At 71.6% G+C, this 83,520-nt stretch carries 68 protein-coding genes and 1 pseudogene; 17 read left to right on the top strand and 52 right to left on the bottom strand.

Annotated elements, in window-relative coordinates; genetic code table 11:
• Positions 1-46: 46 nt before the first annotated feature.
• The 5 genes from ACFV9D_RS03955 to ACFV9D_RS03935 all read right to left on the bottom strand — a co-directional run bounded on the left by ACFV9D_RS03955 (position 47) and on the right by ACFV9D_RS03935 (position 8,993).
• Entirely contained in the window at positions 47-259 is a 213-nt protein-coding gene (locus ACFV9D_RS03955) for an acyl-CoA carboxylase subunit epsilon (RefSeq protein WP_355107477.1), read from the bottom strand.
• A 13-nt stretch (positions 260-272) separates the two neighbouring features.
• Positions 273-1,856: an acyl-CoA carboxylase subunit beta gene (locus tag ACFV9D_RS03950; RefSeq protein ID WP_385140417.1), complete on the bottom strand. Its 1,584-nt coding sequence runs from the start codon at positions 1,854-1,856 to the stop codon at positions 273-275.
• A 181-nt stretch (positions 1,857-2,037) separates the two neighbouring features.
• Complete coding sequence (locus tag ACFV9D_RS03945) at positions 2,038-4,368, bottom strand: polysaccharide lyase 8 family protein (RefSeq protein WP_385140414.1); 2,331 nt, start codon at positions 4,366-4,368, stop codon at positions 2,038-2,040.
• A 130-nt stretch (positions 4,369-4,498) separates the two neighbouring features.
• Positions 4,499-8,353 (bottom strand): endo-alpha-N-acetylgalactosaminidase family protein, encoded by a 3,855-nt coding sequence (locus ACFV9D_RS03940; protein ID WP_385140411.1) that lies wholly within the window; start codon positions 8,351-8,353, stop codon positions 4,499-4,501.
• 130 nt (positions 8,354-8,483) lie between these two features.
• Positions 8,484-8,993, bottom strand: a complete 510-nt coding sequence (locus tag ACFV9D_RS03935) for a hypothetical protein (RefSeq protein WP_385140408.1) — start codon at positions 8,991-8,993, stop codon at positions 8,484-8,486.
• 215 nt (positions 8,994-9,208) lie between these two features.
• Between ACFV9D_RS03935 and ACFV9D_RS03930 the strand changes: the two genes are divergently transcribed.
• Positions 9,209-9,820, top strand: coding sequence for a YceI family protein (locus ACFV9D_RS03930; RefSeq protein WP_385140470.1), 612 nt, complete (start codon positions 9,209-9,211; stop codon positions 9,818-9,820).
• A 165-nt stretch (positions 9,821-9,985) separates the two neighbouring features.
• On the opposite strand, the gene ACFV9D_RS03925 is transcribed toward ACFV9D_RS03930, so the two are convergent.
• On the bottom strand, positions 9,986-11,137 hold the full coding sequence (locus tag ACFV9D_RS03925; protein ID WP_385140405.1) for a serine hydrolase domain-containing protein: 1,152 nt from the start codon (positions 11,135-11,137) through the stop codon (positions 9,986-9,988).
• A 104-nt stretch (positions 11,138-11,241) separates the two neighbouring features.
• On the opposite strand from ACFV9D_RS03925, the gene dnaN reads away from it, so the two are divergent.
• On the top strand, positions 11,242-12,378 hold the full coding sequence (dnaN, locus tag ACFV9D_RS03920; RefSeq protein ID WP_385140402.1) for a DNA polymerase III subunit beta: 1,137 nt from the start codon (positions 11,242-11,244) through the stop codon (positions 12,376-12,378).
• A 32-nt stretch (positions 12,379-12,410) separates the two neighbouring features.
• Here dnaN and ACFV9D_RS03915 read toward each other — a convergent pair whose 3' ends face one another.
• The gene (locus tag ACFV9D_RS03915) at positions 12,411-13,757 is read right to left on the bottom strand and encodes a hypothetical protein (RefSeq protein WP_385140399.1); all 1,347 of its coding nucleotides are present in this window, start codon (positions 13,755-13,757) and stop codon (positions 12,411-12,413) included.
• A gap of 66 nt (positions 13,758-13,823) precedes the next feature.
• Entirely contained in the window at positions 13,824-15,452 is a 1,629-nt protein-coding gene (cimA, locus tag ACFV9D_RS03910; RefSeq protein WP_385140397.1) for a citramalate synthase, read from the bottom strand.
• A 699-nt stretch (positions 15,453-16,151) separates the two neighbouring features.
• Here cimA and ACFV9D_RS03905 point away from each other — a divergent pair.
• Positions 16,152-16,847, top strand: a complete 696-nt coding sequence (locus ACFV9D_RS03905; protein WP_385140394.1) for a hypothetical protein — start codon at positions 16,152-16,154, stop codon at positions 16,845-16,847.
• 50 nt (positions 16,848-16,897) lie between these two features.
• Here the strand turns inward: ACFV9D_RS03905 and ACFV9D_RS03900 are convergent.
• The 6 genes and pseudogenes from ACFV9D_RS03900 to ureA form a co-directional block, all read right to left on the bottom strand.
• Positions 16,898-18,225: pseudogene (locus tag ACFV9D_RS03900) on the bottom strand (MFS transporter).
• Between the two features lie 75 nt (positions 18,226-18,300).
• Complete coding sequence (locus ACFV9D_RS03895; protein WP_385140467.1) at positions 18,301-18,846, bottom strand: TetR/AcrR family transcriptional regulator; 546 nt, start codon at positions 18,844-18,846, stop codon at positions 18,301-18,303.
• A gap of 87 nt (positions 18,847-18,933) precedes the next feature.
• A complete protein-coding gene (locus ACFV9D_RS03890; RefSeq protein WP_385140391.1) occupies positions 18,934-19,374 on the bottom strand; it encodes a hypothetical protein in 441 nt (146 codons plus the stop codon).
• Between the two features lie 51 nt (positions 19,375-19,425).
• Entirely contained in the window at positions 19,426-20,442 is a 1,017-nt protein-coding gene (locus tag ACFV9D_RS03885) for an agmatine/peptidylarginine deiminase (protein WP_385140388.1), read from the bottom strand.
• An 11-nt stretch (positions 20,443-20,453) separates the two neighbouring features.
• Positions 20,454-22,136 carry an urease subunit alpha gene (locus ACFV9D_RS03880; protein ID WP_385140385.1) on the bottom strand — a complete coding sequence of 561 codons (1,683 nt, stop codon included), beginning with the start codon at positions 22,134-22,136 and terminating at the stop codon, positions 20,454-20,456.
• Positions 22,136-22,834 (bottom strand): urease subunit gamma, encoded by a 699-nt coding sequence (gene ureA / locus ACFV9D_RS03875; RefSeq protein WP_385140382.1) that lies wholly within the window; start codon positions 22,832-22,834, stop codon positions 22,136-22,138. The genes ACFV9D_RS03880 and ureA overlap by 1 nt, the downstream gene beginning before the upstream one ends.
• A gap of 137 nt (positions 22,835-22,971) precedes the next feature.
• Between ureA and ACFV9D_RS03870 the strand changes: the two genes are divergently transcribed.
• Entirely contained in the window at positions 22,972-24,396 is a 1,425-nt protein-coding gene (locus ACFV9D_RS03870) for a cytosine permease (RefSeq protein WP_385140379.1), read from the top strand.
• A gap of 60 nt (positions 24,397-24,456) precedes the next feature.
• Here the strand turns inward: ACFV9D_RS03870 and ACFV9D_RS03865 are convergent, their stop codons facing one another.
• The 4 genes from ACFV9D_RS03865 to ACFV9D_RS03850 form a co-directional block, all read right to left on the bottom strand.
• Entirely contained in the window at positions 24,457-25,545 is a 1,089-nt protein-coding gene (locus tag ACFV9D_RS03865) for a branched-chain amino acid aminotransferase (RefSeq protein WP_385140376.1), read from the bottom strand.
• A 244-nt stretch (positions 25,546-25,789) separates the two neighbouring features.
• Positions 25,790-26,830 carry a 3-isopropylmalate dehydrogenase gene (locus tag ACFV9D_RS03860; protein WP_385140374.1) on the bottom strand — a complete coding sequence of 347 codons (1,041 nt, stop codon included), beginning with the start codon at positions 26,828-26,830 and terminating at the stop codon, positions 25,790-25,792.
• A 136-nt stretch (positions 26,831-26,966) separates the two neighbouring features.
• Positions 26,967-27,101 (bottom strand): hypothetical protein, encoded by a 135-nt coding sequence (locus ACFV9D_RS03855; protein ID WP_385140371.1) that lies wholly within the window; start codon positions 27,099-27,101, stop codon positions 26,967-26,969.
• Between the two features lie 233 nt (positions 27,102-27,334).
• Positions 27,335-28,210, bottom strand: coding sequence for a LysR family transcriptional regulator (locus ACFV9D_RS03850; protein ID WP_385140368.1), 876 nt, complete (start codon positions 28,208-28,210; stop codon positions 27,335-27,337).
• Positions 28,211-28,311: 101 nt separating this feature from the next.
• Between ACFV9D_RS03850 and ACFV9D_RS03845 the strand changes: the two genes are divergently transcribed.
• From ACFV9D_RS03845 to ACFV9D_RS03835, 3 genes are read left to right on the top strand one after another with little or no spacing between them, the layout of a single operon-like run.
• Entirely contained in the window at positions 28,312-29,349 is a 1,038-nt protein-coding gene (locus ACFV9D_RS03845) for a zinc-binding dehydrogenase (protein ID WP_385140366.1), read from the top strand.
• Between the two features lie 49 nt (positions 29,350-29,398).
• Positions 29,399-29,737, top strand: coding sequence for a PadR family transcriptional regulator (locus ACFV9D_RS03840; RefSeq protein ID WP_385140363.1), 339 nt, complete (start codon positions 29,399-29,401; stop codon positions 29,735-29,737).
• Positions 29,734-30,477, top strand: coding sequence for a hypothetical protein (locus ACFV9D_RS03835; protein ID WP_385140361.1), 744 nt, complete (start codon positions 29,734-29,736; stop codon positions 30,475-30,477). The genes ACFV9D_RS03840 and ACFV9D_RS03835 overlap by 4 nt, the downstream gene beginning before the upstream one ends.
• 53 nt (positions 30,478-30,530) lie before the next feature.
• Here the strand turns inward: ACFV9D_RS03835 and ACFV9D_RS03830 are convergent, their stop codons facing one another.
• Entirely contained in the window at positions 30,531-31,067 is a 537-nt protein-coding gene (locus ACFV9D_RS03830; RefSeq protein WP_385140358.1) for a GNAT family N-acetyltransferase, read from the bottom strand.
• 115 nt (positions 31,068-31,182) lie between these two features.
• On the opposite strand from ACFV9D_RS03830, the gene ACFV9D_RS03825 reads away from it, so the two are divergent.
• Complete coding sequence (locus ACFV9D_RS03825; protein ID WP_385140464.1) at positions 31,183-32,073, top strand: alpha/beta fold hydrolase; 891 nt, start codon at positions 31,183-31,185, stop codon at positions 32,071-32,073.
• Here ACFV9D_RS03825 and ACFV9D_RS03820 read toward each other — a convergent pair.
• The 3 genes from ACFV9D_RS03820 to ACFV9D_RS03810 form a co-directional block, all read right to left on the bottom strand.
• Positions 32,063-32,299 (bottom strand): hypothetical protein, encoded by a 237-nt coding sequence (locus ACFV9D_RS03820; protein ID WP_385140355.1) that lies wholly within the window; start codon positions 32,297-32,299, stop codon positions 32,063-32,065. The two genes, ACFV9D_RS03825 and ACFV9D_RS03820, sit on opposite strands and share 11 nt — an antisense overlap.
• A 122-nt stretch (positions 32,300-32,421) precedes the next feature.
• Positions 32,422-34,053, bottom strand: a complete 1,632-nt coding sequence (gene pruA / locus ACFV9D_RS03815; protein WP_385140352.1) for an L-glutamate gamma-semialdehyde dehydrogenase — start codon at positions 34,051-34,053, stop codon at positions 32,422-32,424.
• Positions 34,054-34,083: 30 nt separating this feature from the next.
• Positions 34,084-35,064 (bottom strand): proline dehydrogenase family protein, encoded by a 981-nt coding sequence (locus ACFV9D_RS03810; RefSeq protein ID WP_385140349.1) that lies wholly within the window; start codon positions 35,062-35,064, stop codon positions 34,084-34,086.
• A 183-nt stretch (positions 35,065-35,247) separates the two neighbouring features.
• On the opposite strand from ACFV9D_RS03810, the gene ACFV9D_RS03805 reads away from it, so the two are divergent.
• The 3 genes from ACFV9D_RS03805 to ACFV9D_RS03795 are packed head-to-tail and all read left to right on the top strand — an operon-like array spanning position 35,248 to position 38,883.
• Positions 35,248-36,528: a PucR family transcriptional regulator gene (locus ACFV9D_RS03805; protein ID WP_385140346.1), complete on the top strand. Its 1,281-nt coding sequence runs from the start codon at positions 35,248-35,250 to the stop codon at positions 36,526-36,528.
• Between the two features lie 37 nt (positions 36,529-36,565).
• A complete protein-coding gene (locus ACFV9D_RS03800; RefSeq protein WP_385140344.1) occupies positions 36,566-37,714 on the top strand; it encodes a DUF1266 domain-containing protein in 1,149 nt (382 codons plus the stop codon).
• Complete coding sequence (locus ACFV9D_RS03795; RefSeq protein ID WP_385140341.1) at positions 37,711-38,883, top strand: DUF1266 domain-containing protein; 1,173 nt, start codon at positions 37,711-37,713, stop codon at positions 38,881-38,883. Before ACFV9D_RS03800 ends, ACFV9D_RS03795 begins: the two co-directional genes overlap by 4 nt.
• Positions 38,884-38,990: 107 nt before the next feature.
• Here the strand turns inward: ACFV9D_RS03795 and ACFV9D_RS03790 are convergent, their stop codons facing one another.
• The 7 genes from ACFV9D_RS03790 to ACFV9D_RS03760 all read right to left on the bottom strand — a co-directional run bounded on the left by ACFV9D_RS03790 (position 38,991) and on the right by ACFV9D_RS03760 (position 49,446).
• A complete protein-coding gene (locus ACFV9D_RS03790; protein WP_385140338.1) occupies positions 38,991-39,569 on the bottom strand; it encodes a TetR/AcrR family transcriptional regulator in 579 nt (192 codons plus the stop codon).
• Between the two features lie 91 nt (positions 39,570-39,660).
• Entirely contained in the window at positions 39,661-41,250 is a 1,590-nt protein-coding gene (gene serA, locus ACFV9D_RS03785; RefSeq protein ID WP_385140335.1) for a phosphoglycerate dehydrogenase, read from the bottom strand.
• 238 nt (positions 41,251-41,488) lie between these two features.
• On the bottom strand, positions 41,489-42,490 hold the full coding sequence (gene ilvC, locus ACFV9D_RS03780) for a ketol-acid reductoisomerase (protein ID WP_385140332.1): 1,002 nt from the start codon (positions 42,488-42,490) through the stop codon (positions 41,489-41,491).
• Positions 42,491-42,609: 119 nt separating this feature from the next.
• On the bottom strand, positions 42,610-43,134 hold the full coding sequence (ilvN, locus tag ACFV9D_RS03775; RefSeq protein ID WP_215065241.1) for an acetolactate synthase small subunit: 525 nt from the start codon (positions 43,132-43,134) through the stop codon (positions 42,610-42,612).
• Positions 43,135-43,165: 31 nt separating this feature from the next.
• Positions 43,166-45,043 (bottom strand): acetolactate synthase large subunit, encoded by a 1,878-nt coding sequence (locus ACFV9D_RS03770; protein WP_385140329.1) that lies wholly within the window; start codon positions 45,041-45,043, stop codon positions 43,166-43,168.
• Between the two features lie 210 nt (positions 45,044-45,253).
• On the bottom strand, positions 45,254-48,280 hold the full coding sequence (locus tag ACFV9D_RS03765; protein ID WP_385140326.1) for a putative bifunctional diguanylate cyclase/phosphodiesterase: 3,027 nt from the start codon (positions 48,278-48,280) through the stop codon (positions 45,254-45,256).
• A 203-nt stretch (positions 48,281-48,483) separates the two neighbouring features.
• Positions 48,484-49,446, bottom strand: coding sequence for a 2-hydroxyacid dehydrogenase (locus ACFV9D_RS03760; RefSeq protein WP_385140323.1), 963 nt, complete (start codon positions 49,444-49,446; stop codon positions 48,484-48,486).
• 75 nt (positions 49,447-49,521) lie between these two features.
• Here ACFV9D_RS03760 and ACFV9D_RS03755 point away from each other — a divergent pair, with 75 nt between their 5' ends.
• The 3 genes from ACFV9D_RS03755 to ACFV9D_RS03745 all read left to right on the top strand — a co-directional run bounded on the left by ACFV9D_RS03755 (position 49,522) and on the right by ACFV9D_RS03745 (position 51,949).
• Positions 49,522-50,523, top strand: coding sequence for an aldo/keto reductase (locus ACFV9D_RS03755; RefSeq protein WP_385140320.1), 1,002 nt, complete (start codon positions 49,522-49,524; stop codon positions 50,521-50,523).
• A gap of 68 nt (positions 50,524-50,591) precedes the next feature.
• The gene (locus tag ACFV9D_RS03750) at positions 50,592-51,704 is read left to right on the top strand and encodes a PQQ-dependent sugar dehydrogenase (RefSeq protein ID WP_385140318.1); all 1,113 of its coding nucleotides are present in this window, start codon (positions 50,592-50,594) and stop codon (positions 51,702-51,704) included.
• A gap of 8 nt (positions 51,705-51,712) precedes the next feature.
• Positions 51,713-51,949: a DUF6191 domain-containing protein gene (locus ACFV9D_RS03745; protein WP_385140315.1), complete on the top strand. Its 237-nt coding sequence runs from the start codon at positions 51,713-51,715 to the stop codon at positions 51,947-51,949.
• On the opposite strand, the gene ACFV9D_RS03740 is transcribed toward ACFV9D_RS03745, so the two are convergent.
• The 6 genes from ACFV9D_RS03740 to ACFV9D_RS03715 all read right to left on the bottom strand — a co-directional run bounded on the left by ACFV9D_RS03740 (position 51,946) and on the right by ACFV9D_RS03715 (position 60,987).
• Positions 51,946-55,002: an AAA family ATPase gene (locus tag ACFV9D_RS03740; protein WP_385140312.1), complete on the bottom strand. Its 3,057-nt coding sequence runs from the start codon at positions 55,000-55,002 to the stop codon at positions 51,946-51,948. The two genes, ACFV9D_RS03745 and ACFV9D_RS03740, sit on opposite strands and share 4 nt — an antisense overlap.
• Before the next feature lie 7 nt (positions 55,003-55,009).
• Positions 55,010-55,189, bottom strand: coding sequence for a hypothetical protein (locus tag ACFV9D_RS03735; RefSeq protein WP_385140309.1), 180 nt, complete (start codon positions 55,187-55,189; stop codon positions 55,010-55,012).
• Between the two features lie 129 nt (positions 55,190-55,318).
• The gene (locus ACFV9D_RS03730; protein WP_385140306.1) at positions 55,319-55,867 is read right to left on the bottom strand and encodes a hypothetical protein; all 549 of its coding nucleotides are present in this window, start codon (positions 55,865-55,867) and stop codon (positions 55,319-55,321) included.
• A 35-nt stretch (positions 55,868-55,902) separates the two neighbouring features.
• Complete coding sequence (locus ACFV9D_RS03725; RefSeq protein WP_385140303.1) at positions 55,903-56,469, bottom strand: GNAT family N-acetyltransferase; 567 nt, start codon at positions 56,467-56,469, stop codon at positions 55,903-55,905.
• Positions 56,447-58,693, bottom strand: a complete 2,247-nt coding sequence (locus ACFV9D_RS03720) for an MMPL family transporter (protein ID WP_385140300.1) — start codon at positions 58,691-58,693, stop codon at positions 56,447-56,449. Before ACFV9D_RS03720 ends, ACFV9D_RS03725 begins: the two co-directional genes overlap by 23 nt.
• Positions 58,694-58,896: 203 nt before the next feature.
• Positions 58,897-60,987, bottom strand: coding sequence for a phosphocholine-specific phospholipase C (locus tag ACFV9D_RS03715; RefSeq protein WP_385140297.1), 2,091 nt, complete (start codon positions 60,985-60,987; stop codon positions 58,897-58,899).
• A 393-nt stretch (positions 60,988-61,380) separates the two neighbouring features.
• On the opposite strand from ACFV9D_RS03715, the gene ACFV9D_RS03710 reads away from it, so the two are divergent.
• The gene (locus ACFV9D_RS03710; RefSeq protein ID WP_385140295.1) at positions 61,381-62,298 is read left to right on the top strand and encodes a hypothetical protein; all 918 of its coding nucleotides are present in this window, start codon (positions 61,381-61,383) and stop codon (positions 62,296-62,298) included.
• 237 nt (positions 62,299-62,535) lie between these two features.
• On the opposite strand, the gene gatB is transcribed toward ACFV9D_RS03710, so the two are convergent.
• The 9 genes from gatB to ACFV9D_RS03665 all read right to left on the bottom strand — a co-directional run bounded on the left by gatB (position 62,536) and on the right by ACFV9D_RS03665 (position 73,048).
• Entirely contained in the window at positions 62,536-64,086 is a 1,551-nt protein-coding gene (gene gatB, locus ACFV9D_RS03705) for an Asp-tRNA(Asn)/Glu-tRNA(Gln) amidotransferase subunit GatB (RefSeq protein WP_385140292.1), read from the bottom strand.
• Positions 64,064-64,306, bottom strand: coding sequence for a hypothetical protein (locus ACFV9D_RS03700; protein WP_385140289.1), 243 nt, complete (start codon positions 64,304-64,306; stop codon positions 64,064-64,066). Before ACFV9D_RS03700 ends, gatB begins: the two co-directional genes overlap by 23 nt.
• Entirely contained in the window at positions 64,303-65,802 is a 1,500-nt protein-coding gene (gene gatA, locus ACFV9D_RS03695) for an Asp-tRNA(Asn)/Glu-tRNA(Gln) amidotransferase subunit GatA (protein ID WP_385140286.1), read from the bottom strand. The genes ACFV9D_RS03700 and gatA overlap by 4 nt, the downstream gene beginning before the upstream one ends.
• A 4-nt stretch (positions 65,803-65,806) precedes the next feature.
• Positions 65,807-66,103, bottom strand: a complete 297-nt coding sequence (gatC, locus tag ACFV9D_RS03690; protein WP_015036350.1) for an Asp-tRNA(Asn)/Glu-tRNA(Gln) amidotransferase subunit GatC — start codon at positions 66,101-66,103, stop codon at positions 65,807-65,809.
• 116 nt (positions 66,104-66,219) lie between these two features.
• Entirely contained in the window at positions 66,220-68,361 is a 2,142-nt protein-coding gene (locus ACFV9D_RS03685) for a putative bifunctional diguanylate cyclase/phosphodiesterase (RefSeq protein WP_385140282.1), read from the bottom strand.
• Positions 68,362-68,579: 218 nt separating this feature from the next.
• Positions 68,580-70,760, bottom strand: a complete 2,181-nt coding sequence (gene ligA, locus ACFV9D_RS03680; RefSeq protein WP_385140279.1) for an NAD-dependent DNA ligase LigA — start codon at positions 70,758-70,760, stop codon at positions 68,580-68,582.
• A gap of 32 nt (positions 70,761-70,792) precedes the next feature.
• A complete protein-coding gene (locus ACFV9D_RS03675) occupies positions 70,793-71,797 on the bottom strand; it encodes a methionine synthase (RefSeq protein ID WP_385140277.1) in 1,005 nt (334 codons plus the stop codon).
• 5 nt (positions 71,798-71,802) lie between these two features.
• On the bottom strand, positions 71,803-72,501 hold the full coding sequence (locus ACFV9D_RS03670; RefSeq protein WP_385140275.1) for an SDR family oxidoreductase: 699 nt from the start codon (positions 72,499-72,501) through the stop codon (positions 71,803-71,805).
• 7 nt (positions 72,502-72,508) lie between these two features.
• Positions 72,509-73,048 (bottom strand): TIGR00730 family Rossman fold protein, encoded by a 540-nt coding sequence (locus ACFV9D_RS03665; protein ID WP_385140273.1) that lies wholly within the window; start codon positions 73,046-73,048, stop codon positions 72,509-72,511.
• 142 nt (positions 73,049-73,190) lie between these two features.
• Here ACFV9D_RS03665 and ACFV9D_RS03660 point away from each other — a divergent pair, with 142 nt between their 5' ends.
• Positions 73,191-73,976 carry an alpha/beta fold hydrolase gene (locus ACFV9D_RS03660; protein ID WP_385140270.1) on the top strand — a complete coding sequence of 262 codons (786 nt, stop codon included), beginning with the start codon at positions 73,191-73,193 and terminating at the stop codon, positions 73,974-73,976.
• 90 nt (positions 73,977-74,066) lie between these two features.
• On the opposite strand, the gene mnmA is transcribed toward ACFV9D_RS03660, so the two are convergent.
• Positions 74,067-75,194 carry a tRNA 2-thiouridine(34) synthase MnmA gene (gene mnmA / locus ACFV9D_RS03655; protein ID WP_385140268.1) on the bottom strand — a complete coding sequence of 376 codons (1,128 nt, stop codon included), beginning with the start codon at positions 75,192-75,194 and terminating at the stop codon, positions 74,067-74,069.
• Positions 75,195-75,255: 61 nt separating this feature from the next.
• On the opposite strand from mnmA, the gene ACFV9D_RS03650 reads away from it, so the two are divergent.
• The gene (locus tag ACFV9D_RS03650; RefSeq protein ID WP_385140265.1) at positions 75,256-75,906 is read left to right on the top strand and encodes an N-acetylmuramoyl-L-alanine amidase; all 651 of its coding nucleotides are present in this window, start codon (positions 75,256-75,258) and stop codon (positions 75,904-75,906) included.
• A gap of 16 nt (positions 75,907-75,922) precedes the next feature.
• On the opposite strand, the gene ACFV9D_RS03645 is transcribed toward ACFV9D_RS03650, so the two are convergent.
• The 7 genes from ACFV9D_RS03645 to ACFV9D_RS03615 all read right to left on the bottom strand — a co-directional run bounded on the left by ACFV9D_RS03645 (position 75,923) and on the right by ACFV9D_RS03615 (position 83,433).
• Positions 75,923-77,086 (bottom strand): cysteine desulfurase family protein, encoded by a 1,164-nt coding sequence (locus ACFV9D_RS03645; protein ID WP_385140262.1) that lies wholly within the window; start codon positions 77,084-77,086, stop codon positions 75,923-75,925.
• A 50-nt stretch (positions 77,087-77,136) separates the two neighbouring features.
• Positions 77,137-78,165, bottom strand: a complete 1,029-nt coding sequence (locus ACFV9D_RS03640) for a helix-turn-helix transcriptional regulator (RefSeq protein ID WP_385140259.1) — start codon at positions 78,163-78,165, stop codon at positions 77,137-77,139.
• Positions 78,166-78,188: 23 nt separating this feature from the next.
• Positions 78,189-79,037 carry a thioesterase family protein gene (locus tag ACFV9D_RS03635; protein WP_385140257.1) on the bottom strand — a complete coding sequence of 283 codons (849 nt, stop codon included), beginning with the start codon at positions 79,035-79,037 and terminating at the stop codon, positions 78,189-78,191.
• Positions 79,038-79,060: 23 nt separating this feature from the next.
• Entirely contained in the window at positions 79,061-79,747 is a 687-nt protein-coding gene (locus ACFV9D_RS03630) for a trimeric intracellular cation channel family protein (RefSeq protein WP_385140255.1), read from the bottom strand.
• Between the two features lie 388 nt (positions 79,748-80,135).
• Entirely contained in the window at positions 80,136-81,323 is a 1,188-nt protein-coding gene (locus ACFV9D_RS03625) for an ABC transporter ATP-binding protein (RefSeq protein ID WP_385140254.1), read from the bottom strand.
• Entirely contained in the window at positions 81,320-82,438 is a 1,119-nt protein-coding gene (locus ACFV9D_RS03620) for an ABC transporter ATP-binding protein (protein ID WP_385140251.1), read from the bottom strand. The genes ACFV9D_RS03625 and ACFV9D_RS03620 overlap by 4 nt, the downstream gene beginning before the upstream one ends.
• Positions 82,435-83,433 carry an ABC transporter permease gene (locus ACFV9D_RS03615; protein WP_385140248.1) on the bottom strand — a complete coding sequence of 333 codons (999 nt, stop codon included), beginning with the start codon at positions 83,431-83,433 and terminating at the stop codon, positions 82,435-82,437. Before ACFV9D_RS03615 ends, ACFV9D_RS03620 begins: the two co-directional genes overlap by 4 nt.
• Positions 83,434-83,520: the final 87 nt, after the last annotated feature.

Here is an 83,520-nt window from a genome sequence, read left to right as displayed (position 1 = left end):
AGGCCCCCGCTCCGGGTCGGAGCGGGGGCCTTCGGCGCGGCGGGGGTCAGCCCTGCCAGGAGTGGGAGGGGCGGAAGCCCGACTGACGCTCCAGGCGGCGCCAGCCGGCCGTCGAGCGGCCGTGGCGGGAGGTCGCCGCGTCGTCCGCGGGCTGGGCGGCCGCGCGGGCGAGCAGCACCGCGGTGATCGCGGCCAGCTCTTCGGGGTCGGCGTGGCCCTTCTCGACTCGGAGAAGGTTGGCTGTGGCAGGTGTGGTCACGTGTCGGCTCCTCTTACTGAGGCGGGTTGCCGTGCTTGCGGGACGGCAGGTCGGCGTGCTTGGTGCGGAGCATGGCGAGGGACCTGATCAGGACCTCCCGCGTCTCTGCGGGGTCGATCACGTCGTCGACCAGTCCGCGCTCCGCCGCGTAGTAGGGGTGCATCAGCTCGGCCTTGTACTCCTTGACCATGCGGGTCCGCATGGCCTCGGAGTCCTCGGCCTCGGCGATCTGCTTGCGGAAGATGACGTTGGCGGCACCTTCGGCGCCCATCACCGCGATTTCGTTGGTGGGCCAGGCGTACGTCAGGTCGGCGCCGATGGACTGGGAGTCCATGACGATGTACGCGCCGCCGTACGCCTTGCGCAGGATCAGGCTGATCCGGGGCACGGTCGCGTTGCAGTACGCGTACAGCAGCTTCGCGCCGTGGCGGATGATTCCACCGTGCTCCTGGTCGACGCCCGGCAGGAAGCCGGGTACGTCCAAAAGGGTGACGATCGGGATATTGAAAGCATCGCACATCTGGACGAAACGGGCGGCCTTCTCCGAGGCCTCGATGTCCAGGACGCCGGCCAGGGACTGCGGCTGGTTGGCGACGATGCCGACGACCTGGCCGTCCAGGCGGGCCAGCGCGCAGATGATGTTGCGGGCCCAGCGCTCATGGATCTCCAGGAAGTCGCCGTCGTCGACGAGCTCCTCGATCACCTTGTGCATGTCGTAGGGGCGGTTGCCGTCGGCCGGCACCAGGTCGAGCAGGACGTCCGAGCGGCGGTCCGCCGGGTCCTCCGAGGCGACGGTCGGCGGGTTCTCTCGGTTGTTCTGCGGGAGCATCGACAGGAGGTAGCGCACCTCGGCGATGCACGTCTCCTCGTCGTCGTACGCGAAGTGCGCCACGCCGCTCGTCTCGGCGTGCACATCGGCGCCACCGAGGCCGTTCTGGGTGATCTCCTCGCCGGTGACCGCCTTGACGACGTCCGGGCCGGTGATGAACATCTGCGAGGTCTCGCGGACCATGAAGACGAAGTCGGTCAGCGCGGGGCTGTAGGCCGCGCCACCGGCACACGGGCCGAGCATCACCGAGATCTGCGGGATGACACCCGAGGCGCGGGTGTTGCGCTGGAAGATGCCGCCGTAGCCGGCGAGGGCGGAGACGCCCTCCTGGATACGGGCACCGGCGCCGTCGTTCAGCGAGACGAGCGGGGCGCCGGACGCGATGGCCATGTCCATGATCTTGTGGATCTTCGTGGCGTGGGCCTCGCCCAGCGCGCCGCCGAAGATCCGGAAGTCGTGCGCGTAGACGAAGACCGTGCGGCCCTCCACCGTGCCCCAGCCGGTGATGACACCGTCGGTGTACGGCTTCTTCGCCTCCAGGCCGAAGCCCGTGGCGCGGTGCCGGCGCAGCTGCTCGACCTCGTTGAAGGAACCGGGGTCGAGCAGCAGCTCGATCCGCTCGCGAGCGGTCAGCTTGCCCTTGGCGTGCTGCGCCTCGGTCGCCCGGTCGCTCGGGCCGCGCCGAGCCTCCTCGCGCAGGGCGTGCAGCTCGGCCACACGGCCACGCGCGTCGGTCGGCTCGCTCGGGATCTGGTCCACAACGGTCATGTACCGACCCTACGAAGCCGACCAAGGAAATCCCGCCGTCGACTCCGTACAGTCTCCCGCGTCTATTCCTGGTGGAGTAAGACAGAACCGTTGAGAGTGAGGCCCGAGTCAACAGCCGGACACCCCATGTGTTTGTAGGGTTTCCACACAACCCCTTGCGCACGGCCCGCTGTGCGGACCCCTACACGACCACCTCGCAGCGGTGGGTGACGCCCGCGGCACCAGGGGTGATCCGCAGCCGTAGCGAGCGGCCGGTGGCCAGCACCTCCACCGAGGGATCGTGGCCGATCACGCGGCGGACCGGCTGGTCCCAGACGAGCTCGAGCGGCAGCCCGGTGCGCGAGGGCTCACTGATCCGGAGGTCGAGGACCGAACGCCGGCGGCGGATCAGGACGCTCGCCGGAGCCGTGACCGTGAGGCGTCCCACCGTACCCGCCCGCCACAGGTTCGCCGCCGTGAGGCCCAGGGACGGGACGCCGACGGCCTGCCGGTCGACGCTGTTGTCCAGGATCGTCAGCCAGTCCTCGTCGGCGGCGCGGGCGGCCAGGGTGCGCCGGGAGGCCCCCGGCATCAGGAGGTAGGCGTACGAGGCGCCGACCGGGTCCGTGCCGTGGTCGAGCCACAGGGTCTCGTAGGTGCGGGTACGGGTCTCGGTGGAGCTGGTGGTGTTGATGTCGCTCCAGGCGCCGGTGCGCTCCTCGCGCAGGGTCCGGAGATTCGCCGCGCCCTGGGGGAAGACCCAGCCGCCGTGTCCTTCGAGGTGCGCCCAGCGGCTGCCGGTGGTGAGCGCCTGCGCGCCTCCCCCGTCGCCGAGGTTGCGGTTGTCGACGACGGTTTCCACGGGGACGCCGTCGGCGGCCGTTATCCCCGCCCCGAGGCAGATCACGGTGTCCGCCGCGCAGAACCAGGACTTACGGGCCTCCAGGGTGGAACCGAGGCCCTTGAGGTGCTGTCCGACGGCGGCGAACTCGCCGTCGGTGGCCCCGCCGACCCACTGCACGGCCGGCTTCGGGGCGCCCCACTCGCCACCGGCGCGGTCGGCGAGGCGCTTGGTGGACACGGTGGTGCCGGGGAGCCGGTAGGGGTCGACGGTGGGCCAGAACCAGTCGGTGTACTGATCGCCCGTGTCGGGGGTCCACCAGGAGAGCATCCCGGCCCCGGTGTGCCAGCCGCGCGGGTTCTCGCCGTTGCCGCACTCGTAGTACGAGATCCTCTCCGAGGCCATGGCGATGTTGGCGGCCCAGCCGGGGCGGCGGTGGACGGCCCGGTCCATGGCGGCGAACAGCCGGTGCCCGGTCGGCTCGGGGGCGGCCGGGACGGGCGCGTCGGCGACGGCCTGCAGCCGGGCGAGGTCGGCGACGCCGAACTGGCGGGCGGAGAGGATCGGGGAGACGGTGTCCCGTTCGATCCAGCCCTTCACGCGCGCGTGCCACCGCTCGCGTTCGGAGGCGCTCGCGCCGCCCGCGAGCAGCGCGATCGCGGCGATGATCCCCTGGCCGTGGAAGTGGTCGGAACGCATGACGCGGCGCTCGTCGTTCTTGAGGTAACCCCGGCTGATGGCACGGCCGTTGACGCTGTCCATGATCAACCCGTTGTAGATGAGGGGCGCGTAGGCCCGCTCCACGCTGTCGAGGACGATCTGCCGGTTCGGGTCGGTGACCGCCCAATCGGAGCCGGCGAGCAGGGCGAACAGACGACCGAGGCCGTCGAGCATGACCTGTCCGTAGGTGCCCGAGTAGGCGACCCAGGTGTGCTGGACGAACGAGCCGTCGGCGTAGAGGCCGTCGCCCTTGGTGACGTACGGGAAGACGGGCGAGAGGGCGTCGCGGGCGAGGGCGATCTTGGCGGGGTTCGCGCCGACGATGCCGCGCAGGGCCACGGAGCGGCAGAGGTCGACGCGGTTGGCGCCGGTGGAAGTGCCGCTGTAGTTCGTGAGCATCGAGTCGGGGACGAAGTGGTCGACGGCCGCGCAGGCGGCCGCGATCCGCTCGGGGCCGAGGTGCGGATGGAGCGCGGCGACGATGTCCATGAGGAGGCGGGGGCTGCCTATCTGCCACTCCCACCAGTTGCCGTAGCGGACGGTGCCGGGGTGGTAGATCCGCGCGGAGAGGTGGTCGAGGCCCCGGAGGACGTCGGCGAGCAGGGTCGGATCGCCGGTGAGCCCGGTGCCGGGTTGCAGATGGGCCTGCGTCATCGTCCACAGGCGGCCGTAGCTCTGGGTGATGCCGGAGGGCGGGTCGAAGGTGTGGCCCGGCCAGAGGGAGGTGTCGGTGGGGGCCATCGACGCCCGGAACGTACGGGCGAGGTCGCCGGTCTCGGCGAGGCGGGAGGCGTACGGCTCGGCGCCGGCATCGAAGCCGGCGCCGAGCTGGATGTCGAGCCAGCGCCGCCGCAGCGCCTCGAACTCCCCCTCCTGCGCGTGGGCGAGAGGGGGCGGTCCCAGGGTCGCGGCCGCGGCGGTGGCGCCGGCCGTGGTCAGGAAGGTGCGGCGGGACCAGACGGGAAGGGGCACAGGAGCCTCCCGGGGGAAGAGGTGTAGACCGGTTGGCGCCCGGTGTAGCACCTGCTTTCCGACGCAATCAATGAGCACGACAGGCCGCGGAACAAGCGCTTTCTGCCAACTCCCGTCCGGTCTGCACCTTTCAGCCGCCGCAGTGGAACCGCGCGTTCCCCCAGTCCGCGTGGTCGTTGCCGTTCCCGTCGCCGCCATCCCCGACCACCAGGTCGACATAGGACGCACCGGTGACGTCGGCGCTCAGCGACCAGGCCGGGTCCGTCGCCTTGAGGACCGGCGACTTCACCTTCTCCGTACCGTCGGCGCGGACGCTGAACTGGACGGTGCCGCGGGTGGCCTGGACGTCGTCGACGCCGACCTCGGCGGTCAGCGAGGTGCACTTCCCGCCCAGGTAGTAGCGGACCGTGGCCGGGGCGTGGGTGCCCAGGCCCTTCGCGTACGCCACTCCCCCGATCCTCAGCGGGCTGCCGTCGCCGGTGCCCGTCTCGCCGTTGGACAGGTCGCGCTCGACCGGTCCCCAGCCGTTGGTCGCGGACGTCCAGTCCAGGTCGCTCGCCCAGCCGTCCGTGGTGGGCGGCGGGGGCAGCGTACGGACGGAGGTCGCGGCGCTCAGCTTCCGCGCCTCTCCCCCGACGGTGTACGTGAGCGTCGAACCGAGCGGGTACGTCTGGTACTTCGCGTCCACCGGGGGCGTCACCTGCCAGGTGGCGGTGGCCTGGGCGCCCGCCGCGACCGTACCGAGGGCGACGGGGGCGGCCGGCTCGGCGATCCAGCCCGCGGGGAGCTCCAGGGCGGCGGTGGCCCCGGCGACGGCGCCCGCCTCGTCGTTGGCGAAGGTGGCCGTGACCTGGTTCGGGCGGCCCGGCTCCAGGGTCTCCGGGGCGGCGAGGCCGAGCGTGCCGCAGGCCGCCTTCTCCGGCGCCGGGCCCAGGTCGGTGACGGTGAAGGAGTCGAGCACGAAGTCGGCTCCGTCGGGGGCGTCGGCGCGCTTGCGCAGCCCGGTCCAGGTGTCGCCGCAGCCGGCGGTCACGGTCTCGGAGAAGTGGCCCGTGGTCCTCTGCTGTCCGACGGGCGTACGGCGGGTCTCCACCGAGGTCCCGTTCGTACGGTCGTAGCCGGTGACCCACTCGTAGGCGCCCGCGTGGCTCGACTGGTAGTCGTACGTGACGCGGTAGCTGCGCCCGTCCTTCATCGGGACGGTCCAGGGCGCGGTGCGGTAGACCAGGCCGCTGTTCTCGTCATGGGACTTCAGCGACTCCGCGCCGCCGATGACGTCGTCGACGAGCTTTCCGTTCCAGCCGGCCTGGGTGTACGGGGCGTGCAGCTGGGCGATGTGGGTGCGCGGGTCGGTCGTACCGCCGGAGTCGCCCTTGAGGAAGGGGCCCCAGCCCTGGTCGACGGCCTCGAAGTCCTCGTGCACGAGCGCGCCGGCCTTGGTGGCGGGGTCGTTGGCGACGATCCGGACGTCGTCGATGCGGACGGCCGCCGGGCTGCCGTTCGCGGCCTCGATCCTGAGGGTGGTGGAGCCGCTGCCGGGGGCGGTGAAGGTGACCTTGGCGCGCTGGAGGCGGGTGCCGTTCCAGTCGGAGGCGGCGACCCGGTCCTGGACGGCCGAGCGTTCCACGGTGACGGACTTCCCGCCGGCGGAGAGGGTGGTCGGGCGGGTCCTCCCCGGCTCGACCTCGATGAGGGCGGAGGCGGTGTACCGCTTGCCGGGGGTGAGACCGGTGATCTGCTGCCGCACGGACGCGGTGGCGGAGCCCGTCAGCCTCGCGCTGTTGCGGCCCTGGGTGTCGGTGTCGCGGGCGACGGTCCCGGCCTTCGACCAGGCGCCGAGCCTCGCGTCGTTGAAGCCGGGGTCGTCGACCGGGGTGCCCTGGCCCCAGCGGGGGTCGCTCGGCTCGGGGGCGCGGTCCGGGTAGAGGACGTAGGGCTGTCCCGCGGCGGCGTCGAGGGTGATCCGCCCGTCGACGGGACGCACGGTCGCGGTCTTCACACGGCCGTTGTCGGTGAGCTTGTAGACGGCGTACGAGCCGCTGCCCGGGACCGTCCAGGTCGTGGAGCCGCCCGCCTTGTTGTAGTGGTACAGCTTCTTGCCGCCGTCCCAGGGCAGCAGGTAGTTGTCGCCGTCGAGGACCTTGCGGCCGTTCTCGTAGAACGTGCGGCGGCCGTCCTCGACGGTGCCGCGCACGCCGCCGGTGAAGGTGAGGTCGTTGCCGCTCCAGCGGGTGATCTTCTGCTGCTGGAGGTACTTGGCGGGCAGGTTCTTCTGCCAGATGTTGGCGTAGAAGTGGTTCCAGTCGGTCTCGCCGGTCCAGCCCTCGAAGTCCTCGAGGGCTGTCTGGCCGAGGACCGGGTGGTTGTTCCAGACGTCCTTCTCGCCGTTGCGGATGAAGCGGATGATCTGGGAGTTGAGGCCCTTGTTGGTGGCCCCGCCGTAGTTCAGGTCATTGGCCCAGTGGGACCAGAGGGACGCCCGCTCGAACTTCTCGGACCACTCGGTGGCGACGTTCCAGCCCTGGGCCTGCACGGCCTGGACGGTCTTGTCGGCGATCCAGCCGTGCGTGTAGTAGACGTCGATGTAGAGCATCGACAGGTTCGGGTCGGTCTCGTCGCGCAGCTGCTGGAAGCGGCGGGCGAGGTCGCCGCTGTTGATGTCCCGGCGCTGGTCGATGTAGTAGCTCTGGTTGAGCCAGTTCCAGCCGGGCTTGGTCTTGTCGACGAGGGTCTCGCTGAAGTTCTTCGCCTCGGGGTACGACTCGGTGGCGTTGACGTGGACGCCGAAGCCCGCGCCCCACTTCTTGCCTTCCCTGAGCAGCTTGTTGAGGTCCTCGAGGCCGCCGGCCCGCTTGTTGTAGTTGCCGCCGTAGTCGGGGTGGGCCGAGTCGTGACCCTCGGAGCCGTACCCCTTGAGCAGGGCGAACTGGCCCAGTCCGTCGGTGGCGAGCGAGATCCGCTTGACGTCGTCGAGGGTGCGCAGGAAGGGATGGGTGGCGTTGGAGGCGAAGTTGAACGGGATGTGGGCGATGACCCGGCCGGGGGTCTGCTCGCTGCCCGGGGCCTTGACGCCGATCGTGCGGAAGGCGAGCGCGCCGTCCTGCCAGTCGGTCTTCCCGTCGGCGTTGGCGTCCGGGGTGACGACCACCTTGGCCCAGGGCAGGTCGTTCCCGCTCTCGGGCCGCGGTGCTCCGGCGCCGCGGTGGGTCCACTGGCCGGACCAGACGCCGACGCGGGTCTCGGTCGCGGTCTTGCGGGCCTGGTGCCAGAAGCGGGCGCCGTCGCGGGCGCTCGGTCCCGAGGGCGTGTCGTAGCTGGAGTTGGACTCGAGGGCGGCGGCGAGCCGGCCGGTGTTGACGATCGCGTAACTCGCGCCGACGGGACTCGTCTCGGCGGGCGTGGCGTCGGTGATGTCCGCGAAGACGTCGGCGGTACGGGTGGAGTCGGGGTCGAGCCGGGTGAAGGCCGTCGCGGCCCCGGTGTCCGCCGAGCCGACGGAGACGAGGTCGTGGCCGGGTATGTCGAGGGTGCCGATCCGGAAGGCCTCGGTGTCTCGGACGGCGGTGACCTTGAAGGTGGTCGCCCGGCCGCTGACGCTCAGGGTCGCGTCGATCTCGACGCCGGCCAGGGCGGGGAAGGTGAGGGTGTACGCCGCGCTGGTGGCGGTCAGGGTGGGGGCGCCCTTGGCCTGGACCGGGTACGCCGTGCCGTTGAGGACGACCTGGGTGACCGGGGCCGTACTGCCGAGGAGGCGGGCGCCGGTGGCGCGGTCGGTGTACGAGACGACGCGCGGGAAGTCCTCGGCGACGGCGACGGCGAGCTGGTCGGAGCCGATGACGGCTTCGGCGGCCTCGCCGGCGGCACGTGCGGGGGCGGGGACTTCGGGGACTTCGGCGCGGGCGGGCCCGGACAGGGCGAACACGGCCGACGAGGCGACGGCGAGCGCGCAGGCCGCACGGATTCTTCGCGACTTGGGGAGGGGCATGGGGACTAGTTGGCCCGGGTCGCGCAGCACCGTCAACGAGATCGCGACCCGGCGGCCCCAGCAGTCCAAGAACCCCCTTCGGTTAGTCCAAGTGGCGGCCGAAGGGGGCTTCTTGGGTCGGGCGGTACGGTCAGCAGCCGCCGCAGTTGTAGTAGGTCACGTCCCAGTGGTTGCCCTCGTCGGCGTAGATGTTGCCGGCGCCGGACTTCCACTGCGGAGCTCCGTCGCCGCGCACACCGATGTAGGTGAAGGTGTTCTTGATGTAGTTCCCGAGGCAGGTGTACTTGCTGAAGTCGAGCTTGTAGCCGTTCCAGTGCGAGTACGTGCCGCCGGCGTGGCCGGTCTCGGTGCCGCCCGTGATGTTCAGCGCGCAGCCGCTGGCGCTCTTGAGGGTCTGGGCGCCCTTGGCGGTGGCGAGGTTGAGCTGCTCGAAGGACGTACAGGTCGGGTTGTTGCGGTCGGAGCAGCCGCCGGACGACGACCACGTGATGCCTGAGCTGCGGAACATCGAGGTCGCGGTGGCGTGGCTGATCTTGGTGGCCGCGTGCGCGTCGGTGGCGCCGGCGAGGACGCCGACGCCGGGGGCGAAGAGGGCGCCCAGGACCAGGGCGAGCGCGGTGAGGACGGAGCGGAGCTTCATCGGGGAGTGCCTCCTGCTGGTGACCGTGACGGACGGGACGGCTGTGCAGGTGGATCAGAGAGATGGTGCCGCAGCTCTACGCGCGTCCGCCAGAGGGCCTCGGCACCTTCCGGGTGAACATCTTCCACAACTGTTGAAAGTTGAACGGAATAGGTCTATGGTCGTTCTCGTTGAAGGTTCAACAAAGCATGAACCTCGTCCCCAAGGAGCACGTCATGGGCATCTTCGGCCGCAAGAGCAACGACACCGACACCGCCGTCGCCACCCTCCCCGTCGACCCGGCGCTCGCCGCGCTGACCGGCGACTACACGATCGACCCGGCCCACAGCAGCATCGGCTTCACCGTCCGTCACGCGATGGTCACCAACGTGCGCGGCACCTTCGCCGAGCACGAGGGCACGCTGAAGCTGGACGGCGCGAACCCGGGCGCGTCCGCCGCCACCATCGACGTCAAGATCGCCTCCATCGACACGGGCATCGGCGACCGCGACGGCCACCTGCGCAGCGGCGACTTCTTCGACGCCGAGCAGTTCCCGCTCATGACCTTCCGCTCCACCGAGGCGCAGCAGCTGGGCGGCGACAAGTACCGCGTGACCGGCGACCTCACGATCAAGGACGTGACGAAGGCGCTCTCGATCGACCTGGAGTTCAACGGCACGGCCACGGACGTCTACGGCAACGAGCGCGTGGGCTTCGAGGGCTCGGCCGAGATCCTGCGCTCCGACTGGGGCCTGACCTGGAACGCGGCCCTGGAGACCGGCGGTGTCATGGTCAGCGACAAGGTGAAGCTGACCTTCGACATCTCCGCGATCAAGAACGCCGCCTGAGCCCGACGCCCCCCGGGGGCACACACGAGCGCGCCCGCCTCTCCGTCACGACGGAGGGCGGGCGCTCGGCGTTCTCCGGGGTCGGAGCGGGGGCGGAGTGGGGTCCCCGCGGGTGTCGGCGGGGTCCCAGCGGGTGCCGGCGGGGTCCCAGCGGGTGCCGGCAGGTCAGAGGGCCGCCTCGGCAGCCCGGACCACCGCCGGGATCAGGCGGTCGTTCTCCGGGCCGCCCGGCCCGGACATGAAGCCGAAGCGGCGGCGGGTGTAGCTGTACGCGAGGCCGGTGGACGGGTCCGCGAAGGCCTGGGAGCCGGGGGCGCCGCTGTGGCCGATCGCGGCGGGGGTCAGCGCGGGATGGCGGGTGGCCAGCGGGACGAAGCCGAGGCCGAAGGCGTTCTCCGCGCCGGTCACCAGGTCGGTGCCCGAGGAGTGGATCCGGGCCACCTCGGCGAGGGTGTCCGGCTTCAGGAGCGGGGGCCGCCCGTCCAGCTCGCCCGCGATCGCCGCGTACATCCGCGCGAGGCCCCGCGCGGAGCCGATGCCACCGCCGGAGAGCGGCGCCTTGGCCCGTACCGTACGGGAGTTGGCGTACGCGACCAGGTCCAGCGGCGGGTCGGCGTGGAAGTCGAAGGCGATGGCCAGCAGGCTGTCCGGCGCGATCGGGTTCGCCTCAAGGAGCGCCTGCTGCGCGGGGGTGGGCTTCATCGGCAGCGCGGGGCGGAAGCGGGGCTCCAGCTCCTCGGGGAGTCCGAGGTAGTAGTCCAGGGCGTACGGCGCCCGGACCCGCTCCTCGAAGTGCTCCTGGATCGTGCGCCCGGTGGCCCGGCGCACCACCTCGCCGACCAGCGCGCCGATGACGAGGGCGTGGTAACCGTGGCCGGAACCCGGCTCCCAGAAGGGGCGCTGCCCTGCGAGCCGCGCGGCGACCACCCGGTCGTCGGCGAGCTCGTCGAGCGTGAGGCCGCCGTCGGCGCCGATCACGCCCGAGCGGTGGGCCAGAAGCTGGCGGAGGGTGAGCCTCCCCTTGCCCTCGGCGGCGAACTCCGGCCACCAGGAGGCGACTTCCCTGTCCAGGTGGAGCACGCCGTCCTGCACGAGGAGCGCGGCGACCAGCGCCATCGCGCCCTTGGAGGAGGAGTAGAGGCCGAGCAGGGAGTCCCCCTCGACACCGTCGCCGCCCCACAGGTCGACGACCTGGCGCCCCTGGTGGTAGACGGCGAGCTGGGCCCCGCCGTCGCTCGCCTCGTTCGCGACCACGCCTCCGAACGCCTCCCGTACGGACTCGAAGCCGGGCTCCACGGTGCCGTGGACGTCGCTCATCGCTGTCTCCCCCTGGTCGCTCCCACGCGGTCGAAGGTGAGAACGATCAGCGGTGCCGGGTTCTTCCCGGGGTGTTGTCAGTGGGGGTCGCTAGCGTCGGAACCATGGAATTCCGTATCGACAGCAGCGTGTTGACCGAAGCCGTGGCCTGGGCCGCCCGCGTCCTGCCCGCCCGTTCGCCCGTGCCGGTGCTCGGCGGGCTGCTCCTGGAGGCGAGCGACGGCCTGCTGCGGGTCTCCGGCCTCGACTACGAGGCGTCGGCGCGCATCGAGGTCGAGGCGGACACGGCACGGGAGGGTCGGGCGCTGGTCCTCGGGCGGCGGCTGCTCGACATCTGCAAGGTGCTGCCCCGGGGCGTGGTGGAGTGCGCGGTCGAGGGGGCGCGCCTCTCGGTGACGGGCGGGGAGGCCCGCTTCGGGCTCTCCCTGCTGCCGCTGGACGACTATCCGGCGCAGCCCGGGCTGCCCGCCTTCCGGGGCGTGGTGGACGCCGAGGCGTTCGCGGAGGCCGTCGGACAGGTGGCGGTTGCGGCCGGTCGGGACGACTCGCTGCCCGTCCTCACCGGGATACGTCTTGCGCTCGACGGTACGACGATGACGCTGGCCGCGACCGACCGCTACCGCTACGCGGTCCGCACGCTGGAGTGGAAGCCGGAGGGCGCGGACGGGGACGTCGCGGCGGACGGCGGCATCGCGGCGGACGGGGAGGGTGCGGACGTGGTCGTGCCGGCCCGGCGGCTGACCGAGATCGCCCGCTCGCTGACCTCGACGGGGCCGGTCCGCCTCGCCCTGGACGGCGGTTCGATCGGCTTCGAGAGCGAGGGGACACGGACGACGACCCGCCTGCTCGACGGCCGGCTGCCCCGCCACGACAAGCTGTTCTCCCTGGGGGAGCACGCCGTCGCCGTGACCGACCGGGCTCCGTTGCTCGAGGCCGTGAAGCGGGTCGCGGTGGTCGCGGAGGGCGACAGCCCGGTCCAACTCGCCTTCGCCGGGGACACGGTCCAGCTCCAGGCCGGGTACGAGGACGACGTGGCCTCCCAGCGGCTGCCGGCGCTGCTCGAGGGCGCGGAGTCGATGGCGGTCGCCTTCAACCCCGGGTATCTCCTGGACGCGCTCGGCTCCTTCGGCACCGACTCCGTCCGCTTCCACCTGCTCGGTCCGGGCCAGCGGGCGCTGATCACCGACCGGCCGGGCGGGGTCCACCAGCATCTGCTGATGTCGGTGAAGCCCTTGGTGTAGACCCCATGGCCAGGCCGTTACGGGCACCGGGCTCAGAAGCCGCCACCACCGAAGTCCCCGCCACCGCCGAAGTCGCCGAACCCGCCACCGCCGCCGCCGAAGTCGCTCGAGCCGAAGTCGCCGGAGCTGAACTCGGCGCCGGAGACGTCACCGCCCTCGAACTCTCCGGCCCCGTACTCGGAGGCGTAGGCCGGGGTGGCGAGCATCGAGCCGAGCATGGTGCCGACGAGGAGGCCGGGGAGCATGCCGCCGCCGAAGTAGCCGCCGGCCCAGGGTCCGTACGCCGGTCCCGCCTCCCAGTACGGGCGGCGGCCGTCGTAGGTCTCGACGGTGCGCGCCAGGGGCTCCTGCCCGTCGTCGAGGCGGGCGGCGTCGGCGGCGCAGACCGGGACCTCGCGGGCGGCGCCGCCGACCGGGGTCCAGGTCCGGTCCTCGGCCGAGGGGCCGTGGCGCGGGTCGAAGAAGCAGGGGGCGCGACGCTCGGGCAGCGGCCTGGACTCGCGGCGAGCTGCCAGGACGGCGAGCGAGAAGCGACCGTCCTCCAGCTGCTGGGTCACTCCCTTGACGTCGTGCGGATGCGTGGCGGAGCCCATCAGCGACTTGGCCTTGTCGTACGAGTCCAGCGCACGCTCGTAGTCGCCGCGCATGGCGTCGTCGGCGCCGGCCTCGGCCGGGTGGAAGTCGAGGCGTTCGAGCTCTTCGCCGAAGGCGGTGATGTCCTCGTCGACGACGACCCGGAGCTTGTCCAGGGCCTCGCGCTCCTCGGCCTCCTTGCGGAGCCGGTTGCGGCGGACGATCGCGTACGCGCCCGCACCGCCGGCGGCGACGACCGCGCCGAGGGTGATCAGCCCGCCGACCGGAACGCCGTCGTCCGTGCCCACGGAACCCCACGAGGCCGGCGCGGAGCCGGACAGGCTCGGCAGGGCCTGGTCGACGAAGTTGTTCAGCTCGGTCTTGGCGTCCACGCCGGGCTGGCGCACGGAGGTGACCAGGTTGTTCACGGCGTCCGCGGACATCACCGAGCGGTCGGCGGCGGCGTCGAACCCGTCACCGAGCCGGACCCCGTACAGCCCGGTCACGCCGGTCTGGGTCCGCAGATTCTGCAGGAGGTTCTCGGGCGGATACTCGCTGTTCGCGGGCAGCACGGCGATGAAGAGCGGCTTGTCCGCGTCCTCGATCTTCTGGGCGAGAGCGTCCGCGTCGGCCTGCGAGAGCTGGTCGGCGGCGCCCGGATCGACGTACACGGGGCCCTGCTTCAGAGCCGTGGCGGCGTCCGGTATCCCGGTGATCCCGGCCCCCGCTGAGGGGGCCAGGACCAGGAGCAGCAGTAGTGCCAGCCCGGCGAGGGCCGACAGGAGGTGGAACGGCCTGGTCCTCATACCATCGAAACTACCCCTAAAGGGTGGTTACGAGACATTGAGGGAGCCCACGGTCCGAGAGAGGGCCTACTCCGCCGGGTCGATGCCCACCCGCAGCAGCCCGTAGGTGAACGCGTCCTCCAGCGCCTGCCAGGACGCGGCGATCACGTTCTCCCCGACGCCGACCGTCGACCACTCGGCGTGGCCGTCGCTGGTGGTGATCAGGACGCGGGTCGTGGACTCCGTGCCGTGGCGCCCCTCCAGGATGCGGACCTTGTAGTCGACCAGCTCGAACTTGGCGAGCTGCGGATAGATCCGCTCCAGGGCCACCCGCATCGCCCGGTCGAGGGCGTTGACGGGGCCGTTGCCCTCGGCGGTGGCGACGATCCGCTCGCCCTTGGCCCACAGCTTCACGGTCGCCTCGTTGGCGTGCGTGCCGTCGGGCCGGTCCTCGACGATCGCCCGCCAGGACTCCGTACGGAAGTAGCGGCGCGGGCGGCCCTCGGCCTCCTCGCGCAGCAGCAGCTCGAAGGAGGCGTCGGCGGCCTCGTAGGTGTAGCCCTGGAGCTCGCGCTCCTTGACCCGCTCGACGACACGGGCGACGAGCGCGCGGTCGTCGCCGAGGTCGACGCCGAGCTCCTTGCCCTTCAGCTCGATGGAGGCGCGGCCGGCCATGTCGGAGACGAGCATCCGCATGGTGTTGCCGACGAGCTCGGGGTCGATGTGCTGGTAGAGGTCGGGGTCGACCTTGATCGCGGAGGCGTGCAGTCCGGCCTTGTGGGCGAAGGCGGAGACGCCGACGTAGGGCTGGTGGGTGGAGGGCGTGAGGTTGACGACCTCGGCGATCGCGTGCGAGATCCGGGTCATCTCGGCGAGCGCGCCGTCGGGCAGCACCCGCTTGCCGTACTTCAGTTCCAGGGCGGCGACGACCGGGAAGAGGTTGGCGTTGCCGACCCGCTCGCCGTAGCCGTTGGCCGTGCACTGGACGTGTGTGGCGCCCGCGTCGACGGCGGCCAGGGTGTTGGCGACGGCGCAGCCGGTGTCGTCCTGGGCGTGGATGCCGAGGCGCGCGCCGGTGTCGGCGATGACGGTGGCGACGACGGCCTGGATCTGGGCGGGGAGCATGCCGCCGTTGGTGTCGCAGAGGATCACGACGTCGGCGCCGGCCTCGTGCGCGGCGCTGACGACGGCCTTGGCGTACTGCGGGTTGGCCTTGTAGCCGTCGAAGAAGTGCTCGCAGTCGACGAAGACGCGGCGGCCCTGCGAACGAAGGTAGGAGACGGTGTCGCGGACCATCTCCAGGTTCTCGTCGAGGGTGGTGCGCAGCGCCAGTTCCACGTGCCGGTCGTGCGACTTGGCGACCAGCGTGATCACCGGCGCTCCGGAGTCGAGCAGCGCCTTCACCTGCGGGTCTTCGGCCGCGTTGCCGCCCGCCCTGCGGGTCGCGCCGAACGCGACGAGCTGCGCGTTCTTGAAGGCGATCTCCTGCTGGGCACGGGCGAAGAACTCCGTGTCACGCGGGTTGGCACCGGGCCAGCCGCCCTCGATGAAGCCCACGCCGAAGTCGTCGAGGTGCCGCGCGATGGTCAGCTTGTCGGCGACGGTGAGGTTGATGCCTTCACGCTGCGCTCCGTCGCGCAGCGTCGTGTCGAAGACATGGAAGCTGTCGTCGAGACGGCTGTCGCCAGGACGGCTCTCGTCGGTCTCCGTGGTCATGACTGTGATGGCTCCTGTCGGATGTGGCTCCGGAAGGTCTGGATCCACTTGCCCCCATTCTCACGCGTCGTCCGTTTCCGGCGGTGGTGGGGCCGGAAAACGAAAAAACCTCTCGCGGGTGCGAGAGGTCTGCGCGCGGGTCTGGGGCACGGTGTCCACTGCCGCGGGGGTCGAGTCGCGGTTCAGCGGTCACTGCGGACCGGCGCGCTGCTGCCGATAATCATGGTGGTAGCGAGCACGTCGGCAGTCTCCCACATCTGTACGGGTGACGGGACCGCGGTCTCAGGATGCGGGCGGCGGCCGGGTGGTACGCGTCCCTGTATGAGCACTCGACCACCTTCCGGCCCGCCGTCGGGACCACCCCGCGGGCCGCTCGAACCACCGTCCGGCGGCGAGCCGGAGCCGGGACCAGGCGACGGATCCGGTCGCGACTCCGGCTCGGGATACGGGCCCGGCCGCGACTCCGGCTCCGGGTACGGACCCGGCCGGGACTCCGGCTCGGGATACGGGCCCGGCCGCGACTCCGGCTCCGGGTACGGGCCCGGCCGCGACTCCGGCTCCGGGTACGGATCCGGCCGGGACTCCGGCTCGGGATACGGATCCGGCTCGGATTCGGGTGGCGGCAGCATCCCTGGTCCCCCTGAGCCTCCTCCCCCGGGCGGCCGACGCCGCCGCACGCTCGTGATTGCAGGGGCCGGCGTGGTCGTCGCCCTCGGCCTGGCGGTGGCGCTGGTCGCGCTGCTGCGCGGCGGTGACGACGACGGCGGCACGGCGACGAACGCGTCCCCGACCGTCTCGGCGGCGAACGACGAAGCCGCCCGCGCCGAGGCCCACACCCTCGCGGCCGCGGTGGCCCTGGACGCCCCGGACTGGGGATCCGGCTACAAGCGCGCAGAGGAGTACGAGACCGACCCCGCACCCGAGTGGGAGGTGAAAAGCACCTGCGAGGGATTCGCCCAGAGCAGCCGGGCGGGCACCCTGGCCGCGATCGGCCGCGCCGTGACGCACCCGGTGAGCGGCCTGATCAGCACCACGGAGGTGCGGGTGTTCGCGGACGCGGCGACGGCGGAGTCCTATCTGAACGACGTCGAGAGCGGCACCCGGCGCTGCCCGGAGCAGCACAGCGGCAAGACCCGGTGGGCCGGGGTACGGCAGGCCACGGCGCCCGAGGTGGCGGGGTTCGACGCGATCGTCGCCGAGGACGGCCGCCAGGTCTCCGACGCCGACGGGCAGACGACGGACTACCCGTACGTGGTGTACACGGGCCGCTCGGGTGCCACCACCCTCGCCGTGATCGACTACGAGGCCCCGGACGGTGTTCCGGCCCGACTCGCCGAACGCGCGACGGGCATCCTGAAGAAGCTCCAGCAGCGACTGGAGACCGAGTCGCCGTGAGCCGGGCCGGGCCCGGGGCCGCCGGGCCGCCGGGCCGGAACGCCCCCGGATCAGACCTGGCTCACGGTCTCCTCGGCGCGGGGCTCCGCCTGCGGCGCGGGCCGGCCCACCCTCCCCAGGTCGATGTCCCTGGTCTCGCGCATCGTCAGGTAGACGACCAGCGAGACGGCCGCGCAGCCCGCCACGTACCAGTAGTAGCCGGACTCGAGCCCCGCGTCCTTGAACCACAGCGCCACGTACTCCGCCGTGCCGCCGAAGAGCGCGTTGGCGATGGCGTACGGGAGGGCGACGCCCAGCGCGCGGATGCCGGTCGGGAAGAGCTCCGCCTTCACGCACGCGTTGATCGAGGTGTAGCCGGTGATGACGACCAGCGCGAGGAGCGAGAGGCCGAGGGCCGGCCAGAAGGAGCCCGCGTGCCGGAGCATCGTCATGATCGGCACGGTCAGGAAGGTCGAGCCCAGCGCGAACGTGATCAGCAGCGGGCGGCGGCCGATCCGGTCCGACAGGCGGCCGGCGAGCGGCTGCAGACAGGCGAAGACGATCAGCGCGCAGAAGGAGACCAGGGTCGCGGTCTGCTTCGGCAGCCCCGCCGAGTTGGAGAGGTACTTCGTCAGATAGGTGGTGTACGTGTAGTAGGCCACCGTGCCGCCCATGGTGAGGGCGATGACGAGGAACGCCTCGCGCTTGTGCGCCCACAGCGCCTTCATGGTGCCCTTCTCGCCGCGCGCCACGCCCTCGTCGGCGGTCTCCTCGTACACCTCCGTCTCCAGCATGTTGCGCCGCAGGTAGAAGACGACGGCCGCGCCGAGGGCGCCGATGATGAACGGGATGCGCCATCCCCAGCTGTGCAGCGCGTCAGCGGACATGGTGCGCTGGAGGACGATCTGGAGGCCGAGGCCGAGGATCTGGCCGGCCGTCATCGACACGTACTGGAAGCTGGAGGCGAAGCCCCGGTGCTGCGGCGCCGAGGCCTCCGTCAGATAGGTCGCGCTGGCCGCGTACTCGCCGCCGACCGAGAGGCCCTGGAGGAGCCGCGCGATCAGCAGGACCGCGGCGCCGCCGTACCCGGCGACGGAGTAGGTCGGCGCGATGGCGATCAGTACGGCGGAGGCGGACATCAGCGACACGGTCAGCGTGAGCGCCGCCTTGCGGCCCTTGCGGTCGCCGACCCGGCCGAGCAGCCAGCCGCCGACGGGGCGCATGAAGAAGCCGACGGCGAAGATGCCGGCGGTGTTCATGAGCTTGGCGGTGTCATTGCCCTCGGGGAAGAACGCCCCCGCGAAGTACGGGCGAAACTCGCGTACACGAACCAGTCGAACCACTCGACCATGTTGCCGGCCGAACCGACCCAGATCTTCTTCCAGTGCTCTCGTCCCATGATCCGGAACCGTGCCGGAGGTGACACGGACGCGACAAGGGTGCAGCATGCAACGATCAGGAGTACTTGCGTGCGTTACGGTCGCAGCACCAGGGTGTCCGCGACGAACTCCCTCACGTGCGCGATGACTTGCTCGCGACCGGTGCCGGGGATGCCGACCGCGACATGGACGCTGAACCCGTCGAGCAGGGCCCGCATCCGGGCCGCGTACCGGTCGGGGTCGACCGTCCGGAACTCCCCGCGCGAGACGCCTTCGGCGATCAGCGCGACCAGATCCCGGTGCCAGGCGCCCTCGATGGCTGCCTGCCGGGCGCGGCCGTCGTCGTCGGCGTTCTGGGAGCGGTTCCAGACCTCCAGCCAGAGGGTCCAGTGGGGGTCGCGGGGACCGTCGGGGACGTACACGTCGATGTAGCCGTCGAGGCGCTCGCGGGCGGTCCCGGGTCGCGAGAGCAGCGCGCTGCGCTCGGCGCCGAGCCGACCCTCGCTCCACTCCAGGGTCTGGAGCAGCAGCTCGTCCTTGGTGCGGAAGTAGTAGAGCAGGTGCCCGCTGCTCATCCCGACCTCGCGCCCGAGCCCGGCCATGGTCAGCCCGTCGAGCCCGCGCTCGGCGATGGTGTCCATGGCGGCGGCGAGCAGCTCCTCGCGGGGAGGGGCGGCGTTGTTGCGGCGCCGGGGTCCGGCGGGGTTGATGCGGGTCACTCGTCTGTTCTACCTCACGCTCCCGTCGGCGTTCCGACCGAATGCGGCGTCCAGGACGGCGGGGAGGTCGGCCGCGGGGACGGTGGAGCGCAGCTCCGCGTGGACCGCCGCGAACCGCTCGTCGTCGATGACGCCCAGGTACTCCTGCCGGAGCCCGTGGATCACCTCGACGAGGTCGGGACGCAGCCCCATCCAGGCGCGGGACGTGGCGATCTCGTGGTCCAGGTGCTCCATGAACCAGCGCATGACGTCGTACGGGATGTGGTGGTGCCCCGACACGGGGTCGACGCACACGGTCGGCTCCCGGTCGGGGTCCTCGTCCGGGACGACCCCGATCAGCAGGGTCCGCTGCTCGGCGACCAGGTCCAGCTCCAGATACCAGGCGTCATCCGGGAGGGAGTACAGGATCTGGAGTGCGTAGTCACCGCTCGGGTGGTCGATCAGGGGCATGGCCGCACGCTGTCACACGGCGTGCGGCCGTCGCCAACCGGTTTCAGGGCTTCAGACCTTCGGCTGCTGCTGTGTGATGCAGTGGATGCCGCCGCCGCCCGCGAAGATGGCGCGCGCGTCCACCAGCGTCACGATCCGCTCCGGGAACAGCCGGCGGAAGATGCCCGCCGCGATCTCGTCGTTCGGGTCGTCGAAACCGCACAGCACCACGCCGCCGTTGCACAGGTAGTGGTTGATGTACGAGTAGTCGACCCAGTCGCCCTCCTCGTCCTTCAGGACGGTGGGGGCCGGGATCTCCACGACCTGGAGCGTGCGGCCCTTCGCGTCCGTCTGGCGGCTCAGGATGTCGACGTACATCCGGGAGCGCTCGTGGTCCGGGTGGGCCGGGTCCTGCTGGCTGTGGACGACCACGACACCGGGCTTGGCGAAGGCCGCGACGATGTCGACGTGGCCCTGGGTGCCGTAGAGGCCGTAGTCACCGGTCAGGCCGTGCGGGAGCCAGATCGCCTTCGTCGTGCCGAGCTTGGCGTGGATCTCGGCCTCGACCTGCTCGCGGGTCCACTCCGGGTTGCGGCCCGCGCCGAGCTGGACGGTGTCGGTCAGCAGGACCGTTCCCTCACCGTCGACGTGGATCGCGCCGCCCTCGTTGACGAGTGGGCTGCTCACCACCGGCACGCCCGCGATGTCGGCGACGTGGCAGGCGATCTTGGAGTCGTGCTCCCAGCGGGCCCAGTCCTGTGCGCCCCAGCCGTTGAACACCCAGTCCACGGCCGCGAGCTCGGAGCCGTTCGTGACGAACGTCGGGCCGATGTCCCGCATCCAGGCGTCGTCCAGCTCGCGCTCGACCACGTCGACCGCGTCGCCGAGCAGCTCGCGCGCGGAGTCCAGCTGGCCGGGTCCGACCACCATGGTCACCGGCTCGAAGCGGCGTACGGCGCGGGCCACGGACGCCCACGCGGTGCGGGCCTCGGCCAGCTCCTCCTCGTTCGTGAAGGTGGGGTTCGGGCCGGGCCAGGCCATCCACGTGCGCTCGTGCGGGGCCCACTCGGGCGGCATTCGGAAAGTCATGGGAGAAGTCCTCAGAGGAAGTAGAGACGGTTCAGGGAGATGGAGTCGGCGGGTTCGGAGCGGATCGGTGCGCCGTCCAGCGACACCAGTCCGGTCCGGCCGTCCACCCCCACCTGGCCGATGCGGGAGTTCAGGAGCAGGTCGCCGGGGCCGATGCCGCGGGTGCCGCGGACGGCCACCCGGCGGCGCCGGGTCGGCAACGAGTCGGCGCCGAGGTCGACGGCGGCCTGGGCGACGAAGGCGACCGAGATGTCGGCCGGGGTCGCCCCGTGGGCTCCGAACAGCGGTCCGAGGACGAGCGGTTCGCAGGTGTCGGTGGCCGCGTTCGGATCGCCCACGACCCCCCACGCGGGGAAGCCGGACTTCAGCACCATCTGGGGCTTGGCGCCGAAGAACTCCGGCCGCCACAGCACGATGTCGGCCATCTTGCCGACCTCGATCGAGCCGATCTCGTGCGCGAGGCCGTGGGCGATCGCCGGGTTGATGGTGAGCTTGGCCATGTAGCGCAGCACGCGCGCGTTGTCGTCGTGCGCGCCGTCGCCCTCCAGGGGCCCCAGCTCGGCCTTCATCTTCCCGGCCATGGCGAAGGTCCGGCGTACGGTCTCGCCGGCCCTTCCCATCCCCTGCGCGTCGGAGGAGGTGATCCCGATCGCGCCGAGGTCGTGCAGGACGTCCTCCGCCCCCATCGTCCCGGCCCGGATCCGGTCGCGCGCCATCGCGGCGTCGCCGGGCAGGTCGGTCTTCAGGTCGTGGACGGAGACGATCATCCCGTAGTGCTCGGCGACCGCGTCGCGGCCGAACGGCAGCGTGGGATTGGTGGAGGAGCCGATGACGTTCGGCACGCCCGCCATCTTCAGGACGTTCGGTACGTGCCCACCGCCACAGCCCTCGATGTGGAAGGCGTGGATCGTCCGGCCATCGAGGACCTTGAGCGTGTCCTCGACGGAGAGGCATTCGTTCAGGCCGTCGCTGTGCAGGGCGACCTGGACGTCGTGCTCCTCGGCGACGCGCAGGGCGGTGTCCAGGGCGCGGGTGTGGGCGCCCATGTCCTCGTGGACCTTGAAGCCGGAGGCGCCGCCCTCGGCGAGGGCCTCGACCAGCGGCGCCGGATCCGAGGAGGAGCCGCGGGCGAGGAAGCCGATGTTGACCGGCCAGGCGTCGAAGGCGTTGAAGGCGTGCTTGAGCGCCCATGGCGAGTTGACGCCAACCCCCCAGACAGGACCGAACTCCTGTCCGATGATGGTGGTGACACCAGAGGCGAGGGAGGCCTCCATGATGCGCGGGGACAGCAGGTGGACGTGGGTGTCCACGGCGCCGGCGGTGGCGATGAGCCCCTCGCCGGAGACGATCGACGTACCGGTGCCGACGACCACGTCGACACCGTCGAGGGTGTCGGGGTTCCCGGCGCGCCCGATGGCGTGGATCCGGCCCTCGCGAATACCGATCGACACCTTGCGGATGCCCTGAACGGCGTCGATCACGAGGACGTTGCTGATCACGACGTCACAGGTCTCCCGGACGGCGGCGGCCTTGAGGTGAAGACCGTCACGGGCGGTCTTGCCGAAGCCCGCGAGGAACTCGTCTCCGGGCTTCTGGGAGTCCGACTCGACCCGGACGACGAGCCCGGAGTCGCCCAGGACGACCCGGTCGCCCGCACGGGGGCCGTGCACCGATGCGTACTCGTACGGGTCCATCACTCGCCCTCCTTCATGGGCTGCACTCCCAGGTAGCCGCAGGCCGCGGCGCGTCGCAGGGCCTCTTCCTTCGCGCCGGGCGCGTCAAGGGGGCCGTCGACCAGGCCCGCGAAGCCGATGGCGACGCGCGCGCCGCCGATCGGGACGAGGCCGACCTCGGCCTCGCCGCCCGGATCGAAGCGGAACGACGCTCCGGCGGGGATCGCCAGCCGCATGCCGTAGGCGGCGGCCCGGTCGAAGTCGAGGCGCGGGTTCGCCTCGAAGAAGTGGAAGTGCGAGGTCACGCTGACGGGGACGGCCGCGGTGTTGCGGACGCTCAGGGTCAGCGCGGGCGGCTGCTCGGCCTCGGTGGGGCCCGGCAGCAGGGCGCCGGGAGCGCCTTCGCCGAGGGAAGCGCCGCCGATCGGGTCGGAGACGACCGCGAGTCGCGAGCCGTCGTCGAAAACGGCCTCGACATGCACTTCGGTGACGACATCGGCCACGCCCGGCAGCACGTCGTCCGGGCCGAGCACGGACCGGGCGGCGTCGATCGCCTCGGCGAGCCGCCTGCCGTCGCGGGCGGCCTCGCAGACGGTGTCCGCGATGAGGGCGGTCGCCTCCGGCACATTGAGCCGCAGGCCCCGCGCCCGGCGGGCCCGGGCGAGCTCGGCGGCGCCGAAGATCAGCAGCCGGTCTCGTTCCGTGGGGGTCAGTCGCACGTCCACACACCTCCTGTTTGAGCGACACTCTAAACGTTCATTGCCCGGTATCCAAGCATTGACGTACGCGGCAGTAGTGGGTCACATTGAGCGCCACTCTAAATCTTGTCCGCCCGCTTGCCCCGCAGGGAGCCCCCATGCCGATCGAACAGCGCGGAGTCGACACCATCCCCGAAGCGGAACGCACCAGCGGTCCGCGCGACCTCTTGGCGATCCTCCTGGGCTCGAACCTCTGCCTCGGAGTGATCGTCTTCGGCTGGCTGCCGGTCTCCTTCGGCCTCGGGCTGTGGGCGTCGGTGACCTCCGTCGTCACCGGCACGCTCGTCGGCGTCGCCGTGACCGCCCCGCTCGCGCTCGTCTCGCTGCGCACCGCGACGAACCTCTCCACCTCCAGCGGCGCCTTCTTCGGCGTCCGCGGCCGGCTCGTCGGCTCGGTCGTCGGGCTGCTGCTCTCCCTCGGCTACACCGCCCTCACCCTCTGGATCGGCGGGGACGTGGTGGTCGGCACGCTCGCCCGGCTGACCGGACTCCCGACCGGTGACGCCACGCACGCGGCGGTCTACGCGGTGCTCGCCGCCTGCACGGTCGTCTTCGCGGTGTACGGCTACGGCCTGCTGCTCCGGCTCAGCAAGGGGCTCGCCGTCGTCATGACGCTGCTGCTCGCGCTGGGCCTGGTCGCGTACGCGGGCGACTTCACCGCGGCTCCGGTGCCCGAAACCCCGTATCTGCTGGGCTCGTTCTGGCCGACGTGGGTGCTGTCGGCGGTCGCGGCCGGACTCAGCGGCCCGGTCGCCTTCATCACCCTGCTCGGCGACTACACCCGCTACATGTCCCCGCGGCGGCACAGCCCGAAGAAGGTCCTGTGGACCACCTGTATCGGCCTCGCGGCCGGGCTGCTGATCCCTCAGCTCTTCGGTACGTACACGGCGTTGGCGGCGCGCGGCGCGCTGGACTACGCGGGCCCGCTCGTCGCGGCCTCCCCCGTCTGGTACGTGGTGCCGCTGCTGCTCGCGGCGACCGCCGGCTCGGTCGGCAACGCGGGTCTGATGCTGTATTCGATGGGCCTCGACCTGGACGCGATCCTGCCTCGCGCGACCCGGGCGCGGGCGACGCTGGTGGTGGCGGCGGTGGCGACGGCCTTCGTCTTCCTCGGCCACTTCGCCTCGGACGCGCAGTCCGCGATGACGTCGTTCGTGCTGCTCCTGACGGCGATCGGCACGCCCTGGGCGGTGATCACCCTGATCGGGCACGCGCGCTGCAAAGGCACGTACGACCCGGAGGCGCTGCAGGTCTACAACCGCAGGGCGCGGGGCGGGGCGTACTGGTTCGCGGCGGGATGGCACCCGCGGGCGACGGTGTGCTGGGCGCTGGGTGCGGGCGTGGGCCTCGCGTCGGTGTCGACCCCGCTCTACGAGGGACCGCTGCTCGCCCTGACCGGCGGGATCGACTGCAGCTTCGTGCTGTCGGGGCTCGTGGGCGGCGCGCTGTACGCCGTACTGACGCCGGCCACGGCGACCGGCGCACGGGAACAGGAACCGGAACAGGACGTCGTCGCGGCCTGAGCGCATGGGAAGGCCCCCGGGGCGTGGCGCGCGGCCACGCCCCGGGGGCCCTGTCGTCGACTAGCCCAGCTGGTGCGTCCAGCCGTGGATGTCCTCGGCCTTGCCGGTCTGGATGGCGAGGAGCGCCTCGCGGAGCTTCATCGTGACCTCGCCCGGCTGTCCGCCCGAGTGCTGCCACTCGCCGCGGGCCGCCTTCACCGTGCCGACCGGCGTGATGACCGCAGCCGTACCGCAGGCGAAGACCTCGGTGAGGGTGCCGTTCTCGGTGTCGGCCTGCCACTGGTCGATGGAGACGCGGCCCTCCTCCGACGTGTAGCCCAGGTCCTTCGCGAGCTGGAGGAGCGAGTCACGGGTGATGCCGGCAAGCAGGGAGCCCGTCAGCGTCGGGGTGACGATCTTGTCGCCGTACACGAAGTACAGGTTCATCCCGCCGAGCTCCTCGACCCACTTGTGCTCCACGGCGTCGAGGTAGGCGACCTGGTCGCAGCCCCGCTCCGCCGCCTCGGCCTGCGCGAGCAGGGAGGCCGCGTAGTTGCCGCCGGTCTTGGCGTCGCCCATGCCGCCGGGGACGGCGCGGACGCGGTCCTCGGAGAGCCAGATGGAGACGGGCTTCACGCCACCGGGGAAGTACGGTCCGGCGGGGGAGGCGATGACGACGAAGAGGTACTCGTTCGCCGGCCGCACCCCCAGTCCGACCTCGGTCGCGATCATGAACGGGCGCAGGTAGAGGGACTCCTCGCCGCCGTGCGCCGGGACCCACGCCTTGTCCTGCTGGACGAGGACGTCGCACGCCTCGATGAACGTCTCGACGGGCAGCTCCGGCATGGCCAGCCGGTGCGCGGAGGCCTGGAAGCGCCGGGCGTTGGCGTCGGGGCGGAAGGTGGCGACGGAGCCGTCGGGACGACGGTAGGCCTTGAGGCCCTCGAAGATCTCCTGCGCGTAGTGCAGGACGTTCGTGGCCGGGTCGAGGGAGAGCGGGCCGTACGGCACGAGCTGGCCGTCGTGCCAGCCGCGGCCCTCGGTCCACCGGATGGTCACCATGTGGTCGGTGAAGTGGCGGCCGAATCCCGGGTTGACCAGGATCGCCTCGCGCTCCGCGTCGGACAGCGGGCTGGAGGAGGGCTTGAGCTCGATCGTGGGCGTCGTCATGAGTGCTAGTCCTTCACCGGTTGTGTGTGACGGACCGCGCTCACGCCGCTATCAGTGCTCTGCTAGGACGTCCGAGCTTTACCGCATGCCGCGGCCCCACGTTCGATTATCGCCCGTGGGGACCGGTGCACGAAAACGGTGTGGTGCGGTCCAGGGTTTGATGGTGGCACCCTGCGACCGCATAGGTACAGCCGCCGGGTGCTGGGGGAGCGACCCGGCGGCTGTGTGGCGTTCAGTCGACGGGTCAGCTCGCTACGCGTACCGCGAGCGCGTCGCCGATCTCGTCCGTCGTGCGGACGGAGTCGCCGCGCTCGGTCAGGTCGGCGGCGACGGCGGCCTCGATGCGCGCGGCCTCGGTCTCGTGGCCGAGGTGGCGCAGCAGGAGCGCGACGGAGAGCACGGTGGCCGTCGGGTCGGCCTTGCCCTGGCCCGCGATGTCCGGCGCGGAGCCGTGGACGGGCTCGAACATGGACGGGAACTCGCCGCTCGGGTTGATGTTGCCGGAGGCGGCGACGCCGATGCCGCCGGAGACGGCCGCGGCGAGGTCGGTGATGATGTCGCCGAAGAGGTTGTCGGTGACGATCACGTCGAACCGCTCGGGCTGCGTGACGAGGAAGATCGTCGCCGCGTCCACGTGCAGGTAGTCGGTGGTGACCTCCGGGAACTCCTCGGCCACCTTGTTGAAGATGTTGGTCCAGAGGTGACCCGCGTACGCCAGGACGTTGTTCTTGTGGACCAGCGTCAGCTTCTTGCGCGGGCGGGCCTGGGCGCGGGCGAAGGCGTCGCGGACGACGCGCTCGACACCGAACGCCGTGTTGACGGAGACCTCGGTGGCGACCTCGTACGGGGTGCCGGTACGGATCGAGCCGCCGTTGCCGGTGTACGGACCCTCGGTGCCCTCACGGACCACGATGAAGTCGATCTCGGGCTGGCCCTTGAGCGGGGTCGACACGCCGGGGAGCAGCTTCGACGGACGCAGGTTGACGTGGTGGTCGAAGAGGAAGCGGAGCTTCAGCAGGAAGCCGCGCTCCAGCACACCCGACGGAACCGACGGATCGCCGATCGCACCGAGCAGGATCGCGTCGTGCTGCTTGAGCGCCTCGGCGTCCGCGTCGGTGAGGGTCTCACCGGTCGCGTGGTAGCGCTTGGCGCCGAAGTCGTACTCCTTCGTCTCCAGCTTCACATCCTGCGGGAGCGCGGCGGCGAGGACTTTGAGGCCCTGGGCCACGACCTCCCGGCCGATACCGTCGCCGGGAATGACTGCGAGATTGATGCTGTGAGACATGTCGGCACCCTACTCCTCGTCCCAGCCGCTGACACTCATTGTCCGCAATATGGACGCATCGCCGTACTGAAGACGGATGCGCTCACCGAGAGCGGGCGAGCGCATCGACCACGTCGAGGTCGGGCGGACGGCCCCGTCAGTGCCCGGTCGCTCCGCCGTTGTCACGGCGGTCGAGGGCGCGCTGGAGGGCGGCGGCGGCGTTCTTGCGGGCGTCGTCGCTGCCGTTGCGGGCGGCGGAGTGGCGGACACGGCGGACGGTCTCAGCGGCCATGGGAGATCGACTCCTTGAGATCAGTGGTGATCCGAGATCGGAGATCAGTGGTGATCGAAGGCGCCGGAAGGGGCGGGGAGCGCCGCCGCAGGGGTTGCCTGCACAGGGGCATCGCGCTCTCGACCGCCATTCGCTGATGGAGCGAGACGTTCGGCTCCTACAACGCTAGGACAGGCGACCGCATCTGTCTCCACAATTACTCGGACTTCCTACTATCTGAGACGGTGATCGCCTCACCGCGACTGCCGGACGGCCCGCAGCTCGCGGATCAGGGCCCGTACGGCGAGGGATCCGGCCAGCTCAGGGGTGGTGACATAGCCGACGGACCGGGTCGGACGATCCGGACCGAGATCGGTGATCTGCACCGAGGGCGGTGCTCCGACCAGGGAGAGTTCCGGCATCACGGCCATGCCGAACCCACTGCTCACCATCGAGAGCACCGCTCCGTCGTCCTCGGCCTCGACGGTCGCCGCCGGCAGCCAGTCCTGCTCCGCCCACCACTCCCTCGTGTACGAGGTGCAGTTCTCCGTCCAGTCCACGAGCGGCAGCGAGCGCGGCGCCGCGTGCCCGGCCGGGTGCACCAGCGCGTACCCCTCCTCGACCAGCACGCCGCCGACGAGCTGCGGCGGTACGGGCGAGGTAGTGCCGATCGTCGCGATGCCGAGGTCGGCCCGCCCGTCCAGGACCTCGCCGGCGGTCCCGCGCCCCACCTCCCGTACGATCCGCACCTCCGGGGCGATCTCCGGATGACGGGCGGTCAGCCGCTCCAGGGCGCGCGGCAGCAGATGCAGGGCGGCGCTGCGGAAGGCGGCGATCCGCAGCGGCCCGCCGACCACGTCCGTCTCGGCGCCCCGCACCTCCGCGCGCATCACCTCAAGGAGCCGCAGCACCCGCCGTGCATGTCCGAGGGCCCGCTCCCCCGCGGCGGTCGGGGTGGCTCCGGTGCGCCCCCGGTCGAAGAGGACCGCGCCGAGCTTGCGCTCACTGGTCCGCACGGAGTGGGAGACGGCGGACTGCGTCATGCCGAGCGCCACGGCCGCCGCCGAGAAGCCGCGCTCGCTCCCGACGGCGAGGAGGATGCGCAGTTCGTGCGGCGCAAGGTCGGTCATGGCAGCTCTCACCTCGGACTATGAGCGACTTCGATGGATCGGTGGGACCCATCGAAGCAACCTACTGCCCGCCCCGCGGATTCCTTCCTAGGGTCTCCCCCATGACGCACGACACGACGACCCACGACACGACGACCCACGACACGATGATCACCGTCCAGCAGACGGCTCGCCCCGACGGCTTCCCCACCCCCGCCCACTTCGCCTTCGTCGAAGCCCCGGTCCCGGACCCCGCGCCCGGCACCGCGCTCGTCGAGAACCTCCTCTGGTCCGTGGACCCGTACCACCGCGAGGCGATGGACGGGGACTTCCTGTGGACCCTGAACTCCCCCATGGAGGGCCGCACCCTGGGCCGGGTGGTGGACTCCCGCACCCCCGAGCTCTCCCCCGGCGATCTGGTCCAGCACCGCAAGGGCTGGCGTACGCACTCCGTCGTCCGGCAGGACGACGTGCGTCCCGTCCCGGACTTCGAGGGCGTTCCGCTCGCCGCGCACCTGAGCGTGCTCGGCGGTACGGGCCTGTCGGCGTACGTCGGCCTGACCCGGATCGCGCGACTCCAGCCGGGCGAGGACCTGTTCGTCTCGGCCGCGGCCGGCGGGGTCGGCACGGCGGCCGGCCGCTTCGCCCGGCTGCTCGGCGTCGGGCGGCTCGTCGGCAGCGCGGGCTCGGCGCGGAAGGTCGCGTACCTCACCGAACAGCTCGGTTTCGACGCGGCCTTCGACTACCACGACGGTCCGGTCTCCGACCTGCTCGCGAAGGCGGCGCCGGACGGCCTTGACGCCGTGCTCGACGGCGTGGGCGGGGACCATCTGGAGGCGTCGATCGCCGCGCTGCGCGAGTTCGGCCGGATCGCCTGGGTCGGCGCGGTCGCGCAGTACCACTCGCTCGCCGCTCCCCCGCCCGCCCCGCGCAACCTCTTCGACCTGGTGGAGAAGAGCATCCGGCTGGAGGGGTTCCTGGTCCGCAACCACGCGGACGCGCAGGCGGAGTTGTACGAGTTCGCCGTGCCGCATCTGCAGAGCGGGCGGCTGCCGCTGGACGTGACGGTCGTCGACGGCTTCGAGCACATCGTGGACGCCTTCCTCGGGATGCTGCGCGGGGAGAACACCGGGAAGATGCTGGTGGCCCGATCCAGCTAGCTGCGCCAGATAGGTTGCATTCCTATCTAGCTAGTGCTGAAATACAGTCATGGCCGCAGACCGCAGATCAAGTTGGCTCAAGGGCGTCCTCGACCTCCTCGTCCTCTCCTGCCTCACGGAGGGCGAGAGCTACGGGTACGAGATCTCCAAGGCGCTCGCCGAGGCGGGGCTCGGGGAGATCAAGGGCGGGACCCTCTATCCCGTACTGAACCGGCTGGAGGAAGCCGGTCTGGTGGAGGCCGAGTTCCGGGCCGCCGAGCGCGGTCCTGGGCGCCGCTACTACCAGCTCACCGAGCAGGGCCGGAGCCACCTCGCCACCGAGAGCGGGGCGTGGCTGACCTTCCACACCGCCGTGCAGACCATGCTGAACACCGGGGGACCACGATGAGCACCGAGCACACCGAGCGCACCGCGCCGACCACGTACTTCGACGAACTCGCCACCGCGCTGCGCGGCGCCGGCGTACCGGCGGAGCAGATCACCGCCACCGTCGCCGAACTGCGCGGACACCTGGCCGAGACGGGATCGTCGCCGGAGGAGGAGTTCGGCCCGGCCGCGGACTTCGCCGCGCAGCTGGGGCGCACCGCGCCGGTGGCGGCGGAGCCCGCCGACCGGGCGGAGACCTGGCTGTGGACCGCCGACATCTACAACGACCGGCGGCTGCTCGCCCTCCACGGCGATCAGGGCTGGGAGGTCGAAGGACTCGACACGCTCGGCCGGTTCAAGTGCCGCCGGGTGCCCGGCGCCGCCCTGCGCTGGGAGTACCGCCGCGAGCTGATCAGCGGGAAGCGGCGCGCCGAGGTGCTCGACCGGCTGACACCGGAGGGCTGGGAGATGTGCGGGGAGTGGACGGTCTTCGCCTACTTCAAGCGCCCGAAGGCGGCGAGCGAAGGGCCGGCAGCGGAGCTGGACGCGCTGCCCGAGCGGCCGGGCCGGTGGCTCTTCCTCAGCCGCAAGGGCAAGGTGCTGATGGCGGTCTGGCTACTGCTGGTCATCGGCGCGGTCGGGGTGGCCCTCGTCGACGTCTTCGACATGCCGTCCTACACGGTGGCCTTCGTCGCGCTGTTCGGTCTGACGGGCGGACTGATCGGCCTGAAGCGGGACGCGGCCAAGGGCTGCCAGGGCTGAGCCCGGACCGCCAGGGCTGAGCCCGGACCGCCAGGGCTGAGCCCCTCGCGCGGTCAGAGCACGTCGCCGTCGCGCCAGTCGAAGACGAGCGCGGCGGCGGGGTCCGGCAGCGGGCGGGCGGCCGCCGCCCGGAGGTAGGTCGAGTCCTCCTCCTCGGGCAGGTGCACGATCCCGTCGGGGCTCAGCGCCTCGATCCGCCCCTTCCAGAGCTCCCAGCCGCGCGCCCGATAGAGCGTCGCCCCGTCCTCGGAGGCGGAGAGCGCCCCGAACGCGTACGCCCCGTCGATCACCCGCTCCAGCTCGGCCGTCACGAGCCCGCCGAGCCCCTGCCGCCGCCGGTCCTGGCGGACGCCGACGGCTTCGACGTAACCGACGCGGTGCGAACGGCCGTTGTGCAGCACGCGTCGCATGATCACGCTGCCGTGGGCGGCGATGCCGTGCTCGTCCTCGATCCAGGCGTGGATGCCGCCGAGGCCGTGGTCCCAGTCCTCGTCCGAGAAGTCGCCGTCGAAGGCGGTGTCGAGCATGTCCTTGATCGAGCGGAGGCGTTCGGGCCCGAGTTCATGGGTGGCGGCGGTAGTCACGTTCACCCCTCAAGTCTCCCGCTGACCGCAGCTAACCATCAAACGATTATTGACAGGTTAGTGACGACACTGATTCACTCTCGCCATCAACCAGTCAGAGCGCGTTGAGGGGTTAGATATGATGTCTCCAGTGCAGCCGGTCCACCACCGCACCGTCACCGTCCGCGGCCACGAGATCTTCTACCGCGAGGCCGGCCCCGCGGACGCCCCCGTCCTGCTCCTGCTGCACGGCTTCCCCACCAGCTCGCACATGTTCCGCGACCTGATCCCGCTCCTCGCCGACAGGTTCCGACTGATCGCCCCCGACCATCTCGGCTTCGGCCGCAGCGCGGCTCCCTCGGCCGAGGAGTTCGACTACACCTTCGCCGAACTTGCCGCGCTCACCTTCGAGTTCACCGAAGCCCTGGGCCTCGACCGCTTCGCGCTGTACATCCAGGACTACGGTGCCCCCATCGGCCTCCGCCTGGCCCTCGCCCACCCCGAGCGCGTCACGGCGATCGTCACCCAGAACGGCAACGCGTACGAGGAGGGTCTCGGCGCCGACGCCTGGGCCCCGGTCCTCGCGCTGATCGCCGACCGCACCCCCGAGACCGAGGAGCCCGTCCGCGCGATCCGCTCCCTCGACGGCATCAGGTGGCAGTACGAGACGGGCGTCCCGGCCGAGTTCCGCGACCTCCTCAGCCCGGACGCCTGGCACCACGACGCCGCCCTGATGGCCCGGGAGGGCCAGGACGACATCCAGCTGGACCTGATCGGCGACTACGGCTCCAACTTCGCGCTCTACCCCGCCTTCCAGGAGTACTTCCGCGCGACGCGGGTCCCCCTGCTCGCCGTCTGGGGCGAGGGCGACGAGGTCTTCGTCCCGGCGGGCGCCAAAGCCTTCGGCCGCGACCTCCCCGACGCGGAGATCCACCTCCTGCCGACGGGCCACTTCGCCCTGGAGACCCACGCGCCCCGGATCGCCGAGCTGATCGGCGACTTCCTCGCGCGGCGCGTCCCCGTCAGGCCGTAGCCTTCTCCAGGTCGCGGGCCATTCGCTCCACCCAGTCGGTGAAGCCCTCTCGATGGTGGCCCTCGCCCGCGCGCAGGGCCGCGGCCTGCGCGTCCGTGAGCCGGTCAGGTCCCGGCTCGGTCAGCAGCCGGTGCAGCTCCTTCATCAGGGACATCATCCGCAGCGCGTCGAGGTGCTCGATCGCGTCGACCCCGTGCCCGGGGCCGAGAGTCGTCGAACCAGGCATGTCGTACTCCTCACCGAGCCCCCTCCCAGCAGCGTAAGCCCACCGCATGAGAACCGCCCCCGTCCTCGGTTGGGGGACCTAGGAGGGGGGCGGTGTCAGGGGGCCTCGGAGAGGCGGGGGCGTCAGCCCATGTGGGGGTAGCCGTACTCGGTCGGCGGGACCAGCGTCTCCTTGATGGCGCGGGTCAGCGTCCAGCGCATCAGGTTCTGCGGCGCGCCGGCCTTGTCGTTCGTGCCGGACGCGCGGCCGCCGCCGAAGGGCTGCTGGCCGACGACTGCGCCGGTCGACTTGTCGTTGATGTAGAAGTTGCCCGCGGCGAAGCGGAGCTTCTCCATCGTGTACGCGGCGGCGGCGCGGTCGCCCGAGATGACCGAGCCGGTCAGCGCGTAGTCCGAGACCGACTCCATCTGGGTCAGCATCTCGTCGTACGTGTCGTCCTCGTAGACGTGGATCGCGAGGATCGGGCCGAAGTACTCGGTCGTGAAGACCTCGTTCGCCGGGTCGGAGCACTCGATGACGGTCGGACGGACGAAGTAGCCCTCCGAGTCGTCGTACGTGCCGCCCGCCACGATCGTGCAGGTCTCGTCGGCCTTCGCGCGGTCGATCGCGGCCTTGTTCTTGGCGAACGAGCGCTCGTCGATCACGGCGCCGATGAAGTTCGACAGGTCGGTGACGTCACCCATCTTGATGCCGTCGACCTCGGCCGCGAACTCCTCCTTGAAGCCCGAGTTCCAGATGGAGGCCGGGACGTACGCACGCGAGGAGGCGGAGCACTTCTGGCCCTGGAACTCGAAGGAGCCGCGGGTCAGCGCGGTCTTCAGGACGGCGCGGTCGGCGCTGGGGTGCGCGACGACGAAGTCCTTGCCGCCGGTCTCGCCGACGATCCGCGGGTAGGAGCGGTACGACTCGATGTTGGTGCCGACCGTCTTCCACAGGTGCTGGAAGGTCTTGGTCGAACCGGTGAAGTGGATACCGGCCAGGTCGGGGTGGTTGAGGGCCACCTCGGAGACGGCGATGCCGTCGCCCGTCACCAGGTTGATGACGCCCTTGGGCAGACCGGCCTCCTCCAGGAGCTCCATGAGGAGCACGGCGGAGTGGGTCTGGGTCGGGGACGGCTTCCAGATCACCACGTTGCCCATGAGGGCGGGGGCGGTGGGCAGGTTGCCCGCGATGGCCGTGAAGTTGAACGGCGTGATCGCGTAGACGAAGCCCTCGAGCGGGCGGTGGTCCAGTCGGTTCCACACGCCCGGGGAGTTCGCCGGCGGCTGCTCGGCCAGGATCTGGCGGGCGTAGGCCACGTTGAAGCGCCAGAAGTCGACGAGCTCGCAGGGGGTGTCGATCTCGGCCTGCTGCGCCGTCTTGGACTGGCCCAGCATCGTGGAGGCGGCCAGCGTCTCGCGCCAGGGGCCGGCCAGCAGCTCGGCGGCGCGCAGGATGATCGCGGCGCGGTCGTCGAAGCTCATCGCGCGCCAGGCCGGGGCGGCGGCCAGTGCGGCGTCGATGGCGTCCTGGGCGTCCTGCTGCGTGGCGCCGGCGAAGGTGCCGATGACGGCCTTGTGGTTGTGCGGCTGCACGACGTCGACGCGCTCGCCGCCGCCCATGCGCTTGACGCCGTTGATCGTCATCGGGAGGTCGCGCGGGTTCTCGGCCAGCTCCTTGAGCTTGGCCTCGAGACGGGCGCGCTCGGGGGAACCGGGGGCGTAGCTGTGCACCGGCTCGTTGACCGGAGCGGGGACCTGGGTTACAGCGTCCATGAGTCTCGTAACTCCTTTTGAGGGGTGGGCTCAGCCCTTGGTGAGGATGGAGCGGACGAAGAAGAGGAGGTTGGCCGGCTTCTCCGCGAGGCGGCGCATGAAGTAGCCGTACCAGTCGGTGCCGTACGCGGTGTACACACGCATCCGGTGCCCCTCGGCGGCGAGACGGTTCTGCTCCTCGCTGCGGATGCCGTACAGCATCTGGAACTCGTACTCGTCCAGCTTGCGCCCCGCGCGGCGGGCGAGCTCCTGGCCGACGGAGATGAGGCGCGGGTCGTGGGACCCGATCATCGGGTAGCCCTCGCCCTCCATCAGGATCTTCATGATCCGGACGTAGGCCTTGTCGATCTCGGGCTTGTCCTGGATGGCGACGGACGCGGGCTCCTTGTAGGCGCCCTTCACGATCCGCACGCGGGAGCCGTTGGCGGCGAGGCGGCGGGCGTCCTCCTCGGTGCGGAAGAGGTACGCCTGGATGACGCAGCCGGTCTGCGGGAAGTCCTTCCGCAGCTCCTCGTGGATGGCGAACATCGAGTCGAGGGTGGTGTGGTCCTCGGCGTCCAGGGTGACCGTGGTGCCGATCTCGGCGGCGGCCGCGACGACCGGACGGACGTTGGCGAGGGCGAGCTCGTGGCCGCCCGGGAATGAGGCTGCGGGCCCGGAGGGCCCTCCGTTGAGGGCGGTGGTGGGCGACGGGAGGGACTGTCCGAACATCGACAGCTTCACGGACATCTCGGCGCGCTCGCCGAGGCCCAGCTCCTTGAGGCGGCCGACGAGCTCCAGGTACGCGTCACGCGCGGCGTACGACTGCTCGACGGTGGTGATGTCCTCACCGACGACGTCGAGGGTGACCTCCAGGCCGCGGCCGGTGATGTCCTCGACGATCGGGATGACGTGCTCGACCGTCTCGCCGGCGATGAACCGGTCCACGACCTGCTTGGTCCCGGGGGCGGCCGACACGAAACGGCGCATCTTGTCGCTGCGGGACGCGGCGAGGATCACGGGACCCAGCACGGGGACCTCCAGAAGGGCAGGGTGACGAAGGGTGCCTACCCGATCTTTCGTAAGGAACCGGGAACAGCACGGAGAACCACCGTGAAACCTAAGGATCGCTCCGATCCTCTGCCATCGACACCTGTCACGCATCCGTGGGCGGCATCTCAGACATATGTATGAGGGGGGTGCGAGAATGGCGCCGTGAAGGGCGATTACCAAGACCTGGTGGACGAGATCTCCGCTCTGCTCGGAGCGCCGGCGACCCTCGAGAACCGCGATTTCGGGTTGATCGCCTTCGGGGCCCACGACAGCGACGACGACGCGTCGATGGACCCGGTCCGCACCCGCTCGATCCTGACAAGGAAGTCGACGCCGGCGGTCCGCGCCTGGTTCGAGGGCTTCGGCATCACCCGGGCGACGGGCCCGGTCCGCATCCCGGCCGCCCCGGACGCGGGGGTGTTCCGGGACCGGATCTGTCTGCCCGTACGCCATCGAGGCGTCGTCCTCGGATACGTCTGGCTGCTCGACGCCGAGCCGGGCCCGACGCACGAGCAGCTGACGGCGGCCATGGAGGTCGCGGCCCGGATCGGCGGCCTCCTCGCGGACGAGGAACGGGCGGGCACGGACCTCTCCCGGGAGCTGCGGGCGGCCCTGACGGCCGAGCGCGGCTGGCAGTACGACATGGCGCTCACCGCGCTGCGGACGGCCCTCGGCGCGGACGCGGAGGGCCTGCACGCGGTGGTGTGCCTCGCCCCGTGGCCCGACGAGGACGCGCCGTCCGCACGTACGGTCCCGGGGGCGGCCGCCCTGTGCACGCTGCCGTGGATCCTCCCGTCCGTGCCGGGCGCCGCCTCGGCCACCGGTTCGGCGGGCGGCGGCGACTCCGCGCCGGGCGCCCCGCGGGCCGAGGGCGCGACGAGGGCGCTCGCCCTCCTCGTACGGCTGCGCTCGTCCGACAACCTCTCCCCGGCCGCCACCGCGGCCGGCCGGCTGCGCACCACGGCCGGTTCGGGCACAGCCGGTTCGGGTACGCCCACCGAGGCGTCCGCGGGCGCGGGCACGACGGCGGGCCCGGCCGTCGTCGCCGGCATCGCCACACCCCGCCGGGGGCTCGCGGACCTGGACGTCTCCTGGCGCGAGGCCACTGCGGCGGCCCGCACGGCGTCCGCCCAGCCGCACCGGGGCCCGCTCGCCGAGTGGGCGGCGATCGGCCCGTACCGCCTGCTCACCGCCCTCCCCCGGACCGAGCCCGACCCGGCGGTCCGCGCCCTGCTCACCCCCACGCACCGCGAACTGGCCCGCACCGCCGAGGTGTTCCTCGACAACGCGGGTCAGGCGGGCCGCACGGCGACCGCCCTCGGCATCCACCGCCAGACCCTCTACTACCGCCTCTCGCGCGTGGAACAGCTGACGGGCCTCGACCTGGACGCGGGCGAGGACCGGCTGTTGCTGCACATGGCGCTCAAGGCGGCCCGGCTCTGAGCGCAGGACCCCTCGGCCCGGTTTATAAGATCTCCCCATGACCACGGGGAGTTGGGCGGCGCCGACGTACACCGAGCAGCTGCTGTACGAAGCAGGGGCAAGCGGGGACCGGGCGGCCGTCCTGGACGCCCTCGGGCGGACCCGCCTCTACGTGCTCCTCCCGCGGCTGCACGCCGACGCGCCCGGCTACGCCCCGCCCCTCCCCAGCCGTCGTGACAAGTCCGCCCGGCGCACTGTCGTACCGGTGCTGACCGAGGGCATGCTGCCGCCGTGGCACCCGGACTGGGTGTTCAAGCAGACCACCCTCGACAAGCTCGCCGCCGCCTGGCCGCACGACAGGTGGTGGCTCTCGGTCAACCCGGACACCCCGTTCGCGGCCGCCCTGCCGGCCCGGGCCGGCGACCGGCGGGCCTGGCAGGAGGCGGGCGCGCGCGGCGGCGGTCCCGCACGGCTGCGCCTGCTCACCCACGCCGGCGAGCAGCTGCACGGCCCGGTCGCGCACGCCCTGGCGCTCGGCGCGCACCTCGCCGTGCTCAACGGCCTGGTGTGGAACCGGCTCGGCGCCCAGTACGAGGACTACGCCACCGACGTCTCCCGGCTGCGCCGTCCCTGGGCCGTCCACCACCGCGCGGACTTCCGGGACAAGGTGCGGACCCTGATCGCCACCCGACTCGTCGGCCGGGTCCCGGAGTCCGTCCTGGAGATGCGGCGCCGTCTCACCGCGCGGTTGCGCCACACGCCCACCGAAGTGCAGTGGACGTCGATGGTCACCGTCACGTTCGAGCGGAACGACGCCTCCGGCGAGGAGCTGGCCGAGGCCCTGGAGTTCGTGCGCCGGATCACCCACTACGAGGGGCGGTTCCGCGTCGACGGCCTCCTCCCGCCGGACGGGCGGGTCGACACCCTCGCCGCCTTCGACCACGGCCGCGCCGTGAACGTCGTACGGCTGGCGCTCGGCGCCCGCTACTGCGATCCCCAGGAGGCGGAGCAGTCCCTGCTCCAGATCCTCGAACCCGCCCGGCGGGCGTACAGCTCCTGGGCCGAGTTCTCGCTCGGCTACCTGCTGGCCCGGCTGATCCACTTCGACGAGGGTGACCCCGAACCGATGTACCAGGAATCCCTGACCATCCACCGCACGCTCACGCAGGACCCGTCGAGCCCCTACCGGAACATCCCGTGGTCATGAGCCCCCGCCGCCCGCCCGCTCCCCAGGGCGCCCCGTGGATCCCGCCGTCCGAGACCGAGCAGCTGCTGTACGAGGCAGGGCTGCGCGGCGACGTCGCGGGACAGATCCGTGTCCTCGCCGGGGCCGAGCTCTTCATCGGCGCCCCCAAGTCCGACGTGGACGCCCGCCCGGACAATGTCTACTGGCCACCCCAGCAGGCGGGGAAGGGCCTCCTCGTCCGGCCGGTCCTCACGCGCGGGATGCTGCCGCCCTGGCATCCGGAGTGGGTGTTCCACCTGGTCACGCTCCGATGGGTCGCCGAGTTCACCTGGCGCGACCCCCGACTGCTCCTCGCGGTCAACGGCGGCACCCCCGGTCAGCTGCTGCTGCCCACCACGCCCGAGCACCGCGCGGGGTGGCTGCGGGCGTACGCCGAGAAGGAGCGGGGTTCGGGCGACCGTTTCGTCGCCCTACGGCACGGCCCCCTGCACGGGCCGCTCGCCTTCGGTCTCGCCTGCGGCGCCCATCTGGCGTTCGGCAACGGCGTCCCGTGGAACGACGTCGGCTCGGTCTACATGGGGTACACCGACGAGCTCGACACGCTCCGCGACTCGTGGGGCGTCACCGACCGCGACGGCTGGCGCAAGGAGCTGGACGCGCTGCTCGACGGGCGCAACAGCCCGCCGGAGCCGGACTTCGCCCTCAGGATCCGCGAGGAGCTGCGGGTCGCCCGTGGCGCGGTCCCTTCGCCCGACGAGTGGCGCGAGACGGCCGCAGGGCACGCCCAGGACCTGGGCGCGAGCCCGGTGACGGTGCGGCACATCGAGGAGCTGGTGCGCCGCATCCTCAGGTACGAGGCCCGGTTCCGGGCCGACGGGCTGCTGCCGCCGGACGGACGGGTGCGGAAGACGGTCGCGTACGACTACGGCCGGGCGGTGAACCTGGCCCGCTGGGGCCTCTCGGCCCGGTTCTGCGCGCCCCCGGAGGCCGAACAGGCGATCGTCCACGCGGGGGCACTGGCCCGGTCGGCCTACGGGTCCTGGCAGGAGTACTCGACCGGGTACGCGCTGGGGCGGGTGCTGCGCTTCGACGGGGAGGAGTACGGCCCGTTCCACGAGCAGAACGTGGCCGCCCACCGCGTCCTGACGGAGCACGAGGGCAGCCCCTGGCGGAACATCCCGTGGCGTTGAGGACCTTGCGCCGAGGACCCGGCATTGAGGACCTGACGCTGAGGACGTGGCATTGAGGACCGACGCGGGCTCCGGTCCAGGCACGACAACTCCGCGCGAATCCGGTGCTATTGCTCCCCCATCAGCACCTTGAGCCCGGCCGTCAGGTCGTCCGCCGTCGGGGCCGTCTCCGGGTCCACCATCCACTGGATCATCACGCCCGTCGCGAGCGCCTGGCAGAGCAGCCCCGCCACCCGGGCCTTCTCCGGATCCGCCTCCGGGTCGAGGCCCAGGAACACCTCGGCCATGCCCAACCGGCCCTCGCGCTGCGGTTCCTTGATGGCCTCGCGGAGCTTCTCGTCGTCGTCGAGGCGGGTGACGACCTCCGTCTGGAGCTTCCAGACCGGGCGGCTGGCGTCCGCGGCCGCGATCACCTGTTCCCAGACCGTGTGGAAGCGCGCGTACGGGTCGGCCGGGAGCGTCTTCCTGTCCTCGCCGCTGCCCGCCGGGCCGACCTGGTTGCCCCACTCCTCCGTGAGCGCCAGGAACGCCTGCTGGAGCAGGGTCTCCTTGGAGCCGTAGTGGTAGCCGATGGAGGCCAGGTTGGTGCCCGAGGCGGCGACGATGTCGCGGGCCGTCGTACGGGCGTAGCCCTTCTCCAGGAGGCAGCGCTTGGCGCCTTCGAGCAGGTCTTCCTTGTGTCCCATGACAGCACTGTACCCGGCCGCTAGACAATCGTGTAAGACGATCGTCTAGCGAGCCGGGTACGGGTGCTTGGGAGCTCGGGAGCGCCCGGGATCAGACCAGGTTCACCGAACGGGCCGACGTCGCGCCGATCTCGGCCGCGATCTCCGTGAGCACCGCCGCCGGAACCGTGTCGTCCACGGTGAGCAGGACGAGCGCCTCGCCGCCCTCCTCCGCGCGCGCCACCTGCATACCCGCGATGTTCAGGCCGGCCTCGCCGAGGATCCGGCCCACCGTGCCGACGACACCCGGGCGGTCCTCGTAGCGCAGCACCACCATGTGGTCGGCGAGCGCGACGTCCATGTCGAAGTCGCCGACCGCGACGATCTTCTGGAGGTGCTTGGGGCCGGCCAGCGTGCCGGAGACCGCGACCTCCTCGCCGCTGGCGAGCGTGCCGCGCACGGTGACCACGTTGCGGAAGTCGGGGGACTCGCTGGAGGTCGTCAGACGGACCTCGACACCGCGCTCCTGCGCGAACAGCGGGGCGTTGACGTACGACACGGTCTCGTCGACCACGTCCTCGAACACGCCCTTGAGCGCGGAGAGTTCGAGCACCTTCACGTCGTGCTGGGTGATCTCGCCGTACACCTCGACGTCGAGACGCGCCGCGACCTCGCCGGCCAGCGCGGTGAAGATCCGGCCGAGCTTCTCGGCGAGCGGCAGGCCCGGCTTGACGTCCTCGGCGATGACGCCGCCCTGGACGTTGACCGCGTCCGGCACGAGCTCGCCGGCGAGCGCGAGGCGCACCGAGCGGGCGACCGCGATACCGGCCTTCTCCTGGGCCTCGTCCGTGGACGCGCCGAGGTGCGGGGTGCAGACGACCTGGTCGAGCTCGAAGAGCGGGGAGTCCGTGCAGGGCTCCTTCGCGTACACGTCGAGGCCGGCGCCGGCGACCCGGCCCTCCTTGAGGGCGGAGAACAGGGCGGCCTCGTCCACGATCCCGCCGCGCGCGGCGTTGACGATCCGGACGCTCGGCTTGACCTTGTGCAGCGCCTCGTCGCCGATGAGACCGATGGTCTCCGGGGTCTTCGGCAGGTGGACGGTGATGAAGTCGGCGACCTCCAGGAGCTCGTCCAGGGCCAGCAGCTTCACCCCCATCTGGGCGGCGCGGGCCGGCTGCACGTAGGGGTCGTACGCGACGATCTTCATGCCGAACGCGGACATGCGCTGCGCGACCAGGACGCCGATGCGGCCGAGGCCGACGACGCCGAGGGTCTTCTCGCTGAGCTCGACGCCCGTGTACTTCGAGCGCTTCCACTCGCCGTTCTTCAGCGCGGTGTTGGCCTGCGGGATGTTGCGCGCGGTGGCGACGAGCAGACCGCACGCGAGCTCGGCGGCGGTGACGATGTTGGAGGTCGGGGCGTTCACGACCATGACGCCGGCCTTGGTGGCGGCGGAGACGTCGACGTTGTCCAGGCCGACACCCGCACGGGCGACGACGCGGAGCTTGTTGGCGGCTGCGATGGCCTCGGCGTCGACCTTGGTCGCGGAGCGGACCAGGATCGCGTCCACGTCGGCGATGGCGGGGAGCAGCTCGGCGCGGTCGGCGCCGTTGCAGTGCCGGATCTCGAAGTCCGGGCCCAGTGCGTCGACGGTGGCGGGCGACAGCTCTTCAGCGATGAGTACGACGGGTTTCGAGCTCACGTGAGTCCTCACAGATCCAGTGCGGACGGCCGTCCCGACGGCCGCAGGCGGTGGAGGGGGCTTGCCGCGTGAAAGCGCACGACGCTGTGGGCCTGAACGCGAATGTTGTTGAGCAGTGTAGTGGTGCGTCGGCGCAGTTCATGCGCCTCGTTGGAAGGATCACCCGTCCGTGGTTGGACGGCCTGTCCAACGGTGTGAGTGAGGGCCGGACAGTGTGTCCGGCCCTCACCCGGAAGGCTTACGCCTCCTCGTCGTTCACCCAGCTCATGAGCTTGCGCAGCTCCTTGCCGGTGGTCTCCAGGAGGTGCTTCTCGTCCTGGGTCTTGTACTCGTTGTACTTCTTCAGACCGCCGTGGTACTCGTCCATCCAGTTCTTGGCGAAGGTGCCGTCCTGGATCTCGGTGAGGACCTTCTTCATCTCGGCCTTGGTGGCGTCGGTGATGATCCGCGGGCCGGTGACGTAGTCGCCCCACTCGGCCGTCTCGGAGACGGACCAGCGCATCTTCTCCAGGCCGCCCTCGTACATGAGGTCGACGATGAGCTTCAGCTCGTGCAGGCACTCGAAGTAGGCGATCTCCGGCTGGTAGCCGGCCTCGACCAGGGTCTCGAAGCCCGCCTTCACCAGCGCGGACGCGCCACCGCAGAGGACGGCCTGCTCACCGAACAGGTCGGTCTCGGTCTCCTCGGTGAAGGTCGTCTTGATGACGCCGGCGCGGGTGCCGCCGATGGCCTTGGCGTACGAGAGCGCCAGGGCGAAGGCGTTGCCGGTCGCGTCCTGCTCAACGGCGGCGATCGCGGGGACGCCGCGACCCTCCTCGTACTGGCGGCGGACCAGGTGGCCCGGGCCCTTCGGGGCGACGAGCGCGACGTCGACGCCGGCCGGGGGCTTGATGAAGCCGAAGCGGACGTTGAAGCCGTGCGCGAAGAACAGCGCCTTGCCGTCCTTCAGGTGCGGGGCGATGGACGCCTCGTAGACCTGGGCCTGGATCGGGTCCGGGATCAGGATCATGATGACGTCGGCCTCGGCGGCGGCCTCGGCGGGCGTCACCACGCGCAGACCCTGCTCCTCGGCCTTGGCCTTGGACTTGGAGCCCTCGTGCAGACCGACGCGGACGTCGACACCCGAGTCACGGAGCGACAGCGCGTGGGCGTGGCCCTGGCTGCCGTAACCGATCACCGCGACCTTGCGGCCCTGGATGATGGACAGGTCGGCGTCGTCGTCGTAGAACAGCTCGGCCACTGGGAATCTCCTTGATGTGCTGGTGTTGCGTCCCACCGTACGGCGGGGAGCGGGAGGGAAGTTTTCGGGTCTCGCCAGGCGGACCGCCGAGGTGGACAGGCGGTCAGCCCGGGTTGACGTCAGGCGCTGCGGTCGAGGGCCCGGAGGGACCGGTCGGTGATGGACCGGGCACCACGCCCTATGGCGATCGTGCCGGACTGCACGAGCTCCTTGATGCCGAACTGCTCCAGCATCTTGAGCATCGCGTCGAGCTTGTCACTCGAACCGGTGGCCTCGATGGTGACCGCCTCGGGCGAGACGTCCACGGTCTTGGCGCGGAACAGCTGGACGATCTCGACGATCTGGGAGCGGGTCTCGTTGTCGGCGCGGACCTTCACCAGGACGAGCTCGCGCTGGATCGCAGCGGAGGGCTCGAGTTCGACGATCTTCAGGACGTTGACCAGCTTGTTGAGCTGCTTGGTCACCTGCTCCAGCGGCAGGTCCTCGACATTGACCACGATGGTGATGCGGGAGATGTCGGGGTGCTCGGTGACACCGACGGCGAGCGAGTCGATGTTGAAGCCGCGGCGGGAGAACAGCGCGGCGATCCGGGCCAGGATGCCGGGGGTGTTCTCCACCAGGACGGAGAGCGTGTGCCTCGTCATTGTGTCGTTCCTCTTCCTACGGCTCTCGGTCTCAGTCGTCTTCGTTGTCGCCGAAGTCGGGGCGGACGCCCCGGGCGGCCATGACCTCGTCGTTGGAGGTGCCGGCGGCGACCATGGGCCAGACCTGGGCGTCCTCGTGGACGATGAAGTCGATCACGACCGGGCGGTCGTTGATGGCGTTGGCCTCTTCGATGACCTTGTCCAGGTCGGCCGGGTCCTCGCAGCGCAGGGCGACACAGCCCATGGCCTCGGACAGCTTGACGAAGTCCGGGATACGGGTGCCCTTGCGAGGCGCCGTGCTGGCGCCGACCTGGGAACCGGTCGCCTCGTGGCCCGTCTCGTCGGCGTGCAGGACCGTGCTCGAGTAGCGCTGGTTGTAGAAGAGGGTCTGCCACTGGCGGACCATCCCGAGGGCGCCGTTGTTGATGATGGCGACCTTGATCGGGATGTTGTTGAGCGCGCAGGTGACGAGCTCCTGATTGGTCATCTGGAAGCAGCCGTCGCCGTCGATCGCCCAGACCGGGCGGTCCGGCATGCCGGCCTTGGCGCCCATGGCCGCCGGGACCGCGTAGCCCATCGTTCCGGCGCCGCCGGAGTTGAGCCAGGTGGCCGGCTTCTCGTAGTCGATGAAGTGCGCGGCCCACATCTGGTGCTGGCCGACGCCGGCCGCGTAGATGGTGTCGGCGGGGGCGAGCTGGCCGATGCGCTGGATGACCTGCTGCGGCGAGAGGCTGCCGTCCTCCGGCACGTCGTAGCCGAGCGGGTAGGTCTCGCGCCAGCGGTTCAGGTCGCTCCACCAGGCGGTGTAGTCGCCCTTGTTGCCCTCGCCGGCCTCGGCCTGGACGGCCTGGACCAGGTCGGCGATGACCTCGCGGGCGTCACCGACGATCGGGACGTCGGCGGCGCGGTTCTTGCCGATCTCGGCGGGGTCGATGTCGGCGTGGACGATCTTGGCGTACGGGGCGAAGCTGTCCAGCTTGCCGGTGACGCGGTCGTCGAAGCGGGCTCCGAGGGCGACGATCAGGTCGGCCTTCTGCAGCGCGGTGACGGCGGTGACCGCACCGTGCATGCCCGGCATTCCCACGTGCAGCGGGTGGCTGTCGGGGAACGCGCCCAGCGCCATCAGGGTGGTGGTGACGGGGGCGCCGGTGAGCTCGGCGAGGACCTTCAGCTCGGCGGTGGCGCCGGCCTTCAGGACGCCGCCGCCGACGTACAGGACGGGGCGCTTGGCCGCGGCGATCAGCTTGGCGGCCTCGCGGATCTGCTTGGCGTGCGGCTTGGTCACCGGGCGGTAGCCGGGCAGGTCGGTCTGCGGCGGCCAGCTGAAGGTGGTCTTCGCCTGCAGGGCGTCCTTGGCGATGTCGACCAGGACCGGGCCCGGGCGGCCGGTGGAGGCGATGTGGAACGCCTCGGCGATCGTCTTCGGGATGTCCTCGGCCTTGGTGACCAGGAAGTTGTGCTTGGTGATCGGCATCGTGATGCCGCAGATGTCCGCCTCCTGGAAGGCGTCCGTGCCGATGGCCTTCGAGGCGACCTGGCCGGTGATCGCGACCAGCGGGACGGAGTCCATGTGGGCGTCGGCGATCGGGGTGACCAGGTTGGTGGCGCCCGGCCCGGAGGTCGCCATGCAGACGCCGACCTTGCCGGTGGCCTGCGCGTAGCCGGTGGCCGCGTGGCCCGCGCCCTGCTCGTGGCGGACCAGGATGTGGCGGACCTTCGTGGAGTCCATCATCGGGTCGTACGCGGGGAGGATGGCGCCGCCCGGAATACCGAAGACGGTGTCGGCCCCTACTTCCTCGAGAGAACGGATGAGGGACTGCGCACCCGTGACGTGCTCGACGGTGGTGGCGGACTGTCCGCCGCTACGGGCCCGCGGCTGCGGATGGTGCCCGGTGGCCTGCTCGGTCATCAGCAATCTCTTCTCGAAGCAGAGGGTTTTTGCGAGGGTTTGGGAGGAGCCGGTGCAACAAAAAACCCCTCGTGCCGGGTGGCAAGCGAGGGGAGCGCGTCGGTAGCGTTCAAGCCGGGCCGTCGTGGCCCTGCTTCAGCCGACGCGCTTTCCAAGTACGAGAATTCGGGTGCGCATGGCACTGACCCTCCCCCCGACGCACCATCAGTGTCAAGTGGGTGGGACAGGCGTCTCATTATTTGAGCGGATCGGGGGACGCTCCCCGGCCGGAACCGCCACCCCGCCGGGGACCGGGTACTCGTCCCGCACGAGCGCGCGACGCAGCCGGTACTCGTCGAGCGGACCCGAGAAGGCCATCCCCTGACCGTGTGTGCAGCCCATGGCGCGCAGGGCGAGCACCTGCTCGGGGACGTCCACCCCGTCGGCGACGGACTGCAGCCCGAGGTCGGTGGCGATGCGGAGCAGCCCGCTGGTGATCTTGCGCAGCCGGGCGGATTCGACGACGCCCTCGACCAGACCCCTGTCCAGCTTCAGTACGTCGACGGGGAGGCGCCGCAGCGCGTTGATGGCCGCGTGGCCGCTCCCGAAGCCGTCCAGGGCGATCCGTACGCCGAGACGGCGCAGGGCGACCAGGCGCTGCTCCAGGTCGTCGAAGGAGACCCGGGGGTCGCTGTCGGCGAGCTCGATCATCAGGGATCCCGAGGGGAGCCCGTGGCGGGTCAGCAGCGCCTCGACGGAGCCGAGCGGCAGGGAGCGGTCGAGCAGCCTGCGGGCCGAGAGCCGGATGGAGACCGGCGTCCGGTGGCCGAGTCCGGCCCGTTCGGCGGCCTGCTCGACGGCCTGCTCGAGAAGCCAGCGCCCGAGCTCGGCGGCGCGCTCGCTGTCGTCCGCGACGCGCAGGAACTCGGCGGGGGTGAAGAGGATGCCCTGGGCGGAGCGCCAGCGGGCCTGGGCGGCGACGGCGGTGATGCGGCCGGTGGTGAGGTCCACCACCGGCTGGTGGAGCAGGGCGAACTCGCCGTCGTCGAGAGCGGTGCGCAGCCGCGTGGCCAGCTCCGTCCGGCGGACGACCTCGGCCTGCATCTGCGGGGCGTACATCTCGACGCGGTCCTTGCCGGCTGCCTTGGCCCGGTACATGGCCAGGTCCGCGTTGCGCAGTAGGTCCCCGGCGCCGATGCCGGGCTCGGCGAAGGCGACGCCGATGGAGGCGGCGACCCGCACCTCGTTCCCGCCCTCGAGACGGTACGGCTGGGAGAGCGTGAGGCGCAGCCGGTCGGCGATCTCGTGGACCTGGTACTCGCGGGCCCCGCTGTCCCGTGAGCCGTCGCCGAGGATGAGCGCGGCGAACTCGTCGCCGCCGAGGCGGGCGGCGGTGTCCCCGGCCCGTACGGAGTCCTGGAGCCGGCGGGCGGCCTGGACGAGGAGCTCGTCGCCCGCCTGGTGGCCGAGCCGGTCGTTGACGCCCTTGAAGCCGTCGAGGTCGATGAAGAGCACGGCCGTGCCGGGGTCGGAGGAGCGCCGGCCGGTGAGGGCCTTGCGGACCCGCTGGGTGAACAGCGCCCGGTTGGGCAGGTCGGTGAGCGGGTCGTGCTCGGCGTTGTGCTGCAGCTGCGCCTGGAGGCGGACCCGTTCGGTGACGTCGCGGCTGTTGAAGATGAGCCCGCCCTGGTGGCGGTTGACGGTGGACTCGACGTTGAGCCAGTCGCCGCGGCCGGAGCGGAAGCGGCACTCGATCCGGGTGGTCGGCTCCTCCGAAGGAGGAGCGGCGAGGAAACGGCGTACTTCGTGCACCACGCCGCCGAGGTCCTCGGGATGGATGAGGGAGGCCAGTTCGGAGCCGATCAGATCCTCCGCCTCGCGCCCGTAGACCCCGGAGGCGGCGGGGCTCACGTACCGGAGTATGCCGGTGGGCGCGGCGATCATGATGACATCGCTGGAGCCCTGCACCAGGGACCTGAAGTGGTTCTCCTTCTGGGCCAGTTCGTGGGTGAGGGCGATGTTGTCGAGGAGCATGATGCCCTGGCGTACGACCAGGGCGAGGACGACCGTACAGCCGGTGAAGACGACCACGCGGTCCACTCTGCGTCCCTCGACGACGTTGTACAGGATGCCGAGCGTGCAGACCGCCGCGGCGAGATACGGGGTGAGGGCGGCCAGCGAGCCGGCCACCGGGCGGCTCGGGAGGCGCTGGCCGCGCGGCGAGGAGGCGCTCTCCCCGGTCCGGCGCACCCCCCAGGGCGCGTACGCCAGGAGCAGCGATCCGGCGAACCAGCCGGCGTCGAGCAACTGGCCCGAGGTGTAGTTCTCCCGCAGCAGCGGGGAGGTGAACAGCGCGTCGCACAGCACGGTGAGGGCGAGGGCGGCGATGGCCGTGTTCGTCGCCGAGCGGTTCACGTTCGAGCGGCGGAAGTGCAGCGCCAGGACCATGCTGACGAGAACGATGTCGAGCAGCGGGTACGCCAGGGAGAGCGCGGCCTGGGAGACGCTCTCGCCCTGGAAGTGCGCCGTGTGCGCGAGCGCGAGGCTCCACGAGAGGGTGAGCAGTGAGCCCCCGATGAGCCACGCGTCGAGCCCGAGGCAGACCCAGCCGGCCCGGGTGACGGGCTTCTTGGCAAGGACGAGCAGGCCGACGATGGCGGGCGGCGCGAAGAGCAGGAAGAAGAGGTCCGCGAGGGAGGGGCTGGGCACGTCCCGGCCGAGCACGACCTCGTACCACCCCCAGACCGCGTTCCCCGCGGCGGCCATCGTGGAGGAGAAGGCGAACAGCAGCCAGGCGGGGCGGAAGCGGCTCTCGCGGAGGCGGGTGTAGAGGAAGCAGGAGACGCCGGCGGCGAGGGCGGCCGCGCTCAGCCCGAAGTCGCCCATGACGAGTGCGAGTTGCTCGGAGCCCCAGCCGAGGGCGGCCCCTGTCGCGTAGGCCGCACAGATGAGCCCGAGGACGACCTGGGTGAGGACGCCTCCACCCTCGGACCGCGTCGGATCCGGGCCGCGGGCGCCGCCCGCGCCGTCGCCCGCACCCTTCGCCGGGGTGCCGCCCGGTGCGGCGCCGGGGGCCGCGGCACCGCCCGGCGCCGTGGCGCCCGGTGCGGGACCCGCGGCGACCGGGCCGCGGCCGATGAGCGCTCCGGGGGCGGTCACCGGGGCTCCCCTGCGGTCGCCGTCGGGCGTCTCCTGTGCCGGAATGGGGCGCGCGAGGGTCGTCGACGGCGGCCCCGCCGCGTCGGATCGTCGGTCCATCGGCCGTACTTCACCCGTCGCCCCCCTCGGAATCTGATGTCCCGTCACTTCGCTCCCCAGCGCCATCCCGTACTCGACGCAGCCCCCCGCTCCGGGACGATACACCAGGACCGTCACTCAGGGACAGGGGTGCTGTACTCTCAGTGACGGCCCGGGGGCTCGCGGCGGGCGCACCGAGGGGGCGCGCGCCGTGGACCGGCTGCTCAGGTGGTCATGACCACGTTCGCCAGCTGCTCCCCCGCCGCGAACCGGGTCAGCTGTGCGGCGATCAGCCGCTTGGCACGGGGCATGAACGCCGAAGTGGAACCGCCGACATGGGGACTCACCAGGACACCGGGAGCGTGCCACAACGGGTGGCCGGGCGGCAGCGGTTCGGGGTCGGTGACATCGAGCGCGGCGCCGATCCGGCCGCTCTCGACCTCCTTGAGCAACGCCGCGGTGTCCACCACGGGGCCCCGGGCGACGTTGACCAGAAGCGCGCCGTCCTTCATCCGGGCGAGAAAGCCCGCGTCGGCGAGGTGCCGGGTCTCGGGCGTGAGCGGAGTGGAGAGCACGACGACGTCCGCCTGCGGCAGCAGGGCGGGCAGTTCCGAGAGGGGCTGCACCGGCCCGCGCTCCGTGGTGCGTGCGGAGCGCGCGACGCGCACCACCCGCGCGCACTCGAATGGGGCGAGCCGGTCCTCGATGGCGGCGCCGATCGATCCGTACCCCACGATCAGTACGGACTTGTCGGCGAGAGCGGGATAGAACCCGCCCAGCCACTCCTCCTTGTCCTGGCCGCGGACGAAGCCGGGGATCCCGCGCAGCGAGGCCAGGATCAGGGCGAGCGTCAGCTCGGCGGTGCTGGCCTCGTGGACGCCCTTGGCGTTGCACAGTTCGACGCCCGGGTGCAGCGAGCCGAGTCCGGGGGTCACGTGGTCCGTACCCGCCGAGAGCGTCTGCACAGCGCGGACCGAGGTCATCGCGGCGAGCGGCCGGACGGCGATCTCCGGACCCTTCATGTACGGGACGACGTAGAAGGCGCAGCGCGCCGGGTCGGCGGGGAAATCGGGACCGCCGTCCCAGAAGCGGTAGTTCAGCCCCGACGCGCCCGGATCGGGAAGCCCTTCGATCTCGTCCGCCGGAAACGGAAGCCACACGTCAGGGGTCGTGTCATCGAGTGTCATGACCGGGAGGCTATGCGAAGAATCCCGCGCGCCATTGGTTACTTTGGGGGACGGCACAGGGAGGGGTACCGGCAGGTGGAGCGCAGGACTATCGGGGCGGCGGCGCTCGACGTGGGCGCGGTCGGCCTGGGCTGTATGCCGATGAACTGGGCCTACAGCAGCTCGCAGCAGCGCGGCGACCGGTCGCTGCGCACGGTGCACGCGGCGCTGGACGCCGGGGTGAGCCTGCTCGACACCGCGGACATGTACGGGCCGTTCACCAATGAGCTGTTGGTGGGACGGGCGCTGAAGGAACGCCGGGCCGATGCCTTCGTCTCGACGAAGTGCGGTCTGCTCGTGGGCGACCAGCACGTGGTGGCCAACGGCCGGCCCGGGTACGTGCGGCGGGCCTGCGACGCCTCGCTGCGGCGGCTGCAGACGGAAGTGATCGACCTCTATCAGCTGCACCGCGCGGACCCCGAGGTGCCGGTCGAGGAGACCTGGGGCGCGATGGCCGAACTGGTGTCCGCGGGCAAGGTGAGGGCGCTCGGGCTCTGCGCGGTGGGGGTCCGGGCGGCCCGGCGCGGCGGATCCGCGCATCTGTACGAGGGAACGATCCGGCAGCTGGAGCGGATCCAGCAGGTGTTCCCGGTGAGCGCGGTGGAGGCCGAGCTGTCGGTGTGGTCGCCCGAGGCGCTGGAGCGGCTGCTGCCGTGGTGCGAGGCGCGGGGCGTGGGGTTCCTGGCCGCGATGCCGCTGGGGAACGGGTTCCTGACCGGGACGCTGACGCCGGGCGGCGGCTTCGAGCCGGACGACCCGCGGGCCCGCCACCCCCGCTTCACCGCCGAGATGATGGCGGCCAACCAGCCGCTGGTGGCCGGTTTGCGGCGGGTGGCGGCGCTCCACGGCGAGGAGGTCACTCCCGCCCAGGTGGCATTGGCGTGGGCGCTGGCGCAGGGGCCGCACGTCGTGCCGATCCCGGGGGCGAAGCGGGAGCGCTGGGCGGTGGAGAACGCGGGGGCGGCGGAGCTGGTGCTGACGGCCGCGGACCTGGCGGAGATCGCGGGGCTGCCGGCGCCGCGGCGGTCGTGGGACTGAGCGCGGGAACCTGATCGGGCCGGGCGGTGTATCAAGGGTAGTGAGCGCCGTTCGAAGGGATCGGGACCGTGGGCCGAGCTTGTGTGGGAGCCGTGTGGGCCGCCGTCGTGCTGGGGCTCGTGACGGGGTGCTCGTCGGGTGGGAACGGGTCGGCGTCCCCGACCACGACGGCATCGGCGTCGGCGTCGGCGTCGGAGGCGCGGGGTGCCCCGGGCGCCGTGAGCGTCGTGGGCACGTTGACCGAGGATCTGGAGTCGCCGTGGGGCGTGGCAGCGCTGCCCGGCGGTGATCTCCTCGTCGCCTCGCGCGACGAGCGGACGATCACCCGCGTCGACGCGAGGACCGGGGAGAAGACGCCGGTCGGTGAGGTGCCGGGGGTGGTTCCCGGCGGTGAGGGCGGGCTCCTCGGCCTGGCCGTGCGGGACGGCCGGGTGTACGCGTACGTCACGGCGGAGTCGGACAACCGCATCGTCCGGATGCCGTACGGAGGCGCGGTCACCGACCGGCTGGGCGCGCCCGAGGTGGTCCTCTCGGGCATCCCGAAGGGGACTGTGCACAACGGCGGGCGGATCGCGTTCGGCCCGGACGGGATGTTGTACGCGGGGACGGGCGAGCGGGGCGAGACGGGCCTCGCGCAGAGCGTGGAGTCGCTGGGCGGCAAGATCCTGCGGATGACGCCGGAGGGGAAGCCGGCGCCCGGCAATCCGTTCCCCGGCTCGGTGGTGTACTCGTACGGTCACCGCAATGTGCAGGGGCTGGCCTGGGACGAGGACGGACGGCTGTGGGCGGCCGAGTTCGGCCAGAACACCTGGGACGAGCTGAATCTGATCCAGCCCGGCAAGAACTACGGCTGGCCGAAGGTGGAGGGCGCGGCGGACGTGTCCGACTTCGTGGACCCGGTGGCCCAGTGGAGGACGGACGAGGCCTCCCCGAGCGGTATCGCGTACGCCGAGGGCGCGATCTGGATGGCGGGTCTGAGAGGCGAGCGCCTGTGGCGGATCCCGCTGTCCGGAGCGGAACGCTCCGGGGCCCCCGAGGCGTTCCTCGTGGAGGAGTACGGCCGGCTGCGCACGGTCCTGGCGGCGGGTGACGGCCGGCTCTGGCTGACGACGAGCGAGACCGACACCCGGGGCACGCCCGGGCCCGGCGACGACAAGATCCTCCGGCTGGAGGTCGGATAGGGGGCACGATGTTCAACCTGATGGAGGAGCTGTTCGCGCCGAGCCACAAGCACACGGACGACGAGCGGCAGCGGCTTGAGCTGACCCGGGAGGACCTGGGCGACTGCGACCCCGCGCGGGGGCCGATCGACCTGAACTCGGGCGCCGTGACGATACGTGTGCCGACTCCGGTGACGCGCCATGACGAGGACGGGGACGGCGGGGACGGCGACGACGGGGACGGGGGCGGGGACGGGGCTCCCTAGGGCGTCGGCTCCAGGAGGCGGAGGCGGTGGGCGAGGGCTGCCGCCTCGCCCCGGCCGGCGACGCCCAGCTTGGCAAGGATGTTGGAGACGTGGACGCTCGCCGTCTTCGGGGAGATGAAGAGCTCCTCGGCGATCTGGCGGTTGGTGCGGCCGGCGGCGACCAGGCGCAGGACGTCCTGCTCCCGGGGCGTCAGGCCGAAGGCGTCGTCTCCCGGCTCGGGTTCCAGCGCGCGCTCCGGAGCGGTGAGCGGGAGGCGGGCGCGGGCGGCCAGGAGCTCGACGTCCTCGCGGAGCGGGTGCGCGCCGAGGCGTACGGCGGTGGCGTGGACCTCGCGCAGCAGCGCCGCGGCCTCCTCTCGCCGGCCGCCCTCGGCGAGGAGGGCGTCGGCGAGGCGGTGCCGGGCGAGGGCCAGCAGGTAGGGGCGCTCCAGCGGTTCGTGGGCGGCGACGGTCTCCGTCCAGCGGTCGACGGGGTGACGGCCCTCGGCGCGGTCCAGCTCCGCCGAGGTGTGCAGGGAGTACGCCTCCCAGAGGGGTGCCGGGGTCGCCATCCCCCGGGCGCAACGGCGGACGAGGGCGATCGCCTCGTCGCGGCCGTCCTCGGCGGCGGGCAGCCCGCGGGCGTCGGCCTCGGCCGTGGCGGCGGCGAGGAGCAGCGGCCAGGCGTCGCGATGGGTGCCGGGCGGAAACCCGGCCTCCGCGGCGGCGGCCAGCTCGGCCCGGGCCTCGTGGATCCGCCCGCTTCCGGCGGCGATGCTCACCGCGACGTACCGCATCGGGATCGTGTACTGCGGCATCGGGTCGGCCTTGCCGAAGTGCTCGGCTGCCGTGGCCAACTGGGTGGTGGCCACGGTCAGTTCACCGCGGGCGACGGCGAGCTGGGCCAGCCGGAGGGCGGCGGAGCCGCGCGGCTTGGAGCTCCGTCCGGCGCGCTCCAGCCACTCGCCGTTGCGCTGGACCTCGTCCCACAGGCCGAGGGAGAACTGCGACTCGGCCTGGTTGGCGCGGATCCAGCCCTGGCTGTCGAGGAGGCCGTGGGCGCGGGCGAGCCGGAGGCCGTCCTCGGCGATGCCGACGGCCTCCCGGGAGCGGCCGAGGCTCTCCAGGCTGGACGAGAGGTTGACGTGGGTGCGGGAGCACTCGTGGTAGAGCCCGAGGGCGAGGGTGCGGTCGCGCACCTCGTACATCGAGGCGAGCCCCTCCTCCAGGGCGCCCGCCGAGACCTGAAGCGTGCCGAGGGTGACCCGGGCGCCGAGCTCGATGGCCTCGGCCTTGACCAACCGGGCGTATTCGACGGCGCGTTCGGCGGCGGCCAGGCTCTCGGGGCCGGGCTGGTGGAGCATGCCCCAGCCGGCGGCCACGGTGAGGACGACGGCGTGGACGGCGGACGGCGACAGGCCCTTGACGAGTTCCTGGGCGGTGGCGATCTCGGCCCAGCCGTCGGAGCGCCCGAGGCTCGACATGATGCGGGAGCGCTCGGTCCAGAACCAGGCGCTCCGCAGCGGATCTCGGTCCTCGCCCTCCTCTTCGAGGAGTCGCATCGCCATCTTGCCGATCTTCAGGGCGCGTTCGCGTTCGCCGCTGAGCCGGGCGGCGTACGCGGCCTCGGCGAGGAGGTCGAGATAGCGCAGCGGGGTGGTCTCGGGGTCGCAGCCGCACGGAGGGTACGCCTCGGCGTAGTCCATCGGCCGCAGGGAGCGGCGCACCTCGGCCGGGACCTCGTCCCAGAGCTCCATGGCCCGTTCGAGGAGCCGCAGTTGCTCGGCGTACGCGTAGCGCTTGCGGGTCTCGACGGAGGCGCGGAGCACGGCCGGCAGCGCCTTGGCGGGGTCGTGGGCGTGGTACCAGTAGGTGGCGGTCCGGGTCGCGCGCTCGTCGGCGCGCACGAGGGAGGGGTCGGCCTCCAGGGCCTCGGCGTAGCGCCGGTTGAGGCGGGAGCGTTCGCCGGGCAGCAGGTCGTCGCTGACGGCCTCGCGGACCAGGGAGTGGCGAAAACGGTAGCCGTCGCCGTCCGGGACGGCCTGCAGGATATTGGCGCCGACGGCGGCGCGCAGCGCCTCGATGAGGTCGTCCTCGGAGAGCCGGGCGACGGCGGCGAGCAGCGCGTACTCGACGGTGGAGCCGCCTTCGGCGACGATCCTGGCGACCCGCTGGGCGTCCTCGGAAAGCGTCTCGACCCGGACGAGCAGCAGATCGCGCAGGGAGTCGCTGAGGGAGCCGGGGGCGCAGCCGGCCTCGTGGGAGACGACGAGCTCCTCGACGAAGAAGGCGTTGCCGTCGGAGCGGTCGAAGACCTCGTCGACGAGGGCGGCGTCGGGTTCGGCGGCGAGGATGCCGGTGAGCTGGCGGCGCACCTCGGCGCGGGTGAACCGGGCGAGTTCGATGCGCCGGATGGTCCGCAGCCGGTCCAGTTCGGCCAACAGGGGGCGCAGCGGGTGGCGGCGGTGGATGTCGTCGGCGCGGTAGGTGGCGACGACCACGATCCGGCCGCGGCGCAGGGTGCGGAAGAGGTAGGCGAGGAGGTGCCGGGTGGACGCGTCGGCCCAGTGCAGGTCCTCCAGGACGAGCACGATCGTCCGGTCGGCGGCGAGCCGCTCCAGGAGCCGTAGCGTCAGCTCGAAGAGGCGGGCGGTGGAGTCCTCGTGGGAGGGCTCGTGGCTGCCGACGTCGCCGAGTTCGGGGAGGAGCCGGGCGAGTTCGCCCTCCTGGCCGGCCGCGGCGGCGGCCAGTTCGTCCGGGAGCCGGCGGCTCAGCGAGCGCAGGGCGGTGGAGAAGGGGGCGAAGGGCAGCCCGTCCGCGCCGACCTCGACGCAGCCGCCGACCGCGACGTAGGCGCCGCGCTCGCAGGCCACGGCGACGAACTCCTCGATGAGTCGCGTCTTGCCGACGCCGGCCTCGCCGCCGACGAGCAGGGCCTGCGGCTCTCCCTCGCCGGCGCGCGCGAGCGCGTCGGCGAGGGCGGTGAGCTCGCCGGCCCGGCCGACGAACACGGGGCTGACTGACCTGGTCTCCACGGCGCCGAGCATCGCACAGACGTCCGGGGTCGTGCTCATACGGGGGTCACGCGGCCCGGACGAAGCGGCTGCGCCCTGCTCCCACCCGCCCTTCGGAGTCGTGGTCGCCGGACCGGCCGGCCTTCGCGGCCCGCCGCGCCTTGACGGCCTGGCGGGTCAGACGCTGGGCGGCGCCCTCACGGGCGAGCTCGGAGTGGTGCATGCGGTGCAGTTCGTACGCGAACATCGTGTTCTCCCTGGTGTCGGTATCGCTCCTTGCGATGCCTCTACTTTCGTCGCCCAGGGGGTACGGCCACATCGGGAGAGTGCCGCATGTTCGGGGTACGGGGGGCCTTAGGAGGGTCCTAGGGGGCACCTAGGACGCCGTCGGCAGACTCAGGAACAGGTCGAAGTACATGCCGGTGGAGAGGAACAGGCCGATTCCGCCCAGCACGGCGCCGGCGACGGCCACGGCCCGCACCCAGACGGGGCGCTGCGGGCGGGCGAGGACGACCACGGCGGTGATCAGGGCGAGGAGCGAGAAGATCCCGTTGACGAACGCGGTGGTGTGCCAGGCGTCGCCGTAGATCTCGGAGATCTGCTGGGCGGCCGTGCCGCTCTGGGCCTTGATCTGGCCGATCAGCGTCTCGCGCTCGCTGCCGACCTTGCCGACCCAGGTGCCGCTCAGGGCGGCGAGGCCGAGGGCGGCGGAGACGACGGCCGCGGCGCCCGCGCCGACGCCGGAGGGGGCCGTGGGGGCCGCCTCGGCGTCGCGGTCCGCCTCGTCGTCGTCCAGCTCGTCCAGCTCGTCCAGCTCGGCGTCCGGACCGTCCACGGCGTCGTCCGTCTCGACGACGCCGTCCTCGATCTTCTCGGTGTCCACGGTCTCTACCGTCTCGACGGTCTCGTCAGTCTTGGCATTCATGAGCCGCACGCTAGGTGCCGCTCATGAGAGGCGCCTTAAGACGCCTGCCCGGCCCGGAGCGCCTTCCACTCCGGCGCGAGCACCGACCAGACCTCCATGTCGAGGCGCTCGCCCCGGTACGGGTAGCTCTCCCGCAGCACGCCGTCCTTCGTCATGCCCAGGCGCCGGGCCACCGCGATGCTGGCCCCGTTCTTCGAGGACACCAGCCACTCGACGCGGTGGATGGAGCGTTCCCCGACCGCCCAGTCGATGATCGTCCGCGCCGCCCGGGTGATCAGGCCCTTGCCGACCGCCGACGGCTCGAGCCAGCAGCCCGCCTCCGCCGTCCCGTTGGTCACGTCCATCGTGCGGAAGAGCACGCCGCCGACTAGGGTGCCCTCGCTCCAGATGCCGTAGATGCGGCCGGCGTCGTTCGCGGCCTTCTCGGCGTACGCCCGGAGGAAGGAGCGGGCCGAGTCGAGGTCCGACACGACATCCGGCAGGGCGATGTGCTGCCCGACGTACTCCCGTCCACGGTCCATGTGGGCGAGGAACTCCTCGGCGTGCCAGGGCTCCAGCGTCCTCAGCTCGGCGCCGTCGTCACCCAGCGATATCGCGAACATCCTCGATCTCCTCCGCCTCCGAAACCGTCACACGCTGCGTGGGGATCTTCGCACGTGCGTCGGCCGCGTCCCGGCACTCGGGGGTCTCGATGCTGATCCGGGGCAGCCGGCGGTCGAGCCAGCGCGGCAGCCACCAGTTCGCCCCGCCGAGCATGTGCATGAGCGCGGGGACGAGCAGGGTCCGCAGGACGAAGGCGTCGAGGGCGACGGCGGCCGCGAGCGCGATGCCGAACATCGCGATGACCCGGTCGCCGGAGAGGACGAAGGCGAGGAAGACGGAGATCATGATGACCGCCGCGGAGTTGATCACGCGGCTGGTCTCGGCGAGCCCGACCCGGACCGCCCGCCGGTTGTCGCCGGTCTCCAGCCACTCCTCGTACATCCGGCTGACCAGGAAGACCTGGTAGTCCATGGAGAGCCCGAAGAGCACCGAGACCATGATCACGGGCAGGAAGGGTTCGATCGGGCCGGCGCTGCCCAGACCGAGCAGCTCGCTCCCCCACCCCCACTGGAAGATCGCGACGACGATCCCGAAGGCGGAGGCGACGGCGGCCACGTTCATCAGCGCGGCCTTCAGCGGGATGCCGATCGACCGGAAGGCGAGCAGGAGCAGCAGACAGCCGAGCGCGATGACGACGCCCACGAACAGCGGCAGCTTGCCGACGATGATCTCGGCGAAGTCGTCGTACGAGGCGGTGACGCCGCCGACGTGCACGTCCAGCGAGGTGCCCCGCTCGACCCCGGGCAGCACGTCCGCGCGCAGCCGGTCGACGAGCTCGCTCGTCGCCTTCGACTGCGGCGAGGAATCCGGTACGACGGTCAGGACGGCCGTGTCCCCCGCGCTGTTGTACGTGATCGGGGAGACGGACTCGACGCCCCGGGTGTTGGCCAGGTCGGCCGGCAGCTCGCCGAGCGCGACCCGGTCGTCGGCGCCGTCGAGCTGGGCGACCAGGGTGAGCGGCCCGTTGACGCCGGGCCCGAAGCCGTCGGCGAGCAGGTCGTACGCCTGCCTGGTCGTCGCCGTGGCCGGGCCGTTGCCCTGGTCGGAGGTGCCGAGGTGGAGCGAGAAGGTCGGCAGGGCCAGGACCAGCATGACGACGGCGGCGACCCCGCCGAGCAGCTTGGGGTGGCGCTCGACGAAGGCGGACCAGCGGGCGGCGAAGCCGGTCGGAAGCTCGGGCTGCGGTCCGTGCTCGGCGAGCTGCCGCCGCTCGCGCCGGCTGAGCGCCCGGGCCCCGATGAGGGAGAGCAGGGCGGGCAGCAGGGTGACGGAGGCGGCGACGGTGAGCACCACGGTCAGCGAGGCGGCGATGGCGACGCCGTTGAGGAAGCTGAGTCTGAGGATCAGCATGCCGAGCAGCGCGATACAGACGGTCGCGCCCGCGAAGACGACGGCACGACCGGTGGTCGCGACGGCGATCTGCGCGGATTCGGCGACCGAGAGGCCGCGTTTGAGGCCCTTGCGGTGCCGGGTGACGATGAACAGCGCGTAGTCGATGCCGACGCCGAGGCCGATGAGCATCCCCAGCATCGGGGCGAAGTCGGCGACCGTCATGACGTGGCCGAGGAGCGCGATCCCGGAGTACGCGATGCCGACGCTGACGAGGGCGGTGGCGATGGGGAGCGCGGAGGCGGCGAGCGAGCCGAAGGCGAGGAAGAGGACGACGGCCGCGACGACGACGCCGACGGCCTCGGCGATGTGCCCGCCGGGAGCTTCGGTGAGGGCGATGGCGCTGCCGCCGAGCTCGACCTGGACGCCGTCGCCGGCGGCCGTGCGGGCCGTGTCGACGAGGGCTTGGGCCTGGGCCTTCGGGATGTCGTCGGCCTGCTCGTGGAAGGTGACGGCGGCGTAGGCGGTGTGTCCGTCCTCGCTGATCTGCGCCTGGGCGGCCGGGTCGTCGCCGTACGGGGAGGTCACCGACGCGATGCCGGGCAGTTCGGCCACGTCGTCGAGCATGTCGGTCATGCGCTGCTCGACGGCGGTGGCGCGGACGCTGCCCTTGTCGGTGTGCCAGACGATGGTGTCGCTGTCGCCGCCGGCGCCGGGGAAGCCCCGGTCGAGGAGGGCGGTCGCACGGCCGGACTCGGTGCCCGGTACCTCGTAGTCGTTGGAGTACGCGTTGCCGGCCACCGACGCTCCGGCGACGGCTCCGCCGAGGGTGATGAGCCAGAGCAGGACGACGACGAGGCGGTGCTTGATGCACCACCGTGCGATGGCTGCCAAAGGACGTGCTCCCTGGTGGGTGGTTCGTGGATCTTTACCGGGGAACAGCCCGCAAAGAACGCATGACCTACGTGAGGCCACTGTTGCAGCCTTAAGAGATCCTTTGCCCCTTTCGTGTCGTTACTCACAGCCCTGCGCGGGAGCTCAGGCCTTTGGTCCTGAGCTCCCGCGCGTGCGCCTCGTACGGGAGGTCTCGGCCGGGCTCAGCCGGAGACGCTCGCGCGCCCGTTCTCGATGTGTCCCATCAGCCGCCGGCGGAAGCCGCCCGGGGCCGTCACCTCGAGGTCGTACCAGCCGTGCGCGTCGGCCGCCGAGTGCACGAGGGTACGGCTCCTGCCGGGCTTCACGGTGACGGTGCGGGTCCAGTCGTCGAGGTCGTCCTCGTCGACGTAGCCGAGCGGCCGGACGGTGAAGGAGACGCGGACGTCTCCGGTGTTGCGGACGGTGATGTGCAGGTCACGGTCGTGATGGTCGATGTGCGTGGCGACCTCGGCGCCGTCCGCCGCGGGGCCCTCGAACTCGCGGCGGAAGCCGTTCGGTCCGGTGATCGTGAACCGGTAATGATCACGCGTAAGGGGTACCGTCCATTGCCCCGTGCCCCTTACGTCCTGGTGCTGAGGGACGGCGAACTCGCCGGCGTACGGGTAGAGCGCGAAGTGGGCGCTCGCCTTACCGCTGTTCTTCAGGCCGACGGTGATCTCCTTCTCCCCCACCTGCGCCGTGGCGTCCGGCTGGTACGGCAGCGGGCGCGCGGGGCGGGTGCCCGGCTCCTGGACCGGCATCTGCTGCACCAGCGGGGGCTGCGGCCGCCAGCGGCCGGAGAACGGCGGGATCGGGCCGGGCTGCTCGACCTCGGGCTGTCGGTGACCGCGCCGGAAGTCGAAGGCGGAGGTGAGGTCGCCGGCGACGGCGCGGCGCCACGGGGTGATGTTGGGCTCCTGGATGCCGGTGAGCTTCTCCAGGAAGCGGACCACGGAGGTGTGGTCGAAGGTCTCGGAGCAGACGTAGCCGCCGAGCGACCAGGGGGAGACGACGAGCAGTGGGACGCGGATGCCGAGGCCGGTGGGCAGGCCCTTCCAGCGCTCGTCGGTGTTGTCGGCGGGCGGGACGGGCGGCGGGACGTGGTCGAAGAAGCCGTCGTTCTCGTCGTAGTTGATCAGCACGACGGTATGGCGCCACACGTCGGGGTGCGAGCCGAGGGCGTCGAGCACCTTGTAGACGAGGGTGGCGGAGGCGATCGGCGAGGAGGAGCCGGGGTGCTCGGAGTCGATCGCGGACGGGACGAGGTACGAGACCTCCGGCAGCGTTCCGGCGGCCACGTCGGCGCGGAAGGCGTCGGCGAGCTTCCCGGTCTCGACGCGGCGCAGCCCGCGCTCGAAGAGCGAGCGCTCGGCGTCGGTGAGCGTGGCGACGCCGTCCTCGAGGGCGGCGAGGAGCCGAGCCCGCTCGGCGGGGTCCTCCGTGTCGCGGACGGCGGCGTAGAAGGACTCCATGAAGGTGTGCCCGCCCGTGGGGGCGAGGGCCTTGCGGGCGATCTTCTTGAAGGAGGTGAAGAACTCGATGTTGTTGTCGGTGAAGTTCTCCCACTCCGTGTACGTCTTCCAGCTCCGCCCGGCCGCTTCGAGGCGCTCGGCGTAGGTGGGCCAGGAGTAGCCGGGGTGGGTGCCCTCGGCGTACGCGGCGTTGGTGACGGCGCGGCTGCCGTCGGCCTCGAAGCCCGTCCAGCCGGACCACAGGTGGTTCCGGTTCGGGCTCGTCGAGGTGTGGATGGAGGAGTGGTAGGCGTCGCAGATGGTGAACGTGTCGGCGAGCTCGTAGTGCAGCGGGATGTCCTGGCGGTCGTAGTACGCCATCGTCGCCGCGGTCTTGGCGGAGACCCAGCCGTCCATCCACCCGTCGTGCCACGCCTTGGCGCCGCCGCTCCAGGAGTGGTCGAGGTCGCCGATGTACTGGAGGTCCTTCTTCTGGGTCTCGGCGGCGCCCCGGATCGGGAACGGCAGCACGGTCCGGCCGAGGGCGGCGGGCTGCTCGAAGACCGGCTTGCCGGAGGGCAGCTCGATGGCGTTGCGGTCGCCGAATCCGCGGACGCCGCGGAGGGTGCCGAAGTAGTGGTCGAAGGAACGGTTCTCCTGCATGAGGATCACGACGTGACGCACGGCCGACATGCCTCCGGCCGGCGGCCCCGCGGCGATCGCCTCCTGGAGCGACGGCGGGAGCAACGACCCCGCCGCAGCGGCGCCGAGCGCGCCTCCACCCAGCGCGAGCAGCCTTCTGCGCGAAATCTCCGGAGACAACCCGACCTCCCAGTCGACGGCCAATGGATCGCCTTCGAGCCATTGGGGTTGGTACGGCCGGGACAGTAGTGAGACCGGATGACGCCGAGAAGACCCGGCGACGGCCTGGTGATGAACGTCCAACAGGACGGGACAGGAATCCAAGCGGATTCCGGCCAGGGCCGGAGGGGGCGGGCGACCTCCGGTTCGACTCCCGCCGGACGGCTCCTCCGCCTGTGGGCCACACCGGTCGTCATCCCGAGCCGTTCGAGGGACGCACAGCCGCCCCAGACGCGGCTTCCGCCGCCCGGGGCACCCATGTCTCCGGGCATGGGCGCACAGGCCGCCCGTGCCGGAGGACCACAGCGGGGCCCGGATCAGCGGGCGCCCCGCACTGAGGACGGGAGAAGCTGGATGCTCAAGCGAAGAGCCTCGGCGGCGTGGCGCCGGCGGACGGTGACGGCGGCGGTTTCGGCCGTGGTTTCGGCGGTGACGGTCGGTGTCGTCGGTGCGTCCCCGGCCACGGCCGGGCAGACCGTCACGGTGGACTGCGGGGGGAACCCCGCGGCCCTGCGGACCGCGGTCGCCGGCGCCGCATCGGGCGACACCCTGCGGGTGCGGGGCACGTGCACCGGCCCCTTCGTCATCGACCGGAACCTGACCCTGACCGGCTTGGGGAACGCGGTCCTCGACGGCAACTTCGCCGGCTCCACCGTGGTGGTCAACGGAACCGCCCAGGTGCGGCTGGACAGCCTGACCGTGATCAACGGCACCGGCACCGTCGTGAACGGCCAGGTCTTCGGTGGCGGCATCCTCAACAACGGCGGCGGCTCCACGGTGACGGTGGCGAACTCCACGGTGCGCAACAACGCGGCCCAGTTCGGCGGCGGCATCGCCCATCTCGCCGTCGGCGGCGGCTCGGTGAGGGTGGAACGCTCCACGGTGCGCGACAACACCGCGGGCGCCTCCGGCGGCGCCGTCTTCATCGGTCGCGAAAGCACGCTCACGGTGTCCTCCTCCGTGCTGCGCGACAACAACGCCGCCTTCGGCGGGGCCATCCTCACCGACGCGAACGGCAGGGTGACGCTGTCCAGCACCACGGTGCGCGACAACTCGGCGACCCAGTCCGGCGGCGGCATCTCCACCCTCTCCGGCAGCACATTGACGCTGATCCGCTCCAGGGTGGAGGGCAACAGCGCGGGCGGCGGCCCCGGCAGCGGCGGCGGCATCGTCAACGCCGGTGGCACGGTGACGCTCACCCGGTCGGACGTGGTCAACAACCGTCCGGACAACTGCGCTCCGCCCGGAAGCGTCGCCGGCTGCATCGGCTGACCTACCTACCGGCCGGCACCTCGGGGACCTCCTTGTACGACATCGAGCAGAAGCCGCCGTCCAGCCACTGCTGCGTGTAGTTCAGGCCCGCGATGCTGTCGTAGGAGCGGATCATCCAGTAACGGGGCGAAGGAAGTTGAAGGATCGTCACGTTCGGGAAGCGCAGCCCGCACGCACGAGGGGCGGTACGGCCGTCTCAGCAGCCGTACCGCCCCTCGTCCCGGAGCGCTCCGTGGATCAGCCCTCGCTGACGCCCAGCTTCTCCAGGATCAGGTCCTTCACGCGCGCCGCGTCCGCCTGGCCGCGGGTGGCCTTCATGACCGCGCCGACCAGCGCGCCGACCGCGGCCACCTTGCCGCCGCGGATCTTGTCGGCGATGGCCGCGTTGGCCGCGATGGCCTCGTCGACCGCCGTGCCGAGCGCGCCCTCGTCGGAGACGACCTTCAGGCCGCGCTTCTCGACGACCTCGTCCGGGCCGCCCTCGCCGGCCAGCACGCCCTCGATGACCTGGCGGGCCAGCTTGTCGGTGAGGTCGCCGGAGGCCACCAGCTCGGTCACCCGGGCGACCTGCGCCGGGGTGATCGGCAGCTCGTCGAGGGCCGTGCCCGACTCGTTGGCGGAGCGGGCCAGCTCGCCCATCCACCACTTGCGGGCCTGGTCCGCCGGAGCACCGGCGTCCGTGGTCGCGACGATCGGGTCGACCGCGCCCGCGTTGAGGATCGACTGCATGTCGTGCTCCGACACGCCCCACTCCTCGCGGAGCCGGTTGCGGCGCACGCGCGGCAGTTCGGGCAGTCCGGCGCGCAGCTCCTCGACCCACTCACGGGCCGGGGCGACGGGGACGAGGTCGGGCTCCGGGAAGTACCGGTAGTCCTCGGCGTTGTCCTTGATCCGGCCGGAGGTGGTGGAGCCGTCGTCCTCGTGGAAGTGACGGGTCTCCTGCACGATCGTGCCGCCCGACTGGAGGACGGCCGCGTGGCGCTGGATCTCGAAGCGCGCCGCGCGCTCCACCGAGCGGAGCGAGTTGACGTTCTTCGTCTCCGAGCGGGTGCCGAAGACCGTGGTGCCGTGCGGGCGCAGCGACAGGTTCACGTCGCAGCGCATCTGGCCCTTGTCCATCCGCGCCTCGGACACGTCGAGCGCACGGATCAGCTCGCGCAGCTCCGCGACGTACGCCTTGGCGACCTCGGGCGCACGCTCGCCCGCGCCCTCGATCGGCTTGGTGACGATCTCGATGAGCGGGATACCGGCGCGGTTGTAGTCGAGCAGCGAGTGCGAGGCGCCGTGGATACGGCCCGTGGCACCGCCGATGTGCGTCGACTTGCCGGTGTCCTCCTCCATGTGGGCGCGCTCGATCTCCACGCGGAAGATCTCCCCGTCCTCCAGCTGGACGTCCAGATAGCCGTTGAAGGCGATCGGCTCGTCGTACTGCGAGGTCTGGAAGTTCTTCGGCATGTCCGGATAGAAGTAGTTCTTCCGGGCGAAGCGGCACCACTCGGCGATCTCGCAGTTCAGCGCGAGACCGATCTTGACGGCCGACTCGACGCCGATCGCGTTGACGACCGGGAGCGAGCCGGGCAGACCGAGACAGGTGGGGCAGGTCTGCGAGTTGGGCTCCGCGCCCAGCTCGGTCGAACAGCCGCAGAACATCTTGGTCTTCGTACCCAGTTCGACATGGACCTCCAGGCCCATGACGGGGTCGTACGCAGCGAGCGCCGCGTCGTACGACAGCAGTTCAGTGACAGTCACGGTGAGACTTTCCCTCTCAGCCCAGCAGGACGTCGTCATCGCCCAGGCGCTTCAGCTCCCGGTAGAGGATCGCCAGGCCGGTAACGATGGCGGCGGCGGACACGGCGGAGTCGATGAGCCGCAGCATGTCGTTGTCGTTGCGGGCCAGCTTGGCCTGCTTGGCGACGCTGACGGCGCCGAACGCGGTGGTCGCCAGCGAGACGTAGATGCCGGTCTTCGACTTCTTGAAGTTCTTGGCCTTCTTTGCCCTGGCACTCACAGCGACGGAGCCTCCTCGAGCAGCGGGTGGCCCCACTTTTCCACGAAGGCGGCCTCGACGGCGGCGCCGACCTTGTACAGCCGGTCGTCCTTCAGGGCGGGGGCGATGATCTGCAGTCCGACCGGCAGGCCGTCCTCCGGCGCGAGACCGCAGGGCAGCGACATGGCGGCGTTGCCGGCCAGGTTGGTCGGGATGGTGCACAGGTCCGCGAGGTACATCGCCATCGGGTCGTCGGCGCGCTCGCCGATCGGGAAGGCGGTGGTGGGGGTCGTCGGGGAGACGATCACGTCCACCTGCTCGAAGGCCTTCTCGAACTCGCGGGTGATGAGGGTGCGGACCTTCTGGGCCGAGCCGAACCAGGCGTCGTAGTAGCCGGAGCTCAGCGCGTACGTGCCCAGGATGATGCGGCGCTTGACCTCGGGGCCGAAGCCGGCCTCACGGGTGAGCGCGGTGACGTCCTCGGCCGACTTGGTGCCGTCGTCGCCGACGCGCAGGCCGTAGCGCATGGCGTCGAAGCGGGCCAGGTTGGAGGAGCACTCGGACGGCGCGATCAGGTAGTACGCCGACAGGGCGAGGTCGAAGGTCGGGCAGTCCAGCTCGACGATCTCCGCGCCCAGCTCCTTCAGGAGCTCGACGGACTCGTCGAAGCGCTGGACGACACCGGCCTGGTAGCCCTCGCCGCGGAACTGCTTGACGACACCGACGCGCATGCCGGCGACGGAGCCGTTGCGGGCCGCCTCGACGACCGGCGGGACCGGGGCGTCGATGGAGGTCGAGTCGAGCGGGTCGTGCCCGGCGATGGCCTCGTGGAGCAGCGCCGCGTCCAGGACCGTACGGGCGCAGGGGCCGCCCTGGTCGAGGGAGGAGGAGAAGGCCACCATGCCGAAGCGGGAGACCGCGCCGTAGGTCGGCTTGACGCCGACGGTGCCGGTGACGGCGGCGGGCTGACGGATCGAACCGCCGGTGTCCGTGCCGATGGCGAGCGGGGCCTCGTACGAGGCGAGGGCGGCGGAGGAGCCACCGCCGGAGCCGCCGGGGATCCGGGTCAGGTCCCAGGGGTTGCCGGTGGGGCCGTAGGCGCTGTTCTCGGTGGAGGACCCCATGGCGAACTCGTCCATGTTGGTCTTGCCGAGGATGACGACGTCGGCGGCCTTGAGGCGCTTGACCAGGGTCGCGTCGTACGGCGGGATCCAGCCTTCGAGGATCTTCGAACCGACGGTCGTCGGCACGCCGACGGTGGTGAAGATGTCCTTCAGCGCGAGGGGGACGCCGGCCAGCGGGCCGAGCTTCTCGCCCTTGGCGCGCTTCTCGTCCACGGCGCGGGCCTGGGCGAGGGCGCCCTCGCGGTCGACGTGCAGGAAGGCGTGGACCTTCTCGTCGACGGCCTCGATGCGGGCGAGGTGGGCCTCGGTCACCTCGACCGCGGTGAGCTCGCCGGCGGCGATCTTCCCGGCGATCTCGGCGGCCGTGAGCTTGATGATGGTGCTGTCCGTCATGTGATTAGTCCTCCCCCAGGATCTGCGGCACCTTGAAACGCTGCTGCTCCTGGGCCGGGGCGCCGGAGAGCGCCTGCTCGGGGGTGAGCGACGGACGGACCTCGTCCGCGCGCATGACGTTCGTCAGCGGCAGCGGGTGGGAGGTCGGCGGTACGTCTTGGTCGGCGACCTCGGAGACGCGGGCGACCGCGCCGATGATGTCGTCGAGCTGACCGGCGAAGTGATCGAGCTCTTCGCCCTTCAGCTCCAGACGCGCCAGCCGTGCGAGGTGGGCGACCTCCTCGCGCGTGATGCCAGGCATGCGATCCTCACGGGGTGATTTTGATGGTGTTGGCCCAATCCTATGGGGCCCGCACCGCTCACCGTGAAACGGTTTGCCCGCCGCCCGCGCCGGACCGCCCCGGGGCCCGCGCCGGGCTACTGCACCACCTGGCCCGAGGGGTGGTCGACGTCCACGGCCGAGGCCGCCTCGGCGGCCTGTATCGCCGCCTCCTCGGAGGGGCGGCGCCAGCCGTGCTCGCCGCGGGCGCGGAGCCAGGCCGTGGTCTCACCGGGCGGCATCGCGGCGGCGACGAGCCAGCCCTGGACCGCGTCGCAGCCCAGGTCGCGCAGGCGCTCCCAGGTCTCGTCGTCCTCGACGCCCTCGGCGACCACGAGCAGGCCGAGCGAGTGGGCGAGGTCGAGGGTGCAGCGGACGATCTCGGCGTCCTCGGCGTCGACGGCGAGCCGGGCCACGAAGGAGCGGTCGATCTTCAGCTCGCTCACCGGGAGGCGCCGCAGGTGCACCAGGGAGGAGTAGCCGGTGCCGAAGTCGTCCAGGGACATCTTCACGCCGTGGCCGGTCAGCCCGGCCATGGTGTCGGCGGCGCGCTGCGGGTCCTCCAGGAGGACATGCTCCGTTATCTCCAGCTGCAGCGCGCCCGCCGGGACGCCGTGTCGGGCGAGGCGGGCGGCGACCGCGCCGGCGAAGCCGGGGGTGTGGACGTCCCGAGGCGAGACGTTGACGGCCACAGGAACGTTCAACCCCTGGGCGCGCCACCGGGCGACCTGCGCGAGCGCGGTCTCCAGGACGTACTCGGTGAGGTGCGGCATCAGGCCCGAGGACTCGGCGATGGCGATGAACTCGTCCGGGGGGACCCGGCCGCGCTCCGGATGCACCCAGCGCACCAGGGCCTCCAGGCCCGCGACCTGGCCGTCGAAGCGGACCTTGGGCTGGTAGTGGAGCTCGACCTCGCCGGCGTCCAGGGCGCGGCGCAGGTCACCGAGGAGACCGAGCCGGTCGGGGGTGTTGGAATCGCGCTTCGACTCGTACACCTCCACGCCCGTACGGTCCCGCTTCGCCTGGTACATCGCGACGTCGGCCCGGCGCAGCAGTCCCTCGGCGTCGAGCGCGTGGTCGGGGAAGACCGCGACGCCGGCGCTGGCCTCCAGGACGAGGGTGAGCCCGTCCAGGTCGAGCGGCGAGGAGAGTTCGGCGACGAGGTGGCGGGCGACCCGCTGGGCGCTCGTGGTGGAGTCGGCCGTCGGGAGCAGGACGGCGAACTCGTCGCCGCCGAGCCGCGCGGCCTCCGCCCCGCGCGGCAGGGCCAGCTTGAGCCGCTCCGCGATCTGGAGGAGCAGCCGGTCGCCGGCGAGGTGTCCCAGGGTGTCGTTGACCGATCGGAAACGGTCGAGGTCGATCAGAACGAGTGCGGAGCGGACGCCCTCGCCCTCGGCCTCCTCCAGGGCGGTCCAGGCCCGCTCCAGGAGCCACTGGCGGTTCGGCAGCCCGGTCAGCGGGTCGCGCAGCTGTTCCTCGGCGCGGGCGCGGGCGATCCAGAGGGTCGAGTCGAGGGCGATGAGCGGGACCGCGAAGAGCGGCAGCAGCACCGGCTGGGAGACCGCGACGACGCAGATCAGCGGGGCGATGCCGAGCAGGGCGACCGCGACGAGTCCCTGCCGGAGCAGGGCCGTGCGGGCGACGGTCGGCAGTCCGCCGCCCCGGGGCGAGAGGGCGTACCACAGGAGCAGCCGGGTCACCACGAGGTAGGCGGCCGCGGCGAGCGCCACTTCCGGTACGTCGGCGATCCCCCAGTCGGGCGGCTGCCAGGGGTTCTCCACGGTCGGTACGTCGCCGAACGCGGCGAGGACCAGGGCGGCCGCGCCGATGCCGAGGATGTCCACGGCGCCGTGCAGCAGCCCCTGGCGCCAGCGGTGCCGGCGGGCCGCGCCGACCAGCACGACGACGGCCATGGAGACGAGGCCGGCGGGCACCCAGCCGTACAGCAGCAGGACCGCGAGGGTCAGGGCGGCGCCGGAGCCGGTGCCACCCCACCAGCGGTCGCGGCCGAGGGCGACCAGGTGTCCGACGATGAGGCCGGTGAGGACGGCGAGGGACCAGCCCGCGGCGCCGCCGGGGAAGAGTCCGTGGCCGGTGCTCAGGGCCTGGTAGAGCCCCGCGGCGAGCACGACGGCGGCGACGCCCACCACGGCTCCGGGCAGCCCGGAGGTGATGCCCACGAAGGCAGCCGCCCGGCCACGCGGCCGTGAGACCCGGGCGGCACTCTCGGTCGGTTTCATTCCGTCCCTCTCACAGCCGGCGGTGCCGTTGCAACGCGATGGGCCGTTGTCATGCCTCCACGACCGGCAGAGCCCTCACACGGCCGTGCACGACAGACGCACGGTCTCAACACTAGGCCGCGGAGGGCTCCGACGGGCAGCGCTCTCCATGTCTTGCCCGAATGCGACCAGGCCACCCGTAACGATCTGGTATGCGCCGAACGGGTGACGTTCCGCGCCTACCCTTCGGCCGGCACCGCCGCCTCCCGAGCGGCGTCGGGACCCTGCGCGAGCAGCACCGCGAAGCCGTCCTCGTTCAGAACCGGAACCTTCAGTTGCATCGCCTTGTCGTACTTGGAACCCGGGTTGTCACCGACGACCACGAAGTCGGTCTTCTTCGAAACGGAACCGGTCACCTTCGCTCCGAGGTTCTGGAGCGACTCTTTTGCGCCATCCCTGGTGAAGTTCTCGAGCGTGCCGGTCACGACGACCGTCAGACCCTCCAGCGGACGCGGCCCCTGCTCCTCGCCGGCGCCCTGGTCCTCGAACAGGACCCCGGCCGCGCGCCACTTGCGCACGATCTCCCGGTGCCACTCCTCGGAGAACCAGTCCTTCACCGCGGTCGCGATGATCCCACCGACCCCGTCGACGGCCGCCAGCTCCTCCTCGGTCGCCTGCTCGATCCGCTCCAGGGAACGGAACTCGCGCGCCAGCGCCTGGGCGGCCACCGGCCCGACATGACGGATCGACAGACCGTTGATGAACCGGGCCAGCGGCCGCGTCCTGGCCGCCTCGATGTTCGCCAGCATCGCGAGCGCGTTCTTCTTCGGCTCGCCCTTCTGGTTGGCGAAGACGGTGACGACCTTCTCCTCGCCGGTCTTCGGGTCCCGCTTGGGCAGCCCGCTGTCCTGGTCGAGGACGTACGCCTTGATGGGCAGCAGCTGCTCGATGGTGAGGTCGAAGAGATCGCCCTCGTCGACCAGCGGCGGCTCGGCCGGCTCGAGCGGGCGGGTCAGTGCCGCCGCGGCGACCGAGCCGAAGTTCTCGATGTCCAGGCACTCGCGGCCGGCCAGATAGAAGAGACGTTCACGCAACTGGGCAGGGCAGGTCCGCGCGTTGGGGCAGCGCAGATCGATGTCGCCCTCCTTCATGGCCCGCAGCGCCGTCCCGCACTCGGGGCACTCGGCCGGCATCACGAACTCCCGCTCGGTGCCGTCCCGGAGATCGGCGACCGGGCCGAGGATCTCCGGAATGACGTCACCGGCCTTGCGCAGCACGACCGTGTCCCCGATCAGCACGCCCTTGGCCTTCACCACCTCCTGGTTGTGGAGGGTGGCGAACTCGACCTCGGAGCCCGCGACCGTGACCGGCTCCACCTGCGCGTACGGAGTGACCCGGCCCGTCCGGCCGACGCCGACCTTGATGTCGACGAGCTTGGTGTTGACCTCCTCCGGCGCGTACTTCCAGGCGATCGCCCAGCGCGGGGCGCGCGCGGTGGAGCCCAGCCTGCCCTGGAGCGGGATCTCGTCCAGCTTGACGACGACCCCGTCGATCTCGTGCTCCACGGAGTGCCGGTTCTCGCCGAAGTACGCGATGAACTCCCGTACCTCCTCGAGCGAACCGACCACCCTGTTGTGCCGGGCGGTCGGCAGGCCCCACTCGCGCAGCAGGTCGTAGGCCTGGCTGAGGCGGTCGATGGCGAAGCCCTCCCGGGCGCCGATGCCGTGCACGACCATGCGGAGCGGGAGCGTCGCCGTGACCCTCGGGTCCTTCTGCCGCAGCGAACCGGACGCGGAGTTCCGCGGGTTGGCGTACGGCTGCTCACCGGCCGCGACCCGGCGGGCGTTGAGGTCCGCGAAGGCCTCCATCGGGAAGTAGACCTCGCCCCGGATCTCCACGAGATCGGGGACGCGGTCGCCGGACAGCCGGTCCGGGATGCCCTGGATGGTCCGGGCGTTGGGCGTGATGTCCTCGCCGGTGACGCCGGTGCCCCGGGTCGCCGCCCTGGTGAGCCGGCCCTTCTCGTACGTCAGGTTGATCGCGAGGCCGTCGACCTTGAGCTCGCACAGGAAGTGGTAGTCGGACGTGCCGACGTCCTTGGCGACCCGCTCGGCCCAGGCGGACAACTCGGCGTCGTCGAAGGCGTTGTCCAGCGAGTACATGCGCTCGCGGTGGTCGACCTTGGCCAGACCCGTCTCGTAGTCCCCCGCGACCTTCTGGGTCGGCGAGTCCGGCGTGCGCAGCTCGGGATACTCCTCCTCCAGCGCCTCCAGGGCGCGCAGCAGCTTGTCGAACTCGCCGTCGCTGATGACCGGCTGGTCCTTCACGTAGTACCGGAAGCGGTGCTCCTCGACCTGCTCGGCCAGCTCGGCGTGCTTCTCCCGTGCCTCGGCGGGCAGGGCCCCCTGTTCGACTGCCACCGTTACTCGTCCTCCCGTTGCCTTGACCGAAGTCACTCAGGGTTGTCCGCGAGCGATCTCGCCGCCCGGACGCAGTGGGCGAGCGCCGCCCGGGCGTACGCCGGCGAAGCACCCGCCAGCCCGCACGTCGGGGTGACCACGACGGACTCGGCGAGAGTCCCCGGATTCAGCCCCAGCCTGCGCCACAGCGTCCTGACACCCATGACGCTACCGCCCGGGTCCGACAATGCCGTGTCGGTGGACGGCACCACGCCCACGAAGAGCTTGGTGCCGGACTCGACGGCCTCGCCGATCGGCTCCTCGTCACGTTCGGTGAGGAGCCCGAAGTCGAACGAGACCCCGTCGACGCCGGCCCGCCGCAGCAGCCCGAACGGCACGTCAGGGGCGCAGGAGTGCACGACGACCGGGCCGTCGTGGACCGCGATCACCTCGCGCAGGGCGCTCTCGACGACCTGCCGGTCGACGGCGCGGTACGTGCGGTAGCCGCTCGCGGTACGGACATGGCCGCGCAGGACGGCCGTGAGGGAGGGCTCGTCGAGCTGGAGGACGAGCCGGGCGCCGGGGACCCGCCTGCGCAGCTCGGCGAGGTGGGCGCGGAGACCCTCGGCGAAGGACCCGGTGAGGTCCCGGCAGGCGCCGGGGTCGCCGAGGGCGGCCTCGCCGCCGCGCAGTTCGAGCGCCGCGGCGAGCGTCCACGGGCCCACGGCCTGGACCTTGAGCGGGCCCTCGTAGCCCTGGGTGAACTCCTCCAGGGCGTCGAGGTCCTCGCCGAGCCAGGAGCGGGCCCGCCGGGTGTCCCGGCCGGGCCGGTCGCTGACCCGCCACCCGCTCGGCTCCACGTGCGCGTACATCTCGACGAGCATCCCGATGGTCCGCCCGATCATGTCGGCGCCGGGCCCACGGGCCGGGAGCTCCGCCAGGAAGGGGAAGTCCTCGAAGGAGCCGGTGACGGTCCTGGCCGCCTCCCGGGCGTCGCCCCCGGGCAGGGAGCCGACGCCGGTGGCGGGCCCCCAGACGAACTTCTGGTTCTCGGTCACCGTTCCTACCGTCCCGGACGGACGGTCAGGTCGTTGATCTCGGCGTCGCGCGGCAGGTCGATGGCCGTGATGATCGCCGTCGCGACGGACTCCGGATCGATCCACTTCGAGGGGTCGTACTCCTTGCCCTCCTGCGCGTGCACCTTCGCCTGCATGGGGCTGGCTGTGCGCCCCGGGTAGACCGAGGTGACCCGCACCCCGTTGCCGTGCTCCTCGTGGCGCAGGGAGTCGGCGAGCGCCTTCAGACCGTGCTTGGAGGCGGCGTAGGCGCTCCATTCGGCGTGGGCGTTCAGCCCGGCGCCGGAGTTGACGAACACCACGTGCCCCTGGGAGACCCGCAGCTGGGGCAGGAAGTGCCGGGTCAGTTCGGCGGGGGCGACGAGGTTGACGTTGAGCTGGTGGCGCCAGGTCTTCGGGGTGAGCTCGCCGACCGGCCCGAGGTCGACCACGCCCGCGATGTGCAGGAGGGTGTCGACCCGCTCGGGCAGGCTCTGGTGCGAGAACGCCCAGGAGAGCCGGTCGGGATCGGCGAGGTCCCCGACGAGGGTCCTGGCGCCGGGGAACTCGGCGGCGAGCTCCTTGGCCCGTCCGGCGTCACGCGCGTGGAGCACGAGCTCGTCCCCGCGCGCGTGGAGACGACGGGCGACGGCCGCGCCGATGCCGGACCCCGCCCCGGTGATCACATGTGTAGCCATGGGACCCATGCTCGCATCACCGGACGCCGGTCGTGGCCTCCAGGTAGGCGAGAGCGGACACGGCGTCCTCCGCGAAGAAGACGAGGTCGGTGAGGGGCAGCGGCAGGAAGCCCTCGTCCTCCATGCGGTGGAACTGGGCCTTCAGACCGTCGTAGAACCCGGCCGTGTTCAGCAGCACCACCGGCTTGGTGTGCTTGCCGTGCTTCCGCAGCTCCAGGACCTCGGTGGCCTCGTCGAGGGTGCCCGTGCCGCCGACCATGACCACGATCGCGTCGGACTTGGCCAGAAGCAGCGCCTTCCGCTCGGCGAGGTCCTTGGCGATGATCATCTCGTCCGCGCCCGGACGGGCCTTGGCGGCCAGGAAGTCGACCGAGATGCCGACGAGCCGCCCGCCCGTCTCCTGCACGCCGTCCGCGACGACCTTCATCAGACCGACGTCGGAGCCGCCCCAGACCAGGGTGTGCCCGGCCTTGCCGAGGCGTTCCGCGAAGTCGCGGGCGGGGGCGGTGTAGCGCTCGTCGAGATCGGCGGCGGAGAGGAAGACGCAGATGTTCATGGAGCCCACCGTATGCGGCGCACAGGGCATGGGAATCGCCCAGGGCGGTCACGCGGTCCCGGCCTCGGAGCCGCCGGTGTTTCCCTGAGGAATTCCCCGCGGAGACCGATGAGTTCCGGGAGCGGCTCCGGTCAACACCCTCATGGACGAGATGAGCGGCACTCTGAGCAGGGTCCGGGGGCGGGTCAGGTCCGCGGACGGGACGCGGATCGCGTACGAGCGGCGCGGAGAGGGGGCGCCGGTGATCCTGGTGAGCGGCGCCCTGTGCACGGCCGAGACCGAGCGGCCGCTGGCCGACCTGCTCGCCCCTCGCTTCGCGGTCACGACCTACGACCGGCGGGGGCGCGGCGCGAGCGGCGACACCGGGCCGTACGGCGTGCAGCGGGAGATCGACGATCTGGCGGCCCTGATCGACGAGGCCGGCGGCCGGGCCTTCGTCCACGGCATCGCGTCGGGCGGGGCGCTGGCCCTCGCCGCGGCGGCCGCCGGGCTGCCGATCGACCGGCTGTCGGTCTTCGAGCCGCCGTTCTCGACGGAGGCCGGGGCGCGTGAGACGTTCGCGGCGCATCGGCGGCGGCTGGCCGGTCTGCTGGACCGGGGGCAGCGGGGCGCCGCCCTCGAGCTGTTCCTGACGGAGACGGCGGAGCCGGCGCACATGCGGCCGCAGCTGAGGGCCGTGGCGCACACCCTCGCGTACGACCACGCGGTCCTGGGCGACGGAACCGTGCCGGCCGCGCGCCTGAGGCGGGTCCACGCGCGCGTGCTCGTCGTCGACGGCGGCGCGAGCCCCGCCCGGACGCGCCGGGCGGCACTCGCGGTCTCCACAGCCCTCCCCCGGGGCCGCCACCGCACGCTGACGGGCCAGACCCATGAGGTGGGGCCGCACATCCTGGCGCCGGTCCTGGAGGAGTTCTTCGAGGAGGACTGAGCGGGGCATGCCCCGGCACCCGGACTCGACGGCGGCGCCGCCGGCACGACCGACCCGCCGCGCCGGCGCCGTACGCCAGGCTCTCGGCCCTCAGGCCGTCGCCGCCTCCGTGCGCCGAAGCGTCGTCGCGATCGTCGCCGAGCCCACCACGCGCGTGCCGTCGTACAGCACGATCGCCTGGCCGGGCGCGACCCCGCGGACGGGCTCGTCGAAGGAGACCGTCAGCTCGCCGTCCTCCAGCGAGGCCGTCACCTCGGTCTCGCCGCCGTGGGCGCGCAGCTGGGCGGTGTAGCGGCCGGAGCCCTCCGGGGCCGTGCCGCACCAGCGGGGCTTGATCGCCGTCAGACCGGTGACGTCGAGCGCCTCGACCGGGCCGACCGTGACCGTGTTGTTCACCGGCGAGATGTCCAGGACGTAGCGCGGCTTGCCGTCCGGCGCCGGGTGGCCGATCCGCAGGCCCTTGCGCTGGCCGATGGTGAAGCCGTACGCACCCTCGTGGGTGCCCACCTTCGTACCCGACTCGTCGACGATGTCGCCCTCCGCCCGGCCGAGCCGGGAGGCGAGGAAGCCCTGGGTGTCGCCGTCGGCGATGAAGCAGATGTCGTGGCTGTCGGGCTTCTTCGCCACCGCGAGCCCGCGCCGCTCCGCCTCCGCCCGGATCTCGTCCTTGGTGGTGAGGGTGTCGCCCAGCGGGAACATCGCGTGGGCGAGCTGCTTCTCGTCCAGCACGCCGAGGACGTACGACTGGTCCTTGGCCATGTCGGACGCCCGGTGCAGCTCGCGCGAGCCGTCCTCGTTCAGCACGACCGTGGCGTAGTGGCCGGTGCAGACCGCGTCGAAGCCGAGCGCGAGCGCCTTGTCGAGCAGCGCCGCGAACTTGATCTTCTCGTTGCAGCGCAGGCACGGGTTGGGCGTGCGGCCGGCCTCGTACTCCGCGACGAAGTCGTCGACGACGTCCTCGCGGAACCGCTCGGCGAGGTCCCAGACGTAGAAGGGGATGCCGATGACGTCGGCGGCCCGGCGGGCGTCGCGGGAGTCCTCGATGGTGCAACAGCCGCGGGCGCCGGTGCGGAAGGACTGCGGGTTCGCGGAGAGCGCCAGGTGGACACCGGTGACGTCGTGCCCGGCCTCGGCGGCGCGGGCGGCGGCGACGGCGGAGTCCACACCGCCGGACATGGCGGCGAGGACACGGAGGCGGCGCTGGGGAGTCTGAGTCATAGCCCTACCAGGGTACGGGGCTCCGGGAACCGCGGTCGCGTCAGTAAGCGTTGTCCTGCACATGGGGAGCGAGAAGAAGCGGGGGGTGGGGCGGCGAGCCGTCCTGCTCGGCGGCGGCGCGGCCGTCCTGGGTACGGCGGCGCTGGCCCGCGACGAGCTGGCGCGTGCCTGGTGGCGGCTGCCCGGCACGGAGAAGGACCGGGTCGAGGGCGAGCTCGACCACAAGGGGGCCGACTGGTCCGCCGCGTCCCGCGCGAACTGGCGGCGGGCGGACCGGCCCGACGACTTCACCATCGACCGGGTGGTGATCCATGTCGTCCAGGGCAGCTACGCGAGCGCCCTGAAGGTCTTCAAGAACCCGGGGCACGGCGCCGCCACGCACTACGTCGTCCGTAAGGACGGTCATGTCGCGCAGATGATCCGCGAGCTCGACGTCGCCTTCCACGCCGGGAACCGGGACATGAACGAGCGGAGCGTCGGCATCGAGCACGAGGGCTTCGTCGACCGGCCGCAGGACTTCACGGCGGCGATGTACGCGTCCTCGGCGCGGCTGACCGCCGGGATCTGCGCCCGGTACGGGATACCCGTGGACCGGGAGCACATCATCGGGCACGTCGAGGTGCCCGGGACCGACCACACGGACCCCGGGCCGCACTGGGACTGGGACCGCTACATGAAGCTCGTGCGGGAGGCTTCGAAGAAGCCCGCGTGAGTCCGCGGGCGGGTCCTCACATGAGGCCCGCGGTCCTGGCCCGCTCGACGGCCGGGCCGATGGCCGCGGCCACCGCCGCCACGTCCTCCTTGGTGGAGGTGTGGCCGAGGGTGAAGCGGAGGGTGCCCCGGGCGAGGTCCGGATCGGTGCCGGTGGCGAGCAGCACGTGGCTGGGCTGGGCGACGCCGGCCGTGCAGGCGGAGCCGGTGGAGCACTCGATGCCCTGGGCGTCGAGCAGCAGGAGCAGGGAGTCGCCCTCGCAGCCCGGGAAGGTGAAGTGGGCGTTGGCGGGGAGCCGGTCGACCGGGTCCCCGCCGAGGACGGCGTCGGGGACGGCGGCGCGGACGGCGGCGACGAGCTCGTCGCGCAGCGCGCCGATCTCCCGGGCGAACTCCTCGCGCCGCTCGGCGGCGAGCCGTCCGGCGACGGCGAACGCGGCGATGGCGGGCACGTCCAGGGTGCCGGAGCGGACGTGGCGCTCCTGGCCGCCGCCGTGCAGGACGGGTACGGGGCTGTACTCGCGGCCCAGGAGCAGCGCGCCGATGCCGTAGGGCCCGCCGATCTTGTGGCCGGAGACGGTCAGGGCGGCGAGGCCGGAGGCACCGAAGTCGACCGGGATCTGACCGAAGGCCTGGACCGCGTCGGCGTGCAGGGGCACGCCGAACTCACGGGCGACGTCGGCGAGTTCGCGTACCGGCATGACCGTGCCGATCTCGTTGTTCGCCCACATGACGGTGGCGAGCGCGACGGTCTCCGGCTCGCGGGCGATCGCCTCGCGCAGCGCGTCGGGGTGGACGCGGCCGTACCGGTCGACGGGGAGGTACTCGACGGTGGCGCCCTCGTGCGTGGCCAGCCAGTCCACGGCGTCGAGCACGGCGTGGTGCTCGACGGGGCTCGCGAGGACCCGCGTACGGGCCGGATCGGCGTCGCGGCGGGCCCAGTACAGGCCCTTGACGGCGAGGTTGTCGGCCTCGGTGCCACCGGAGGTGAAGACGACCTCGCTGGGCCGGGCGCCCAGGGCGGCGGCGAGGGTCTCACGCGCCTCCTCGACGGTCCGCCGGGCGTGCCGCCCGGCCGCGTGCAGCGAGGAGGCGTTGCCGGTGACGGCGAGCTGGGCGGTCATCGCCTCGATCGCCTCGGGGAGCATGGGCGTGGTCGCGGCGTGGTCGAGGTAAGCCATGGTTTCTTGATTCTACGAGGCCGGTCCTGTGCCTCGGGCCCCTGGCCGGTTTACGCCACTGGTGGCGGGGCCTGGGATGGGCGAACCGTACGCGCACCGGGGCCGGGGGTTGTGCCCGCAACGGCGCTCGAATACAGCGCCGCCACCTCCTCCGCCGCCTGCGCCAGCAACGTTCGCACCTCCTCCGGTTCCAGGACCTCCACGCTGCCGCCCATGGCCAGGAGGGGGCGGGTGTCACCCGGTTCGGCGAAGGCGAGTTCGACTTCGGCCCAGTCCCCCTCGGCCTCTCCGGGCGGCGACGTCAGGCGGTCGCCGTGGAGGCGGAGGAAGCGGTCCAGCCGGTCCCGGTGGACCCTGGCCCTGACCAGGATCTCGGCGGGGCGCTCCTCGACGCGGCGGCGCAGCACCTCCCACACCTCGGCCAGCTCCACGCCGTCCCGGCGCTCCACCGGGTCGTCGAGCAGTTCGGCCCCGTGCACCCGGTCCGCGCGGAACAGCCGGGGCTCGCCACGGCGGTCGGCGACCAGGTACCAGACGCCCGCCTTCACGACGAGGCCGTACGGATCGACCGTGTACGTCTTCGGGGCCGGCGCCCCGATGCTCCGGTACCGCAGCCGCAGGCGCCGGTCGGCGAAGACGGCCCGGTTGAGGACGTCCAGGTCCACCGCTGGAAGAGGAGTGCGCATCCAGCGGTCCGGGTCGACCAGGATGCGGCGGCTGGTCAGTTCGGCGGCGGGCCTGTGGGGTTCGGGGAGGGCGGCCATCACCTTGCGCAGGGCGGAGCCGAGTGCCCGGTCGAGACCGAGGGCCTCGTGGGCGCCCTGGGCGGCGAGCACGAACAGGGCGCGGGACTCGTCGGCCGTCAACCCCGTGACGTCCGTACGGAAGCCGGGCAGGAGGGCTATGCCGCCGTGCCGGCCGCGTTCGGCGTACACGGGTATGCCGGACGCCGAAAGCGCCTCGACGTCCCGGTAGATGGTGCGTACGGAGACTTCGAGGCGCTCGGCGAGCTCCGTGGCGGGGACCAGGCCCCGGGTCTGGAGCAGCAGCAGGAGGGAGAGGAGTCGGTCGGACTTCACCGGCTCACGTTAGCCGCGCGGGGTCAGCCGCGTGGGGCGCGGGCCAGCTGGCGGGACTGGGCGACGAGCCGGTCCGCGCTGTCCCAGACCTCGGCGTCCTCCTCCAGGAAGCCGCCCGCGAGGTTGCGCGTGGTGATGGAGACGCGCAGCGGGCCGGGGGCCGGGCGGCAGCGGATGTGGGTGGTGAGCTCGACGGTCGGGGTCCAGCCCTTGAGGCCCAGCTCGAAGGAGGTCGGCGGCAGGGCGTCGACGGTGAGGAGCAGGGAGAGCGCGTCGGGCTCGCGGCCGTCGGCGAGGCCGAACCAGCCGCGCATCTCGCCCTTGCCGGAGGGCGCGCCGATCGCCCAGCCGACGGTGGCCGGGTCGAGCTTGAGGTCGAGCCGGTCGGTGATGGCGCTGGAGCCGGGGATCGGGGGGCGCGGGCCGTCGGAGGGGCCGAAGCAGTGCTCGATGGGCGCGATGGCCGGGGGCGTGGCGGCGGTGCGGACGTCGTCGGGGAGCCCGTCGAGGTCTCCGTACGAGGCGAGGACCCGGATGCGCTCGACCTCGGTGCCGTCCTCGGCGTACTGGAAGAGGGAGGCCTGGCCGGTGGAGAGCGTGCGGCCGGTGCGGACGGTCTCGGTGCGGATCACCGCGGGGCCGGGCACGGACGGCGTGAGGTAGTGCGCCGAGATCGTGAACGGGTCGGGGTGCGGGAGGTGGTCACCGAGTGCGCGGCCGAGCAGGGCGAGGAGATAGCCGCCGTTGACGGCGCTGATGATCGTCCAGCCGGCGGAGAGATCGGCGTCGTAGACGCCCGGGGCGCGGAGGGTGACAGCGGTGTCGCGGTCGAACTCGCTCGTCCCCGCGATCGTCTCGATGCTCGTGCTCATGCTTCCGACGGTACAGCAGGAAACTACTGAGCGGTAGCTTTTTCGGGCTCCTCGCGAGCGGAGGAGCGGCGGTTCCACGCGCGCGGCGCGCGCCAGTGGTAGCGCATCGCGAGGAGGCGGAGGACGAAGGCCGTGATGACGGCGGCGCCGCTGGTGAACGCGTTCAGGGTGTCGAAGCGGATGCACAGGACGACCATCGTGGCGCCGACCATCGCGGGCACGGCGTAGAGGTCACGGTCCCAGCGGAGGAGGGACGGCACCTCGTTCGCGAGGACGTCGCGCAGGACACCGCCGCCGACGGCGGTCGCGAGACCGAGCGCGGCGGAGGAGGTGAGGCCGAGGCCGTACTCGTACGCCTTGATGGTGCCGGTGACGGCGAACAGGCCGAGGCCGGCGGCGTCGAAGACGTTGACGGCGGTCTGGGTGCGCTCGACCTCGGGGTGGAGGAAGAAGACGAGGATCGTGGCGACGAGCGGCGTGAGGAAGTAGCCGAGATCGGTGAAGGCGGCGGGGGGTACGGCGCCGATGATCATGTCGCGCAGGAGGCCGCCGCCGAGGGCGGTGACCTCGGCGAGGACGGCGATGCCGAAGACGTCGAAGTTCTTGCGGACGGCGAGGAGGGCGCCGGAGATGGCGAAGACGAAGATGCCGACGAGGTCGAGGGCGTGTTGTACGGAGGGGCTGAACAGATCGTGGAACACGGCGACCATTGTGACGGTTCCACGCGGGGGCGGGCGCGGGGCCGTGGATGGGGCTCCGCCCGAGCCCCGGCGCGGCGGCGTCGCGCCGGGGGGTGGGGTTGGATCCCCCACCCCGCCCCTTCCCGAAACCCTGACGGGACCGGGGGCTCCGCCCCCGAACCCCCTGGGGCCCGAAGCCCCGCGCGCCCTTGACGCCCGGGACCTCCGTGACCGCGGCAGCTTCGCGCCGCGGGCCGCCCCGAAACCGTTGTGGGCATCTGTTCCGCTGGGGCTGGGGGTCCCCCCAGGGCGAAGTCCTAGGGGGAGGGTGGGCACAACCCACGGGGGCGGTGCCCGTTCCCTGCCCGCCCAGCACGAAGCCCCCGTGCCTCACGGCAGCGGGGGCCTCGCGTACCGGCTACGCCTTGGGCGCGTCGCCCTCGGACGCCTCCTTGGAGACAGGCTCCTGGGCCTCGGCCTCGGGGGCCCCCGGCTTCGCGGCGGCCTCAGGCGCCAGGGCCTCCGTCGTCGCGACCGCGTCCGGCTTCGTGATCGACACCTCCACCGATTCCCTCGCCGACGGCACCGTCAGGCCCTCCGCGTTCTCCGGGTGGTGGCAGGCCACGCGCTGGCCCGGGCGGAGTTCCACCAGCGGGGGCTCCACCGTCTTGCAGACGTCCGTCGCCTTCCAGCAGCGGGTGTGGAAGCGGCAGCCCGGCGGCGGGGCGATCGGGGACGGGACGTCGCCCTTCAGCAGGATGCGCTCGCTCTTCGCGCCCTTGCGGCGGGGGTCCGGGATCGGGACCGCCGACATCAGCGCGCGGGTGTACGGGTGCATCGGCGACTCGTAGAGGGACTTGCGGTCCGCCAGCTCCACGATCTTGCCGAGGTACATCACCGCGATCCGGTCCGACACGTGCCGGATCACCGACAGGTCGTGGGCGATGATCACGTACGTGAGGCCCAGCTCCTCCTGGAGGTCGTCCAGGAGGTTCACCACCTGCGCCTGGATCGAGACGTCCAGCGCCGAGACCGGCTCGTCGGCCACGACCAGCTTCGGCTTCAGGGCGAGCGCCCGCGCGATGCCGATGCGCTGGCGCTGACCGCCCGAGAACTCGTGCGGGTAGCGGTTGTAGTGCTCCGGGTTCAGGCCGACCAGGCCGAGCAGGCGCTGGACCTCCTTCTTGACCCCGCCCTCGGGCTCCACGCCCTGGAGCTTGAACGGCGCCGAGACGATCGAGCCGACCGTGTGGCGCGGGTTCAGCGAGCCGTACGGGTCCTGGAAGATCATCTGGATGTCGCGGCGCAGCGGGCGCATCTTGGCCACACCGAGGTGCGAGACGTCCACGCCCTCGAACTCGACCGTACCGCCCGTCGGTTCGAGCAGCCGCGTGATCAGCCGGCCCATCGTCGACTTGCCGCAGCCCGACTCACCGACGACGCCGAGCGTCTCGCCCGGAAACACCTCGAAGTCGATGCCGTCGACCGCCTTGACCGCCCCGACCTGGCGCTGCAGCAGCCCCTTCTTGATCGGGAAGTGCTTCACCAGGCCGTTGACCTTGAGCAGGGGCTCGGGGGACGTCCCCGTCGTCTTGTTGTCGCTCACAGCTTCGGCGCAATCTCTTCGGTCCAGATCCGGGTCCGCTCCTCCGGCGACATGTGGCACGCGGAGTAGTGACGGCCGGAGCCCTCACCGCTCGGCGCGAGCCGCAGCTCGGGGCGCTCGGTGCGCGTGATGCCGTCCTTGGGCACGTCCGCGTACGGGCATCGCGGGTTGAAGGCACAGCCGCTGGGCACGTTGATCAGGCTGGGCGGGTTGCCCTTCACCGGGATGAGCCGCTCGGTCTGCTCCCGGTCGATCCGCGGCATCGAGCCGAGCAGGCCCCAGGTGTAGGGGTGCTGGGGCTCGTAGAAGACCGCCTCGGCCGGTCCGCGCTCCACGCACCGCCCGCCGTACATCACGAGGATGTCGTCGGCGACCTCGGCGACGACGCCGAGGTCGTGCGTGATGATGACGACCGCGGAGCCGAACTCCTTCTGCAGGTCCCGGATCAGGTCGAGGATCTGCGCCTGCACGGTCACGTCGAGCGCGGTGGTCGGCTCGTCCGCGATGAGCAGTTCGGGGTTGTTGACCAGCGCCATCGCGATCATCGCGCGCTGGCGCATACCGCCGGAGAACTCGTGCGGGTAGTTGCCGAAGCGCTTGGCGGGCTCGGGGATGCCGACCCGGTCGAGGAGTTCGACGGCCCGCTTCTTGGCGGTCTTCTTGTCGACCGGGTGGTGGACCCGGTACGCCTCCACGATCTGCGCGCCGACGGTGTAGTACGGGTGCATCGCGGACAGCGGGTCCTGGAAGATCATCGCCATGTCGCGGCCGCGCAGCCGGCGGACCTCTTCGGGGTCCGCCGAGAGCAGCTCACGGCCGTTCAGCCAGATCTCGCCGGAGATCCGCGCCTTCTGCCGGCCGTACTGGCCGACGGTGTGCAGACCCATGATGCCGAGCGAGGTCACCGACTTGCCCGAGCCGGACTCGCCCACGATGCCGAGGGTCTTGCCCTTCTCCAGCTGGAAGGTGAGCCCGTCCACGGACTTGACCAGACCGTCGTCGGTCGGGAAGTGGATCTTCAGGTCGCGGACGTCGAGGAAGGCGTCGGACGGGGCGTTCCCGGAGGCGACCGGTTCTCCCAGCGCCGCGCCGGTCTTGGTCAGCTTGTCCGTCATGCGAGCCTCACTCGGGGGTCGATCACCGCGTACAGAAGGTCCACCACGAGGTTGGCGAGGACGACGGCGGCCGCGGTGATGAGCGTGACCGCCATGATCAGCGGAAGGTCGCGCTCGGTTACTCCCTTGATCGCCATCTGGCCGAGGCCCTGGAGGTTGAACGCGGTCTCGGTCAGGACCGCGCCGCCGACGAGGGCACCGAGGTCCATGCCGAAGATGGTCAGGATGGGGGTCATCGTGGAGCGCATGGCGTGCTTGCCGAGCACGACCCGCTCCGGCAGACCCTTGGCCCGTGCCGTACGGATGTAGTCCTCGCCGAGGACTTCCAGCATGGTGGCGCGGGTGAGCCGCGCGTACATCGCCGCGTACAGGAACGCGAGGGTGATCCAGGGCAGCAGCAGTCCGCCGAACCAGCTGCCGAAGGACTCGCTGATCGGTACGTACGAGGCGTTGAGCCAGCCCAGTTGGGTGCGGAAGATCAGCATCGCCAGCATGGCGGTGAAGAAGATGGGGAGCGAGACACCGGCGAGGGCCGTGACCATCGCGGCGCGGTCGACGATGGTGCCCCGCTTGAGCGCGGAGACCACACCGGTCGAGACACCCATGACCAGCCACAGCACGGCGGCGCCGATGACCATGGAGATGGTGACGGGGAACGCGTCGACCAGCATCGCCGAGACGTCCTGCTCGGTACGGAACGAGTAGCCGAAGCAGGGTGCCTCGCAGTGGATGGTGCTGCCGCCGCCGGTGTAGTCGCGGCCGACGAAGATTCCGGAGACGAAGTGCCAGAACTGCACCAGGATCGGCTCGTCCAGGCCCAGCTTCTGCCGGACACCTTCGATGGCAGCCGGATCCGCCTGCTTGCCGACGAACATCACGGCAGGGTCGCTGCCGGTCATCTTGGGGATGAGGAAGAAGATGCTGAGCGTCGTCAGGGTGACGACCATCAGCATCACTACGACGGCGAACAACCGTCGGACGAGATATGCAAGCATGCGGTCGGCCGACCGGCGGGGGGGGGGGGGCCCAGCGGGAGCCCCCCCCCCCGGCGGGGCCGGCCCCACCCCGAGCGCCCAACAGGC

Source organism: Streptomyces sp. NPDC059875 (genome assembly GCF_042731085.1).
Classification (GTDB): Bacteria; Actinomycetota; Actinomycetes; order Streptomycetales; family Streptomycetaceae; genus Streptomyces.
Note: the sequence above shows the minus strand (reverse complement) of the source record. Positions and strands in the feature narration are given on the sequence as shown.

Bases quoted from the DNA above. Each gene is read 5' to 3' on its own strand.
- ACFV9D_RS03950 (WP_385140417.1), bottom strand. From the start codon at position 1,856: ATGACCGTTGTGGACCAGATCCCGAGCGAGCCGACCGACGCGCGTGGC.
- ACFV9D_RS03940 (WP_385140411.1), bottom strand. From the start codon at position 8,353: ATGCCCCTCCCCAAGTCGCGAAGAATCCGTGCGGCCTGCGCGCTCGCC.
- ACFV9D_RS03935 (WP_385140408.1), bottom strand. From the start codon at position 8,993: ATGAAGCTCCGCTCCGTCCTCACCGCGCTCGCCCTGGTCCTGGGCGCC.
- ACFV9D_RS03930 (WP_385140470.1), top strand. From the start codon at position 9,209: ATGGGCATCTTCGGCCGCAAGAGCAACGACACCGACACCGCCGTCGCC.
- ACFV9D_RS03925 (WP_385140405.1), bottom strand. From the start codon at position 11,137: ATGAGCGACGTCCACGGCACCGTGGAGCCCGGCTTCGAGTCCGTACGG.
- dnaN (WP_385140402.1), top strand. From the start codon at position 11,242: ATGGAATTCCGTATCGACAGCAGCGTGTTGACCGAAGCCGTGGCCTGG.
- ACFV9D_RS03915 (WP_385140399.1), bottom strand. From the start codon at position 13,757: ATGAGGACCAGGCCGTTCCACCTCCTGTCGGCCCTCGCCGGGCTGGCA.
- cimA (WP_385140397.1), bottom strand. From the start codon at position 15,452: ATGACCACGGAGACCGACGAGAGCCGTCCTGGCGACAGCCGTCTCGAC.
- ACFV9D_RS03895 (WP_385140467.1), bottom strand. From the start codon at position 18,846: ATGGACACCATCGCCGAGCGCGGGCTCGACGGGCTGACCATGGCCGGG.
- ACFV9D_RS03890 (WP_385140391.1), bottom strand. From the start codon at position 19,374: ATGCCCCTGATCGACCACCCGAGCGGTGACTACGCACTCCAGATCCTG.
- ACFV9D_RS03885 (WP_385140388.1), bottom strand. From the start codon at position 20,442: ATGACTTTCCGAATGCCGCCCGAGTGGGCCCCGCACGAGCGCACGTGG.
- ACFV9D_RS03880 (WP_385140385.1), bottom strand. From the start codon at position 22,136: ATGGACCCGTACGAGTACGCATCGGTGCACGGCCCCCGTGCGGGCGAC.
- ACFV9D_RS03870 (WP_385140379.1), top strand. From the start codon at position 22,972: ATGCCGATCGAACAGCGCGGAGTCGACACCATCCCCGAAGCGGAACGC.
- ACFV9D_RS03865 (WP_385140376.1), bottom strand. From the start codon at position 25,545: ATGACGACGCCCACGATCGAGCTCAAGCCCTCCTCCAGCCCGCTGTCC.
- ACFV9D_RS03860 (WP_385140374.1), bottom strand. From the start codon at position 26,830: ATGTCTCACAGCATCAATCTCGCAGTCATTCCCGGCGACGGTATCGGC.
- ACFV9D_RS03855 (WP_385140371.1), bottom strand. From the start codon at position 27,101: ATGGCCGCTGAGACCGTCCGCCGTGTCCGCCACTCCGCCGCCCGCAAC.
- ACFV9D_RS03850 (WP_385140368.1), bottom strand. From the start codon at position 28,210: ATGACCGACCTTGCGCCGCACGAACTGCGCATCCTCCTCGCCGTCGGG.
- ACFV9D_RS03845 (WP_385140366.1), top strand. From the start codon at position 28,312: ATGACGCACGACACGACGACCCACGACACGACGACCCACGACACGATG.
- ACFV9D_RS03840 (WP_385140363.1), top strand. From the start codon at position 29,399: ATGGCCGCAGACCGCAGATCAAGTTGGCTCAAGGGCGTCCTCGACCTC.
- ACFV9D_RS03835 (WP_385140361.1), top strand. From the start codon at position 29,734: ATGAGCACCGAGCACACCGAGCGCACCGCGCCGACCACGTACTTCGAC.
- ACFV9D_RS03825 (WP_385140464.1), top strand. From the start codon at position 31,183: ATGTCTCCAGTGCAGCCGGTCCACCACCGCACCGTCACCGTCCGCGGC.
- ACFV9D_RS03820 (WP_385140355.1), bottom strand. From the start codon at position 32,299: ATGCCTGGTTCGACGACTCTCGGCCCCGGGCACGGGGTCGACGCGATC.
- pruA (WP_385140352.1), bottom strand. From the start codon at position 34,053: ATGGACGCTGTAACCCAGGTCCCCGCTCCGGTCAACGAGCCGGTGCAC.
- ACFV9D_RS03800 (WP_385140344.1), top strand. From the start codon at position 36,566: ATGACCACGGGGAGTTGGGCGGCGCCGACGTACACCGAGCAGCTGCTG.
- ACFV9D_RS03795 (WP_385140341.1), top strand. From the start codon at position 37,711: ATGAGCCCCCGCCGCCCGCCCGCTCCCCAGGGCGCCCCGTGGATCCCG.
- ACFV9D_RS03790 (WP_385140338.1), bottom strand. From the start codon at position 39,569: ATGGGACACAAGGAAGACCTGCTCGAAGGCGCCAAGCGCTGCCTCCTG.
- ilvN (WP_215065241.1), bottom strand. From the start codon at position 43,134: ATGACGAGGCACACGCTCTCCGTCCTGGTGGAGAACACCCCCGGCATC.
- ACFV9D_RS03770 (WP_385140329.1), bottom strand. From the start codon at position 45,043: ATGACCGAGCAGGCCACCGGGCACCATCCGCAGCCGCGGGCCCGTAGC.
- ACFV9D_RS03765 (WP_385140326.1), bottom strand. From the start codon at position 48,280: ATGGACCGACGATCCGACGCGGCGGGGCCGCCGTCGACGACCCTCGCG.
- ACFV9D_RS03760 (WP_385140323.1), bottom strand. From the start codon at position 49,446: ATGACACTCGATGACACGACCCCTGACGTGTGGCTTCCGTTTCCGGCG.
- ACFV9D_RS03745 (WP_385140315.1), top strand. From the start codon at position 51,713: ATGTTCAACCTGATGGAGGAGCTGTTCGCGCCGAGCCACAAGCACACG.
- ACFV9D_RS03740 (WP_385140312.1), bottom strand. From the start codon at position 55,002: ATGAGCACGACCCCGGACGTCTGTGCGATGCTCGGCGCCGTGGAGACC.
- ACFV9D_RS03735 (WP_385140309.1), bottom strand. From the start codon at position 55,189: ATGTTCGCGTACGAACTGCACCGCATGCACCACTCCGAGCTCGCCCGT.
- ACFV9D_RS03730 (WP_385140306.1), bottom strand. From the start codon at position 55,867: ATGAATGCCAAGACTGACGAGACCGTCGAGACGGTAGAGACCGTGGAC.
- ACFV9D_RS03725 (WP_385140303.1), bottom strand. From the start codon at position 56,469: ATGTTCGCGATATCGCTGGGTGACGACGGCGCCGAGCTGAGGACGCTG.
- ACFV9D_RS03710 (WP_385140295.1), top strand. From the start codon at position 61,381: ATGCTCAAGCGAAGAGCCTCGGCGGCGTGGCGCCGGCGGACGGTGACG.
- gatB (WP_385140292.1), bottom strand. From the start codon at position 64,086: ATGACGACGTCCTGCTGGGCTGAGAGGGAAAGTCTCACCGTGACTGTC.
- gatA (WP_385140286.1), bottom strand. From the start codon at position 65,802: ATGACGGACAGCACCATCATCAAGCTCACGGCCGCCGAGATCGCCGGG.
- gatC (WP_015036350.1), bottom strand. From the start codon at position 66,103: ATGCCTGGCATCACGCGCGAGGAGGTCGCCCACCTCGCACGGCTGGCG.
- ACFV9D_RS03685 (WP_385140282.1), bottom strand. From the start codon at position 68,361: ATGAAACCGACCGAGAGTGCCGCCCGGGTCTCACGGCCGCGTGGCCGG.
- ACFV9D_RS03670 (WP_385140275.1), bottom strand. From the start codon at position 72,501: ATGGGTCCCATGGCTACACATGTGATCACCGGGGCGGGGTCCGGCATC.
- ACFV9D_RS03665 (WP_385140273.1), bottom strand. From the start codon at position 73,048: ATGAACATCTGCGTCTTCCTCTCCGCCGCCGATCTCGACGAGCGCTAC.
- ACFV9D_RS03660 (WP_385140270.1), top strand. From the start codon at position 73,191: ATGGACGAGATGAGCGGCACTCTGAGCAGGGTCCGGGGGCGGGTCAGG.
- mnmA (WP_385140268.1), bottom strand. From the start codon at position 75,194: ATGACTCAGACTCCCCAGCGCCGCCTCCGTGTCCTCGCCGCCATGTCC.
- ACFV9D_RS03650 (WP_385140265.1), top strand. From the start codon at position 75,256: ATGGGGAGCGAGAAGAAGCGGGGGGTGGGGCGGCGAGCCGTCCTGCTC.
- ACFV9D_RS03645 (WP_385140262.1), bottom strand. From the start codon at position 77,086: ATGGCTTACCTCGACCACGCCGCGACCACGCCCATGCTCCCCGAGGCG.
- ACFV9D_RS03635 (WP_385140257.1), bottom strand. From the start codon at position 79,037: ATGAGCACGAGCATCGAGACGATCGCGGGGACGAGCGAGTTCGACCGC.
- ACFV9D_RS03630 (WP_385140255.1), bottom strand. From the start codon at position 79,747: ATGGTCGCCGTGTTCCACGATCTGTTCAGCCCCTCCGTACAACACGCC.
- ACFV9D_RS03620 (WP_385140251.1), bottom strand. From the start codon at position 82,438: ATGACGGACAAGCTGACCAAGACCGGCGCGGCGCTGGGAGAACCGGTC.
- ACFV9D_RS03615 (WP_385140248.1), bottom strand. From the start codon at position 83,433: ATGCTTGCATATCTCGTCCGACGGTTGTTCGCCGTCGTAGTGATGCTG.